General features: G+C 72.8%; 89 protein-coding genes and 4 tRNA genes. 38 read left to right on the forward strand and 55 right to left on the reverse strand.

Going from position 1 to position 96,127, the window contains the following annotated elements; all coding sequences use genetic code 11:
- From IF30_RS0121940 to crcB (IF30_RS41780), 5 genes are all read right to left on the reverse strand, one after another.
- A partial coding sequence (locus IF30_RS0121940) for a DEAD/DEAH box helicase (RefSeq protein ID WP_030241046.1) occupies window positions 1-1,890 on the reverse strand: 1,890 nt, incomplete at its 3' end.
- A 272-nt stretch (window positions 1,891-2,162) separates the two neighbouring features.
- On the reverse strand, window positions 2,163-2,801 hold the full coding sequence (locus tag IF30_RS0121945) for a hypothetical protein (protein ID WP_158835346.1): 639 nt from the start codon (window positions 2,799-2,801) through the stop codon (window positions 2,163-2,165).
- 181 nt (window positions 2,802-2,982) lie between these two features.
- Window positions 2,983-3,357, reverse strand: a complete 375-nt coding sequence (gene crcB / locus IF30_RS0121950; RefSeq protein WP_030241051.1) for a fluoride efflux transporter CrcB — start codon at window positions 3,355-3,357, stop codon at window positions 2,983-2,985.
- Window positions 3,354-3,785, reverse strand: a complete 432-nt coding sequence (locus IF30_RS0121955; RefSeq protein ID WP_078891580.1) for a DUF190 domain-containing protein — start codon at window positions 3,783-3,785, stop codon at window positions 3,354-3,356. The genes crcB (IF30_RS0121950) and IF30_RS0121955 overlap by 4 nt, the downstream gene beginning before the upstream one ends.
- Window positions 3,782-4,336: a fluoride efflux transporter CrcB gene (crcB, locus tag IF30_RS41780; protein WP_078891581.1), complete on the reverse strand. Its 555-nt coding sequence runs from the start codon at window positions 4,334-4,336 to the stop codon at window positions 3,782-3,784. The genes IF30_RS0121955 and crcB (IF30_RS41780) overlap by 4 nt, the downstream gene beginning before the upstream one ends.
- Before the next feature lie 70 nt (window positions 4,337-4,406).
- Here crcB (IF30_RS41780) and IF30_RS0121965 point away from each other — a divergent pair, with 70 nt between their 5' ends.
- The 6 genes from IF30_RS0121965 (at window position 4,407) to IF30_RS0121995 (ending at window position 7,448) form a co-directional block, all read left to right on the forward strand.
- Entirely contained in the window at window positions 4,407-4,748 is a 342-nt protein-coding gene (locus tag IF30_RS0121965; RefSeq protein ID WP_030241056.1) for a metallopeptidase family protein, read from the forward strand.
- A gap of 112 nt (window positions 4,749-4,860) precedes the next feature.
- A tRNA-Glu gene (locus IF30_RS0121970) sits at window positions 4,861-4,933 on the forward strand.
- Between the two features lie 54 nt (window positions 4,934-4,987).
- A tRNA-Asp gene (locus IF30_RS0121975) sits at window positions 4,988-5,061 on the forward strand.
- 27 nt (window positions 5,062-5,088) lie between these two features.
- Window positions 5,089-5,162 (forward strand) — tRNA-Phe (locus tag IF30_RS0121980).
- A gap of 223 nt (window positions 5,163-5,385) precedes the next feature.
- On the forward strand, window positions 5,386-5,931 hold the full coding sequence (locus IF30_RS0121985) for a Uma2 family endonuclease (RefSeq protein ID WP_037900801.1): 546 nt from the start codon (window positions 5,386-5,388) through the stop codon (window positions 5,929-5,931).
- Window positions 5,932-6,761: 830 nt separating this feature from the next.
- Window positions 6,762-7,448, forward strand: a complete 687-nt coding sequence (locus IF30_RS0121995) for an HAD-IA family hydrolase (RefSeq protein WP_051710789.1) — start codon at window positions 6,762-6,764, stop codon at window positions 7,446-7,448.
- Window positions 7,449-7,534: 86 nt separating this feature from the next.
- Here IF30_RS0121995 and IF30_RS0122000 read toward each other — a convergent pair whose 3' ends face one another.
- The 3 genes from IF30_RS0122000 to IF30_RS43795 form a co-directional block, all read right to left on the reverse strand.
- Complete coding sequence (locus IF30_RS0122000; protein ID WP_030241063.1) at window positions 7,535-8,551, reverse strand: 3-dehydroquinate synthase family protein; 1,017 nt, start codon at window positions 8,549-8,551, stop codon at window positions 7,535-7,537.
- A gap of 565 nt (window positions 8,552-9,116) precedes the next feature.
- Window positions 9,117-9,284, reverse strand: coding sequence for a hypothetical protein (locus IF30_RS48030; RefSeq protein ID WP_158835349.1), 168 nt, complete (start codon window positions 9,282-9,284; stop codon window positions 9,117-9,119).
- Between the two features lie 2 nt (window positions 9,285-9,286).
- On the reverse strand, window positions 9,287-10,255 hold the full coding sequence (locus tag IF30_RS43795) for a methyltransferase (protein ID WP_158835352.1): 969 nt from the start codon (window positions 10,253-10,255) through the stop codon (window positions 9,287-9,289).
- 372 nt (window positions 10,256-10,627) lie between these two features.
- Here IF30_RS43795 and IF30_RS0122015 point away from each other — a divergent pair, with 372 nt between their 5' ends.
- Complete coding sequence (locus tag IF30_RS0122015; protein ID WP_030241068.1) at window positions 10,628-10,990, forward strand: VOC family protein; 363 nt, start codon at window positions 10,628-10,630, stop codon at window positions 10,988-10,990.
- On the opposite strand, the gene IF30_RS0122020 is transcribed toward IF30_RS0122015, so the two are convergent.
- Both IF30_RS0122020 and IF30_RS0122025 read right to left on the reverse strand, forming a co-directional pair.
- Window positions 10,977-12,338 (reverse strand): NDP-hexose 2,3-dehydratase family protein, encoded by a 1,362-nt coding sequence (locus tag IF30_RS0122020; protein ID WP_234322794.1) that lies wholly within the window; start codon window positions 12,336-12,338, stop codon window positions 10,977-10,979. The two genes, IF30_RS0122015 and IF30_RS0122020, sit on opposite strands and share 14 nt — an antisense overlap.
- Before the next feature lie 129 nt (window positions 12,339-12,467).
- A complete protein-coding gene (locus tag IF30_RS0122025; RefSeq protein WP_030241074.1) occupies window positions 12,468-13,676 on the reverse strand; it encodes a pyridoxal phosphate-dependent aminotransferase in 1,209 nt (402 codons plus the stop codon).
- 358 nt (window positions 13,677-14,034) lie between these two features.
- On the opposite strand from IF30_RS0122025, the gene IF30_RS0122030 reads away from it, so the two are divergent.
- Entirely contained in the window at window positions 14,035-15,381 is a 1,347-nt protein-coding gene (locus tag IF30_RS0122030; protein WP_030241077.1) for a hypothetical protein, read from the forward strand.
- A gap of 66 nt (window positions 15,382-15,447) precedes the next feature.
- Here IF30_RS0122030 and IF30_RS0122035 read toward each other — a convergent pair whose 3' ends face one another.
- Window positions 15,448-16,749, reverse strand: a complete 1,302-nt coding sequence (locus IF30_RS0122035; protein ID WP_158835355.1) for a glycosyltransferase — start codon at window positions 16,747-16,749, stop codon at window positions 15,448-15,450.
- A 126-nt stretch (window positions 16,750-16,875) separates the two neighbouring features.
- Here IF30_RS0122035 and IF30_RS0122040 point away from each other — a divergent pair, with 126 nt between their 5' ends.
- The 3 genes from IF30_RS0122040 to IF30_RS0122050 all read left to right on the forward strand — a co-directional run bounded on the left by IF30_RS0122040 (window position 16,876) and on the right by IF30_RS0122050 (window position 19,511).
- Complete coding sequence (locus IF30_RS0122040; protein WP_030241082.1) at window positions 16,876-17,619, forward strand: NAD-dependent epimerase/dehydratase family protein; 744 nt, start codon at window positions 16,876-16,878, stop codon at window positions 17,617-17,619.
- Between the two features lie 64 nt (window positions 17,620-17,683).
- Complete coding sequence (locus IF30_RS0122045; RefSeq protein WP_030241085.1) at window positions 17,684-18,679, forward strand: aldo/keto reductase; 996 nt, start codon at window positions 17,684-17,686, stop codon at window positions 18,677-18,679.
- A 58-nt stretch (window positions 18,680-18,737) separates the two neighbouring features.
- Window positions 18,738-19,511 carry a class I SAM-dependent methyltransferase gene (locus IF30_RS0122050; protein WP_030241087.1) on the forward strand — a complete coding sequence of 258 codons (774 nt, stop codon included), beginning with the start codon at window positions 18,738-18,740 and terminating at the stop codon, window positions 19,509-19,511.
- A 9-nt stretch (window positions 19,512-19,520) separates the two neighbouring features.
- Here IF30_RS0122050 and IF30_RS0122055 read toward each other — a convergent pair whose 3' ends face one another.
- From IF30_RS0122055 to IF30_RS0122125, 15 genes are all read right to left on the reverse strand, one after another.
- Window positions 19,521-19,892 (reverse strand): MmcQ/YjbR family DNA-binding protein, encoded by a 372-nt coding sequence (locus IF30_RS0122055; protein ID WP_030241090.1) that lies wholly within the window; start codon window positions 19,890-19,892, stop codon window positions 19,521-19,523.
- 78 nt (window positions 19,893-19,970) lie between these two features.
- On the reverse strand, window positions 19,971-20,825 hold the full coding sequence (locus tag IF30_RS0122060) for a shikimate dehydrogenase (RefSeq protein WP_030241093.1): 855 nt from the start codon (window positions 20,823-20,825) through the stop codon (window positions 19,971-19,973).
- Window positions 20,826-20,830: 5 nt separating this feature from the next.
- Window positions 20,831-21,655, reverse strand: a complete 825-nt coding sequence (locus IF30_RS0122065; RefSeq protein ID WP_051710792.1) for a class I SAM-dependent methyltransferase — start codon at window positions 21,653-21,655, stop codon at window positions 20,831-20,833.
- Window positions 21,652-21,909: a helix-hairpin-helix domain-containing protein gene (locus IF30_RS0122070; protein ID WP_030241097.1), complete on the reverse strand. Its 258-nt coding sequence runs from the start codon at window positions 21,907-21,909 to the stop codon at window positions 21,652-21,654. The genes IF30_RS0122065 and IF30_RS0122070 overlap by 4 nt, the downstream gene beginning before the upstream one ends.
- Before the next feature lie 10 nt (window positions 21,910-21,919).
- Window positions 21,920-23,422, reverse strand: a complete 1,503-nt coding sequence (locus IF30_RS0122075) for an MDR family MFS transporter (protein ID WP_051710794.1) — start codon at window positions 23,420-23,422, stop codon at window positions 21,920-21,922.
- A 21-nt stretch (window positions 23,423-23,443) separates the two neighbouring features.
- Window positions 23,444-24,301 (reverse strand): DUF4346 domain-containing protein, encoded by an 858-nt coding sequence (locus IF30_RS48035; protein ID WP_030241100.1) that lies wholly within the window; start codon window positions 24,299-24,301, stop codon window positions 23,444-23,446.
- Window positions 24,295-26,124: a B12-binding domain-containing radical SAM protein gene (locus tag IF30_RS43800; RefSeq protein WP_051710796.1), complete on the reverse strand. Its 1,830-nt coding sequence runs from the start codon at window positions 26,122-26,124 to the stop codon at window positions 24,295-24,297. The genes IF30_RS48035 and IF30_RS43800 overlap by 7 nt, the downstream gene beginning before the upstream one ends.
- Window positions 26,118-27,452, reverse strand: coding sequence for an alkaline phosphatase family protein (locus tag IF30_RS0122090; RefSeq protein WP_234322798.1), 1,335 nt, complete (start codon window positions 27,450-27,452; stop codon window positions 26,118-26,120). Before IF30_RS0122090 ends, IF30_RS43800 begins: the two co-directional genes overlap by 7 nt.
- A 5-nt stretch (window positions 27,453-27,457) precedes the next feature.
- Entirely contained in the window at window positions 27,458-28,723 is a 1,266-nt protein-coding gene (locus IF30_RS43805; RefSeq protein ID WP_078891582.1) for a GTP-binding protein, read from the reverse strand.
- Window positions 28,724-28,733: 10 nt separating this feature from the next.
- Window positions 28,734-29,540, reverse strand: coding sequence for a sulfate adenylyltransferase subunit CysD (gene cysD, locus IF30_RS0122100; RefSeq protein ID WP_030241105.1), 807 nt, complete (start codon window positions 29,538-29,540; stop codon window positions 28,734-28,736).
- Window positions 29,515-30,156: a hypothetical protein gene (locus IF30_RS0122105; protein ID WP_030241107.1), complete on the reverse strand. Its 642-nt coding sequence runs from the start codon at window positions 30,154-30,156 to the stop codon at window positions 29,515-29,517. The genes cysD and IF30_RS0122105 overlap by 26 nt, the downstream gene beginning before the upstream one ends.
- Window positions 30,153-31,523, reverse strand: coding sequence for an alkaline phosphatase family protein (locus tag IF30_RS0122110; protein ID WP_030241109.1), 1,371 nt, complete (start codon window positions 31,521-31,523; stop codon window positions 30,153-30,155). Before IF30_RS0122110 ends, IF30_RS0122105 begins: the two co-directional genes overlap by 4 nt.
- Entirely contained in the window at window positions 31,520-33,787 is a 2,268-nt protein-coding gene (locus tag IF30_RS43810) for a beta-ketoacyl-[acyl-carrier-protein] synthase family protein (protein WP_158835358.1), read from the reverse strand. Before IF30_RS43810 ends, IF30_RS0122110 begins: the two co-directional genes overlap by 4 nt.
- Before the next feature lie 27 nt (window positions 33,788-33,814).
- A complete protein-coding gene (locus IF30_RS0122120; RefSeq protein ID WP_030241113.1) occupies window positions 33,815-34,081 on the reverse strand; it encodes an acyl carrier protein in 267 nt (88 codons plus the stop codon).
- Window positions 34,082-34,193: 112 nt separating this feature from the next.
- Complete coding sequence (locus tag IF30_RS0122125) at window positions 34,194-35,735, reverse strand: alkaline phosphatase family protein (RefSeq protein ID WP_030241114.1); 1,542 nt, start codon at window positions 35,733-35,735, stop codon at window positions 34,194-34,196.
- 105 nt (window positions 35,736-35,840) lie between these two features.
- Between IF30_RS0122125 and IF30_RS0122130 the strand changes: the two genes are divergently transcribed.
- Genes IF30_RS0122130 through IF30_RS43815 form a run of 3 tightly spaced genes read left to right on the forward strand, consistent with a single transcriptional unit; the run spans window position 35,841 to window position 37,613 of the window.
- Window positions 35,841-36,524, forward strand: a complete 684-nt coding sequence (locus IF30_RS0122130) for an HAD family hydrolase (protein ID WP_063752739.1) — start codon at window positions 35,841-35,843, stop codon at window positions 36,522-36,524.
- Window positions 36,517-36,945, forward strand: coding sequence for a type II 3-dehydroquinate dehydratase (locus IF30_RS0122135; RefSeq protein ID WP_030241118.1), 429 nt, complete (start codon window positions 36,517-36,519; stop codon window positions 36,943-36,945). Before IF30_RS0122130 ends, IF30_RS0122135 begins: the two co-directional genes overlap by 8 nt.
- Window positions 36,945-37,613, forward strand: a complete 669-nt coding sequence (locus IF30_RS43815; protein ID WP_030241120.1) for a PIG-L family deacetylase — start codon at window positions 36,945-36,947, stop codon at window positions 37,611-37,613. Before IF30_RS0122135 ends, IF30_RS43815 begins: the two co-directional genes overlap by 1 nt.
- Here IF30_RS43815 and IF30_RS48040 read toward each other — a convergent pair.
- The 7 genes from IF30_RS48040 to IF30_RS0122175 are packed head-to-tail and all read right to left on the reverse strand — an operon-like array spanning window position 37,589 to window position 45,324.
- Window positions 37,589-38,392, reverse strand: coding sequence for a glycosyltransferase family 2 protein (locus IF30_RS48040; protein WP_030241122.1), 804 nt, complete (start codon window positions 38,390-38,392; stop codon window positions 37,589-37,591). The two genes, IF30_RS43815 and IF30_RS48040, sit on opposite strands and share 25 nt — an antisense overlap.
- Window positions 38,389-39,441, reverse strand: a complete 1,053-nt coding sequence (locus IF30_RS0122150) for a Gfo/Idh/MocA family protein (RefSeq protein ID WP_051710804.1) — start codon at window positions 39,439-39,441, stop codon at window positions 38,389-38,391. Before IF30_RS0122150 ends, IF30_RS48040 begins: the two co-directional genes overlap by 4 nt.
- Window positions 39,438-40,637 (reverse strand): DegT/DnrJ/EryC1/StrS family aminotransferase, encoded by a 1,200-nt coding sequence (locus IF30_RS0122155; RefSeq protein WP_051710806.1) that lies wholly within the window; start codon window positions 40,635-40,637, stop codon window positions 39,438-39,440. The genes IF30_RS0122150 and IF30_RS0122155 overlap by 4 nt, the downstream gene beginning before the upstream one ends.
- Window positions 40,634-41,416, reverse strand: coding sequence for an ROK family protein (locus IF30_RS0122160; protein WP_234322795.1), 783 nt, complete (start codon window positions 41,414-41,416; stop codon window positions 40,634-40,636). The genes IF30_RS0122155 and IF30_RS0122160 overlap by 4 nt, the downstream gene beginning before the upstream one ends.
- Window positions 41,413-42,141 carry an SDR family NAD(P)-dependent oxidoreductase gene (locus IF30_RS48045; protein WP_030241128.1) on the reverse strand — a complete coding sequence of 243 codons (729 nt, stop codon included), beginning with the start codon at window positions 42,139-42,141 and terminating at the stop codon, window positions 41,413-41,415. The genes IF30_RS0122160 and IF30_RS48045 overlap by 4 nt, the downstream gene beginning before the upstream one ends.
- Window positions 42,138-44,216, reverse strand: coding sequence for an ANL family adenylate-forming protein (locus IF30_RS0122170; RefSeq protein ID WP_030241129.1), 2,079 nt, complete (start codon window positions 44,214-44,216; stop codon window positions 42,138-42,140). The genes IF30_RS48045 and IF30_RS0122170 overlap by 4 nt, the downstream gene beginning before the upstream one ends.
- Window positions 44,209-45,324, reverse strand: a complete 1,116-nt coding sequence (locus tag IF30_RS0122175; protein ID WP_030241130.1) for a radical SAM protein — start codon at window positions 45,322-45,324, stop codon at window positions 44,209-44,211. Before IF30_RS0122175 ends, IF30_RS0122170 begins: the two co-directional genes overlap by 8 nt.
- Before the next feature lie 170 nt (window positions 45,325-45,494).
- Between IF30_RS0122175 and IF30_RS41800 the strand changes: the two genes are divergently transcribed.
- Window positions 45,495-46,763, forward strand: a complete 1,269-nt coding sequence (locus IF30_RS41800; RefSeq protein ID WP_037900806.1) for a helix-turn-helix domain-containing protein — start codon at window positions 45,495-45,497, stop codon at window positions 46,761-46,763.
- 112 nt (window positions 46,764-46,875) lie between these two features.
- Here the strand turns inward: IF30_RS41800 and IF30_RS0122185 are convergent, their stop codons facing one another.
- Both IF30_RS0122185 and IF30_RS0122190 read right to left on the reverse strand, forming a co-directional pair.
- Window positions 46,876-47,826, reverse strand: coding sequence for a hypothetical protein (locus tag IF30_RS0122185; protein WP_030241131.1), 951 nt, complete (start codon window positions 47,824-47,826; stop codon window positions 46,876-46,878).
- Window positions 47,823-48,341 (reverse strand): SigE family RNA polymerase sigma factor, encoded by a 519-nt coding sequence (locus IF30_RS0122190; protein WP_030241133.1) that lies wholly within the window; start codon window positions 48,339-48,341, stop codon window positions 47,823-47,825. The genes IF30_RS0122185 and IF30_RS0122190 overlap by 4 nt, the downstream gene beginning before the upstream one ends.
- 141 nt (window positions 48,342-48,482) lie before the next feature.
- On the opposite strand from IF30_RS0122190, the gene hrpA reads away from it, so the two are divergent.
- A complete protein-coding gene (gene hrpA / locus IF30_RS0122195; RefSeq protein ID WP_030241135.1) occupies window positions 48,483-52,469 on the forward strand; it encodes an ATP-dependent RNA helicase HrpA in 3,987 nt (1,328 codons plus the stop codon).
- Window positions 52,470-52,600: 131 nt separating this feature from the next.
- Window positions 52,601-52,674: transfer RNA gene (locus IF30_RS0122200), tRNA-Asp, on the forward strand.
- 357 nt (window positions 52,675-53,031) lie between these two features.
- Here IF30_RS0122200 and bldC read toward each other — a convergent pair.
- Both bldC and IF30_RS0122210 read right to left on the reverse strand, forming a co-directional pair.
- Window positions 53,032-53,238: a developmental transcriptional regulator BldC gene (gene bldC / locus IF30_RS0122205; protein WP_014137253.1), complete on the reverse strand. Its 207-nt coding sequence runs from the start codon at window positions 53,236-53,238 to the stop codon at window positions 53,032-53,034.
- 487 nt (window positions 53,239-53,725) lie between these two features.
- Complete coding sequence (locus IF30_RS0122210; RefSeq protein ID WP_030241137.1) at window positions 53,726-54,676, reverse strand: hypothetical protein; 951 nt, start codon at window positions 54,674-54,676, stop codon at window positions 53,726-53,728.
- A gap of 198 nt (window positions 54,677-54,874) precedes the next feature.
- Here IF30_RS0122210 and IF30_RS0122215 point away from each other — a divergent pair, with 198 nt between their 5' ends.
- Both IF30_RS0122215 and IF30_RS0122220 read left to right on the forward strand, forming a co-directional pair.
- On the forward strand, window positions 54,875-56,047 hold the full coding sequence (locus IF30_RS0122215) for a Glu/Leu/Phe/Val dehydrogenase dimerization domain-containing protein (protein WP_078891586.1): 1,173 nt from the start codon (window positions 54,875-54,877) through the stop codon (window positions 56,045-56,047).
- A gap of 383 nt (window positions 56,048-56,430) precedes the next feature.
- Window positions 56,431-56,691, forward strand: a complete 261-nt coding sequence (locus tag IF30_RS0122220; RefSeq protein ID WP_030241141.1) for a DUF3073 domain-containing protein — start codon at window positions 56,431-56,433, stop codon at window positions 56,689-56,691.
- A 150-nt stretch (window positions 56,692-56,841) separates the two neighbouring features.
- Here the strand turns inward: IF30_RS0122220 and purM are convergent, their stop codons facing one another.
- The 3 genes from purM to IF30_RS0122235 form a co-directional block, all read right to left on the reverse strand.
- The gene (gene purM, locus IF30_RS0122225; protein ID WP_030241143.1) at window positions 56,842-57,927 is read right to left on the reverse strand and encodes a phosphoribosylformylglycinamidine cyclo-ligase; all 1,086 of its coding nucleotides are present in this window, start codon (window positions 57,925-57,927) and stop codon (window positions 56,842-56,844) included.
- 81 nt (window positions 57,928-58,008) lie between these two features.
- Window positions 58,009-59,592, reverse strand: coding sequence for an amidophosphoribosyltransferase (gene purF / locus IF30_RS0122230; protein WP_030241147.1), 1,584 nt, complete (start codon window positions 59,590-59,592; stop codon window positions 58,009-58,011).
- A 328-nt stretch (window positions 59,593-59,920) separates the two neighbouring features.
- Complete coding sequence (locus IF30_RS0122235) at window positions 59,921-60,766, reverse strand: diacylglycerol kinase family protein (protein ID WP_030241150.1); 846 nt, start codon at window positions 60,764-60,766, stop codon at window positions 59,921-59,923.
- Window positions 60,767-60,892: 126 nt separating this feature from the next.
- Between IF30_RS0122235 and IF30_RS0122240 the strand changes: the two genes are divergently transcribed.
- The 5 genes from IF30_RS0122240 (at window position 60,893) to metG (ending at window position 66,475) form a co-directional block, all read left to right on the forward strand.
- Window positions 60,893-62,176: an adenylosuccinate synthase gene (locus IF30_RS0122240; RefSeq protein ID WP_030241153.1), complete on the forward strand. Its 1,284-nt coding sequence runs from the start codon at window positions 60,893-60,895 to the stop codon at window positions 62,174-62,176.
- Between the two features lie 142 nt (window positions 62,177-62,318).
- Window positions 62,319-62,921, forward strand: a complete 603-nt coding sequence (locus IF30_RS0122245; RefSeq protein WP_030241155.1) for a GNAT family N-acetyltransferase — start codon at window positions 62,319-62,321, stop codon at window positions 62,919-62,921.
- 571 nt (window positions 62,922-63,492) lie between these two features.
- A complete protein-coding gene (locus IF30_RS0122250) occupies window positions 63,493-64,341 on the forward strand; it encodes a helix-turn-helix domain-containing protein (RefSeq protein WP_030241158.1) in 849 nt (282 codons plus the stop codon).
- Window positions 64,338-64,538: a DUF397 domain-containing protein gene (locus IF30_RS0122255; RefSeq protein WP_030241161.1), complete on the forward strand. Its 201-nt coding sequence runs from the start codon at window positions 64,338-64,340 to the stop codon at window positions 64,536-64,538. Before IF30_RS0122250 ends, IF30_RS0122255 begins: the two co-directional genes overlap by 4 nt.
- Before the next feature lie 203 nt (window positions 64,539-64,741).
- Window positions 64,742-66,475 carry a methionine--tRNA ligase gene (gene metG, locus IF30_RS0122260; RefSeq protein ID WP_030241164.1) on the forward strand — a complete coding sequence of 578 codons (1,734 nt, stop codon included), beginning with the start codon at window positions 64,742-64,744 and terminating at the stop codon, window positions 66,473-66,475.
- A 53-nt stretch (window positions 66,476-66,528) separates the two neighbouring features.
- On the opposite strand, the gene IF30_RS0122265 is transcribed toward metG, so the two are convergent.
- The 3 genes from IF30_RS0122265 to IF30_RS48735 form a co-directional block, all read right to left on the reverse strand.
- Window positions 66,529-67,494 carry a class I SAM-dependent methyltransferase gene (locus tag IF30_RS0122265; RefSeq protein WP_051710813.1) on the reverse strand — a complete coding sequence of 322 codons (966 nt, stop codon included), beginning with the start codon at window positions 67,492-67,494 and terminating at the stop codon, window positions 66,529-66,531.
- Window positions 67,495-67,532: 38 nt separating this feature from the next.
- A complete protein-coding gene (locus IF30_RS0122270) occupies window positions 67,533-68,669 on the reverse strand; it encodes an NAD(P)/FAD-dependent oxidoreductase (RefSeq protein WP_078891587.1) in 1,137 nt (378 codons plus the stop codon).
- 63 nt (window positions 68,670-68,732) lie between these two features.
- Window positions 68,733-69,683 (reverse strand): hypothetical protein, encoded by a 951-nt coding sequence (locus IF30_RS48735; RefSeq protein ID WP_030241169.1) that lies wholly within the window; start codon window positions 69,681-69,683, stop codon window positions 68,733-68,735.
- A gap of 319 nt (window positions 69,684-70,002) precedes the next feature.
- Between IF30_RS48735 and IF30_RS0122280 the strand changes: the two genes are divergently transcribed.
- A complete protein-coding gene (locus IF30_RS0122280) occupies window positions 70,003-71,058 on the forward strand; it encodes an aldo/keto reductase (protein WP_030241171.1) in 1,056 nt (351 codons plus the stop codon).
- A 61-nt stretch (window positions 71,059-71,119) separates the two neighbouring features.
- Here the strand turns inward: IF30_RS0122280 and IF30_RS0122285 are convergent, their stop codons facing one another.
- Together IF30_RS0122285 and IF30_RS0122290 are read right to left on the reverse strand one after the other, a co-directional pair.
- A complete protein-coding gene (locus tag IF30_RS0122285; RefSeq protein ID WP_324605648.1) occupies window positions 71,120-71,689 on the reverse strand; it encodes a GNAT family N-acetyltransferase in 570 nt (189 codons plus the stop codon).
- 23 nt (window positions 71,690-71,712) lie between these two features.
- Entirely contained in the window at window positions 71,713-72,558 is an 846-nt protein-coding gene (locus IF30_RS0122290; RefSeq protein WP_030241174.1) for an NAD(P)-binding domain-containing protein, read from the reverse strand.
- Window positions 72,559-72,778: 220 nt separating this feature from the next.
- On the opposite strand from IF30_RS0122290, the gene IF30_RS0122295 reads away from it, so the two are divergent.
- Window positions 72,779-73,126 carry a winged helix-turn-helix transcriptional regulator gene (locus tag IF30_RS0122295; protein WP_030241177.1) on the forward strand — a complete coding sequence of 116 codons (348 nt, stop codon included), beginning with the start codon at window positions 72,779-72,781 and terminating at the stop codon, window positions 73,124-73,126.
- A 113-nt stretch (window positions 73,127-73,239) separates the two neighbouring features.
- Here the strand turns inward: IF30_RS0122295 and IF30_RS0122300 are convergent, their stop codons facing one another.
- Together IF30_RS0122300 and IF30_RS0122305 are read right to left on the reverse strand one after the other, a co-directional pair.
- Window positions 73,240-73,662 carry a DUF350 domain-containing protein gene (locus tag IF30_RS0122300; protein ID WP_030241180.1) on the reverse strand — a complete coding sequence of 141 codons (423 nt, stop codon included), beginning with the start codon at window positions 73,660-73,662 and terminating at the stop codon, window positions 73,240-73,242.
- 248 nt (window positions 73,663-73,910) lie between these two features.
- On the reverse strand, window positions 73,911-74,399 hold the full coding sequence (locus tag IF30_RS0122305) for an LURP-one-related/scramblase family protein (protein WP_030241183.1): 489 nt from the start codon (window positions 74,397-74,399) through the stop codon (window positions 73,911-73,913).
- Between the two features lie 128 nt (window positions 74,400-74,527).
- On the opposite strand from IF30_RS0122305, the gene IF30_RS0122310 reads away from it, so the two are divergent.
- Window positions 74,528-75,043, forward strand: a complete 516-nt coding sequence (locus tag IF30_RS0122310; RefSeq protein ID WP_030241184.1) for a GNAT family N-acetyltransferase — start codon at window positions 74,528-74,530, stop codon at window positions 75,041-75,043.
- A 964-nt stretch (window positions 75,044-76,007) separates the two neighbouring features.
- On the opposite strand, the gene IF30_RS0122315 is transcribed toward IF30_RS0122310, so the two are convergent.
- The 3 genes from IF30_RS0122315 to IF30_RS0122325 form a co-directional block, all read right to left on the reverse strand.
- The gene (locus tag IF30_RS0122315) at window positions 76,008-77,207 is read right to left on the reverse strand and encodes a hypothetical protein (RefSeq protein WP_030241186.1); all 1,200 of its coding nucleotides are present in this window, start codon (window positions 77,205-77,207) and stop codon (window positions 76,008-76,010) included.
- Entirely contained in the window at window positions 77,204-77,338 is a 135-nt protein-coding gene (locus tag IF30_RS50275; RefSeq protein WP_267884560.1) for a hypothetical protein, read from the reverse strand. The genes IF30_RS0122315 and IF30_RS50275 overlap by 4 nt, the downstream gene beginning before the upstream one ends.
- Before the next feature lie 326 nt (window positions 77,339-77,664).
- Window positions 77,665-77,859 carry a hypothetical protein gene (locus IF30_RS0122325; protein ID WP_030241189.1) on the reverse strand — a complete coding sequence of 65 codons (195 nt, stop codon included), beginning with the start codon at window positions 77,857-77,859 and terminating at the stop codon, window positions 77,665-77,667.
- A gap of 209 nt (window positions 77,860-78,068) precedes the next feature.
- Between IF30_RS0122325 and IF30_RS0122330 the strand changes: the two genes are divergently transcribed.
- From IF30_RS0122330 to IF30_RS0122345, 4 genes are all read left to right on the forward strand, one after another.
- Complete coding sequence (locus IF30_RS0122330; protein ID WP_030241191.1) at window positions 78,069-78,812, forward strand: helix-turn-helix domain-containing protein; 744 nt, start codon at window positions 78,069-78,071, stop codon at window positions 78,810-78,812.
- A 3-nt stretch (window positions 78,813-78,815) separates the two neighbouring features.
- Window positions 78,816-79,286, forward strand: a complete 471-nt coding sequence (locus IF30_RS0122335) for an NUDIX domain-containing protein (RefSeq protein ID WP_030241193.1) — start codon at window positions 78,816-78,818, stop codon at window positions 79,284-79,286.
- A 223-nt stretch (window positions 79,287-79,509) separates the two neighbouring features.
- The gene (locus tag IF30_RS0122340; RefSeq protein ID WP_030241196.1) at window positions 79,510-79,755 is read left to right on the forward strand and encodes a hypothetical protein; all 246 of its coding nucleotides are present in this window, start codon (window positions 79,510-79,512) and stop codon (window positions 79,753-79,755) included.
- Window positions 79,756-79,803: 48 nt separating this feature from the next.
- Window positions 79,804-81,624 (forward strand): NHL domain-containing thioredoxin family protein, encoded by a 1,821-nt coding sequence (locus tag IF30_RS0122345; RefSeq protein ID WP_030241199.1) that lies wholly within the window; start codon window positions 79,804-79,806, stop codon window positions 81,622-81,624.
- A gap of 76 nt (window positions 81,625-81,700) precedes the next feature.
- On the opposite strand, the gene IF30_RS0122350 is transcribed toward IF30_RS0122345, so the two are convergent.
- Window positions 81,701-83,008: a M18 family aminopeptidase gene (locus IF30_RS0122350; RefSeq protein ID WP_030241202.1), complete on the reverse strand. Its 1,308-nt coding sequence runs from the start codon at window positions 83,006-83,008 to the stop codon at window positions 81,701-81,703.
- Between the two features lie 344 nt (window positions 83,009-83,352).
- Entirely contained in the window at window positions 83,353-85,182 is a 1,830-nt protein-coding gene (locus tag IF30_RS0122355) for an acyl-CoA dehydrogenase (protein WP_030241205.1), read from the reverse strand.
- Between the two features lie 213 nt (window positions 85,183-85,395).
- Here IF30_RS0122355 and IF30_RS0122360 point away from each other — a divergent pair, with 213 nt between their 5' ends.
- Both IF30_RS0122360 and IF30_RS0122365 read left to right on the forward strand, forming a co-directional pair.
- Window positions 85,396-85,899, forward strand: a complete 504-nt coding sequence (locus IF30_RS0122360; RefSeq protein ID WP_030241208.1) for an SseB family protein — start codon at window positions 85,396-85,398, stop codon at window positions 85,897-85,899.
- Between the two features lie 128 nt (window positions 85,900-86,027).
- Window positions 86,028-86,987, forward strand: a complete 960-nt coding sequence (locus IF30_RS0122365) for a pirin family protein (protein WP_030241210.1) — start codon at window positions 86,028-86,030, stop codon at window positions 86,985-86,987.
- A gap of 120 nt (window positions 86,988-87,107) precedes the next feature.
- Here IF30_RS0122365 and IF30_RS0122370 read toward each other — a convergent pair whose 3' ends face one another.
- The 3 genes from IF30_RS0122370 to IF30_RS0122380 all read right to left on the reverse strand — a co-directional run bounded on the left by IF30_RS0122370 (window position 87,108) and on the right by IF30_RS0122380 (window position 89,108).
- Entirely contained in the window at window positions 87,108-87,572 is a 465-nt protein-coding gene (locus tag IF30_RS0122370) for a hypothetical protein (RefSeq protein WP_037900809.1), read from the reverse strand.
- A gap of 16 nt (window positions 87,573-87,588) precedes the next feature.
- Window positions 87,589-87,873: a hypothetical protein gene (locus tag IF30_RS0122375; RefSeq protein WP_063752737.1), complete on the reverse strand. Its 285-nt coding sequence runs from the start codon at window positions 87,871-87,873 to the stop codon at window positions 87,589-87,591.
- Window positions 87,874-88,109: 236 nt separating this feature from the next.
- The gene (locus IF30_RS0122380) at window positions 88,110-89,108 is read right to left on the reverse strand and encodes a helix-turn-helix transcriptional regulator (protein ID WP_030241219.1); all 999 of its coding nucleotides are present in this window, start codon (window positions 89,106-89,108) and stop codon (window positions 88,110-88,112) included.
- A gap of 312 nt (window positions 89,109-89,420) precedes the next feature.
- Here IF30_RS0122380 and IF30_RS0122390 point away from each other — a divergent pair, with 312 nt between their 5' ends.
- From IF30_RS0122390 to IF30_RS0122410, 5 genes are all read left to right on the forward strand, one after another.
- Window positions 89,421-89,669, forward strand: a complete 249-nt coding sequence (locus IF30_RS0122390) for a hypothetical protein (protein WP_030241225.1) — start codon at window positions 89,421-89,423, stop codon at window positions 89,667-89,669.
- Window positions 89,670-89,843: 174 nt separating this feature from the next.
- Window positions 89,844-90,071 (forward strand): hypothetical protein, encoded by a 228-nt coding sequence (locus IF30_RS0122395; protein ID WP_158835364.1) that lies wholly within the window; start codon window positions 89,844-89,846, stop codon window positions 90,069-90,071.
- A gap of 642 nt (window positions 90,072-90,713) precedes the next feature.
- Window positions 90,714-91,145: a helix-turn-helix domain-containing protein gene (locus IF30_RS0122400; RefSeq protein WP_234322797.1), complete on the forward strand. Its 432-nt coding sequence runs from the start codon at window positions 90,714-90,716 to the stop codon at window positions 91,143-91,145.
- 203 nt (window positions 91,146-91,348) lie between these two features.
- Window positions 91,349-92,356, forward strand: a complete 1,008-nt coding sequence (locus IF30_RS0122405) for an asparagine synthetase A (protein ID WP_051710820.1) — start codon at window positions 91,349-91,351, stop codon at window positions 92,354-92,356.
- A 396-nt stretch (window positions 92,357-92,752) separates the two neighbouring features.
- Window positions 92,753-96,127, forward strand: a 3,375-nt coding sequence (locus IF30_RS0122410; protein ID WP_234322800.1) for a non-ribosomal peptide synthetase, incomplete at its 3' end; no start/stop codon positions are given.

Consider the following 96,127-nt stretch of genomic DNA (forward strand, 5'->3'; position numbering starts at 1 on the left):
ACGGTCACGGTTGAAGCCACCCGAACGGGCACCACGGTCGTCACGGTCACGGTTGAAGCCACCACCGCGGTTGTCACGGTCGCCGAAGGAGCGGCCGCCGCGGTCGTCACGGTCACGGTTGAAGCCACCCGAACGGGCACCACGGTCGTCACGGTCACGGTTGAAGCCACCACCGCGGTTGTCACGGTCGCCGAAGGAGCGGCCACCGCGGTCGTCACGGTCACGGTTGAAGCCACCCGAACGGGCACCACGGTCGTCACGGTCCCGGCTGTAGGCCGGACGCTCGCTGCGCGCCTCGCGGTACGACGGGGCCCGGTCCTCGCTCTGCGGCGCGGCGGCGGGGGCCTCGGCGGCCGGGGCGGCCTCCGCGGCGACCGACTCGCCGGTCTCCTCGGCGGCGGGCTCCTCGTCCTCGATGCCCAGCTCGGCCCGCTCGCGCGCCGCACGGGCGGCCAGGCGGTCGGCCTCCTCGCGCAGCTCGGTGGCGCGGCGCTGCGCGCGCTCCAGCTGGCGGGTCATGTCGGCGATCTCGCGCTCGGCGGCACCGGCGATGTTGGCGGCGCTCTCCGCCTGCACCTCGGTGAGCGAGCGGGCGCCGGTGATCCGGGCGACCTCCGGGTCGAAGGCGTGGTCCAGGATGTGGCGGCCGGCCTCGACGCCCGCGTCCTCCATCAGGCGGAAGACGCCGCGGCGCTGGTGCGGCAGCACCAGGGTGACGACGGTGCCGGAGCGGCCGGCCCGGGCGGTGCGGCCGGAGCGGTGCAGGTAGTCCTTGTGGTCGCCGGCCGGGTCCACGTTCAGGACCAGGTCGATGCCGTCGACGTGGATGCCGCGGGCGGCGACGTCGGTGGCGACGACGACGTTGGTGTAGCCGTCCTTGAAGTCGCCGAGGACGCGGGTACGGGCGCCCTGGGTCATGCCGCCGTGCAGCGCGTCGGCCTTCACACCGGCCTCGATCAGCTGCTCGGCGACGCGGTCGGCGCCCATCTGGGTGCGGACGAAGATGATCGTGCGGCCCTTGCGGGCGGCGATCGCGTTGGTGATCGGCGCCTTGTCCTTGGGCTTCACCACGAGGATGTGGTGGGTCATGGTGGTGACGGCGCCGGCCGACGGGTCGACCTCGTGGGTGACCGGGTTGTTCAGGTAGCGCTTCACCAGGGTGTCGATCTCGTTCTCCAGGGTGGCGGAGAACAGCAGGCGCTGGCCGCCGGCCGGCACCTGGTCGAGGATCTCGGTGACCTCGGGCAGGAAGCCCATGTCGGCCATCTGGTCGGCCTCGTCGAGCACGGCGACCTGGACGTCGTCGAGCTTGGCCGAGCCGCGGTTGATCAGGTCGCGCAGGCGGCCCGGGGTGGCGACCAGGACGTCGACGCCGCGCTCCAGCGCGTAGATCTGGTTCGACATCGAGGTGCCGCCGCAGACCACCTTGAGGCGCAGGCCGAGCACCGAGCCGAAGGGCTCCAGGGCGTCGGCGACCTGCATGGCCAGCTCGCGGGTCGGGACCATGATCAGGCCGCGCGGCTGCTTGGCGCGGGTGCGCTCGCCGGCGGCGAGACGGGTCAGCAGCGGCAGGCCGAAGCTGAGGGTCTTGCCGGAGCCGGTACGGCCACGGCCCAGCACGTCCTTGCCGGCCAGGGCGTCCGGGATGGTCGCGGCCTGGATCGGGAACGGGGTGGTGACGCCGCGCTTGGCGAGGGCCCGGACGATGTCGTCCGGCAGGCCCAGGTCGCCGAAGGTGAGGGTCGGCTCGGCGGCCGTCTCCTCGGTGGCCTCCACGGCCTCGGCGATCACCTCGTCCGCGGCGGTGTCGATGGTGTCGATGGTGTCGGTGACATCGGCGGCGGCCTCGTTCGCGGGCATGGCGAAGCGGGCGTCGTCAACGAGAGACATGCAAAACCTTCCGGAAGTGGCACGCGCCAAAGTCCGGGGTTCTGTTTCACAACCGCCTCTATGCGGTCAGCCACGGATCGCCGGAACGCGCCAAGGGCGCCAGATGGGATTAGGGCGCCAGACAAATGAATCAAACGAACGATCTACCACCATAGAGGACTCTTGGGACCGCAGGCAAATGCCCTGGCCAAACCGCTGCGGCCGCCGACGGCAACCCTCCGGCCGGGCCGCGGCCGGCGCCCGGCTGGGGCCCGGCCGCCGGCGCCCGGCGGCTAGTGCGCGCCGGCGTGCGGGCTCGGCGCCGGGGAGCCGGAGCTGCCGGAGGACGGCTCCGGGCCCGGCGGGACGGTCGCCGGCGGCGAGCTGTGCTCGGGCTCCGGAGTGCTCGACGGGCGGCTGCTCGGGCTGGCCGAGGGGGTGCCCGCCGAGCCGCCCGAACGGCCCTCGCCGGTGCCGCCCGTCGCACCGCCGGAGCCGGACGGCGCCCCGCTGCCCGGATGCGGCGCGGGGCTGGTGTTCACGCCGGCCGCCGAACCGCCGCCCGGTGCACCGTCGGGCGCCCCGGCCCCCGGCACCGGCACCACGCCGGCCACGGCGCCGTTCGTGCCGGGCACCGTCTCGCCCGGAGCGCCGGCCGCGGCCCCGCCCGGGGCGTTCTCGGCCTGCGGGGCGCCCGGCCGCTCCGGATGCCCCGACGCGCCACCCGGGTGCCCCGCCCCCGGCGAGGCCGAGGGGCCGCCCGTCGCACCCGGCCTGCCCGCCGGAGCGGCCTGCCCGACGGGCACCACCCCGCCGTGCTTCTCCTCCGCCGCCGGACCGACCGACATGCAGCCGGTCAGCCCCAGCCCGGCCATCGTCAGCACCGCCGCCGCCCGCACCGCGCGCGACCGCAGGACCACCGTGTCCGGCACCCGCACCGCCCGAACCGCCCGTACTGCCCGAACCGTCCGCACTGCCCGCACTGCCCGCACCGAAGCCACCGAGGTCCCTCTCTACCGCCCCACCCGGGCCGCCCACGCGCGCGGCCGCTTTCGGTGCCCAACGCGCGCCCGGCCCGGCGGGACACGGGCAGCACGGCAGTTCGCCCGCGCCTCAGCCCCAGAGCGCCGAGGCCAGCTCCGCTCCCGCGTACACCGCCGCCAGCCCCGCCGCCACGCTGCCGGCCGCGTTGGCCAGCGCGTACCGCCCGGCCCCGGTCTCGGCCAGGCGCAGCGTCTCGTACGAGAAGGTCGAGTACGTCGTCAGCGCCCCGCACAGGCCCGTGCCGAGCAGGAGTTGGACCTGCGAGGAGGCCGCGCCCGCCGTCACCGCGCCGGTCACCAGCCCGAGGACCAGGCAGCCGGCCACGTTCACCGTGAACGTCCCCCACGGGAACACCGAGTCGTGCCGGGCCTGCACCGCCCGGTCCGTCAGGTACCGCAGCGGCGCGCCGACCATCGCGCCCGCCACCACCAGCAGCCAGTTCACTCCGCCGCCCCTCCCCGGCCGGGCTCTCCAGGACCGGGCTCACCCCGACCCGTGTCCTCCCGCCCCGGGCCGTCGCCCGACCCGTCCGCCGGGCCGCGCCCCGCGTAGGTCACGACCTCGCAGCGGTCCAGCAGCACCAGCCCCTCCGCCACCAGCCCGTCCAACTGCGGCAGGAAGGCCCGCACCCGCTCCTCCCCGTCCACGATCACCACTGCCACCGGCAGGTCCTCGCTCAGCGACAACAGCCGCGTCGTGTGCACCAGCGACGACGCCCCGAACCCCTCGATCCCCCGGAACACGCTCGCCCCGGCCAGCCCGGCCGCCCGCGCCCGGTGCACGATCTCGCTGTACAGCGGGCGGTGGTGCCAGCGGTCGCCCTCCCCCACCAGCACCGTCAGCCGCAGCGCGGGGCCGCCCAGCCGGCTCACCGCGCGCCCCCGCCCGCCGCGCGCCCGCCCTGCCGAGCCCCGCGGCGGACCGCCCGGTGGATCAGACGGCGGGTCAGACCGGCCGCCAGCCACACCGCGCCGAGCGCACCCAGCAGCGTCACGCCCAGGTACGCCAGCCCGGGCCCCGGCCGGCCCGCCTCCAGCAGCCGACGGACGTCCACCGCGTACGTCGAGAAGGTGGTGAACCCACCCAGCACGCCGGTGCCGAAGAACGGCCGCAGCAGCGGGTGGGCCGGCCGCCCCTCGGTGATCACCACCAGGAACACCCCGATCACCGCGCAGCCGACCACGTTGACCAGCAGCGTCGTCCACGGGAAGGCCGTCGGCGCGGTCTCCCAGCCCAGTCCGGCCGCGTACCGGGCCACCGCCCCGACCGCCCCGCCGACGGCGACCACCGCCACCGCCGGCCCCTGCCCGCGCACCACCGGCGGGCGGTTCCGCACCGGTGCCGCGGCCGTCGCCGCCACCGGCGGCCGGCTCCGGGCCGGACCGTCCACGGCGTCGTCCAACGCGCCCTCCGAGGTCGTCATGGCCCCATCCAACACCGGCCCGCGCCACCTGGCACCCCGTCACTCCAGACCCGACAATGGTCCGGTGCAGATGACCCGGGAAGAGTTCGAAACGCTGGTCAGCGACGCGCTCGACCAGATTCCCCCGCAGCTCGCGGCCATGATGGACAACGTCGCGATCTTCGTCGAGGACGAGCCCGACCCGAGCGACCCGGAACTCCTCGGCCTCTACGAGGGCACCCCGCTCACCGAGCGCGGCGAGTGGTACGCGGGCGTCCTGCCCGACCGCATCCTGATCTACCGCGGCCCCACCCTCCGCCACTGCGAGTCCCGCGAGGAGGTGGTCGAGGAGGTCCGCACCACGGTGATCCACGAGGTCGCCCACCACTTCGGTTTCGACGACCACGAGCTGGACGAGCTGGGCTGGTCCTGACCCCCTTCCGGGCCCCCGCCCCCACCCGGCCGAAACCCGTTTTGGCGATCCGCCCGGCATCCCATATGCTTCTCGACGTCCCCGAACGTTGGAAACAGCGGGACGGCCGCAAGCCCTCATCGTCTAGTGGCCCAGGACGCCGCCCTTTCAAGGCGGTAGCACGGGTTCGAATCCCGTTGGGGGCACGCAGTAACGTAGTACAGTGCAGTGCGCAAGACCTGGGTGGTTCGCCACTCCAAGGTCCCGTGGAGCAGTTGGTTAGCTCGCCACCCTGTCAAGGTGGAGGTCGCGGGTTCAAGTCCCGTCGGGATCGCTCGTCTCGTCAGAGACGGTGTAGTACGGCCAGGTAGCTCAGTTGGTACGAGCGTCCGCCTGAAAAGCGGAAGGTCGCCGGTTCGACCCCGGCCCTGGCCACATAGCTTGACCAGCAGAAAGCCTCCGAGCGCATCGCGCTGCGGGGGCTTTTTCATGCCGTTTGACGCCAACGGCACGGCGGACGGTCAGCTGCCGGAGCGAGCGAGGTACTGCGACGGTCCGAAGAACGGGGTCCACGGCGAGCACCGCGTACGAGCGCTGTCGGTCCCGGCGCCGGACTACTCTGAGGATGTTGCCCGGCACACCCCAGGAGACACTGCGCATGAACCCGGAGCACTTCGCACTCCTCGAAGAAGCCCGCCGGAGCCTGCCTGACGGGTTCAAGGTGGAAATCTCGGGCGACACCATCGTCATGATGGTCAGCCCCTCGGGCATCCACCAGCGAAACCTCCTGTTGGTCCGCCGCCAGTTCGACAGGCACGCCCCGGTCGAACTGCTGCCGAGCGAGAACACCGACCTGGTGTCCCCCATTGTCGGCAAGAGCCGCAACCCGGACCTGACATACCTTCCGAGCGAGGCGTTGGAGACGTCCGACAACCAGGTCCCGTCCGAGCTCGCCGCTGTCGCCGTCGAGCTGGTCTCCCCCTCGAACCCGGAGAACGACTGGGTGGGGAAGGTTCGCGACTACCCGTTGATGGGCATCCCGCTGTACTTGCTGATCGACGCCAGGCAGAAGACCGTCACCTTGTTCAGCCGGCCCGACGGTACGAAGTACCACCGCCGCGAGGACATCGAGTTCGGCGAGACGCTGCACATCCCCGAGCCGTTCGGCTTCGACCTGGTCACGAGCGACCTGCTGCCGTACTGACCCGCGCCGGCTCGCCCCCTGCCACCGGTTGACGCCAACGCTGACGCCGACCGGTATGGACGACGAGGGCTGAATGCGGCCCTCGATGGACGGCAGAATCGTCCGAACCGGGGCATATCGCATCCCCGGCTTGGCCTGAAAAGCGGAAGGTCGCCGGTTCGACCCCGGCCCTGGCCACAACCGCCTGAGAAGGCACGATGTCCCCGAAGCAGACCGCTTCGGGGGCATTTTCGTGCCGGTTGACGCCAACGCGGACGCCAGCGGGACGGCGGACGGTCGGCCGCCGGATCGATCGAGGCCCAGGGGGATCGGAAAGCGGGCTCCGCGGCAAGCACCGCGCACGGGCGCTGTCGGCCCGGGCGCCGGACTACGCTGAGGGTGTTGCTCGGCACACTCCAGGAGACACCCCTCACGAACCCGGAGCGCTTCGCACTCCTCGAAGAAGCCCGACGGAGCCTGCCCGACGGATTCAAGGTGGAGATCTCAGGCGACACCATCGTCATGACGGTCAGCCCCTCGGGCATCCACCAGCGAAACCTGCTGCTGGTCCGCCGCCAGTTCGACAGGCACGCCGTCGCGGACAACGGCGTCCGACGGCAGCCTTCCGCGGACGGCAGAAGCGCTCGAACCGGTGCACTCGATGCCCCGGCTTGGCCTGAACCACCGTTGTCCTTCGGCGCTCCCACCTGCGGGAACGCCGGGCCTCAGCCCCGCGCGGCCCGGTCGTCGAGCCGGCGCAGCAGGCCGGAGGACGGGGCCGGCAGGGTACGGTCCGAGGTCGGCCGGACCCTCCGGCCCGCCACCGCACCCGCCGACGAAGGAGCCTCGCCGTGCCCGTACCGCCCAGCGCCGGATCTCCGGTGCCCCTGCCCGGTCTGCGGGCGATCGTCTTCGACCTGGACGGTGTCCTGGTCGACAGCTTCGAGGTGACGCGGCAGGCATTCGCGCTCGCCTACGCCGAGGCGGTGGGCGACGGGCAGCCGCCGTTCGAGGAGTACGTGAGGCACCCGGGCCGGTACTTCCCGGACGTCCTGCGGATCATGGGCCTGCCCGCGACGATGGAGGAGCCGTTCGTCCGGGAGAGCCACCGACTGGCGGAGCAGGTCACCGTCCACCCGGGGGTGCGCGAGCTGCTGGCCGAGCTGCGTGCCCGCGGCATCCGGACCGCGGTGGCGACCGGCAAGAGCGGCCCCCGGGCACGTTCGCTGCTGGAGTGCCTCGGCCTGGTCACCTCCTTCGACACGGTGGTCGGCTCCGACGAGGTGCCGCGCGGCAAGCCCGCCCCGGACATCGTCGACCTGGCGCTCGCCCGGCTGGGCTGCCGGCCGGAGGAGGCCTTGATGGTCGGCGACGCCGTCACCGACCTGGCCAGCGCGCGGGCCGCCGGCGTGCCGGCGGTGGCCGCCGCCTGGGGCGAGGGGGACGAGGACGAGCTGCGCGCCGAACAGCCCCACCTGCTGGTGCACGCCCCGGCCGAGATCCTGGCGCTCTGTCCGGCCCGCCGGCCGCGGTCCTGACCGGCGGCTGCCTCCCTCCGCGACCGGCCACCGGCCACCGCACCGTCACGCCGTCGACAGCACCACCCCGTCACGCCGTCGCGCCGTCACCCCGTCGACAGCGCCGTCCGGACGGCCTCCTCCGGCACCTCGTGGACCAGCTCCGCGCCGGACGGGCCGTCAAGCACGAAGGTCAGCCCCCGGGTCGCCTTCTTGTCCCGCCGCATCAGCCCGATCAGCTCGTCCGCGCCGAGGCCGGCCGGGACGTCGACGGGCAGCCGGTAGGACGCGACCACGTCCCGGTGCTCGGCGACCCGGTCGGCGGTGATCCGCCCCAGCACCCCGGCCAGCCGTCCGGCGAACACCGTCCCGATCGCGACGGCCTCGCCGTGCCGCAGCTCGAACCCGGTGGCGGTCTCCAGGGCGTGGCCGAGGGTGTGCCCGTAGTTGAGGACGTGCCGCAGGCCGCTGTCCCGTTCGTCCAGCTCGACCACCCGGGCCTTGAGCGCCACGCTGCGCCGGACCTGCTCGGCCAGCGGCAGCCGGTACAGCCCGGGTTCGCCGATGAAGTGGCAGCGGGCCAGTTCGCCGTACCCGCTGGCCAGCTCGCGCTGCGGCAGGGTGCTCAGGAACTCCTGGTCGCAGAGCACCGCGGCGGGCTGCCAGTAGGTGCCGACCAGGTTCTTGCCCTGGCGGAGGTTGACCCCGGTCTTGCCGCCGACGCTGGCGTCCACCTGGGCCAGCAGCGTGGTGGGCAGGTGCACCACCGGTACGCCCCGGTGGTAGAGCGCGGCGGCCAGGCCGACCAGGTCGGTCGTGCTGCCGCCGCCGCACGAGACCACGGCGTCGGCCCGGCTCAGCCCGATCTCCGCGAACCGCTCGCAGAGCGCCTCGACGGCGGACAGGGTCTTGCCGCGTTCACCGTCCTCGAGCCGGATCACCGTGGTCGGCACCCCGGTGTCGGGCAGCCACTCCTCGGGTCGGGCGGAGACCAGGGCCACCCGGCCCGCCCTTAACCCGGCGATCACGCCGGGCAGCCGGTGGCGGACCCCGGCTCCGATGACCACCGGGTAGCTCCCGCCCTCCGTTCGCACCGCAACCGTGGCCGGTTCGACCGCCCCCATCTACGCCCCCTCTGTCCCGCGTCCGCGGGTGGTGACCGATCCCTGCCCGGCTTCGGACTCGGGCGAATCCGCGACGGGAAGTGGCAGAACTGTTCGAAAACCAGGGCCGGACGGATCACCCGGACGAGCAGTCGGGGAACCGGCGACGACGCCCGGCAATACGTGACGACGACTTCTCCACAAGGAAATCCCGGCACATTCACTTCGCCGGCCGACGGATCACCGGCGACTGCGGTCGGGTTCTGCGCGTTCCGGACCGACGGCAAAAACGCGTCTTGCTGACGATTGTTTCGGCAATGGAATCGCCTTGGGTAAAGCAATTCTTTTGGGAATGTCCGGAAGTGCAATCCGAATCATCCGGCGATGATATTCACTCGGGCACCACCGGCACCACCCGACGCCATGTAATCGGCTTTCCGGTCCGAACGGCAGGAAATGTCACCGCCAGCCGGGCCGGAAGCCCCCATAATTCCTTTCGGCGGGCGGCCCGGAACCAATGCGCCGAACGCCCTGCGCCAAAGGTCGCGACGGGGGCGTGGGGTTTCCCCCACACCCCCGTCGCCGTTTACCAGGGCCAGTCGCCGCACCGGGTGAAACCGTCACAGCGGCTCGGCTCCGGCCGACGGTCGTCCAGGCTGCGCAGCAGCCTCTCCAAATGGTCGTCCGGGGAGTCGGCGGGGGCCGGGCTGTCCCAGCAGGTCTCCCGCTGCAGTTCTCTCGCACGCTCGCTCAAGATCACGCCTTTCGCTCCACGGAGCCGCTCGGAACCGGCTGGCGGTCCGGCGGGCCGATGGTGCAGGCGGCGGACACGACGGTGGTGCGGGTGGCGGCGATCGGCGTGACGGTGCGCACGGAGATCCCGGCGGCCGTGAACTCGGAGCCGAGTTCGTCCGGGCCGGGCAGGAAGCCCGAGCCGTTGGCCAGCCAGTCGATCGCGGAGGCGGCCTCCTCCGGCGAGGGCTCCCCCGCAGCGACCCCAGGCATGAAGTCGTGCACCACCACCGGGTCGCCCTCCGCCAACGCCGCCCGGACCCGGCCGAGCAGCCCCACCCGCGCCGGGGCGTCGAGCAGGTGCAGGACGTGCGACAGCAGTGCGCAGTCGTGCCCCGCGGGGACGGAGTCGCCGCGCAGATCCCACGGCGCCAGCGCGATCCGGTCGGCCAGGCCGGCGTCCGCCACCGCGCGGGCGGTGTGTTCCAGCATCTCCGGGCGGTCGTACACCGTCGCCCGGAGCCCCGGGTACATCCGGCACAGCAGGATGGCGTAGCCGCCGCTGCCGCCGGCCAGGTCGGCCAGGTGGGTGCGGTCGCGCCAGAGCGGCAGCCGTGCCAGGTGCGGGGCGCTGGCGCGCGCCCCGCGCAGCATGGCCTCGGCCAGCTCGCCCACGAAGCCGTCGTCGATCTCCGGCGGCCTGCGGTGCCCGCGCAGGGCGGCGACGATCCCGGTGGCGTTCAGGTGGTCCCGTGCGGCCCAGCCCTCGATGCGCAGCAGGGGCAGCGCCCCGCTCGTCACATCGGCGCTCAGGACTTCGTCGAGCGCCCAGCGATCACCGTTCTGGTGGAGGATTCCGTTCCATACGAGAATCGCGAGGAATTTCTGAGCGACGGCCGGTTCGATCCCGGCCCGGTCGGCGATCTCGGCAAGGCTTAAAGGCCCTCGCGCGAGATCGGCGAGCACTCCCAGCTGGTCCGCGGCCTCAATCACGGCCAGGATCTTACGAGCCTGCATCAATTCATTAAGCGTGCGAATGTCAGCCTCCCCCCGTAGCTTCCAAGGAGCGAGTCTGCATGATGTCAACCCCCCATGTCAAGACACGTGTGGTAGGAGCGGGATCCTCTCAGGTCACGTCGGATGACACACCCCGGAAATGTTCCGCACATGTCCACGGCCCGGGAAGATCCGGGCGGCGGAGATCGTCGGTGCGCCGTTTTATGGAATGGCCGGCCCACCGGACCGGCAGGGTCCGGGCAGGGTGGTGACCGGGCGTCAGACGCGCTACCAGGCCCCGATGGTTCTGCGCTATCGTGCGCTTCGTCGGAATATTGGCCGACTGAATCGACCGAAGGGGTCTTTCCTGTGAGTGTGAAGTTCCTGGGCCTTCGAACGGTGGTCTACCCGGCGCGCGATCTGGACGCCGCCAAGCTCTGGTGGAACTCGGTCCTCGGTTACGAGCCGTATTTCGACGAGCCGTTCTACGTCGGCTATGACGTCGGTGGCTACGAGCTCGCGCTGGACCCCGACGGCGACCCCGAGGAGGGGCCGATCGTCTACTGGGGCGTGGACGACGTGGCCGAGGCCGAGGAGCAGTTGCTCGCCACGGGCTGCGAGTCCCGCTCGGCGTGCCGCGAGGTCGGCGGCGGCATCGAGGTCGCGGTCGTGCGCAACCCGGCCGGCGATCTGGTCGGCCTCATCCACAACCCGCACTTCAAGGCCGCGTGACGGCTCCCAGCCCCAGGCAGGCCAGCAGGGTCCGCGCCTGGACGTTGACGTAGGACTGGTGCTGGACGAGGGAGTTCAACTGGCCGGGCGTCAGCCACAGGTAGCCCGGCGGCGGATCGAGCGGTACCTGGTCGTCGTCGGTCTCGACGACCAGGTACCGGCTCTCCGAGTGCTGGAACCGGCCGCCCTCGTCCGAGTGGACGGCGTCGTAGCGGATCGCCGACGGGTCCGCGTCCCGCACCAGGTCCAGGAACGGCACCCGGTCGGGCTGCCCGCAGTCGCCGGGGATGTGCTGGACCGTCGGCCCGATCTCCATCCCGTTCGACAGTCCGGCCTCCGCCGACGCGCGGGCCAGGAGGTGCGGGATGCCGTCGATGCGCCGGGTCAGGAACGCGGCCAGGCCCTGGCCGTGCGGCCGCAGGAGCGGCTGGGACCAGCGCGCCACCTCACGGCTGGCCGCCTCGGCGGTGATGCCGACGATGTCGAAGTACCGGCCGGTGCGGTGCCGGATGGTGCCGTCCTCGCGCCGCCAGTCCGCCAGCTCCGCCAGCGGGACGAGCTGGGTCCGGGTGTGGCGCCGGGCGAGTTCGGCGGTGAACCACGACCGCAGCTCGGTGTCGGAGTACCGGGCGTCGTCACCGGCCGTACCGTCCGCCCGGCCGGCGGAGGAGGGAGCCGGCCCGGCCAGGGGCAGGCAAGCGAGGACGCTCCGGGCGTCCATGTTGACCGTGTTGTCGCGGCGCAGCAGTGCGCCGAGCTGGCCGAGCGTCAGCCAGTGGAAGTCGGGGTGCGGTTCGACCTCCTCGTCCACCTGGACGATCATGTTCCGGTTGCGCTTGTGCAGGAACCAGCAGCCGTTCTCCGACTGGAGCACGTCGGTGACGACCCGGCCGCGGTCGGGCCGCCGGAAGTGGTCCAGGAAGCGGACCGGCTGGCCGCCGTGCACACCGGTGTAGTTGCTGTAGGTGGCCTGGATGGTCGGGGAGAGCTGGAGCAGCCCGGGGTTGCCCGGCTCCATCTTGGCCTGCATCAGGAAGCGCGGGATCCCGTCGACCGTACGGGTCAGGATGCCCAGGATGCCCACCTCGGGCTGGCGGATGACCGGCTGCTCGTGGGTGCGGCCGGCCGCGGTGACCCGCAGGCCCTCGATGGTGAAGAAGCGTCCGCTGCGGTGCCCGAGGTTGCCCGTCACGGGGTCGAACGACCAGTCGTCCAGGGCTTCCAGGGGGGCCTGCCCGACGCGGAACGCGTGCGCGGCGCGCCGTTCGGCGAACCAGGCCTCGAACTCGTCGAGCGGCTCGGCGGCCGCGAGGGAACGGGCCAGCGGTCCGTCCAGTGAGACGCTCACCCGGGGATTCAACAGCGCGGTCATCGGCGGCCTTTCGTGGTCATCGGCGGACTTTGACGAACACGGCGCGCCGTTCGGCCCCGGCGCCCGACGGGCAGGCTTGCAGGCGGGGCACGACGCCTGGCCGGCTCACGACGCCGTGCGGGCGGCCGCGGGGCTGATCTCGCGGGCGAAGGCCGCCAGCCGGTCCAGTCCCTCGGCGACCACCGCCGGGTCCGTCGCGTAGGTGATGCGGACGTGGCCGGGCGTGCCGAAGGCCGTCCCGGGGACGAGGCCGACGCCGGTGGTCTCCAGCAGCCGGTCGCAGAAGTCGTCGGCCGTGGCCAGCGGCACCGCGCCGTGCCGGCCGCCGAGCAGCCGGGAGACGTCCGGGAAGAGGTAGAAGGCGCCGGTCGGCAGCAGGCACTCGATGCCCTCGATCGCGGTCAGCCGGGCGTGGGCGGCGTCGCGCCGCTCCCGGTACCCGGCCAGCAGCCGCCACGGCACGTCGTCGAGCGCGCCGAGCGCCGCGTGCTGCGCGGCGGCCGTGACGTTCGAGGTGGACTGGCTCTGGATGCGCCGGACGAGGGCGCTGATCCGGCGGGACGCGACCGTGTAGCCGACTCGCCAGCCCGTCATCGCGCACGCCTTCGACAGCCCGTTGACCAGCACGGTGCGCTCCCTGAGCGACGGGAACGCCGTCATACTGGGCACGGTGCCGTCCTGGTAGAAGAAGTGCTCGTAGATGAGGTCCTCGACCACGTACAGGTCGTGCCGCTCGATGACCTCGGCGAGTTCGGCCAGCTCCCGCTCGGTGTAGGTGGCGCCGGTCGGGTTGCCGGGGCTGTTGAGGACGACGGCCTTGGTCCGGGCGGTGACGGCCGCCTCGAGCAGCTCGGCGGTGATCTTGTACTCCGTGCCGGCGTCGGTGGGCACGATCACCGGAGTCGCGCCGACCGCCCGCACCTGCTCCGGGTAGGTCACCCAGTACGGCGCCGGCACGATGACCTCGTCGCCCTCCTCGCACAGCACGAAGAACGCGTTGTACAGCGCGTGCTTCGCGCCGGCGGACACCACGATCCGGTCGGGCTCGACGTCCAGGCCGTTCTCCTCGTGGAGCTTGCGCTGGATGCGGGCGCGCAGTTCGGGCAGTCCGGCGACGTCGGTGTAGCGGTCGGCACCTGCCGCGATGGCGTTCAGGGCGGCGGTGCGGCCGCCCTCGGGCATGGGGAAGTCGGGCTCTCCGACGCACAGGTTCAGGACCCGGTCGCCCGCGCGGACGCGCTCGTTGAGCCGCGCGTTCAGCGACAGCGTGGGGGAGGGGCGGATGGCTTCTGCGTGGCGGGACAGGGCCTTCATGCTGACCTCTCGGCGTCGGCGACGACCGGACGGCTGCCGGAGCACCGCGGGTGGGGCGCTGCTGCCGGCGCCGCAGGACAGCCGGCTGCCATCCGGCTCGATTCAGACCAGGAGACTAGATGACTATAGTGATTGTCAAACTTCCGGCCAGCCGACGTGACGATCGCGGACCACCGGGCCAAGGCGCATGCACAGTCGAGGGCTTGGCGCCCGCCGCCCTCGGCCCGGCACTCCTTTAGGTGCCTTGACTTTAGTTAATGCACCCGCCTAGAGTCGCCACGCCCGTCTGTCGACTGCCGTCGGCGATCCACAAGGCGGCCTCTCGATGTCCGCCCACGGTGCAGGGAGGATGCAGGCAATGTCGGAACAGCAATCGGGAGCGGAGGCCGCTCCGCCCGTCCCGCTCCCCCCGAGCGGCGCGGAGCGGGATCCCGAGGCGACCGCAGAGGCGCTCGCGGACGCGGTCGCCGCCGGCTGGTCCTGCGTCGTCACCGTAGGTGTCCCGCTCTGCTCCGACGGGACCGACGCCTGGTTCGGGTCGGGGACGTACGACCCCTTCAGCGAGCGGACACTGCTGGCGCCGCCCGAAGGGCTCAGCGCGGAGGGGGAGTCCGACCTCCGCTTCGCGCAGGCCGTGGCCGAGCGGCTGAACGCCCTGCCGGTGACCGGCCCCGGGTCGGTCGCCTTCTCGCTGTCGGTCTTCGACGGCAAGATGGTCCACGGCATCGGACGGGCAGCGGCCCGGCGCGTGCACGCCCGGATCGCCGCGGCCCCCGAGGACTTCCTGCCCCCCGCCGCGCTGGCCCTCTACCACGCGGTCGACAAGCGCCTCGCGTTCGACTTCTCGCTGAACTACCGCAAGCTCGGGGACCGGTTCGTGGACCGTCTCCGCAGCGAGGTCCGCCCGATCACACCGTCCCTGTTCACGGGACGGCTGATCGACCTGTTCCTGGAGACGGGCTGCGTCCCGCTCCGGCGCGTCGACGAGTCGCAGCGCATCCCCGGGATGGGCCAGGTGCTCTGCGCGACGCCGAACACCCTCTCGGTCGGCCGGCGCGTCGGCGGCCTCTCACCGCTCGACGGTCGGGGCCGCATCCAGACCGGTTCCGAGGCCGTCACGCTGACCAACGAGAGCGGCGCCTACATCTGCGAGGTGACGGCGATCGGACGACTGCTGGCGATGCTCGCCCACGCACCCGACCGCGCGGACGGCAGCGGCGTCCTCACGCTCAGCGTCCTCAACACCCGCGACCCGGGGAACCACAAGATCCAGCGGATGAGCTGGGCGGCCGGCGAGCTGGTCACGGCCCTGCTGCCGCACCTGCGGCCGGACTCCTGGTCGCGCCGGCCCGTGGTGCACTGGGCCGCGGTGACGGACGGGCGCACCTCCTCGGTCGTCAGCTCAACGCCGGACGCCGTGGCTCGGCAGGAGTTCCTGGCCGACCTCAGGGCGCGGATCCGGCGGGCCGACTCACCGCGCCGACGCGAGGAGATCGTCGCGGGCGAGCTGGAGCGCATCCGGGCCAGGGTGCAGAACGCCGACCCCGACGGCGCGCCCGTGCTGTTCCTCTACGGTCCCGGCGACATCGACAGCCGCAGGGCGGCCGGCCTGCCCGCGCGGGACGACGACCACGGCCCGGCACCGGACGGCACGACCGCTCGGGTGCCCGACGCCACGGTCGAGCCGAGCTGCTTCCTGAACTGAGCCCCCGAACCGGTGGCGGTGCCCCCGCAGCCGGGGGCACCGCCACCGGCGCTCGGCCGGCTCGGCTCAGTCGAGGAGTTCCGCGATGAGCCGGGCGGCGGCTTCCGGCCGGTGCTCGCGGTGGAGCCGCCGGGCGACGTCGTTCGCGGCCGACCGGTACGTGCCGTCCGTGAGCAGCAGCTCCAGTTCCTTCCTCAGGGCGGGAGCGGTCGCGTCGAGTCGGATCTGCCGCCCCACTCCCAACTGCACGGCCCGGCGGGCGTTGTTGAACGCGTCCTGCTCGAACGGGGCCACCAGCATGGGGACGCCGAAGGCCAGGCCCCGGACGAACGTGCCGTGACCGCCGAGCGTCACCAGGACGGAGCTGTCGGGGAGCAGTTCCTCGATCGGCCGGTAGCCCGAAGCGCGGACGTTGCCCGGCAGTCGCCCGTCCGGGACGACGCCGCCGAGGAAGTGGAACTCGGCGTCGACGCCCTCGGCCGCCTCCAGGAGCGAACGCACCAGCCGGGGCTGGGCGGAGTGGAGCGTGGTGGACAGGCTGACCAGGACGCGGCGGGGCCCGCCGCGGTCGTCCGGCCGCCCGCCCGGCGGTGCGAACCCCGCGCCGACGTACCGGACGCGCTCGGGCACCCGGTCGGCTGCCGGATCCGCCGTCGGGAACGTCGCCACCATGCACCGGTCGGCCCGGTCGTACTGGTCCGTCGCGGCGCTCAGCGGTGCCAGTCCCCAGCGCGCCCGCACCTCGTTCAGGGCCGGGAGGGCGTCCTTGACCATGCGTTCGAAGAGCGGGACGAAGGGCCCGTTCCGTACCAGCTCGTGCGGGGACGCCCCGGCGGCCATCGGGTAGATCGCGTTCATGAAGACGACCTGCGGCAGTCCGAGCCGCTCGGCGGCCACCAGGGCGCCGGGCAGGACGTAGTCGGCCACCACGATCCGAGCGCCGGTGTCGCCGGCGGCCTCGATGACGTCCTGGCACATCTCGGCCGCCGGCCCGTACATCACCCGGTCCCTGATCAGCCGGGCGGCCTCCGCCGGGGAGGTGGCCTCCCCGATCTTCAGCAGGTCGCCCTCGGGCGTGCGGGGGTCGTGGACGGGGGAACGGCGGAACTCGCGGAACGCGGCGCCGGCGGCTTCGGTGCGGTCCTTGACGGACGGATTGCCCAGCACCGTGACCGTGGCCCCCCGGGCGATCAGGTCACGGACGAACAGCAGCGAGGTCGAGACGTTGCCGCCGCCGTCCCAGAGCACGAAGAGGACGCGGGTGCCGGCCGGCGCCCGGGTGGTGCCGCAGGGCGGGACCGTGGCACCCGACGGCGGTGGCTCCTGGGCCGTCCGGGGATTCTCTGTCGCATCAGGTTGCTCTCGCACGCGTGTCAGTATCAGGAGCGTGTTGACTAAAGTCAACGCGGCTGTATCTTTGAGTCACCGCCTTCCGCTTGCGGCCGGGGCCGGCGCCGTGGGAGTCGGCCGTGAGAGTCGTGAGAGAGGAACTCCGTGGAGATCGTCGGGAGCGGCTTCATCGCCACCAGCCTCGCGCCGCTCGCCGGGGCCCACCCCGGAGTCGTGGCCGCCGCCTTCGGGGTGTCGTTCGCCAGCGGAGTCCCCGAGGCCGACTTCACCAGGGAGGCCGAGCGCCTCTACGAGCTGGTGCGGCGCTGCGAGCGGCGCGGCGAGAAGCTGGTGTTCTTCTCCACGGCGTCGCCGGCCATGTACGCGGTGCCCGGCGAGCCGGGCCGGGAGGACGGGCCCGTCTTCCCCTCCACCGCGTACGGCAGGCACAACCTGGCGCTGGAGACCGTCCTGGCCGCGTCCGGCATCGACCACCTCGTGCTGCGGCTGGCCCACCTCGTCGGCCCGGGGCAGCCCGCACACCTGCTGGTGCCGTCCCTGGTGCGACAGATCCGCTCCGGGACGGTCCGGCTCCACCGCGGCGCCCGGCGCGACCTCCTCGACGTGGCCGACCTGGTCACGGTCCTGGACCGGCTGCTGGCCTCCGGGGTCAACCGCACCGTGGTCAACGTCGCCTCGGGCACGGCGGTGCCGATCGAACGGCTGGTGGACCACATCGAAGCGGGGCTCGGGGTCCGCGCGGTCCGCGAGTACGTCAGCGCCACGGTGAGCCAGCCGGTGTCGACCGCCGAACTGCACCGCCTCGTACCGGAGATCGCCCGGATCGGCAGCGCGGACTACTACCGGCGGGTGCTCGACAAGTACATCGGCGAATACGCCACGGACTGACGGCGACGGCCGGACCGAAGGTCCGGGGCGCCACCAGCACTCCACCACCAGAAGGGCGGTCTTCATGGACGACCGGTTCCACACCCAACTGGGCCGCACCGGCCTGAGGATCAGCCGTCTCGCCCTGGGCACCGTGAACTTCGGCGGCCGGGTCGACGAACCGGAGTCGCACCGGCTCATGGACCATGCGCTGGACCGCGGCATCAACCTCCTCGACACCGCGAACATGTACGGCTGGCGCGTCCACAAGGGGTACACCGAGGAGTCCATCGGACGATGGCTGGCCGCCGACCCGACGCGCCGCGACCGGGTCGTACTGGCCACCAAGGTCGGCAACGAGATGGGCCCCGGCCCCAACGACCAGGGCCTGTCCGCCCGGCACGTCATCGCCGCCTGCGAGGCGTCACTGCGCAGGATGCGCACCGACTGGATCGACCTCTACCAGATGCACCGGGTGGACCGCACCGTCGGCTGGGACGAGGTGTGGCAGGCCATGGACCAGCTGGTCAGCCAGGGCAAGGTCCGCTACGTCGGCTCCTCCAACTTCGCGGGGTGGAACATCGCCGCGGCGCAGGAGGCGGCCCGCGCCCGCCACTTCCTGGGGCTCGCGTCCGAGCAGTGCGTCTACAACCTGGCGACCCGCTTCGCCGAACTGGAGGTCCTGCCGGCCGCCCGCGCCTACGGCCTCGGTGTGCTCGTCTGGTCGCCGCTGCACGGCGGCCTGCTCGGCGGCGCGGTCCGCAAACTGGCCGAGGGCAGCGCCGTCAAGTCCGCGCAGGGCCGCGCGCTCGCGGAACTGGACGCCCGGCGCGACACCATCGTGGCGTACGAGCGGTTCTGCGACGAGATCGGCCGCGACCCCGCCCAGGTCGGGCTCGCGTGGGTGCTGGCCCGCCCGGGGGTGACCGCGCTGGTCATCGGGCCCCGCACGCCGGAACACGTCGACAGCGCCCTCGACGCGCTGGAAAAGCCCCTCTCCGAAACGGAGTCCGCCCGGCTCGACGCCCTGTTCCCGCCCACGGGCCGGGGCGGGGCCGGGCCCGACGCCTGGATTTCCTGACCCACCCCATGTCGCGTCACGCCCGAGGAGTGACCGGGCGCCCAGAAAGGACAACCCCATGACCCAGGCCGAGCACAAGGATCCGCGACTCCTGCCGCACGAGTCGGCGCAGGAGAAGGAGGTGCGGGAGCGGCTCACGAAGCTGCTGACGGAGACGCCCATGCCTCCGGTGTACCTGATCGACAACCTCCCGGTGTACCTGCGGCGCCACCAGCTGGCCGATCTGCTGACGATGGACGCGCTGTACCGGATGCTCACCGACGTCCCCGGCGTGATCATGGAGTTCGGTGTCCTCCACGGCCGCCACCTCGCGACCCTCGCCGCGCTGCGCGGCATCCACGAGCCGTACAACTCCTTCCGCCGGATCATCGGTTTCGACACCTTCACCGGCTTCCCGGAGATCGCCGACATCGACCGGGTGAGCCCGAGCGCGGCCGTCGGCCGGTTCGCCGTCCCCGAGGAGGAGGTCGACCACCTGCGCGAGGTGCTGGCCGCGCACGAGGCCGGCGACCCGATCCCGCACGTCCAGCGGAGCTTCGTCGTCCAGGGGGACGTCCGGGAGACGCTTCCGCGCTACCTGGAGGAGAACCCGGAGACCGTCATCGGGATGGCCTTCTTCGACCTCGACCTCCACGAGCCGACCCGTGAGGTCCTGGAGGCCATCCGCCCCCACCTCACCAAGGGCAGCATCATCGCCTTCGACGAACTCGGGCACCCCCGGTGGCCCGGGGTGACCGCCGCGATCCGCGAGACGCTCGGGCTGGACACCATGACGCTGCGCCAGCTGCCGTTCCGCGAGCAGCCGGTGATCTACCTGAAGTGGGGCGAGTGAGGCCGCCGGTCAGGGGGTGAGGGGCGAGGGGGAGGTCTGGGGGCGCAGCCGGCGGGGCAGCGACGCCACCACCAGGTCGTAGGACTGTTCGAGCAGTTCGCGGACCTCCTCCGCGCCCAGCCCGCCGTCGAGCAGCACGGTGACCCAGTGCCGCTTGTTGAGGTGGTAGCCGGGCAGCACGGTCCGCGGGTGCTGGGCCCGCATCGCGACGACCTCGTCCGGCGGGAGCTTCACGCTGACGCGCGGCGGCACCGAGCCCTCGCTGAGCAGTGCGAAGATCTTGCCGCCGACGCGGTAGACGGCCGGTTGGTCACCGAAGGGGAAGTCCTCGGCCGTGCCGGGCAGGCCGAGGCAGTGCTCGGTGACGTCGTCGGGATTCACGGTGCGACCTTTCCCTGCCCCTGGGGGCCTTTCGGAGCGGACCTGTCGGACCGACGTCGGTCCGACGTCGGACGGACTTCACACGGACGCGGCGAAATCGGCCGTCATGCGCCGCGCGTCGGGGCGGATCCCGGTGAACAGGCGGAACCCCTCGACGGCCTGGTGGACCAGCATGCCGCCGCCGGGCAGCGTGCGGCAACCCGCGGCCCGGGCGCGGGCGAGCAGCTCGGTCTCGGCGGGGCGGTACACCAGGTCGGCGACCCACGTGCCCGGCCGCAGGCGGTCGGTCGGCACCGGGCAGCCCGGCGAGCCGGGCATCCCGACCGGGGTGGCGTTCACCAGGCCGGTCGCCCCCGCCACGGCCGTCGCGAGCGCCGTCAGCGGCGCGGTGGCGACGGCGGCGTCGCCGAACAACGCCCGCAGCCGGGTGGCCAGGAGCCCGGCGGCCGCCGGGTCGGTGTCGAGGACGGTCAGCCGTCGCGCTCCGGAGGCGAGCAGGGCGTGGGCCACGGCCGCGCCCGCGCCGCCGGCGCCGAGCACGGTGACCCGGTCGAGGTCCGCGTCCGGCAGGCCGTGCCGCAGGCTCGCCATGAAGCCGGTGCCGTCGGTGTTGTGACCGGTCGCGCCGTGCTCGTCGAACACGATCGTGTTGACCGCGCCGATCGCCTCGGCCTCGGGTGACAGCCGGTCCAGCACCGGCAGCACGTCGCGCTTGCACGGGTGTGTGACGCCCACCCCCCGCAGCCCGGCCGCCCGGGCCCGGGCCACCAGCTCCGGCCCGGTGGCGGGGCCCGACTCGTCCAGGTCGAGGAGCCGGTAGTGGCAGCGCAGGCCGTGCCGGGCCGCTTCCCGCGTGTGCAGCACCGGACTCAGCGACCCCTGGATGCCCGCCCCGATGAGCCCGATGGTGTATTCCGCGCCGACCGCGTCCATGCCGGCTACTCCGGCCGGACGCCGACGGCGATGAGGCTGCTGGCGTCCAGGTGGGAGTGCCCGGCGGCCGCCAGGTCGGCGTGGAGGCGGTCCCGGACGCGGCCGAGCTGCTGCTCGTCCATGCCGAGCACGAAGCGGCGGGGTGCCGCGCCGAGCACGAACATCCAGGCGTCGTCGCCGAGCATGGGGACGCGGTAGTCGACCCGGTGCACCTCGACGTCCACCAGGCCGAAGGAGCGCAGCCAGGCGGCGAGGCCGTCGGCCGAGTTCACCCGGGTGCGCGGGTCCGGGGTGGCCGGCAGCGGGGGCAGCGGGCGCACCGCGGAGGCGGCCTCGCGGGCGCGGCGGACCATGCTGTCCATGCCGCCGCCGACCCACGTGCTGACGGCTATTCGCCCGCCGGGGCGCAGCAGGTCCACCAGGTGCCTGGTCCCGGCGTCCATGTCGGGGAAGAAGAACACGCCGTAGCAGCACTGGACGAGGTCGTACGGGGTGTCCGCGTGCCAGGTGGTGGCGTCGCCGCGGTGGAACCGCAGGTGCGCGAGCCCCTGGCGGTCCGCCTCCGCCCGGCCCTGCTCCAGCAGGGCGTCGGCCATGTCGACGGCGTCGACCCGGCCGGTGGGGCCGACGGCGCGGGCGGCGGGCACGGCCGACGCGCCCGATCCGCAGCAGGCGTCCAGGACGCGCTCGCCCTCGCGGGGCTGGGAGACGCTCGCGGCGAGCGCCCCCAGCGGCCCCCACAGCCGCGAGTACCAGGACTCGAACTCCCGGTGCGTCTGGCTGAACAGCGCGCCCACCGGGACGGTTGGCGCGGCCGATGTCACGGTCATGGTTTCTTCGAGTCCTTCCAGTTCCACCAGAGCAACCTCTCCGGTTCCCGGCCGCCCTCGGCGTAGTAGACGGCGCACCGGAAGACGTAGAGCATGCAACGGTCCACGTAGGAGCCCTGTTCGAGCATCAGGCGGTCGTACAGCTCCTCGGGGTCCTGTCCGACGAGTTCCTCGACGCTGTGGATGCCCATGCGGTGCAGGTCGCCCTCGACGGCCTTGCCGACGCCCGGGATCTTCCTGAGGTCGCTTTCCACGGGTCCGCCCTCACTCGCCCAGCGCGCGGTCGCGCAGCCCGAGCGACAGGACGAGGGCGACCAGCAGGACGGGCACGGCGATGAAGAAGACGCTGCCGAGGGAGTCCGCGTACGCCCCGGTGAACCCGTGCCGCACGTCGTCGGGCAGCTTGTCGAGCGCGGCGGCGGTCAGGTTCGTCATGGTCTGCGCGCTGCCGCCGGGCAGGTGCTTGGGCAGTTCGGTGGCCAGCCGGGAGGAGAACACCGCGCCGAACGCCGAGACCCCGAAGGAGGCTCCGACCAGCCGCGCGTAGGTGACCGTCGCGGTCGCGGTGCCGATCTGGGCGGGCGGCACGCACCCCTGCACGGCCACCACGAACACCTGCATCGACAGGCCGGAGCCGATGCCGAGCAGCACCGAGTAGGCCACCACCAGGAGCCAGGGCGTGTCGGCGTCCATGGTGGACAGCAGGTACGACGCGAGCGCCGCCACGGCCATGCTGGCCACCGGGAACCAGCGGTACTTCTTGGTCCTGGCGATCCGCCGGCCGACCAGCGTGGAGGTGGCGACCAGGCCGAACATCATCGGGATCAGCACCAGGCCGGAGGTGAGGGCCGACGCGCCGGAGGCGGCCTGGAGGAAGAGCGGCAGGAAGTTGACGGTGGCGAGGATCGCGAACCCGGCCAGCATGGTGATCGCGTTCGACAGCACGACGGTGGACTTGCCGAACAGCGACAGCGGGATCATCGGTTCGGCGGCGCGCCGCTCCACCGCGATCCAGACCGGAACGATCACGACGATCGCGACGATCAGCCCGATGCCGCGGGCGGACAGCACCGCGTCGAGGCTGCCGGCACGCCCGGCCAGCAGGGCCACGCACACCGACAGGGCGGCCAGCAGCGCCGCACCCGGGTAGTCGATCTTCGGCCGCCCGCGGGTGGCCGAGCCCGGCAGCAGGAACGCCACCGCGACGAGGGTGAGCAGGCCGAGCGGCAGGTTGACGTAGAACGCCCAGCGCCAGCCGACCGCGTCGGTGACGACGCCGCCGAGCAGCGGCCCCGCGACGCTGGCGACCGCGAACACGCTGGTGGAGTAGCCGGCGTACTTGGCGCGCTCGGCGGGCTCGAACAGCTGGCCGATGAGCGAGAAGGAGGCGACCACCAGCGCGCCGCCGCCGATCCCCTGGACGACCCGGAAGGCGATCATCTGGGTCATGTTCCCGGAGAGTCCGCAGAGCATCGACCCGGTGACGAACACCACGACACCACTGAGGTACACCACGCGGTGGCCGAACAGGTCGCCGAGCTTGCCGCCGACGATGGTGGTGATGCTGAGCGTGAGCCCGTACCCGGTGAACACCCAGGCGAAGTGTTCGAGTCCGCCGAGGTCGTGCACGACGCTCGGCAGGGCCGCCCCGATGATGGACTGGTCCAGAGTCGACAGCAGCATCCCGAGGAGGATGCCGCCGAACACCAGCAGTCGTCGGCGCAGGGTCGGGGCCGCCGCCGGGGCGGCTACGGTTTCAGCGGTCACAGGGCTACTCCATTGCGAGATTCAGCGGTCACACCGCTCATCCATCGGGGGGACATCGGCAGGAAGCGCGTCGGCGGCCCGCGCGGCGAGGGGCCGGTCCTGGACGTATGCGAGGCCCAGCCGCAGCGCGGTCTCGGCCTTGGCCAGTTCGCCGCCCAGGTAACCCGCGTGCGCCGGGTCGGTGGTGAGACCGTGGTCGACGGCGGCGAGGGTGAGCGCGGTGGCGCTGTGGTGGCGCAGCTCGTGACCGCTCGTCAGGTCGTCGCGGTAGTGCCTCAGCACGATCCGCCCGGCGGGGCGGTCGAGGGAGACCACGAAGCAGCCGGCTCCGGCCGCGGCGACCCGCCGGATCCGCCCGACGGCTGCCAGCTGCACCAACGGCGGTTCACTGGCCGCCAGTTCCTCCCGCAGGCGGCCCTCGGTGCCGTCCGCCCCGCCCGTGCCGAGCCCGCCGTCCGCGGCGTCGGGGTGGCGCGGCAGCGCGTCGATGGCGGCCAGCAGGGCGGCCGGGTCGTCCTGCCCGCGCAGGTCGTGGACGGCGACCCGGCGGCGGAAGGCGGCGACGACGGACGGCCGCAGGTTGGCCAGGCGCGCCCGGTAGCCGTCCGCGCCGATGATCGTGCCGTCCGGGGCGGTGCCGTGCGCGGCCAGCGCGAGCAGGCTCTGGCCGGGGTGGAAGGGCCGGGAGTCGTGCCCGCACACCACCAGGTGCCGGACCTCCGGGCGCGCGAGGGCGCCCCGGACGATCTCCTCGATCCCGAGGTTGGCGGTCGCCAGCGGGGCCGCGACCGCCACCCGGGGGTGGGCGGCCAGACGTGCGGGCAGCGCGTGCGTGCGCAGCGTGCAGACCGCGACGTCCGTGCTCCCGGGGGTCACCACGTGGGGGCACCCCCGTTGTAGGAGCGCGGCGCGCCACCGGGGGTGACCGCCGGGAGGGTCGAGCTGATGGCGCTGACGTCCGCGCCGATCCGGTGCAGCCGCATCCCGACGCGCAGCTGCTCCTCGCGGATGCGGTCGATGCAGGAACCGAAGCGGTCCTCGATCTGCTCCAGCTGCCGGCGGCGCTTGGCCGTGTCGAGGCGGTCGTTGAGGACGTCGTCGAGGTTCTCCATGAAGAACTCGTGGTTCTGCCGGCCCATGTCCTGGCGGATCTCGTGCAGGAAGGCCTTGAACTGCTCCAGCAGCTCCACCGCCCCCGGGAGGGCGTGGAAGCGCCGGTAGAGCCGGGACACGAAGGTCTGCACGACGACGTTGAACGTCTCGAACTCGAAGACCACCGACTGGTCGGTGATGACGCCGCGCTCGTGGTAGTCCTCGTTGTTGTACAGCGAGGCGAAGTGGACGGCGAGCCGCTCGACCCGCTCGTCCTGGTAGCGGTAGTCGTAGGGGTCGAGCGTGTCGTGGTAGCGGTCGCCGAGCAGGCCGTCGTCCTCCAGCTTGCGGGCGATGGAGGTGCCCGGGTACACCTCCAGCCGCTCGGTGAGACGGCGCAGGTTGTGCCCGGCGTGCTCGCGCAGGAAGTCGGCGTTCTGGGTGAGCGTCTCGACCGTGGCGTAGGGGTGGAGCGGGATGAACCCCATGGCCAGGTAGATGCCGTGCTCGCGCAGCATCCGGATGATGCAGATGTTGTCCTCGACGGTGGCGCGCTTCTCCCACAGCAGCAGTTCCGAGGCGACGCCGGACTCGATGCCGACGTTGACCTTCTCCAGGCCGCTGCGGACGAGCAGGTCGAGGAGGTCGTGGTCCTCGGGGGTGTCGGACCAGTTCTCCGCCCGCATGCAGACGTTGTAGTAGATGTCGAGACCACGGTCGAGGATGCCCTCGGCGATGGCCCGGACCCGCTTCTTCCCGACCCGGCCGCCGTCCGGGTCCTCGAAGGTGGAGTCGATGAAGTCGAACGTGCGGAACCGGTGGTTGCGCACGAGCTGCTCCACCTCGTCGAGCACGTAGCCGGGGCCGACCCCGCGCCACGCCTTGCCCGCCTGGACCCGGTTGCCGAGGTTGGGGGCCGAACAGAAGGTGCAGCGGGCGACGCAGCCGCGGCTGGTGCTGACCCGGACGTACTCGAGCTTGTTGCCGTGGGCGACGAGCTGGTCGCGGGCCGGGTACGGCAGCGCCTCCAGGTTGTGGATGAGCGGCCGGGCCGGGTTCTGCCGGCGCTTGCCGTCCGCGTCCCGGTAGGCGATGCCGGGGCATCCGGTGACGTCCTCGCCGAGCGCGAGCCGCTGCACGAGGTCGAGGATGATGGGCTCGCCCTCGCCGACGGCGACGATGTCGGCGTACGGGTTGGCGCGCAGCACCTCGGTGCCGGTGAACGTCCCGGCGGGGCCGCCGCAGGCGATGACCACGTCGGGCATCCGCTCGCGCAGGGCCTCGCAGAACTCCACGCAGCTCGGCACGTTCAGGCTCATCAGGGTGAAGCAGACGAGCCCGGGGTCGTAGTCGACGATCGCGTCCACGACCTCCTGGTGGCGGCCGTGCTCGGCCTCCCGGATCTCGCAGGAGAACCCCGCCGCACGCAGCGTGGCGGCCATGTAGGCGACGCCCAGGTGCTCGGGGGACATCACCAGGTCGCCGTCCAGCAGGATCACGAAGCTCACCCGGAACGCGGCCGGGTCGGTGATCCTCGGATCGAGCGCGATCTCGAAGTGCCCGGGCTTCTCCCGGGGTTCCAGTTCGAGCTTCAGCCCGGGGGTCAGCATCGGACGTCCTCCTCGCTGCGCGGCCGCATCGACCGCATGTCGGTGCCCTCGGTGCCGGGCGGCGGGTCGATGCCCAGGGAGGCCAGGACGCTCGGTGCCACGTCGCGCATGTGCAGGGGCTCGGTGCCCTGGTCGCCGCGGCACCAGAAGGTGGCGTCGGAGCGGGTGTGGGTGCCGGTCAGCGGGGCGGTCCCGACGACCCGGTCGGTGGCCCACGCGCCCCGGATCTGCACGCCGGCCGCGGGCATGACGACGAGGTCGGGGGCGTCGCCCGCGTACGGCCCGCGGTAGGTCCTCGGCCCGGACAGCACCTCGGCGACGACGGGCCTCCCGGCGCCGCCCTCGACGATCCGGCCGTCCTCGGTGAGCCGCAGGGCGAGCAGCCGGGCGCCGATCTCCTCGGGGTCGGCGGGCCGGCCGCCGCGCGGGAAGCGGTCGGCGGTGTTGAAGTAGATGCGGCCCGGGTCCAGTGCGAACGCCAGGGTGCGCTCGTCGATCTCCTCCAGGGACTCCGCGCCCGGCGCCAGTGCGAGGTAACCGGCCTGCCGCAGCCAGGCGTTGAGGTAGAACTGGGTGTCAGCGGGACCGAATCCGTGGTCGCTGGCGATGAACAGCGCACCGTCCCCGGCGCGGTCCGCCAACTCCGCCACGGCCTCGTCCACCCTTCGGTAGAAGTCGAGGATACGTGGGTGCAGTCGGGCCGTGGGGTCGATCAGCGAACTCCACAGGAAGTGGTGCACGCGGTCGGTCTCGGTGATCACGCACACCGCCAGGTCCCAGTCGTCGGACAGGACTTGGGCGAAGGCGGCGCGACGGGCGGCGAGGGCGGCGTCGACCCGGTCGAGGAACCCGTCCGGGTCGCCGGCCACGTCGCCGACCTCGACGTCGAGCTGGTAGTCCAGGGCGCGCAGCGGCTCCCGCAGCTCGGGCGGGTACACGGCGCGGTCGAAGTCCGGTGCCACGAAGCCCGACACGAGCGTGCCGCGCAGCGGCGGCGCGGGGTAGGTGCTCGGCACGTTCATGATCACGCTGCGCCCGCCGCTGCGGTCGACCGCCTCCCACAGCGGCGGGGCCTTCAGGTCGCCGTAGTTGGGGAAGTAGGTGCGGTAGGTGCCGGGCTGCAGGTCCACGAACCCGTAGATGCCGTGCGTGCCCGGGTCCGTCCCCGTCAGGAAGCTCGCCCAGGACGTGGAGCTGATGTCCGGGACGGGTGCGCTCATCGCGCGCAGGCTGCCCTGCGGGAGCAGGCCCGCGGTCTTCGGCATGACGCCCCGGTCGGCCAGGTCGCGCAGCAGCCAGTACGGGACTCCGTCGAGTCCGATCACCATCGCGCTCACCGGTGGTCCCCCTCTTCGATCGCGTCCACGATGCCCAGGCCGAGGATGCGGGTGGCGCCGTCGGTGAGCATGAAGCGGCCCAGCGGCGCGCAGACCCGCACGTCGTCGCCGTCCGCGGCGCGGTCGAGCACGACGGTGAGTTCGGCGACCTCGTTGAAGCGCACCGGGCCCCGGTCGGAGGCCTCCGGGGCGGGCCGGGCACTGTCCCAGTGGCGTTCCACCCGGGCGATGGTGGCGGTCAGGTCGGCGCCGGCCCGCCGGAGCATGCACCGGGTGCCCTCGGCGAAGCCCTCCTCGGTGGTGCACAGCACCCGCACCCGCCACCGGTCCCCGCGCAGCGGCCGCCGGTCGGCGGGCGCGAGCACCGTGCCCGGGGCGCACGGCGGACCGGACAGGACCAGCCCGATGTTGTCCCCCGCGGCGGCCGACTCCTGGGGCGGTTCCCCGAAGCGCTCGATGCGCAGCACCGTCCGGGCTTCCTCGCCGGGTGCGACGAGCACGTCGCCGGCCCGCAGTTCGCCGCTGAGCACCCGGGCCAGCACCCGGCCGCCGACCGCGTCCTGGGCCTCGACCCGCAGCGGTGCGCCGCCGTCGCCCCAGGGGGTCAGCTCGGCGAGCGTGTCGAGCAGGGGACGCCCGGTGTACCAGGACAGGTGCGCGGTGGGGGTGGTGACGTTGTCGCCGGCCATCGCGCTCACCGGGACGGCGGTCACCAGGGTGAGGCCGATCTCGTCGGCGAGCGCGGCGACCTGCCCGACGGCGGCCCGGAACTCCGCTTCCGCCCAGTCGACCAGGTCCATCTTGGTGACGGCGCAGACGACGGCGGTGACCCCCAGCAGCGCCAGGACCCGCATGTGCCGCCGGGTCTGTTCGGCGGCGCGCTCGCGGCAGTCCACCACGATCACGGCGGCCTCCGCCCGGGAAGCCCCGGTCGCCATGTTGACGAGCAGCTCGGCGTGGCCGGGCACGTCGATCAGCACGTACCGGCGGCGGCCGGTCTCCACGACGGCGCTGGCGGTGTCGAGGGTGAACAGGTCGGCGCGCTCCTCGGTCAGTCCGTCGAGCAGGAACGCCAGCCCGCCCTTCTCGACGGGCACCTCCAGCCTGTCGGCCGTGACGCTCTCGGTGTCGAGCAGGAGCCTGCCGAGCAGGGTGGACTTGCCGTGGTCCACCTCGCCGACGAACGCCACCCGCAGGGTGTCGTCGGGGCGGGCGGGGGTGCCGGGGGCCGGCGCCCCCTCGGGAAGTACTCGTGTCGTCACTGGTGCCGCCTCACATGTATCCGAGAGCGCGGAGCTTCTCCATCGCCGCCGCGTCTTCCTTGTCCTGCGACCGGCCGGCCCGCTCGCCCTCGCGGGAGCGGCGGACCTCGATGACCACGTCGGTCACCGTCCCGGCGTCGCTGCGCACCGGCGAGCAGCAGCACTCGCAGCCGATCGACCGGTACCGCAGGCCGTCGTCGGCGAAGTACAGGTCGGGGACGGGGATGCCCTCCTGCTGCACGTACTCCCAGATGTCGATCTCCCGCCAGGGCAGCATCGGGTGGACGCGCATGTGGCCGCCCTCGTCCACCGCGGCCTGCCGCAGGTCCCAGAACTCGGCCGGCTGGTTGCGGAAGTCCCAGCCGAAGGACTTGTCCCGCGGGCTGAAGACCCGCTCCTTGGCGCGCACCCCGTGCTCGTCGCCGCGGATCCCGAGGAGCACGGCGTCGAACCCGCCGGCCTCGATGGCGTCCTGGAGGGCGTTGGTCTTCAGGGCGGTGCAGCATTCGAGCTTGGTCGCGGCGGTCGGGCCCATGCCGGCCGCGAGCGCCTTCTCGTTGCGGTGCACGCGCAGGTCCAGGCCCCATTCCTTGGACCAGTGGTCGCGGAACTCGTACATCTGCCGGAACTTGTAGGAGGTGTCGATGTGGATGACGGGGAAGGGCACCTCCCCGAAGAACGCCTTGCGGACGAGCCACATGAGCGTGGTCGAGTCCTTGCCCATCGACCACAGCAGCGCTGGGTTCTCGAACCGGCTGCGCACCTCGCGCAGCACCTGCACCGTGTCGTTCTCAAGGTCGCGCAGCGCCGAAGACACTCACGTCACCCCTTTCGGAATGAACCCCCACCACGAGGGGATGGCAACCCCGGAAGCGTCCGGGGAACCGGCCGTTCGGTTTGGTCAGGCCGATGGACAGGAAACAGGGCCCCGCCGACCCGGGCAGCGGTCCCTCGACCGGCGCGGGGAACCGGCGGACCAGCCGCCAGTCGCGCACGATCCAGTCGTACTCGGCGCCGGAGGCGTCGGTGAACTCCACCCGCAGGAACGAACGGCCCCCGGTGGACCGCCGCCCGTAGATCCGGCGCACGGTGGCGAGCACCAGCCCGGCACTGCGCTCACCCGCGAACGCCTCCGCGACGGTCGCGTCGGCGGTCTCGTTCAGCAGCCGCTCGCGGGCGGCGGCGTCGAGGGCCTGGCCGGCGGGCCGGGGCGCTTCGAGGACGGTACGGTCCTCCGGTCGCGCGTCCGCCTCGGTGCTCGGGCCGAGGCCGATCCGCACGGGCCGGAAGAACGCGTAGGGGCCGTCCGGTCCCACCTCCCCCGCGGTGACGGGCTCGGGGCGGATCCAGCGACCGTCGGCGTCCAGGCCCGCGACGCACGCGCCGCCGTCGGCGTCGAGCGTCACGGCCAGGGGGACGAGGGTGTCGGTCATCGGGCGTCCGCGGGGGCGGCCGGGAGCGCGGTCGCGGTCAGGGCCGTACCGGACATCTCCGGGGCCGGGTCCAGGCCGAGCATGGCGAGCAGCGTCGGCGCGACGTCCTGCGGCCGCGCCGGGCCGCCGTGCCCGGCGGTGAACGCCGCGCCGGCCCCGGCCCAGTAGGAGTCGCGCCGGTGCCAGCCGCTCTGCAGCATGCGGTTGGTCCGGCCGGACCAGAACGGGTCGCCCAGCGGCAGGTACCGCCAGTCGGCCGGCTCCAGCACGAGGTCGGGCGCGGCGTCGGTGGCCGGGCCGCCGTGCAGTTCCTCGCGGGCGATCGCGCGGGCGAGGAACCGGGTACCGGTCGCCGGGTTGACGTGCTCCTCCAGGACGGCGGCGACCTCGGCCAGCACGCGGGCGCGGTCGGCGGGGCGGACGGTGCCCTCCCGGTAGCGGCCCGCCAGGTTGAGGTTGACGCCCTGCGCGCCCTGCACCGCCTCGAACGCGGTCGTCCGCGACCAGTCGGGCGTGCCGTCCGGGCCGAGGGTGAGCAGCCCGGCGTCCGCCAGCGCGTCGTTGACGGACCGGTAGGAGCGCAGCGGGCCGAACCCGATCTCGGAGAACGCCAGCAGGCTGGTGGTGTCGTCGAGCCGTTCGAGCAGTTCGCCCAGCACCTGGTCGGCCAACCGGTAGGCGCGCAGCACCGCCTGTTCGGCCTCGGGGACCGGGCTGTGCGCCTCGGTCTCCTGCCAGTACACGTGGGACAGCCGGTCGATCGCGGTGAGGTTGAGGACGGTCAGGTCCGGGCGTTCGCCGATCCGGCCGTCCAGCATGGCCAGGGCCGCGTCGGCGCGCTGCCGGTCGGCGTTCAGGACGGCGCTGACGAACGGGTCCTTCGGGCCGCCGGTGAACCAGACGGTGACGTCGTGCACCGGCCGCACGCCCTCGCGGGCCAGCAGCACCGGCAGGTTCCGGGGATGGCAGGCGTGCACGGTGGCGCGCATCGGGTAGCTGAGGCAGTACCCGTCGACCGGCTCCACCGGATGGGTGCCGAACAGGTTCACCAACGCCACCCGGCGGCCTGCCAGTTCCGGCCGCTGCCAGAGGAACGGGCGGCGGCCCGCGGAGCCGTCGAGCACGCGCGGCCGGTAGTCGGGCGAGTGCACGTCCCAGTAGGAGAAGCATCCGTGCTCGTCGGGCGCGAACCCGGTGAAGGCGCTGAACAGGCCGGGTGCCTCGTAGGGCACGAAGTCCGAGCGCAGCGGGCCGCTCGCGCCGAGCCGGCGCAGCCGGTGCAGGTTCGGCAGGTGCTCGGGGCCCCACCGCTCGATCAGCTCCGGGGACGCCCCCTCGGTGATCAGGACGATCGCCCGTGTCCTCATGCGTCCCCCCCGTCCGGGTGGGCCAGCCGCAGCGCGGCGGCCGCGCCGCCCGGTGCGACGGCGGAGACGATCGCGGCGGCGCCGGGCTCGACGGTGACCCGGGAGACCGCCGCGACGGCGGCCAGCAGCGGGCCGGCGGCCTGCGCGCCGCCGAGTTCCTCGGCCCGGAAGCCGGAGGCGACCAGTTTGACCTCACCCGTGTCGGACAGGTCGCCGTTGCCCACGTGGTACGACAGGTGGGGCTGGCCGGCGCCCGCCGCTCCGACGTCGGTCAGGCAGCGGGCCAGGGCGTCCGCCGCCGCGGCGGACGCGCCCGGCGCCAGGGGCTCCGCCCAGCTCGTGCAGCCGGTGACGACCGCCCGCACCGTCGCACCGCGCTCGCGGGCGCCGGCGGCGCGCTCCAGCACCACGCAGGCCGCGCTGTCCGTAGGCTCGTCGGCGGCCCGCCCGTCGCGGAGGGCGAGCAGCCGCGCCGCGTCACGGGTCGGGGCGTCGCCCGCGTCGCCGGCTCCGGCGATCACGATGTCGCAGGCGCCGGCCGCGAGCAGTGCCCGGCCGACCTCCACGGCCTGCAGTCCGGCGGCCGGCCCGCTGATCAGCGTGATCATCGGGCCGGTGACACCGGCGGCCCGGCACACCAGGGTCGCGGCGAGCTGCGGTCCGTGGTCGAGCGACATCGACGGGGTGATCCGCGTCGGGTCGGCGAACAGGTGGGGGCAGATGGTCTCGGCCATCGCGCTCAGACCGCCGACGGCCGTGCCCATGACGACGGCCACCCGGCGTCCGGCGAGCGGCCCGTCGGTGGGCAGCGGCACCGGCAGGCCCGCGTCGGCGAGCGCCTGCGCCGCCGCGCCGAACCCGAGCTGGGCCGAGCGGCTGAGGTGCTGGTAGCCCGCGGAGGCGGCGATGTGGTCCAGGACGGAGAACTCGTCGGTCCGTTCCGGTGCGGCGTTGGGGCCGTAGGCGCCCTCCAGCGCGTCCGGCCCGTCGCCGAGCCTGCTCACCGCGCCCGTCCCGGTGACGACCACGTCGGGGACGGGGTCGAACGCCTCCCCCTCGGCGGGCGGGGTGGAGTGCTGGGGGCGGAACGCCAGGACGGCGTTGGTGCCGCCGCCGCCCAGCGAGTTGGACACCGCCGCGCGGATCCGGTGCGGGCGGCCCTGCAGCGGGACGTAGTCGAGGGTGAGTGCGGGGTCGATCCGGTCGAGGCTCGCGGTCGGGTGCACCCACTGCTCGGTGAGGCAGTACACCGTCGCGATGGCTTCGATGATCGGGGAGGCCGCGGCCAGGTGCCCGACGATCGACTTGGTGCTGCTGATGGCGACCTGGCCGGCCCGGTCCCCGAACACCAGCCGCGCCGAGGCGGTCTCCAGCCGGTCGATGAGCGGCGTCCCGGTGCCGTGCGCGTTGAAGTAGTCGATGTCCTCCGGCGACAGGCCGGCGTCGGCCAGTGCCAGCCGGACCGCCTCGGCGTTGGACGCGCCGTCCTCCGGCGGGATGATCGCGTGCGGGTTGTCGTCGCAGGTGATGGCCCAGCCGGCGAGCCCGGCCAGCGGCGTGCCGCCGCGCGCCTCGACGTCGCCCGCGCGCTCCAGCACCAGCGCCCCGGCGCCGTCGCCGAGGACGCTGCCGTCCCGGTCGACGTGGAAGGGGCGCAGGTCGTGGCCCACGAAGCCCGCGCGCTCGGCGCCCCAGTAGGAGCTGGCCTTGAGGTGGTCGGCGCCGACGACCACGGCCCGGTCCACGGTGCCCTGGCGCAGGGCCAGCAGTGCCATCGCGGTCGCGGTGGTGCCGGAGGCGCACGCGTTGGTCACCGCGTACCGGGGGCCCGTGATGCCGAGCCGGTGGGCCAGCACGTCGGCGAGCACGCCGATGGGGAACCGCACCATGGCCTCGGCGAGTTCGTCGTCCACCTGCGGTTCGGCGCCGGCCGCCAGCTCCCGGCGGACCGCGAGGAAGTCGTCCCAGCGGTCCTCCAGCGCGCGGTTCTCTCCCCCGGTCGTGCCGACGAAGAGGCCGGTGACGCCCGGTACGGGGCCGCCCGCCTGGTCGATGGCCTCGCGGGCCGCGTCCACGGCCATGTCGGACAGCCGCCACGGGCCCGTCCGGTTCGGGTCCTCGATCTGGGCCGAGCGGTTCTTGCCGCGCGCGACCGCGATCCCCCGCAGGTCGTGCAGGCCCGACTCGCCCTTGCGCAGCGCGTCGAACAGCGCGGTGCAGCCGTCACCGAACACGGTGACCGCGCCCATCCCAGTGATGACCACCGGAAAGCTCACGATCGTCGCCCCCCGTCAGCCGCGGGCGGCGGCGGCCTCGGCCGCGCGCTCGTCCACGTAGGCGGCGAGTGCGTCGAGCGAGTCGACCAGCTCGACGCTGAGGTCCTCGTCCTGGATCTGGATGCCGAACTCGTTCTCCACCCAGATGAGGAACTCCAGCCCCATCACCGAGTCGATGCCGACCGCGTCACGCAGGTTCGTGTCGGGGATCGCCTCGGGGGCGATGTCCAGCCGCAGCGATTCGACCATCAGGCGGCGCAGACGATCCTTGGTGTCGTTCATCAGGTCTCCGTACGTTGTGAGGCGGCCCGGGCGGGCCGGATGTCTTGCCGGTTGCGGCTCCGGGGCAGTGGTCGTCCGTCCTTCCGGGCCGGACACCGCCCTTGACGGTCCGTCACAGGTAGCCCATGGCGCCGAGCGCCTTGGCGGTCAGGTCCTCCTCGCTCAGCCGCGCCGTCTCGGCGGCGGCTCCGGGCGCCGCCGCGGCGGCGGTCTCCGGGGCGGCGAGGAAGGCGCGTCCGCCGTCCGCGCCGTTCCACTGGAGGGGGCGGCCGTGGACGGCCGCGGGGAACTTCAGGCCCAACTCCTCGAACAGGGTGGGCATCAGGTCGGCGAGTGCGGCGGCGGTGGTGCGGCGGCCGGGTGCCAGGCTCCTGCCGCGCAGCGCCCACATGCCCTGGTAGCGGTGCATGCCGGTCTGCTCGCTGGGGCGCCACACCGGGCCGGTGATCGCCGGGCTCGCCAGCACGCCCTCGTCGGCGGGGATGAGCAGCAGGTCGGGGGCCGCGTGCGTCATCGGGCCCGGGTAGGCGTCCTCGCGCGGCAGCGCGGCGGAGAACACCGGCTTTCCGGTGTCGGGTGCGCGCAGCCCCAGCAGCAGTTCGGTGACCTCCGCCAGCACCGGGCCCGGGTCGGTCACGACGCCGTCGCGCTGGCGGCCGGCGCGGTTGACGTTGACGGCGTAGCAGCCGGGTGTGGGCATGTAGGCGCGGGTGCGGGTGAAGTCCACCTCGCGGCCGTCGGCGCGGAACCAGTCGGCGAGGCGGTCGCCCTGGGCGGGGGGTGTGGTGGCGGGCCTGGTCGCCAGCAGCCCGGCCTCGGCGAGGACGGCGTTGACGGCGAGGTTGTAGCGGCCCGGTCCGAAGCCGTGGTCCGACACCAGGAGCACCGGCGTCTCGTCGCCCACCGTGTCGAGGATCTCGCCGAACACCTCGTCGATGGCCACGTAGGTGGCGCGGATCGCGTCGGCCCACTCCTGGCGGTCGGGCGTCGCGTGGCGGTCGTGGCAGGCGTCGGCGAAGTGCCAGTAGTGGTGGCAGATGCGGTCGATCTCGGTGATGACCGCCATGAGGACGTCGACGGGGCGTTCCCGCAGCAGGTACCGGATGGTCCGGCCGCGCGCCCGCACGTGCTCGACGGCGAAGTCCGCGTAGGAGAGGTCGCCCCGGAACATCGCGGCGATGTCGGCCTTGAAGCCCGCCCCGGCCCGCGCCAGTTCGCCGAGCAGGGCCGGCGGTTCGCTGTAGCGGAGGGTCTGGGTCAGCGGCCAGGTGAGCTGGTAGCCGGGGAGTTCGCGCGGCGGGTGGGACATCGGCACGTTGGCGAGCCCGATGGTCCACCCCTGCCGGGCGAACCACTCCCACGCGGTGTCGCAGCCGTAGTCGCCGGTGCCGACCAGGCGGTCCCCGTAGTTCGGGTCCTGGGTGTCGAAGAACTGGTAGATGCCGTGGCCGCCGGGGCGGCGCGCGGTGACGAAGGTGCTCCAGCCGGGCGCGGTGTGCGCGGGCCAGGTGGTGGTGGTCGGGCCGCACGCGCTGTCGGCGAGCAGTTTCCCGAGCACCGGCAGCGCGCCCTCGGCGACCAGCGGCTCGATCAGGTCGAGGCTGCCGCCGTCTATCCCGAGCACGACCGCCTTGGGCGGCGCGGTGTTAGGCATGTTCGCTCCCCCTACTCACGGCCTGGGAGCCACCGTAGGCAGGTCATCAACTAAAGTCAAACAGCTTCATTGACTTTGGTCACCGACCTCACAATCATCGAGGTCATGAGCCTTCCATCCGCGGTCGTATTCGACCTTGACGGCGTCCTGCTGGACACCACCGAGAACATGCGCCGCGCCTTCGCCGCCACCTGGCAGGCCGCCGGCCGCACCGGCGAGCCGCCGTTCCCCACGTTCCTGTCCCACATGGGCGCCCCGCTGCACCGGATCCTCGGCGAACTCGGCCTGCCCACCGAGCTCACGACGGTCTACGAGGCGGAGAGCACCCGCCACATCGGCCTGATCGCCCCGCACGAAGGCGTCCACACCGTGCTGGACGCGCTCGCCGCGGCCGGGGTGCCGACCGCCGTCGCGACCGGCAAGAGGCACGAACGCGCCGTGCAGGCGCTCACCGCCGCGGGGATGGCCCACCGGCTGGACGCCGTGATCGGCAGCGACCAGGTGGCGCGGCCCAAGCCCGACCCGGAGATCGTGCTGACCGCACTGGCCGCCCTGCCCGGCGCCGTCGACCCGGCCCGGGCCTTCTTCGTCGGCGACAGCGTGCTCGACGTGCGCGCCGGCCGCGCCGCGGGCACCCCCGTGGTCGCGGCGGGCTGGGGGCAGACCTCCCCGCAGACCCTGCACGCCGAAGGCCCCGACCACTACGCCGGGACGGCCGTCGACCTGCTCGCCGTGTTCGGCCTGCCCGCCGCCGGCCACGCCGTCCCGAAGGGGGCCCGCAATGCCTGAACTGCTCCTGCTCAACGGCCCGAACCTGGCCCAGCTCGGTCGGCGCCGCCCCGAGATATACGGCACCACGACGCTCGCCCAGATCGAGGAGATGGTCCGCAAGGCCGTCCCCGGCTACACCGTGCGGGCGGTGCAGGACGAGTGCGAGGGCGCCCTGGTGCGCGCGGTGCACGCGGGCGCCGACTGCGCGGGCGCCATCGTCAACCCGGGCGCGTTGATGATGGCCGGGTGGAGCCTGCGGGACGCGCTGGAGACGTTCCCCGCCCCCTGGATCGAGGTCCACCTGTCGAACGTGTGGGCCCGCGAGGAGTTCCGGCACCACTCGGTGCTGTCACCGATCGCCTCGGGCGTCGTCGCCGGCCTCGGCGCCGACGGCTACCGGGTCGCGGCGCTCGCCCTGCTGGCCAGGATCGAGGGCTGATGCGCCGCGTCGTGGTGAGCCCGCACCCCGACGACGCCGTGTGGTCCTGCGGCGGCATGTTCGACGCGTGGACGGCCGGCGGCGACGCACTCACCGTGGTCACCGTCTTCGACGGCGGCCCCGCCGCCGCCGTCCGCCGCGCCGAGGACGCCGCCGCGCTGGCCGCCTGGCCGGTGCGGTCCGTCGGCCTCGGCTTCCCCGACGCGGCCCACCGCGGGAACCGCTACCCGGGGCCGCTGTCACGCCGGCGCGGCGTGCACCCCGACGACGCGGGGACGGTCGCGGCCGTCGCCGCCGCGCTGGCCCCGTTCCTGCCCGACGCCGACGTCCTGCTGCTCCCCCTGGCCGAACGCACCCACGTCGACCACGTCATCGCGCGCACGGCCGCCGAACGGGCGGCGGCGGCCGGCACGGCGGCCGACGTCGTGTACTACGCCGAGTTCCCCTACGCGCCCCCGCCGGCGGCCGGCGGGGGCGACCTGGAGGTCACCGCGCACCGGGCCGACTTCTCGGCCTGGCTGCGCGGCTCACTCGTCTACCGCTCCCAGGTGACGGAGCTGTTCGGCGGACCGCTGCGGTTCGGCCGGGCCCTGGCCCGGCACGCCCGCACCCCGGCGGTGTGGCGGGAGCACCGCCGCACCGCTCAGGGCGCCACCGCCTCGAAGTAGGCGGCCTGACTCACCGTCAGCAGCAGGGGCAGGGCGCGGACGTCGGCGGTGTCGTGCAGCGCGGCGAACCGCGCGTGGGTGACCTCGTGCTGTTCCCAGCGGTCCGGGCGGGCATGGGTGAGGTGGACGCCGGGAGCACCGGGGTCCACCGTGGGCCGGTGCCCGGCCGCCAGCAGGCGCACGCCGAGTTCCAGGTCCTCGCAGCCCCAGCGGGTGCCGAAGCCCTCGTCGAAGCCGCCCACCTGGTCGAACGCCGCCCGGGACAGCGACAGGTTGGCGCCCACACAGGCCAGCCAGCCCAGCCGGGCCGGCGCCGCGCCCGCGGCCACGGCCAGCACGGCGGCCTCCAGGTTGTTGCGGACCAGCCGCTCCGCGCCGCCCACCACGGCCGCCGCGGCGACCGGGTCCGGGCCGACGGCCGCCAGCCAGCGGCGGGCGCCGGGGAACTCCATCAGCGGACCGTGGACGAAGCCGGGCCCGGTGCCGTGGGCGGCGTGCGCGGCCAGGAAGCCGGGGCCGGTGAGGATGTCGTCGTCCACGAACAGCAGGCGCGTGCCGGAGGCGGCGCGCGCACCGGCGTTGCGGGCGGCGGCCCGGCCCCTGCGCGGCCCCTCGACGACGCGGACCGCCGGGTCCGCGGGAGCGGTCACGGGGGCGTCGCCCTCGTCGACGACCACGATCTCCACCGGTGGCGCCGCGGCGGCCAGCAGGCAGGCCAGCGTGGCGCGCAGGGACTCCGGTTTGTCCTTCGTCGGGACGACGACGCTCAGCCCGGTCACACGGCCGTCCTCTCGGACACCGGCAGCGGACGGCCCGCCGCCCGGTAGGCGGCCTCCAACAGGTCCATCACGGCCGCGGACTCGGCCAGCTCCGCCTCCCAGTCCAGCGCTCCGGAAGCGAAGGCGGCGATCGCCTCCACCTGTGCGTCGTACTCCCGGCCGACGTGGTCCGGGAGGGTGATCCGGCGGTAGGAGTCGGGGCCCCACGAGGTCAGCGCCGGCTCTGCCACCCGGTTGGGGCTGAACCCGAACGTCCCGGTGAGCACCCGGCGCTCGCCGCCGCCCTCGACGACGAACCGCGTGGTGTCGGTAGTGACCTCGCTCGCCCAGGCCGCCCGCAGCACCAGCCGCGAGCCGTCCGCGAACTCCGCGCGCACCGTGCCGTCCACCTCGACGTCCACCGGACCGGCGCCGGCTCCGTCGCCGCGCCAGGCGGCGCTCCCGGGAGCGCTCCCGGGAGTGTGCCCGCCGTCCGGGGCGCGCAGTTCGGCCGCCACCGCGACCTGCCGGGGCCGGCCCAGCAGCCCGAGCGCCACGTCCGCCACGTGCCAGCCGAGGTCGAGCAGCGCGCCGCCGCCCGCCGTGGCACGGCCGGTGAACCACGAGCCGGGGCGCGGCACCCCGCCCGCCCGCAGCCAGCTCGCCCGGACGGTGAGCGGCCCCGGCGGCAGGGCGCCGGAGAGCCGCCGCACGTCCTCGCGGCGCACGGCGGCCCGGCTGACCAGGACTCCGACGCCGCGGGCGCGCTCGGCCAGCGCGTCGAACTCGACGCGGCTCAGGCAGAGCGGCTTCTCCACGACGACGCGGATCCCGCGTTCCAGGACGGCGGCGGCCAGCGCGAAGTGGGTGTGGTTGGGCGTGCCGATCACGACGACGTCGGGCCGGGCGTCCAGCAGGCCTTCCCAGGACGTCGCCGCCGGGGCGCCGACGGCCTCCGGATCGCACACGGCCGCCAGTTCCAGGCGCGGATGGGCCTGGACGCGCGGCAGCCAGACCGTCCGGTTGACCCAGCCGTACCCGAGCAGGCCCACCCGCAGCGGAGCGGTCACCGCGCCACCACGGCGCCGGTGACCCGCTCGGCCAGCGTGGTGACCACCTCGGCCACGCGCTCCACGACGCGCGGTTCGGCCAGCAGCACCCGGTGGTGGATCCACAGGCCGTGCGCGCCCAGGTCCTCCGACACCGGGCACCGCTCGGCCAGCTCCGCCACGCTCGTCGCGGGCACCGGGCCCGCCCGGAAGGACGCGGGGCGGTAGACCGGCGGGAAGTTGACGCACGCCGGGACGCCCGCCGCCTTCAGCTCCTCCACCAGCCGGTCGCGTGCCGCACGGCCCGCCGCGGGGTCGAGGGCCACCAGGTACATGTAGTGCGGGTTGACGTCCATCCGCAGGTCGCGGGCCTGGACGCGCAGGCCGGGCGCGTCCTTCAGCAGCCCGTCGAGCAGGGTGGCGCGCTCCTCCCGGATCCGGGTGTGCTCGGCCAGGCGCGCGAGCTGCGCGCGCAGGAGCGCCGCGGTGAACTCGCTGACGCGGGAGTTGGATCCGCCGGTGACGTGCTGGTAGGTGGTGTCCCCGCGGGGCCGGCCGCAGGTGTGCATCAGGTACGCCTGCTCGTAGGTCTTCTCGTCGGGCAGGGTCAGCGCGCCGCCCTCCCCCGCGGTCATCAGCTTGCCGTTCTGGAAGCTGTAGCAGGCGACCGACGGGAACTCGCCGACCTTCGTCCCCTGCCACACGCCGCCCTGGGCGTGGGCGGCGTCCTGGATGACCACCAGGTCGCGTTCGGCGGCCAGGGCCGCGAGTGCGGGCATGTCGGCGAGGTGGCCGGCGATGTGGACGGGGATGACCGCGCGGGTCGCCGGGGTCAGCACGGCCCGGACGGCTTCGGGCGTCAGGCAGTAGGTCTCCGGATCCACGTCCGCCGGGACGGGGGTCGCACCGACGTTCTGCACCGCCAGCGACGTGCTGATGAAGGTGAAGGCGGGCACCACCACCTCGTCGCCGGGCCCGATGCCGTGCAGCCGCAGCGCCAGTTCGAGCGCCACGGTGCCGTTGGTGACCGCGAGCGCGTAAGGCGCGCCGTTGTAGGCGGCGAACTCGCGTTCGAAGTCGTCGTTCTCGGTGCCTGCCGCGCGCCACCACTGGCCGTGCGCCAGGACGCGCTCCAACGCCTCCCGCTCGGTGTGGTCGTGCTGGGGCCAGGCCGGCAGGTCGGCCGGGTCAATCGGACGGACGGGGTCGAGGGTCACGTCGGTGTCCTTTCGTCACAGGATGGGGCGCGCAGGCGGGCGGCCAGCAGCGCCCCCCGCAGGGAGGAGCCGGCCCCGTGCCGGGCGGGCTCGGGGCGGGGCAGGTCGGTGCCGGGCCGCGCGACCCGCGGCAGCAGTTCGGCGACGTCCCGCAGCAGGGCCGGGCCGCTCGTGCCGCCGCCCACGACCAGCCGCCGGAACGCGCAGATCTCGGCCAGGTTGGCGACGGCGAGGGCGAGCGCCCAGGCGGCGTCGGCGGTCCGCAGGTGTGCCTGGAGGCAGCCTCGGCGGCCGCAGGAGCAGGGCTCGCCGTCCGGACGGACGATCAGGTGGCCGGGCTCGCAGCGGACCAGCCCGCCGCCGGGCTGCGCCCAGGCGCCGCCGACGCCGGTGCCCAGGCCGAGGTAGAACAGGCCGTCCGGCCGTGCTTCCGGACGGGCCGCCAGCTCGGCGAGCGCGGCCAGGTAGGCGTCGTCGTCGACCAGCGGCGGCACTCCGAAGTCCAGCCGCGCGGTCAGTGCGACCCCGGTCCACCAGGGCCGGTTGGGCCAGCGCCGGACGACTCCGGCGGCGTCGAGCGATCCGGGGAAGGCCACCGCGACGGCGTCGGGGACGCGGCCGCCCAGCACGGACCGGGCCAGCTCCACGACCTGTCCGGGCTCGTCGTCGACGCGCGCCCGGTCCCAGCGCAGTTCGCGGGCCTCGGTTCCGGGGGCGTCCGGGTCGTCGGTCGCCAGCGCCCGTGCCCCGGAGCCGCCGATGTCGATGGCGAGCGTCACCACCGCGCGCCGCCGTCCACCAGCAGCGTCTGCCCGGTGATGTAGCCGGACTGCGGCCCGGCCAGGAACGCCACGGCGCCGGCGATCTCCTCCGGGGCGGCGAGGCGGCGCAGGGCGATGCGGTCGGCGACGGCCCGGTTCTCCTCCTCCGTGTAGACCGCGGCGCCCGAGCCCGAGCCGGGCCCGGGCAGGACCGCGCCGGGCGCGACGACGTTGACGGTGACGCCGAAGCGGCCGAAGTCCCAGGCCGCCGACGCCGCCCACGCCGACAGCGCGGCCTTGGTGGCCGCGTACTCGGCCTGTCCGGGCAGGCCGACGCTGCCGGCGCGGGATCCGACCAGGACGATCCGCCCGCCGCGCCGGCGCAGCATCCCCTTGCCGACGGACCCGGCCAGCCTGGTCACCGAGTGGACGTTGACGTCCCACAGGCCGTCGTCGTCGCCCGGGGTCAGGACGCTGCGCCGCAGCGTCCTGCCGTGCGCGCACACCAGGACGCCCGGCGAGACCCCGCGTTCCCTGATCCGGTCCATCGCTGCGGCGGGGTCGGTCAGGTCGGCCCGGACGGGTTCGAGCGCGCCGATCTCCTCGGCCAGTTCGGCCGCCCGGTCCAGGCCGCGGTGGCACACCGGCAGGACGGTCAGGCCGGTGGCGGCGAGGGCCCGGCAGATCGCCGCACCGAGCAGGCCGCTCGCGCCGGTCACCAGGGCCACGTCGGAGTCGGTCACGACCGCTCCTTGACGGCGAGCAGCATCGTGCAGGCGGGGCGGCCGAGGTGCAGGGTCCGCTCGACGGTGAACCCGACGGCGGCCAGTCCGGTGACGGCCGCCGCCTCGGTCGGCCAGGCGGTGCCGCCGTGGGTGAGCCAGTCCAGCCGGGTCTCCGGCGGGACGCCCTCGGGCGTGTCCAGGAAGACGTCGTCCACCAGCAGGCGCCCGCCGAGGGGCACCCGCTCGGCGACGGCCCGCAGGTCCGCCGCCGGGCCGTGGATCGAGTTGGCGAGCACGACCAGGTCGAAGACGCCGTCGGGCAGCGGCCCGCGCCCGGCGTGGGTGCCCCCGCCGGCGATCCGGTGGTAGACACCGGGGCCGCCGGAGACCTCCAGGAGGCGCTGGCCGGGGGCGAAGCGCGCCAGCGCCAGGCCGCTGCGGGCGCGCTGGTGCGCGGCCGTCCCGTGCATGGCCGCCTGGTAGACCTCGCGCAGCCGCTCGGACGGCCCTTCCCGGTCGAACGGGCGCTTCGCGACCCCGGAGCGGACGACCTCGGCCAGGGCCTCGCGCGTCACCCAGGTCCGCGACAGCTCGCCCTCCAGCGCGACCAGCGCCGTCTCCACGTCGCCGTTCCCGTCGCGGGCGGCGGGGAGGGGGTCCTCGGGGCGCAGCAGCCCGGCTTCCTCGGCCGTGCGCAGCAGTTCGGCGCAGGCGGCCTCGTCCAGCCCCAGCCGCGCCGCCAGTTCCGGCGCGGTCGTCGCCCCTCGGCCGAGGGCCTCGACGATCCCGAGGTCCACCAGGGCGAAGAGGAGTTCACTGCGCTTGTAGGCGGTGGCGGCGGCGATCAGCACGTCCCGGTCCGCCAGGGCGAGCGCGCGCGGCGGAAGGGGTTTGCCGACGCGGCCGCGCGGCACCTCGCCGACGCACCGGACCCGGTCGGGCACCTTCTGGGAGCCGAGCAGCGCCTTCGCGTGCTCCCCGAGGCCGGAGACGTCCGCGCCGGGGCCCCGCACGTGCACGACCTCGGCCTGGAGCGCGACCGACGTACCGTGCCGGACGGGGTAGACGCGGGCGTCGGCGATGTCGGGGTGGCGGCAGAGCGCCGCCTCGATCTCCTCCGGCGCGATCCACCGGTCTCCGCGCCGGATGGCCCGGGTGCGGCGGCCCAGCAGCCGCAGCCCGGTGGCGGGGTCGTAGGACGCCAGGTCCCCCATGGGGTGCCAGGCTTCGCCGGCCACCCGCACCAGCAGTTCGCCCTGCGCGCCGGGCCGCAGGTCGGCGCCGTCCGGGGCGACCACGCGGAACTCGACGCCGTCCAGCGGGTACCCGACGCAGCCGGGCGGGCTTCCCGGCGCGCCGCTGAACAGCGCCCCGGTTTCGGTGGAGCCGTAGTTGCGCGCCAGTCCGATCCCGAACGCGGCGGCGAACCGTTCCTCCAGGGCCGCGTCGACCGGTCCGGCGCCGACCATGGCCATGCGCAGCGCGTTGTCCGGCACTTCCCGGCCCCGGCGCTGGGCGAGCAGGCGCGCGACGGTCGGGACGAGCGCGAGCACGGTCGCCCCGGCGGCGATGTGCTCGGCGCAGCGGCCCAGCGAGGTCGGCGGGACGGCGACGATCCGGCACTGGGCCTCGAACGCCGCGTGCGCCCAGCCGAGCGCGTAGGCGTGCCACAGGTGCAGCGGCACCAGCAGCGTGTCGTCCGCGCCCAGGCGCGCGTACCGCGCGTGCCGGCGCCCCTCGGCGCGCAGGGAGTCCTGGGAGCGCGGGACGAGTTTGGGGGCGCCGGTGGTGCCCGAGCTGGGCAGCAGGACGGTGCCGGGCGGGTGGTTCGAGGACCTGGGGGCGCCGGTGAGGGTGACGCGGTCGCCGTCCACGACCGCGAGGCGCCCGCCGCCGGCCGCGTCCAGCAGGCGTCGGTGCTCGGCGGGCGGCGCGTCGGGGTCGAGCAGCAGGACGACGGCGCCGGCGTCGACCAGCTCGCGGTACGCCGCGAGCCACGGGCCGCCGCTCGCTCCGGCCAGGGCGACGGTCGTGGCGGGTTCGATGCCGTCGAGCCCGTCGAGCCCGACCGGGGGCAGGTCGAGGTCAGCCACCGCAGCTCACCCCGTCTCGGCCCTCCCGGTAGAGGCGCTTGCGCTCGGCGATCAGCTCCCGGATGACGGGCGGAGCGTAGGTGGGGGCCTGGCACAGCTCGTCGAGGGTGATCTCGTCCTCGAAGTACATCGAGAGCGTGTCCCAGGGCGTGAAGCAGCCCTTGCACGCCTTCAGGCGGGGTCGTTCGGCCAGCAGCGCGGTGTACATGCCGGTCTCGCCGACGGTCTTCAGCGTCTCGGCGTGGTCGTCCTCCAGCAGGTTGCCCATGTTGGAGAACCAGATGTTCGGGCACGGGGTCACCATGCCGTCGCTGAAGGTCGAGATGACCAGGCGCGGCAGGTGGCAGCGGAAGGTCCGCTCGCCCTCGCGCACGAAGGACAGCAGCCGGTCGAAGTAGGGGCGGGGTGGCAGCACCGCTCTCAACTCGTCGTAGTGCTCGACCAGTTCCTCGATGTGGACGACCTGGTCGGGCCGCATCGCGAACCGCTCGGAGTCGGGGCCGCGCACCGGGAACGGGAAGAAGGTCGGCGGGTACTCCCGGTCGGCGAGCCAGCGGGCGAACGCCAGGACCTCGGGGGCGCTGCGGTCGTTCAGCACGCCGTAGATCTCCACCGGCAGGCCGCTGTCGAGGATCGCCTCGATGCGGCGCAGCACCTTGCCGTGCAGCGACTCGCTCTGCACGCGGTGGGAGTTGCCGGAGTAGAGGTGGCTGTCCAGGGACACCTGGAGGACGACGTTGCCCCAGCCGCGCAGTTCGTCGAGGTGCTCCTGGCGGACGAGCACCCCGTTGGTCTGGACGATCAGCACCTCGTGCCGGGCGGCCTGCTCGCGCAGGTAGTCCATGACCCCGCCGACCAGGAAGACCTCACCGCCGGTGACCTTGAGCATCGGCGCGCGGAAGGTGTCGTCGATGCGTTTGGCGATGAGCGGCAGCCGGCGCCCGAGGAGGGTGTCCTCGGCGTAGCGGTCCTTGGTCGGCGGCCCGAAGATCAGTTGGGCGTTGTGCGACTGCTTGAGATTGCTCTGGCCGGTGAGGCAGTACGTGCAACTCAGGTTGCACGAGTCCTCGTTGATGACCAGATCGTTTCCCAGGAGTGTTTCGATCACGGCGCACCCTTCCCCGCAGCGGATGCCAAGACGATAACTTTAGTCGATAACTATCGTCAACATGAGCCCGATGGCTGCTCCAAGGGCTGCCTGGGATGCTCGTTGGGTATACGTCACCTTGCTCTGCGTACTGGGCAGGGTGGAATTTCCCGGCTACGATAGTCACAGCTATGAAAACTGACCGGAGCCAGCAACCTGAGTTCGGCCGTCGTGTACGGCAGCGGCGCGAGGAGCTGGGTTTCTCCCAACGCGAACTCGCCGGCGACATCGTGACCGCGAGCTACATCTCGCTCCTGGAGTCCGGCCAACGTTCGCCCACGCTCGACCTCGTCCTCCACCTGGCCGAGGTCCTCCGCATGCCGCTGGCCGAACTGACCGGCCAGCGCGAGTCCCCGGCGGGCGAGCCCGCCGAGGCCGCCGAGCCCCGCGGCCTCGACCTCGTCGTCGCCCGCTCCGCCGCACGCAGCGCCGCCGAGCTGGGCGACCACGCCCGCGCGGCCGAGCTGCTCGCGACCGCGTACGCAGCCGCGGTCGAGCGCGGTGAGACGGCCCTCCAACTCGATCTCGGCCTGGCACTCCAGGAGGAGCTCCGGTCGGCCGGCCGGCAGCCCGACCGACTGGAGCTGCTGGAACGCCTCGCCGACCAGGAGTGGGCCAGGACCGACCCGCACCTGCGCATCATCCTGCTCACCGAGCTGGCGACCGCTCAGCGCGACACCGGGCGGCTGACGGACGCGCGCAAGTCGGCCTACGCGGCCCTGGGCGAGATCGGCCAGGCCCGGCTCACCGGGACGTTCGAGCACGTCCAGCTGCTCGGGATCCTCATCTCGATCCTGTGCGAGCTCAACGACCTCGGTCAGGTCGAGCTGCTGCTGAAGGACATGCTCTCGCTCGCCGAGGGCCACGGGGCGCCGGTGCGCGGCCGGGCCCACTGGGTCTCCAGCATCGCCTACTCCCAGCTCGGCATGGCCACCGCCGCACGCCACCACCTGGATCTGGCCCGCGCCGAACTCACCGCGCCGGACACGCCGATGCGCGACTGGCTGCGGTTCATGCGCTCGGCCGGCAGCGTCCTGCTGGACGACGGGGATCCCGGCGCCGCACTGCCCTGGCTGGAGGCAGCCGAGCAGGTCGGCCCCATGGTCGACGCCCCCGACGAGACCACCCGGATCCTCGCGCTGCGCGCCCGCTACGAACTGGCCATGGGCACCGCTGCCGAGGTCGTCGGGCTCTACCCCCGGCTCACCGAGGGCGCCGCGCCGCTGACCGGCCCCGACCTGGTCCGCGCCAACCTCGTCCAGGCCGAGGCGCTGGCCGCGTTGGGCCGCACCGAGGAGGCCCAGGCGCTGCTGCGGCAGACCGCGGCCCTGTGCGACGAGCTCACCGCCTACGAGTTGGCCGTGCGCGTCTGGAAGCGCATCGACACGATGCGCTCCTGACTCCCCGGCCCGCGGCAGCCCGACGCGAGCCGGTGCCCGCGCCCGGCAGGGCCGGCGACCCGCCCGGTGCGCCACCGCGCGGAGCCGGGAGAGCCGTTGCGGGCGGGCGGGCTCAGTGGGTGCGGAGCCAGCGGGTGTCGGTGCCCAGCACCGAGCCGTCCGCCGCGTAGGAGGTGACGGCCCTGGCGTCGGTCCCCGGCTTGGCCAGGACGGCGTACCAGCGCCACGGGGAGTCCCCGACCGGCACCGGCACCGCTTCGGTGGAGCCGCCGGTCCGCCATTCGACGACGATCTTCGCGACCTCGGGCCGGACCCCTTCGATCACGACCGGCGGCAGGCCCGACGACGCTCCGTGTTCGAGGCCGAGCGACGCGCCGCCGACGGCCGCCGGGTACTCGCCCGGAGCGGAGACCGGCTGCACGGAATCCTCCGCCTGCCGCTTGCCGTCCACGGTGTAGTAGAGGTTCGCCGCGTCGAGGAGCCGGTCGAAGTTCCGGTCGACGTCCGCCTGGGTGACGGGCCGGACGTCCGGGTTGGCGGCGTGCCGCTCCGCCTGGATCAGCCGGGCCTGCTCGAGGGCGGACTCCTTGGTCTGGGCGGCCGGCCACAGCGCGGTCCAGGCCTGCCAGGTGTGGCCGTTCGCGGTGCCTTCACCGACCTTGACGCGGACGGGGTCCAGCGGATCCCGGGCGGGTGCGCTCGTGGCGGCCGCCACGGAGGCCGGACCGGAGGCCGCCGCGGCGGCCGAAGCCGAGGCCGAGGAGACCGCGGAGGCCGAGGCGGACGCCGCCGTGCCGGCCGAGGCGGCCACCGCCGCGGTGGAGACCGCCTGCCGGCCGCGCTCCCCGAGCGCCGCCCCGGCCCCGAGGACCGCCGCGACCAGGACCGCCGCCGCCCCGGCGGTCAGCAGTCGCCGCCGCCGCAGGCGCCGCCGGCCTCCGGCGACCAGCCGGTCGTACGGGACCGGGCCGGTCTCGACGCTCCCGGCCAGCTCGCCGAGGGCCCACACGGCCGCCCTCTCGTCGTCGAGCGCCGCGTCCGCGGGCGGGAACTCCTTGCTCATCTCGTGCCTCCGATGCTCGTCAGTGCGATGAGTGAGGAGGCTCCCCGGAGCTTGGCCAGGCCGCGGGCGGCCTGGCTCTTCACCGTTCCGACCGAGCAGCCCATCGCCGCCGCGGTCTGGGTCTCGGAGAGGTCCTCCCAGTAGCGCAGCACCACGGCCTGGCGCTGGCGCGGCGGCAGGCCGCCGAGCGCGTCGAGCAGCACGGCGCGGTCGTCCGGGTCGGCCCAGGCCGGCACGGGCCGGTCCGGGACGGCGTGCACCAGGTGCTCAGGGGGTCTGCGCCGGAACCGCCGGGCGTGCTCGTTGACCAGGATCCGGCGCACGTACGCGTACGGGTCGTCGGCCGCGCGGACCCGCACCCACGCCACGTAGGCCCGCTCCAGGGCCTGCTGGACCAGGTCCTCGGCGCCGTGCCGGTCCCCCGCGAGCAGGTACGCGGTGCGGAACAGCCGCGACCACGCGCCGCCGGCGAACGCCCGGAACTCCTCGTCCCGTGCGGTCTTCTGGGCTCCCATTGAGCACCTCCTCACCCCCCAGAGCCCACTCGGGGCACGGACCGTTGCCCGTCGTTCGCGATTGGCCACCGGCGGCTGTGACACTGGAGGGGCTCGAAAACCGAGGTGCGCTCCGCCGTGCCTCCTTGCGAACCTAGAGGGATGCCCGCAGTGAGTTCTCCCGCAGTCCAGTCCGCCCCCGCGCCCGCCGAGGGTCCCGGAATAGGTGAGCTGGCCGCCCGCCTGCCCGAACTGACCCTGCGCGACCAGGTGCGGATCGGCCGCCGGCTGGAGGGCGCCCGCCGGGTGCGCAAGCCCGACGCCCGGCAGAAGATCGCCGCCGAGATCGCCGCGGACATCGACCGCGCCGAGCTGCTGGTCGCGCAGCGCCGGAACGCCGTCCCGACGATCACCTATCCCGCCGAGCTGCCGGTCAGCCAGAAGAAGGACGAGATCCTGGCGGCCATCCGGGACCACCAGGTGGTGATCGTCGCGGGTGAGACCGGATCCGGCAAGACCACCCAGATCCCGAAGATCTGCCTGGAGCTGGGCCGCGGGGTGCGCGGCCTGGTCGGCCACACCCAGCCGCGCCGGATCGCCGCCCGCACGGTGGCGGAGCGCGTCGCGGAGGAGTTGGACAGCCCGCTGGGCGAGGCCGTCGGCTGGAAGGTCCGGTTCACCGACCAGGTCGGCCCGGACACCCTGGTCAAGCTGATGACGGACGGCATCCTGCTCGCCGAGATCCAGACCGACCGCGAACTGCACCAGTACGACACCCTGATCATCGACGAGGCGCACGAGCGCAGCCTCAACATCGACTTCATCCTCGGCTACGTCAAGCAGCTGCTGCCCCGCCGCCCCGACCTCAAGGTCGTGATCACCTCCGCGACCATCGACCCGGAGCGCTTCGCCCGGCACTTCGGCGACGCCCCGATCGTCGAGGTCTCGGGCCGGACGTACCCGGTGGAGGTCCGCTACCGGCCGATCGTCGACGACTCGGAGGACGCCGAGGACCAGGACGAGGTCGACCGCGACCGCGACCAGGTCCAGGCGATCTGCGACGCCGCCCAGGAGCTGCAGGCCGAGGGCCCGGGCGACATCCTGGTCTTCCTCTCCGGCGAGCGCGAGATCCGCGACACCGCCGACGCCCTCAACCGGCTGAAGCTGAGGAACACCGAGGTCCTGCCGCTGTACGCCCGGCTGAGCTCGGCCGAGCAGCACCGGGTCTTCCAGCGTTCCGGCAGCCGCCGGATCGTCCTGGCCACCAACGTGGCCGAGACCTCGCTCACCGTCCCCGGCATCAAGTACGTGATCGACCCGGGCACCGCCCGGATCTCCCGCTACAGCCACCGCACCAAGGTGCAGCGGCTGCCGATCGAGGCGGTCAGCCAGGCCAGCGCCAACCAGCGCAAGGGCCGCTGCGGGCGCACCTCGGACGGCATCTGCATCCGGCTGTACTCGGAGGAGGACTTCCTCTCCCGCCCCGAGTTCACCGACGCCGAGATCCTGCGCACCAACCTGGCGTCGGTGATCCTGCAGATGACCGCGGCCGGCCTCGGCGACATCGCCGCCTTCCCGTTCCTGGACCCGCCGGACTCGCGCAACATCAAGGACGGCATCCACCTGCTGCACGAGCTGGGCGCGCTGGACCCGGACGAGAAGGACCCGCGCAAACGCCTCACCCCGCTGGGCCGCAAGCTCGCCCAGCTCCCGCTGGACCCGCGGATGGCCCGCATGGTGCTGGAGGCGGACCGCAACGGCTGCGTCCGCGACGTCATGGTGATCGCCGCCGCGCTCTCCATCCAGGATCCGCGCGAGCGCCCGGCCGAGAAGCGCCAGGCCGCCGACGACCGGCACCGCCGGTTCACCTCGGAGACCTCGGACTTCCTCTCCTACCTGTCGATGTGGCGCTACGTCCGCGAGCAGCAGCGCGAGCTGTCCTCCTCGGCGTTCCGCCGGATGTGCAAGGCGGAGTTCCTCAACTACCTGCGGATACGGGAGTGGCAGGACATCTACACCCAGCTGCGCACCGTGGCGAAGCAGTTGGGCGTGACGCTGGAGGAGCCGCACCCCGACGCGGAACCGGACGCCGACCGGATCCACCAGTCGCTGCTGGCCGGCCTGCTCTCCCACATCGGCCTGTTCGACGTGGAGAAGCGGGAGTACGGCGGCGCTCGCGGCGCCCGCTTCGCGGTCTTCCCGGGCTCCGGCCTGTTCAAGAAGCCGCCGCGCTGGGTGATGTCGGCCGAACTGGTGGAGACCTCCCGGCTCTGGGCCCGGATCAACGCCAGGATCGAACCGGAGTGGGTCGAGCCGCTGGCGGGCCACCTGACCAAGCGCAGCTACAGCGAGCCGCACTGGGAGAAGAAGGCCGGCGCGGTGCTGGCGTACGAGAAGGTGACCCTCTACGGGATGCCGATCGTGGCCCAGCGCAAGGTCAACTTCGGCAAGGTCGACCCGGAGCTGTGCCGCGAGCTGTTCATCCGCAACGCGCTGGTCGAGGGCGACTGGGAGACCCACCACCGGTTCTTCGCGGAGAACCGCAAGCTGCTCGGCGAGGTCGAGGAGCTGGAGAACCGGGCCCGCCGCCGGGACATCCTGGTGGACGACCAGACCCTCTTCGAGTTCTACGACGCCCGGCTGCCCGACGACATCGTCTCCACCCGGCACTTCGACGCCTGGTGGAAGAAGGCCCGGCACGAGCAGCCGGACCTGCTCAACTTCGAGAAGTCGATGCTGATCAACGACGCCGCCGACGGCGTCACGGAGGCCGACTACCCGGACCACTGGCAGCAGGGCAAGCTGCGCTTCAAGCTGACCTACCAGTTCGAGCCGGGCAGCGACGCGGACGGCGTCACCGTGCACATCCCGCTGCCGGTGCTCAACCAGGTCACCGCGGAGGGCTTCGACTGGCAGATCCCCGGTCTGCGGGCGGAGCTGGTCACCGCGTACATCAAGTCGCTGCCGAAGGCGATCCGGCGCAACTTCGTGCCGGCACCGGACTTCGCCAGGGCGGCGCTGCGCGAGGTGAAGGACCGCCAGGAACCGCTGCTGCCGTCCCTGGAGCGCGCCCTGAAGCGCCTGACGGCCGTCACGGTGCCGCCGGAGGCCTGGGACGAGGAGCGGGTGCCGGACCACCTCAGGGTGACCTTCCGGGTGGTGGACGGGCGCCGCAAGCTCGCCGAGTCCAAGGACCTGGAGGAGCTGCGGCTGAAGCTCAAGCCGAAGCTCAAGGAGACGCTGTCCTCGGCCGCCTCCGGCCAGGGCATCGAGCAGAGCGGGCTGACCGCCTGGCCGGCCTCCCTGCCCGTCCTGCAGCGCACCTTCGAGCAGCGTTCGCGCGGCCACTCGCTGCGCGCCTACCCGGCCCTGGTGGACGAGGGCGCCACGGTCGGGGTCAAGCTGTTCGACACCCCGCAGGCGCAGGCGCAGGCGATGTGGGAGGGCACCCGGCGGCTGCTGATGCTGACCACCACCTCCCCGGCCAAGTCGATCCAGGGCCGGCTGGGCAACCAGGCGAAGCTGGCGCTCTCGCACAGCCCGCACGGCTCGATCGCCGCCCTGTTCGAGGACGTGGTGGCCGCCGCGACGGACCGGCTGATGGCCCTGGCCGGCGGTCCGGCCTGGGACGAGGCGGCCTTCGGCAAGCTGCACGACAAGGTGCGCGCGGACCTGTACGACCTGTCCGCGGACACCACGCTGAAGACGGCCACCGCGCTGATCGCCTTCCACAAGGCCTCGACCCGGCTGAAGTCGGTGAGCAGCCCGGTGCTGCTGAACGCGGTGAACGACATCCGGCTGCACCTGGCCTCGCTGGTGCACCCGGGCTTCGTCACGGCCACCGGCTGGCAGCGGCTGCCGGACCTCAAGCGCTACCTGCTGGCGGTGGACCGCCGCCTGGAGGCGCTGCCCAACCACCCGCAGCGGGACGCCCAGCAGCTGCTGAAGGTCCAGCAGGTGCAGCAGGCGTACGGGGAGCTGTTGGCGGCGGTGCCGGCGGGGCGGCAGCCGTCGGAGGAGGTGCGGGCGATCCGCTGGATGATCGAGGAGCTGCGGGTCAGCTTCTTCGCCCAGTCGCTGGGCACGCCGACGCCGGTCTCGGAGAAGCGGATCATGAAGGCGATGGAGGCGGCCCGGGCCGCCCTGTGACCCGGGCCCCGCTCTGAGCTGGGCGGGTCCTCAGGGGCCCTCAGGTGCCAGTTCGACCTGGGGGCCCACCATGGGCTACGATCTGTCTTGTTCGCAGCGCGGCAAGCGAGTGAACGAGATCAGAAAACTCTGGTCCCGTGGAGCAGTTGGTTAGCTCGCCACCCTGTCAAGGTGGAGGTCGCGGGTTCAAGTCCCGTCGGGATCGCCGCAGCGCGAGAGGCCCGGAACCGTCAGGTTCCGGGCCTCTCGCTTTTGGCCGTTCGGCCCCCTACCCCCGCGCAGGTCCGGACCACAAGTGACGGACCGCGTGACGGTCGTCACTTCCCTTTCCCCGATGCCGGCCCCGGCACCGCCCTGCCCGAACCCTGTTAATTTAATATGTAAAATTGTACGTCTATTCACTGTAAATCCCCCCCGCCCCGTGCGCATCGAATCGTTATCCGGAGTTCGCCATTCCAACCGGCCGACCGGTACCGGAAGGCTCCGGCGGGCACGACAAAGGGGCCGCTTACCGGACCCGGCGGAGTCCGGTAAGCGGCCCCTTTAAAGAGCCTTTGGCCTATCAGGCCTCAGTGCGCTGAGCGGGAATCCCGGCCAGCAGGGCGCGCACCTCCGCCTCACGGTAACGGCGGTGACCGCCGAGCGTGCGAATCGACGTCAGCTTGCCCGCCTTGGCCCAGCGGGTGACCGTCTTCGGGTCCACGCGGAACATGGTGGCGACCTCTGCCGGCGTCAGCAGCGGTTCAGCATCAGGGGTACGAGCGGTCATGAGCGGCCTCCTCGGGAGAACCGAACCAGGGCGGTTCTATCCTTCAAATTCTGCACCTTGGCCCGCGATGCCCGAAATGGCATAGACGGGCCGAGTCGGTTATAGGACGAACGGCTTGTCCTGGTGTCTACAACTACACCATCCGTCCAGCCCTATCGACCAAACCGCCAAAATTGACCCCTCACGGGTTCAAGGCCGACGGATGGCGATGGACCACCCCATAACGGACAGTCACACGTCGATGACATCCGGTTACGAAGGGACCAGACCCTCCGTATCCCCGCAAAGCACGCATCGACTCCAGAACCACCCAAAAGTGGGCACGCTCACGTGAAGTTGGGCTGGTTGTCCCATTTTTGCACATAGGGGTAAGTTCGCGTCAACGGTGAGTAGTGTCACGTTCGACAGCTATTGACCCGAACCAGGACCTTGGTCATCGACGGTGCGGTCCCCAGGACCCTTACAGTCATACACGGGTGGTCGGACGTCAGTTCGCGTGCCGCAGCGCCAGCACCCGGCGCCACCGCACCGTCAGCTCCCCGTACACCCGCAGGGCCCCGGCGGCGTCCCCCGCCCCCAGCGCGCGCAGCCCCTCCTCCAGCTCCCCCGCCGAACGGTCCGCCAACAGCCGCTCCGGCCCCAGCAGATGCACCAGGCCCCCGTAGTCCAGTTCCACCAGCGAACGCGGATGGAACTCCTCCAGCCACCGCCCGACCTGCTCCGCGCCCCGCGCCAACTCCCCGTCCGGCAGGGCCTCGCGCAGCGCCCGGTAGGCCCGCGCCACCCGCCGCCGCGCCTGGGCCATCGGCACCAGGTAGAACAGCGCCGCCGGCCGACCGCCCCGCTCCCCCGCCGCCCCCGCGCCCCCTCCCTCCGGCGCCTCGCCGCCCGGCGGTGCCGGCGGTCCGCCGGCGGGCACGAAGCAGCGGTCCTCGTCCCCGAACGGCAGGAACCAGCGCACCGGCACCTCCCACCGGCTGGTGAGGATCCACGGCCGGGCGTCCGGGTGCTCGGCCCGCCAGCGCTCCCGCTCCGCCTCGGCGGCCGACCTGGCCGCCGGCGGCAGCGCGGTGTCCAGCAGCGCCACCGGCGCCCCGGCCCGCAGCTCGTCCAGCGCCTGCCAGCTGCGCAGCCTGGTCGCCCACGGGCAGACGTACAGCACGCCGTCCACCACCCGCAGGTACGCCCGCCCGCTCTCCCGCTCGGGCAGCGCCCGGGGCGTCCTGGAGGCCAGCCCCGCGAGCGCCTCCCGCTGCTCCTCCAGCACCGCCGCCGCGACCGGCTGCCCCGCCTGCCCGGCGTCCGGCCCGTGCTCGGCCGCATAGGCCTGCCAGCGCGCCCGATCGGGCTCCGGATAGGCCGCCAGCGGCTCGTAGACCCGCAGGTGGGCGGCGTAGGGCGGCTGTACGGAAGTGCGTACGACGGTCACGTCCTGCATGGTCGCACGCGCCGCCCGGGCGGGGGAGGGCGAGCCGGCGAACCGTTCGCACCCGCACCGCGCACCGACTCCCGTCTCACCCTTCGGACAACCGGCACAAGCTCGGACAAGAGGGCGGATCGGCGGCGTCCGCCGGACTACGCTTCGCCGTAGGCGCCCGCACCACAGCAGCGGGCCTTCGATACTGGAGTCACCACAGTGACCGACGTACAGACCCCCGCCACGCACCCCGCACCCGGCGTGCTCAGCAGGATCTTCCGCACCGAGCAGGACGGCGCCCCCGGCGACGGCCACGAGCAGGTCGTCCTCTGCCACGACCGCAGCTCCGGTCTGAAGGCGATCATCGCCATCCACTCCACCGCCCTGGGCCCGGCCCTCGGCGGCACCCGCTTCTTCCCGTACGCCTCCGAGGAGGCGGCGCTGGAGGACGCGCTGAACCTGTCCCGCGGGATGTCCTACAAGAACGCGCTGGCCGGGCTGGACCTCGGCGGCGGCAAGGCCGTCATCATCGGCGACCCGACCCCCAAGTCCGAGGGCGGGGACAAGAACGAGGCGATGCTCCGCGCCTACGGCCGCTTCGTGGAGTCCCTGCGCGGCCGCTACATCACCGCCTGCGACGTGGGCACCTACGTCCAGGACATGGACGTCATCGCGCGCGAGACCTCGTTCGTGACCGGCCGCTCGCCCGAGCACGGCGGCGCCGGGGACTCGTCCATCCTGACCGCCTTCGGCGTCTTCCAGGGCATGCGCGCCTCCGCCCAGGCCCGCTGGGGCCAGCCGACCCTGCGGGGCAAGCGGGTCGGCGTCGCGGGCGTCGGCAAGGTGGGCCACTACCTCGTCGGCCACCTGGTCGCGGACGGCGCCACCGTCGTCATCACCGACGTCTCCGAGGCCGCCGTCAACCGCGTGCGCGCGGCCCACCCGGACGTGGAGGTGGTCGCCGACACCGCCGCCCTGCTCCGGGCCCAGCTGGACGTCTACGCCCCCTGCGCCCTCGGCGGTGCGCTGACCGACGACACCGTGGCGGCGCTGGGCGAGCTCGGCACCTCGATCGTCTGCGGCGCGGCCAACAACCAGCTGGCGCACCAGGGCGTCGAGAAGGACCTCGCCGACCGCGGCATCCTCTACGCGCCGGACTACCTGGTGAACTCGGGCGGCGTCATCCAGGTCGCCGACGAGATCGACGGCTTCAACTTCGAGCGGGCCAAGAACAAGGCCACCAAGATCTTCGACACCACCCTGGAGATCTTCACCCGGGCCGCGACCGACGGCGTCCCGCCGGCGGTCGCCGCGGACCGCCTGGCCGAGCGGCGGATGCGCGAGATCAGCGCGCTGCGCACGGTCCTGCTCCCGGGCGCCCGCCGCGCCTGATCCGGCCGGCGCCGGAACCCGGATGCGCGGGGGGCCGCCCACCGCGGCCCCCCGCGCATCACGATGTGGAACCGGATTCTCACTTCTGCACCCGATCGGGTGATCCAGCGCCCCCTCAAGGGGGATAATCGGTCCTGGAACGACGGACCTGAGACACCTCTGGACAGCGTGCAAATCGCCGCAAAACCTCCCCTGACCTGGGAAGACCTGGTCTCGGGTGCGGTCGGTGCGCGCCACGTCACACCGACGACGTACCGTCCAGCGGCGGAAACAGGTACCGTTAATGCTCCAAGGCACGGTCCTCCCATTCGGGCAGGCCGGTCCTGATCATGAACACGTGTCAGACTCGGGGCCGTGAGCCCCATCGTTGAGGGGGTCGACCCATGGGGCGCGGCCGGGCCAAGGCCAAGCAGACGAAGGTCGCCCGCGAGCTGAAGTACAACAGCGGCGGGTTCGACGCTAACCGTCTGTCCAACGAGCTGGGCGTATCGCCGTCCACCGCTTCGATCGACCCTGAGCCGATCGAGGAGGAGGAGGAGGACGACGATCCGTACGCGGAGTACGCCGCCCGCTACGCCGACCTCGATGACGAGGACGACAACGAGCCGGGCACCGGGGCCTCGCAGGCCTCCCGCCGCTCGTAACCAGCAGCTTCGCCGGACCGGTCCGGGCGCCCAGGGCGCCGGGCCGGTCTTCGGTGTTCCCGCGACAGGATCGCCGCCCGCGACGGCCGCGGAACGACGGGAGGGCCCCTCCGGCGCGCCGGAGGGGCCCTCCCGTCGTCGGGGGCCGGATCAGACCGCCCGGAAGCCCTCGTAGGCGTTGTACAGGGCCGCGCCGCCCTCGTGCTCGTCGGTGCGCTCGACGATGTCGCCGAGCAGCCAGGCCTCGACGTCGCGGTCCTCCAGGATCGACAGCACGGCGTCCACCGAGTGCGGCGGCACGACGGCGACCATGCCGACGCCCATGTTGAGCGTCTTCTCGATCTCCAGGGTGGCCACGTTGCCGACCTCGGCGACGGTCCGGAAGACCGGCAGCGGGGTCCAGGTGCCGCGGTCCAGGCGGGCGTGCAGGCCGGCCGGGACGACCCGGGCCAGGTTGGCCGCCAGGCCGCCGCCGGTGACGTGCGAGAAGGCGTGGACCTCGGTGGCGCGGGTGAGCGCCAGGCAGTCCAGCGAGTAGATCCGGGTCGGCTCCAGCAGCTCCTCGCCGAGGGTGCGGCCGAACTCCTCGACCTTGCGGTCCAGCTTCCAGCCGGCCTCGTTCAGCAGCACGTGGCGCACCAGCGAGTAGCCGTTGGAGTGCAGGCCGGAGGCGGCCATCGCGATCACCACGTCGCCGGCCCGGACCCGCTCCGCGCCGAGCAGCGCGTCGGCCTCCACCACACCGGTGCCGGCGCCCGCCACGTCGTACTCGTCCGGGCCCAGCAGGCCCGGGTGCTCGGCGGTCTCGCCGCCGACCAGGGCGCAGCCGGCCAGCGCGCAGCCCTCGGCGATGCCCTTGACGATCGCGGCGACCCGCTCCGGGACGACCTTGCCGACGCAGATGTAGTCGGTCATGAACAGCGGCTCGGCACCGCACACCACCAGGTCGTCGACGACCATGCCGACCAGGTCGTGGCCGATGGTGTCGTGCTTGTCCATGGCGGCGGCGATGGCCACCTTGGTCCCCACGCCGTCGGTGGCCGAGGCCAGCAGCGGCCGCTCGTAGTTCTTGAAGGCGGACGCGTCGAAGAGGCCGGCGAAGCCGCCGAGACCGCCGACCACCTCGGGGCGGTTGGCCTTCTTCACCCACTGCTTCATGAGCTCGACGGCGCGGTCGCCCGCCTCGATGTCGACGCCGGCGGCGGCGTAGGTGGCGCCGTTCTGGTTCGTGGTCACTGCGGTGCGGCCCTTTCGGGTCGGGGTGGGGGTCGGAACAGCGCGGTGGGGCCCCGGGTTCCGGGGCCCCACCGCGAGGTACTACGGGCGGCGCAGCGCGTCGGCCGCGCCCGCCCCGCCGAGCAGCGACTGGACGCCGTCCAGGTCGCTGCCGCTGGTCGGCTTGCCGCGGACGGCCGGCTGCTGCTGGCCGCCCTTGATCTCGGCCTCCAGCAGGAGCTTGCCGAGCAGCGCCGGATCGGGCAGCTCCATCGGGTACTCACCGTCGAAGCAGGCCCGGCAGAGCTTGTCCTTGGGCTGCGTGGTGGCCTCGATCATGCCGTCGATCGAGATGTAGGAGAGCGAGTCGGCACCCAGGGTGCGGCCGATCTCCTCGATGGTCATGCCGTTGGCGATCAGCTCCGCGCGGGTGGCGAAGTCGATGCCGAAGAAGCACGGCCACTTCACCGGCGGGGAGGAGATCCGGATGTGCACCTCGGCGGCGCCGGCCTCGCGCAGCATCTTCACCAGCGCGCGCTGGGTGTTGCCGCGCACGATCGAGTCGTCCACGACCACCAGGCGCTTGCCCTGGATGACCTCGCGCAGCGGGTTCAGCTTGAGCCGGATGCCGAGCTGGCGGATGGTCTGGCTGGGCTGGATGAAGGTGCGGCCCACGTAGGCGTTCTTCACCAGGCCGGAGCCGTACGGGATGCCGCTGGCCTCGGCGTAGCCGATCGCGGCGGGGGTGCCGGACTCGGGCGTCGCTATCACCAGGTCGGCCTCGACGGGGGCCTCCTTCGCCAGGCGGCGGCCCATCTCCACCCGGGAGAGGTGCACGTTGCGGCCGGCGATGCTGGTGTCGGGGCGGGCCAGGTAGACGTACTCGAAGACGCAGCCCTTGGGCTTGGCCTCGGCGAAGCGGGAGCTGCGCATGCCGTTCTCGTCGATGGCGATCAGCTCGCCGGGTTCGACCTCGCGGATGAACGAGGCACCGCAGATGTCCAGTGCCGCCGTCTCGGAGGCGACCACCCAGCCGCGCTCCAGCCGGCCGAGCACCAGCGGGCGGATGCCCTGCGGGTCGCGGGCGGCGTAGAGGGTGTGCTCGTCCATGAAGACGAGCGAGAAGGCGCCCTTGACCTTGGGCAGCACGACCTTGGCCGTCTCCTCGATGGAGAGGTCCGGGTGGCCGGCGAGCAGCGCCGTCACCAGGTCGGTGTCGTTGGTCGCGGCGGACCGGCCGGAGCGCGAGACGTGCTCCTCGCCGGGCAGTTCGGCGACCATGGCCGCCAGTTCGGCGGTGTTCACCAGGTTTCCGTTGTGCCCGAGGGCCAGCGATCCGTGCACGGTCGCCCGGAAGGTCGGCTGGGCGTTCTCCCAGACCGAGGAACCGGTGGTCGAGTAGCGGGCGTGTCCGACGGCGATATGCCCGTGCAACGACCCCAGGGAGGCCTCGTCGAAGACCTGGGAGACGAGTCCCATGTCCTTGAAGACGAGAATCTGGGAGCCATTGCTCACTGCGATGCCCGCGGATTCCTGACCGCGGTGCTGCAGGGCGTAAAGGCCGAAGAACGTGAGCTTGGCGACCTCCTCGCCGGGAGCCCAGACACCGAAGACGCCGCAAGCGTCCTGGGGGCCTTTCTCGCCGGGAAGAAGATCGTGGTTGAGTCTTCCGTCACCACGTGGCACGCCTTCGAGTCTAGGGCAGTCGGTGCGGGCTTCCGGAACCAGGGATGCCGGGTTTGTCGGGCGGCCGATCAGTAACGCGCGTAGACAAAACCCCTTACGGAGTGGGGATTTCAGGCCGCCGGAATTGCGGCGGGCAGCGGTTGGCCTTGCGGTTCGCGCCCGTTGGGAAGTGCGGGGGAGTTCCGGGTGCGCAGCGGCGGGCGCCGGGGCGGCGGCGAACGTGAGCCTGCTCACCCGGCGTTCACCTCCCGGTCGGGTGGCGGCGGCTTCGCGGGGTCGTGCGGCCGCGCGGCCGCACGGAGACGGGCACGGCACGGGGCCGGCGGTCCTACGCCGCGGGCAGCAGCAGGCCCCAGGCGTCCGGTCGCACCGTCCACGTCCTGGCGCGGACCGGGCCGTTCCGGTGGCCGTCCGCCTCGTAGCCGAAGCCCCGGCCGACCACCGAGACGCTCGCCGCCCTGGCCCGCACCGGGGCGCCCGAGGCGCGCACCACGATCTCCAGTTCGCCCGTCCCGTCCGACGCTCCGGACGGCAGCGTGACGTGCACCAGCCGGACCGGCCAGTGGATGTCCGCGAGCAGTCGGCCGTCCGCCTCCACCCGCACCCGGGAGCTGTGCTCGACCACGTCGGGAGTGAGTGCGGTCGCCTGCTCGGCCGCAGCCAGTTTCGCCCATAGCGAACGCCAGCCACTCGAACGGCCTCCTGGGCGGTGCGTGCCGCCACCGGTGATCCGCACCCCGCCCAGCGCCACCCCGCCGCCGTCGTCCACCAAGAGGTCCAGCCGGCGCGGCGCGCCCGACAGCACCGCCCGCGCGGCCCGCACCGGCTCCCCCGGCACACCGAGCGCGCGGGCCGCCGCCAGCTCCTCCGCGCGACCGACCGGAACCATCCCCACCGGTTCCGCCCCCAGCTCACGCTGGCGGTGCAGCGCCTGCAGCACCCGCTGCAGCGCCAGATCGGAACCGATCACCACCGGTCGCCGCCGGCCCCGGTGCGAAAGCACCCGGTCGAGCTCGGAAGGACTCTCCGGATAGGCCACCTTCACGTCCGCGCCCCCGCAGAGGACGTCCTTCGCGATCCGCACCGACTCCCCGTCGGACTGCCGGGCCGCCGGGTCGAGGAGCAGCAGGAGCGGCCCGGGGCCGCCGGTTCCAGGCGTGGACAGGGACGACACGACCGGTCCTTCCTCAGGTAATCTCTCGGTGCAAGAGCCCCTTGCGCCATTGCGCCAGGGGCTTCGTCTATCTCGGGGCAGACTGCGGCCTACGCAGGATGCCCCAACCGGAAGGGGTGTACGCCTGTGCCGGCACTCGTGCTCGTTGGCGCTCAGTGGGGGGACGAGGGCAAGGGGAAGGCCACCGACCTCCTCGGTGGTTCCGTCGACTACGTCGTCCGCTACCAGGGCGGCAACAACGCCGGTCACACGGTGGTCATCGGCGACCAGAAGTACGCCCTGCACCTGCTCCCTTCCGGAATCCTCAGCCCGAACGTCACGCCGGTGATCGGCAACGGCGTGGTGATCGACCCGGCCGTGCTGCTCTCCGAGCTGGCCGGCCTGAACGACCGCGGCATCGACACCTCCAAGCTGCTGATCTCGGGCAACGCCCACCTGATCACGCCGTACCACCGCACCCTGGACAAGGTCACCGAGCGCTTCCTCGGCAAGCGCCGGATCGGCACCACCGGCCGCGGCATCGGCCCGACCTACGCGGACAAGATCAACCGCGTCGGCATCCGGGTCCAGGACCTGTTCGACGAGTCGATCCTGCGCCAGAAGATCGAGGCGGCGCTGCACGACAAGAACCAGGTCCTGGTCAAGCTGTACAACCGCCGCACCATCCCGGCCGACCTGGTGGTCGAGGAGTACCTCGGCTACGCGGAGAAGATCAGGCCGTTCCTCGCCGACACCACCCTCGTCCTGGACGAGGCCCTGAAGGCGAACAAGGTCGTCCTGCTGGAGGGCGGCCAGGGCACCCTGCTGGACGTCGACCACGGCACGTACCCCTTCGTGACCTCGTCGAACCCGACCGCGGGCGGCGCCTGCACCGGCGCCGGCATCGGCCCCACCAAGATCGACCGGGTCATCGGCATCCTCAAGGCCTACACCACCCGCGTCGGCTCCGGCCCGTTCCCGACCGAACTGCTCGACGCGGACGGCGAGGCGCTGCGCCGGATCGGCGGCGAGCGCGGCGTCACCACCGGCCGCGACCGCCGCTGCGGCTGGTTCGACGCCGTCATCGCGCGCTACGCGACCCGGGTCAACGGCCTGACCGACTTCTTCCTCACCAAGCTCGACGTCCTGACCGGCTGGGAGCAGATCCCGGTCTGCGTCGCGTACGAGATCGATGGCAAGCGGGTCGAGGAACTCCCCTACAACCAGTCCGACTTCCACCACGCCAAGCCGGTCTACGAGACCCTGCCGGGTTGGAGCGAGGACATCAGCAAGGCGAAGACCTTCGCCGAGCTGCCGAAGAACGCCCAGGCGTACGTGAAGGCGCTGGAGGAGATGTCGGGCGCGCCGATCTCGGCCATCGGCGTCGGTCCGGGCCGGGACGAGACGATCCAGATCAACTCGTTCATCTGAGCCCGGGGCTCCGCCCGATCGCTCCGGAGGGCCCTGCGGGACGCGACGTCCCGCAGGGCCCTTCGCCGTACCTCCGACCGGGCTTTTGCACTAGTTCATAAATACATTGCATCTAGTGCAGAGTCGCGCTACGTTCGGGTCCATGACCGCGAAGCTCCCCGCACCCGTCACCCTCACCGGCCGCCACATCCGCCTCGAGCCACTGGAGCGCCGCCACTGCGGCGACCTCTGGGCCACCGTCGGATCCGACCCCGAGGTCTGGCGCTGGATCCCCGTCCACGTGCCCGCCGCCGAGGCGGACATGGGCGCGCTGCTCGACGCCCGCCTCGCGGAGGCGGCCGCCGGGGAGTCGGTGTACTTCGCCGCCGTCGACCTCGCGAGCGGCCGGGCCGTCGGCGTCACCGGCTACCACGACTTCAGCGCCGAGAACGAGTACCTGGAGATCGGCGGCACCTGGTACGCCCGCTCGGTCTGGCGCACGGCCGTCAACACCGAGGCCAAGCTGCTCCTGCTCACCCACGCCTTCGAAGACCTGGGCATGGGGCGCGTCTTCTGGAAGACCGACGCCCGCAACGAGCGCTCCCGCAACGCCATCCTGCGCCTCGGCGCCCGGTTCGAGGGCGTCCATCGCCGCCACCGGCTGCGCCCCGACGGCACCTGGCGCGACTCCGCCTACTTCTCGATGCTCACCGACGAATGGCCGGCCGCCAAGTCCCGCCTGGTGGAACGCCTTTCGCGCGGCTGAGGGTTCGCGCACCAGGCCGCCCCACGCGGACCCCGGGACGTGCCCGGCCGGGCACGGGTGCGGGGGTGACGGCCGGAACCGGGGGTGCGGCCGGCGGCGGAGGGAGGCGCTATCTCCGCTCGCCGCCGGTGGAATGGCCGGCCGCGATCCCGCGCTTCGCCGGGCGGGGTTCGCGGGGTTGGAGGTTGACCATCCATACCAGCCAGCCGACGAAAAGGACGGCCAGGAGGAGTACGGACAATGCGGCGACCAGAAGCGCATTCACCGGGATACGGAAATGCGGTGCGGAAGGCGGCGAGGCGAGGGAAGGGGCATGGCTGTCTCCGGTCGGTGATGTCGGGCGCCGTGACCATGCATCTGGTGTGTAATTACGGCAGATTGACGACTGTTTAGGCAGCAACAAGTCAGCGAGTGACACGACGACCATAGGGTCAGGGTGCCAGAGTTGCTACCGAGGGGAAGAACGTTCACTCCATCGTGGGGTATCCCCCATTTCGGTAGCTAGGGCCCGGTATGCACGGCACACTTCACCGGAAGCATCGACCGCAGCCGCGATCCGGAGAGAAGAGTCATGCCACCCCGCTTGTCGCCGACCGTGCGCCAGCAGCGCCTCGGAATCGAGTTGCGCAGGATGCGCGAACGCGTGGGCGTGACGCCCAAGAGCCTGGCCGCCACCATCGGCACCGACCTGCCCAAGATCTCCCAGATGGAGAACGGGAAGTCGGGCATCAGCGCCGACCGGCTGCGGACCTGGGCCCGCACCTGCGGCTGCGAGGACGGCCCCTACCTGGACGCGCTGCTGACGATGACCCAGGACCGGCGCAAGTACTGGTGGGACAGCTACCGCGGCCGGCTGCCGAACGCCATCATCGACATCGCTGAGATGGAGCACCACGCGGCATCGCTGTCCATCCTGAACAGCACGTTCATCCCCGGCCTGCTCCAGACCGCGGAGTACGCCACCGCCGTGTTCGAGCGCCTGCCCCCGCAGTACCGGCAGGAGGCGGACGTCCGGAAGGCATTCCGGATTCACCGCCAGCGGATCTTCACCGAACACCCGAAGCCGTACAGCGCATTCCTGCACGAATCCGCTCTGCGCATGCAGTTCGGCGGCCCGGAAGTGCTGCGCGAGCAGTTGCAGAGCCTGCTGGAGAATTCCGAACGGCCCTTGGTGGAGATCCGGGTGATCCCGTTCAGCGTGCCCACCTACACCGGATCCGGAGAGAGCCTGTACCTCGCCCGCGGGCCCGTACCGGAGCTCGACACCGTCCAGATCGACCTCTCCCACGGTCCGAAGTTCGTCCACACCCAGGCCGAATTGGCCTCCTACCGACGGATCAAGGAGGAGACCGCGGCGATCGCGCTCGGGTCGGACGACTCCCGGGACTTCATCCAGTCCTTACTGAAAGACTTCTCATGAGTACGTGGCGCAAGGCGTCCGCCAGCGGCGAGAGCACGGACTGCGTCGAGGTCAGAGCGGCGGGCGGCCTGGTGGAGATCCGCGAGTCGGACCGGCCCGAGGTGGTCGTGCGGACCACGCCGCGCAAATGGGCCGCCTTCGTCCGCGGGGTGAAGGCCGGGGAGTTCGACCGGTACGGCGACCCGGCCCGGCCCTGACCCGGCCCTGACCCGGCCCTGACCCGGCACTGACCCGTACCGCCCTGCGCCGACGCCGAGCGCCCGGCCCGCACCGCCCTGCGCCGACGCCGACCGCCCGCGCAGGCCACGACGGTAGGCTTGGCAGCCCACAGTGGACCCCCTGCGCCTGACGCGGCACTCCCCACGGGGTGCGCGTGCGGGAGAAATCGGAGCATCCGAGAATGGCTCGGCACCTGATCACCAGCGCCCTTCCGTACATCAACGGGATCAAGCACCTGGGCAACATGGTCGGGTCCATGCTCCCGGCGGACGTCTACTCCCGCTACCTGCGGCGGCGCGGCCACGACGTGCTGTTCATCTGCGCCACCGACGAGCACGGCACCCCCGCCGAGCTGGCCGCCCAGGAGGCCGGGCTGCCGGTCGCCGAGTTCTGCGCCCGGGCGCACGAGGCGCAGAAGGCGGTGTACGACGGCTTCGGGCTCTCCTTCGACCACTTCGGCCGCAGCTCCTCGCCGCAGAACCGGGAGATCACCCAGGAGATCGCCCGCGAACTGCAGCGCAACGGCTTCATCGAGGAGCGGGCGATCCGCCAGGTGTACTCCAACGCCGACGGGCGCTTCCTGCCGGACCGCTACATCGTCGGCACCTGCCCGCACTGCGGCTACGACAAGGCGCGCGGCGACCAGTGCGAGAACTGCACCCGGGTGCTGGACCCGACCGACCTGCTGGAGCCCCGCTCGGCGATCAGCGGCAGCTCCGACCTGGAGGTCCGGGAGACCAGGCACCTGTTCCTGCTCCAGTCGAAGCTGACCGGTGAGGTCGAGGAGTGGGTCGCCGCCAACGGCGACAACTGGCCGGTGCTGGCCTCCTCGATCGCCCGCAAGTGGCTCACCGAGGGCCTGCAGGACCGCTCGATCACCCGCGACCTGGAGTGGGGCGTCCCGGTGCCGGCCGACGTCTGGCCCGAACTGGCCGCCGAGGGCAAGGTGTTCTACGTCTGGTTCGACGCCCCGATCGAGTACATCGGCGCCACCAAGGAGTGGGCCGACGCGGCCCCGGCCGGGCAGGACCGGGACTGGAAGTCCTGGTGGTACGAGGCCGACGAGAGCGTCCGCTACACCCAGTTCATGGGCAAGGACAACGTCCCGTTCCACACCGTGATGTTCCCGGCCACCATCCTCGGCTCGCACCGCCCGTGGAAGAAGGTCGACTACGTCAAGGCCTTCAACTGGCTGACCTACTACGGCGGGAAGTTCTCCACCAGCCAGAAGCGCGGCATCTTCAGCGACGTGGCGCTGGAACTGCTGCCGGCCGACTACTGGCGCTACTTCATGATGGCCCACGCCCCCGAGTCGGACGACTCCAGCTTCACCTGGGACCTCTTCGCCTCGGTGGTCAACAAGGACCTCGCCGACACCCTCGGCAACTTCGTCAACCGGGTGCTGTCCTTCAGCCGCAAGCGCTTCGGCGACGACGTCCCCGGCGGCCACGCGCCGGGCGAGGCCGAGCAGCGCCTCGGCGAACAGGTCGCCGGGCTGCTCGCCGAGTACGAGGCCCAGCTGGACGGCCTCAACTTCCGCAAGGCCGCGCAGGCCCTGCGCGCGCTGTGGAGCGCCGGCAACGCCTACCTGGACGAGAAGGCGCCCTGGCAGCAGGTGAAGACCGACCAGGACGCGGCGGCGCTCACCCTCCGCACGGCGATGAACCTGATCCACCTGTACGCGGTGGTGTCCGAGCCGTTCATCCCGACCGCGGCGGCGGCGATGCGCGCGGCCTTCGCCCTGCCCGCGGACGCGCCTGCGGCCGGCCGCACCTGGGTGGACCCGCAGGAGGCCAGGACGCTGGACCTGGTGCCGGCCGGGACGCCGTTCACGGTGCCGCCGGTGCTCTTCGCCAAGATCACCGACGAGGACCTGGCGGCCTGGTCCGCGCGCTTCGGCGGCGCGGAGGGCTGACCGCCGGCGGGGGCGCCGCGGCTGTGCGGCGCCCCCGCCGCGTGCGGCACGGCTCAGGGCTTGCGGGCGGTGTGGACCGTCATCGCGGACAGGTAGAAGGCGTCCGGGCGGTGGAGGATGCCGGTGGGGGCGTCCTCGGCCAGGAGGGCTTCGAGGGTGGTGCGGTCCTCGGGCCGCAGGGTCTCGGCGAGCTGGTCGTGCAGTCGGCTGAGCTGGGTGTGCAGGTACCGGCGGGTCGGGCCGTCGAGCGGGGCGGGGCGGTCGACCAGGAAGGTCCGGGTGCCGCTCGGGGTCAGCCCGGCGCGCTTCAGCATGGCCGGCCAGTCCTCGATCTCCTCGGTGCTGCCGGGCAGTTCGGCCCGCATGGTGCTGAAGCCGTCCTCGTGGGCCGCGTCCAGCCGGGCCTGGAAACCGGGCCGGCCGAGGCCGAAGTCGCGGGGCAGGTAGCGCGGCGGCAGGCCGCGTTCGGCGACGGCCAGCAGACCGCCCGGCCGTAGGGCCCCGGCGAGGGAGACGAGCGCGGCCTGCTGGTCGCCGAGATGGTGGATCGCATTGCCGGACCAGATCAGGTCGGCCTCGCCGAGTTTGCCGAACTCGGCCGGGAGGTCCGCCTGTTGGGTGCGGAGCCGGCCGCCGGAGCGGGTCCGGGCGCGGTCCAGCAGGGCGGCCGACTGGTCGACGGCGACCACCTCGGCGGCCGGGAAGGCGTCCGCGAGCAGTCCGGCGATCACCCCCGGTCCGCTGCCCACGTCGAGGATCCGCCGGACCGCACCGTCCCCGTGCAGGCCGGACAGCCAGTGGGCGGCCTCGGTGACGGCGTCGGCGCGCAGGTCGGCCTCGTGCTCCAGGTGCGCGGCGAGCGCGTCCCAGTCGAAGTCGGCGGCGGGGACGTGGCTGTGGGCGTGGCCGGGGGCGTGGCCGGGGGTGTGCGCGGGCCCGGGCTGGGGCTGGGGCTGGTGTTGGTGGGGCTGGGGCTGGGGCTGGGGCTGCTGGTGCTGCTGGTGCTGGTGCGCGGTCATGTCGGATCTCCGTTCGTGGTTGACGAAAGCTTCCCGGCTCACGCGGGCACGGCGGCGCCGGACGCGCGGCCGCGTCGCGCCCGCAGGGTGTCGAGCGCCCGTCCGACCTCCTCCTGCGCGAGGTCGTGGTCGAGCGCGATGGCGGCCGCCGCGCCCGCTCCGGCGGCGGTGACGACCTGGGCGCGGGGGTCGGCGACGTTGCCCACCGCCCAGACGCCGGAGAGGCTGGTCCGGCCGGTGCGGTCGGTGGCGACCCAGCCGTTGTCGTCCCGGGCGCACCCGAGGCCGAAGAGCAGCGTGTCCCGGGGCACCGGCTGCGGGGCGACGAACACCGCCTCGCGCGGCACGACCCGCCCATCGGCGAGTTCGACGCCGCACAGCCGTCCGTCGTCGGACACCAACCGCACGATCCGGCCCTCGACGACCCGCACGCCCCGGGCCGCCAGCCGCTCCCGATCCCCCTCGGCCAGGGCGAGCGTGTGGGCGATCAGCACCACGTCCGCTGACCACTGCCGCAGCAGCAGCGCCTGGTCGACGGCCATCGGGTGGGTGCCGAGCACGCCGAGCGGCCGGTCCCGGACCTCCCAGCCGTGGCAGTACGGGCAGTGCAGCACATCGCGGCCCCAGCCCTCGACGAGCCCCGGCAGCTCCGGCAGCCCGTCGCGCAGCCCGGTGGCGACGATCACCCGGCGGGCGTGCAGCACCGGGCCGCCGGCCAGGCAGACGGTGAAGCCCGGCGCTGCGGGCGCTGCTGCGGGCGGTGCGGGCTCCGCGGGCGCTGCGGCCTCGGCTGCCTCGATGTGCTCGACCCGGGCGTCGATCAGGTCGACGCCGTACCGGGCGACCTCCTCCCGGCCGATCGCCAGCAGCGCCGACGGCGGTACGCCGTCCCGGCTCAGGTAGCCGTGCAGCTGGGCGGCGGGCGCGTTGCGCGGTTCGCCGGCGTCCACCACCGCGACCCGGCGCCGGGCCCGGCCCAGCACCAGCGCCGCGCTCAGCCCCGCCGCCCCCGCACCGACCACCACCGCGTCGTAGCGCTCGACGGGCCCCGTCCCCGGCCCCGTCCCCGCCGGCGCCGTCGTCCTCGCCGTGGTCCCGGTCCTGGCCGTCGTCCCGGTCTTGGCCGTCGTCCTCGCCGTCGTCCTCGTCCTCGCCGTATCGGTTGCCTCGCTCATGGCGCTCACCTCCACCGCCAGGCTGCGGCTGCCGTCGCCACCTCGGCAAGCGTTGTTGCCGACTCAGCAAACAGACCCGGCATCCCCCGTCCGCCGCCAGTACGAGCGGGCCGCCAGCGCCAGCGCCACCCCGTACCCGGCGAACGCCGCGATCCCGACCCAGGCCACCTCCAGCGCCTGCCCGGGCGTGGCGAAGTCACCCTGCCGGATGCCGAACACCCCCGCGCCGCACAGCACCAGGTAACCGGTCCCGACCACCCCGTACGGCGCCAGCGTCGCCGCGCCCAGCAGCGCCGGGGCAAGCGGCAGCCAGCGCGGGACGCGGCGGCCGCGCAGCAGCAGGGTCCAGCGCGGGAAGACCTGCCCCCACGGCCGCACCAGCGCCCACAGCAGGAACACCCCGATCGCCGCCAGCAGCACCGTGCCGTCGAGCCCCCAGGACTCCAGGGTGAGCCAGAGCCCGGAGGCGCCGTTGCGCCGGTATCCGTCGTACATCTCCGCGCCGCTGATCCCCGCGAAACTGCCGCCGAACGCCCAGACCAGCTTCATCACCACGTACGGCACGAACGCCAACGTCCCGGCGAAGGCGGCGAGTTGGACGGTCGCGGGAGCAGCCGAGGGGGCCGGGGCCGGGCGCCGCGCACCACCGGCGGGCCGCCGAGCACGGGCGGTGCCGGCCAGCAGCAGCGCCCCGGCCGCCGCCAGCGCGCGGTTCACCGCGTCCGGCACGCTGTCGACACCCTCCCCGAAGACCAGCGTCAGCACGTCCATCAGCAGGCTGAAGGCCGCCGTCGCGGCCAGCCCGCACAGCAGCCACAGCGCGCGCCCGAGCCACGCCGACGGCTGCCGCCGTACCGCCGCCCACCCGGCCCCGGCCGCCGCCGACCCCACGGCCACCACCACCCACCCCAGCCGGTCGGCACCGAACAGCGCCGTCCCGCTCAGCTCGCACCCCAGCCCGAAACCGGCGTAACCGACACCCCAGGCGACGACCACCCATCCGTTCCTCGTCATGCCGCCAGGCTCGCCCGCGCACCCGGCCGCCGCCTCCGCCGGCAGGGGTAACCGCCTCCCCCGCCGGAGGGATCCTGCACCCCGAGGACCCGGCGGCTCCGTCGAAAGCGAATGCGGCGAAGGTGGTTACCGGCCGAGGCCGATACCGGCCCAGGCGGCCAAAACGCCCATGGCGCCCATGACGCCCAAGGCGAATACGGCAATACGGCAATACGGCGCATGCGGCAATACGGCAGCTGCCCTTGCCTTGGAGTGCACTCCAACTCCTAACCTCTGACCCATCGCCAGCAACCACCCACCCACCAGGGGGAGCTCCACCATGCGCTACCGCGTTCTCGGCGGCACCGGCATCGAGGTGAGTGCCTACTGCCTCGGCACGATGATGTTCGGCGCCATCGGCAACCCCGACCACGACGACTGCGCCCGGATCATCGACGCCGCGCTCGACCGGGGCATCAACTTCATCGACACCGCCGACATCTACTCGGCCGGCGAGTCCGAGGAGATCGTCGGCAAGGCGCTGGCCGCCCGTGGCGACCGCGACGAGGTCGTGCTCGCCACGAAGGCGCACTTCCCGATGGGCGAGGGCCGCAACCGGGGCGGCAACTCGCGGCGCTGGATCGTCCGCGAGGTCGAGGAGAGCCTGCGCCGTCTGCGCACCGACTGGATCGACCTGTACCAGATCCACCGGCCGGACCACACCACGGACATCGAGGAGACCCTGTCCGTCCTCGGCGACCTCGTCCGGGCCGGCAAGATCCGCGCCTTCGGCTGCTCGACCTTCCCCGCCGGGCAGTTGGTGGACGCCCACCACGTCGCCGAGCGCCGGGGCCTGCCGCGCTTCCGCACCGAGCAGCCGCCGTACTCGCTGCTCGCCCGGGGCGTCGAGCGGGAGGTCCTGCCGGTGATCCAGCGGCTCGGCATGGGCGCGCTGACCTGGGGCCCGCTCGCCGGCGGCTTCCTCACCGGGCGCTACCGCAAGGGCCTCCCGATCGACCTCACCCAGGGCCGCGCCGCGATCAACCCGGGCCGCTTCGACCCGGCGCTGCCCACCACGGCCGCCAATCTGGAGGCCGTGGAGGCGTTCGCCGTCCTCGCCGAGGAACTCGGCCGCACCCTGCCCGAGCTGGCGGTGGCCTTCCCGGCGGCCCACCCGGCGGTCACGTCCGTGATCATCGGTCCGCGCACCATGGCGCAGCTCGAATCCGCCCTCAAGGGGGCCGACCTGGTGCTGGACGACGCCACCCTCGACCGCATCGACGCGATCGTCCCGCCCGGCACCGACCTCTACCAGGCCGACGGCGCGTGGCAGCCGCCGTCGATCACCACCCCCGGGCTCCGCCGCCGCCCCATCGCGGACCGCTCGGCCGGCTGACCGCCCCGCAGGCCGACGGGGCGGTCCGGCCGGCGCCGGACAGCCCCGTCGGCCCGGTGGGTCAGCCCCGCGGGGCGGCGAAGCAGTGGACGGTCACGGTGCGGCCGGAGGCCCACTGCTGGTCGCCGCTGCCGAGGTGGGTCCAGCCGAGGCGCCGGTAGAGGGCCACGGCGGCGGTGTCGGTGGCGAGGACGTCGAGGACGGGGTGCAGGCCGAGCGCCCGCGCGTGCGCCACCGCGCAGGCCAGCAGGCGGGCGCCGATGCGGTGGCCGCGCGCCCCAGGGGCGACGTAGAGCCGGCCGATCACCGCACTGAGCGCCGGAGAGCCGCCGGTGCGGTGGCTCCACAGGGCGGGCGCGAGGTCGCCCGGGGCGCTGCGGGCGAGGCCGACGTGGCCGACGGGCCGCCCCTCCGACTCGGCGACCCAGGCGGCGAGCAGGCCGTCCGGGGTGAGCCAGGCGGCGGGGCGGTCGGGCCAGTCGGCGGGATAGCCGTCGGCGGTGTGGACGTCGCCCAGCACCCGGACGCAGCCGGCGAGGTCGTCGCCGCGGCGCGGCCGGACCATCACCCCTACCAGGGCCTGCGGTGAGCCGGACGCGACGCCATCGGCGCGTTCTTCAAGGTCTGCCATGCCGGTACGTTACCGGCCAGCCCTCACCGTCGCAGCAGGTCGACGACCCCGGTGAGGCCCTCCTCACCGCTGCCGACCGCCAGTCGGCGCTCCATCAGCCGGAAGTAGGGTTCGAGCAGTTCCGCGCTCACTCCCTGCTCCTCGGCGGTGCGCAGCAGCGTGCCCTTGCCCGCCACCTGCATCGCCAGGTTGGACACCACACCCCTCGTGTAGTCGCCGCTCTCCAGCTGCTCGGCGGTGCCGGCGATGGTCCCGCTCATCGCGGTCACGTAGTCGCTGAGCAGTGGTGCGAGGCGGCCCGGCGCGACGGCCTCGCCGCGGAACAGCGCGAAGGCGTGCGCGGCCCCGGCGAACATCCCGTACATCGCGCTGAGCAGCGCCACGTCGTGCAGCGCCGCGTAGCCGGCGTCCTCGCCGACGTACCGGGTGCCGGCGGGCGTGGCGAGGGTCGCCCGGTGCTCCTCGAACAGTTCGGACGAGCCGCTGTAGAAGACGTACGGGCCGGCGGCAGGGACGCCGATCATCGGCGGGACGGCCATGATCCCGCCGTCCAGGTAGCGGGCGCCGCGCCGCGCGGCCCAGGCGGCCCGGGCCCGGGCCTGCTCGGGGGTGCTGGTGACCAGGTTGACCACGTCCTTGCCGGTCAGGTCGGCGTCGGCCAGCGCCCCGGCCACGGAGGCGTCGTCGAGCAGGCAGACGACGACCAGGCGGTTCGCCGCGACGGCCTCCGCGGCGGTGTCGGCGACGGCGGCGCCACGGAGGGCGAGCGCGTCGGCGCGGGCGGCGGTGCGGTTCCAGACGGTCAGCGGGTGCCCGCCGGCGAGCCAGGCCTGGGCCAGCGCGGTGCCCATGGCGCCGAGGCCGAGCAGGGTGAGCGGGGTGGGCGGGTTCTCGGTCGCGTTCTCGGTCGCGTTCTCGGTCGCGTTCTCGGTCGCGTTCTCGGCTGCGTTCTCGGCTGCGTTCTCAACAAGGTTGTTCGTCACGGGAATCAGCGTCCGCGCCGTCCCCGGAGACGATCAAGTACGCACTTCGAAGTGGGTGGTTACCCTGAAGTGAGCATCGAGGTCGGAGGGGTCGGAAGGGGTGGGCATGGCGACCATGCCGAGGCCGGGGGCGTACATCTGCGGGACGGACGCCGCGATGGACGTGATCGGCGGCAAGTGGAAGGTGTCGATCCTCTGGGCCCTGGGAGAGCGCCCGCACTGCCGCTTCGGCGAGCTGCGCCGACTGCTGCCGGGGATCACCGAGAAGGTGCTGGCCGCGCACCTGCGCGAGATGGAGGCGCACGGCATCGTGCGCCGGGAGGCGTACGACGAGGTGCCTCCCCGGGTCGAGTACACGCTGACCGAGCCGGGGCAGCGGCTCAACACGGCGCTGGGCCCGCTGGGGGACTGGGGGCGGGAGCACGTCCTGGGCCGGGCGCCGCACCCGGCGTAGCGCCGTCGCAGCCCGCGCGGCCCGGCGGCGCGAAGGGAGGCGTGAAAGGAGGCGCGAAAAGGGTCGCGAAGGGGCGCGCGAAAGCGGGCGGCGCGCCCGCCCGGGCCCGGGCGCTAGGCGATCGCGGCCGACACCACCGCCGCCACCGCGATGTTGCAACTGGCCGACACCCACACCGCCGGGTGCGGCTCCCTCTCGACCAGGATCGCGCCGAGCCTGCCCGGCGTCAGCAGGTCCACCAGCCAGAACGCGACGGCCATCAGCACCAGCCCCAGCAGGCCGTAACAGGCCGTCGAGACCAGGCCCTTGGCGAAGTCGGCGTAGGTGTACAGGATCGCGGTGAAGACGATGCCGCCGATGCCGAGCAGCGCGGAGCTGAGCAGGACCGCTGCGTTGCGGTTGCGTTCGACCCAGATCTGGTGGCCGAGCCTGCCGGGCGTCAGCAGGTCCACCAGGCCGACACCGAGGAGCAGCAGCAGCACCCCGAGGGCGCCGTAGGCCGCCGCCGCGCCGAGCCCGTGCAGGATGTCGTTCATGGTGGTCCCAGCCCCCGGTCCGCTCTCGCCCTGCTCCCCGACCGGCCGGCCAGGGCCCCTCGACCGGCCTGGTCAAGGGTTGGCAAAAGATACCCCACCCGGATGAGAGCCGGACCTGGGATCCGGGAACCGGCACGGGCCGGGAAACCTGGCGGCCCGCGGACCGCGCCGCCCGGGAACCCCGCGCCGGGGAACGCGGGCCAGCCGGCGACGCGGCCCGGCCCGGCCCGGCCCGGCGACGCGGCGGGTCAGTCCTCCTCGTGCACCAGGTGGTCCACGCAGGCCGCGACGGCCAGCAGCAACCCGGTGTCGGCACCGTCGGCGACCTCCACCCCGTACGTGTCCCGGACCCGGAACCACTTGCGGCTGATCCGGGCCAGCTCGTCGCCGTGGTCGTTCTCGACCCGGTAGTCCTTGTCGATCAGGTTGCCGTGGATCTTCAGCTCCCCACCGTCGGCCAGCTCCACCAGGAACTTGTCGCGGAACGGGGTGAACAGCTTCTCCCGGACGGTCGCCACCACCTCGCCGTCCGCGTCCTCGATCTTCATCGCGTCGCGGACGGTGAGCATCTTCTCCTTCACCACCGCGACCACCCGGCCGTGCGCGTCCTTCAGCTCGAAGGTGTGCCGAAGCCGCAGCACCTTGCCGTCCACCAGGTACGCCTTGTGGCCCCGGTCGTCCTCGATCCAGTAGTCGTCGCCGACCGCGAACAGCTTCTCCCTGACCAGATACCGCACCGCGGGACCTCCTCCGTGTTGACGTCGGCCCATTCGACCCCGATCCCCCGTCCGGCGAAAAGCACCGCCACGAAGCACCTGTGGGAAACCCGGTCGCACGGCGGGTGCCGATGGCCTTCAATACCGCCATGCGCCCCGACCCCACCGCCGTCCCGCTGCGCAGCGACCGCCTCGACCTGCTGCCCATCGCCCCCGAGCACGCCGAGGAACTGGCCGCCGCGCTCGCCGATCCGGCCCTCCACCACTTCACCGGCGGCCGCCCCGCCGGCGTCGAGGAACTGCGCGCCCGCTGCGCCCGGCTCGCCGCCGGCTCCCCCGACCCGGCCGAGGCCTGGGGCAACTGGGTCCTGCGGCTGCGCGCCGACGGCGCCCTCACCGGCTACGTGCAGGCCACCATCCGCCCCGGGGAGGCCGAACTCGCCTGGGTGGTCGGCACCCCCTGGCAGGGCCGCGGCCTGGCCACCGAGGCCGCCCGTGCCCTGGCCGCCCACCTCACCGCCGCCGGCGTCCCCACCGCCGTCGCCCACATCCACCCCGACCACCACGCCTCCGCCGCCGTCGCCCGCGCCCTCGGCCTGCACCCCACCCCCCGCACCCTGGACGGCGAAACCCGCTGGCAGGCGGACCTCGGCGCGCCGGCGTAGGAAAGCTCCGTGGCGAGTTCGACCGCCCCGGCGCACTCGAACGCTACGAACGCCTCGCCGCCCGAGTCGAGGACTGCCCAGGATGTTGTAGTGGTGTCTTGACGACTTTTCCAGTACGTCATAGAAAACTCTTAAGCAATCCGAAACCGACGCCAAACCACCCGTGCGTCATCCTCGGGACTGGGAAGTCCTTGCGCTCTAGGGCTCCATGAGAGATCAGGGTTCGGCCATGCCTTCTCTGGCTCATGAATCTTCCTGGAGTGGGGTGCCCCATGAACCATGCCGAGATTGCGCAGATAGCGATAGACGAGTGGTTGAGCGAGTGGCCGTCATGGATGCGGCCCGCGTGGATGCAGCCGGCCGGACGGGCGCTCCAGGACGAGAGCGATCTGTCGTGGGTTCCGGTCCGGTGCCGCTCGTGCCCGCGCTACTCGCACGTACCGAAGGACAGGCTGCCTGCCGGTACCAAGCGTGATCCGCGCTCGGATGCGTGGCTGGTCCGCTGCACAGGATGCCGTCGGCGTGCCTGATCGTGGCTGTGCCGGGTGGGCGGGGCGCTTCCGAAGTTCCCAGCTTTGTCGCCGCAGCGATCTCGGTCCCAGCTCAAAACTCACACCCTGGGTGTAATGCCGTTTTCAGGCTCCCAATCGATCAACTAACTATTTCTTGCAACGGAGTTCGCATCGAGAGGTGTGAAAAGAGGGCCCTTGAAAGCGCCGCTAAGCGCCGTTAGCGGGTGTTCAGGCACCCGCACCAGTCTGTAACCAAGTGCCCTCGGGACACCCCTCGCCCGGAGGGGCCCGGGGGCTCTCGCATTTCGGGCACGCGGAAGCCCCGGCCGCCCGTCATGAGATGAGACAGGGGCCGAGGCCGACCCGCTGCGCTCGGCGTGCCTTCCCCGGCAGCGGGAGATGTGGCCCGATCGCCCTGCGGGAGATGTATCAGCGACCGGGCTGGTTTGGAGTCACCGCAGGACGTTGCCGGGATCGTCCAGCCAGGCCGTCTGTCCGCCGGGTGTCACCGTGAGCCCATACCGGTCGTACCCGGGCCGTCCGGCGGCTGTCCACCGGTTGTGGGCGGCCTCCATCTCGTCCCAGAGCCGCCGGGGCCCGGACTGCCGGACTTCGAAACGGGACTCCCCGGGCACGGAGTCCACCGTGGCCCAGGACGTGGCAGCCGTGTCGAACAGCCACCACGTCCGGCCCTCGCCGTAGTCGTTCCGCCGGTAGTACACATCCGGCAGCGCGAGGGCACACGCGAACAGAGACAGCCAGTCGTCCCCGATGACCTCGGGGTCGACCTTCGTCCACGACTGCTCGGAGTCACCGGGCCACTCGTCCCCGATGACCTCGGGGTCGACCTTCGTCCACGACTGCTCGGAGTCACCGGGCCACTCTCCCGGCAGGTAGTCGTCCACCGGGGCGCCGTCGTACCGCTGCTGCCGGAGCAGCATGAACGCGGAACTCCTGGTGAACCTGCCGCTCGCCGTCCCGTCGTCGCCGACCCTGAGGCGGACGATTGCCCCGCCGCCCAGCAGCGGGGAGACCGGGCTGACGACCACCCCGCCCGGCCGGGTCTGTGCCAGCCAGGCGGGCGGGATGGTCCGCAGGGACACGGTGGAGATCAGCCGGTCGTACGGAGCGGCCACGGGCCACCCGAGCGAGCCGTCACCACACACGACTTCGGGCGCGAAGCCGGCGCCGTGCAGTGCGGTACGTGCCGCGCTGGTGACCCCGGGGTCCACCTCGACCGTGGAGACCATCTCGGCTCCCAGGCGATGCGTCAGCAGCGCGGCGTTGTAGCCGGTGCCCGTGCCGATTTCGAGCACGCGGTGACCGGGCTCGGTGTCCAAGTCGGCCAGCATCTCGACGACCATCGTGGGCATGGAAGCCGACGACGTGGGGACGGTGTGCTCGCCGTCTTCGGCCCCGTCGTCCCACTGCGTGACGATCGGCACGTCGGCGTAGGCAAGCCGCAGCCACCGTTCGGGGTCCTTGTCCCGGCGGCACTCGGTGTCGCCGCCCTCCTCGTCCGCCCAGATGGTTTCCGGGAGGAACACGTGGCGCGGCACCGCCGCCACGGACGGAACCCAGTCCGCCGTCAGCGACCCCGATTCGGTCAGCACCGCCACCAGCGCGGCACGCAACTCCTCAGCCGTGCTCACTTCTTGTGCTTCGGGTCCGGGTTCGGCTTCTGGCCGTCCTTCGACGGGCTCGGGCCGATGGCGGGCCCGCCGGGCTTGGAGTGCTTCCCGCCCGCGCCGTCGTTCGGGCCGCCCTTGTTCTTGTCACCCATGGTGCGCGTCCTTTCTCGAACTGGCATGGCACCGGGAACGCTCGTCCCCGGGGCGTGCACCCGCCCAGGCAGGGGCGGGAGTCAGACAGGCGCCTCAGCGCCTCAGGTGGTGGTTGGCGTCGCGTACCTTCGCCAGCAGCTCGGCCCGCCGTCGCCGATTCGCCGGCGCGAGCGGAGCCTCGCTGAACTCCTCCGGAGTCAGAACCGGTCGGGGCTCGGCGACCCGCCCAGGGGGCCTGGGGTGGGACTTCACCCATCCGAATGGGTCTACAGGCTCAGCATCCCCGCCGGGGCCCTCCATGGGGACCTGCGGGGCCACTTGGGCGTCATCCGTCACCGCGCACCGCCAGACATTCCCCGTCATCCACATGCTGGGCACGCCACTTGGCGACCTTGCGCAGGATCGTGGGCTTGCCCGGGTACTGCGCGTCCATACCGTCGAAGAGCTTGCACGCGGGGCACAGACCGGCGTCCGGGGCGGTCTCGGCCATGATCGGCAGGATGCTTTCGACCAGCGCCATACGACTAACTCCCTCCATGGGGCATCCTGCGTTCGAGGGACGCCTGCGCACCCCGGCTCTTCGCCTTCATTGGCCTCCCTCCACCGACTTGTCACCAAGATCCGACAACGTCCGGGACGGTGAAACCTCGCGCAAAGGACACTTCAGAACGTCCCTCAGGCGGTACAACGTCCCTACAAGAGTCCGGACTTTGCGGGGAGACACGCGAGATGCCGAACGAGAGACTGAAAGCCGTTATGGCGTCGGGTGGTTGGACGTGTGCCGCCCTGGCGGACAAGGCCGGCGTCGACACCAAGTCGGTCGAGCGCTGGGCTAATCAGAATCGGAGGCCCCGGTTAGGGACGGCCCGTGTGGCTGCCGAAGCGCTGGGAGAAGACATGTTCGCACTGTGGCCAAGTCTGCGGCAGCCACGCGCTGCCAGGGCGATAAGCGCCGAACTGGTGGCGCTCTATGAGCAGCGTGCCGACCTACCGGTGTCCGTCATCGTGGACTTGCTGGAGACGGCCACCGAGCGTGTCGATGTGCTCGTCTACGCCGCTGTCTTCCTCCACGAGGCGTACCCACGGCTCAACGATCTGCTCCGGGAGCGTGCCGCCGAGGGCTGTACGGTCCGAATCGCCATCGGCGACCCCGAAAGCGAGAACGTGCGGCAGCGCGGGGAGGAGGAGAAGTTCGGCCATGGCATCGAGTCCCGGTGCAGGCTCGCCCTCATGCATTACCGGCCGCTCATCGGCACGCCCGGCATCGAGGTTCGCACCCACGGCACCACGCTCTACAACAGCCTCTACCGGGCCGACGATCAGTTGTTGGTGAACGCCCACGTGTGGGGCGTGAACGCCTACGGAGCGCCGGTCTGGCACCTTCGACGGACAGGTGCGGGAACGCTCTTCGACACCTACGCTTCGAGCTTCGATGCAGTGTGGAGCACCGCCCGACCGGTCGAGGAGAGCTGATCCATGGCACGGACCGAGTACTACGACGATCCCGACGCCCCCAAGCCCAATCGACTGGTGGTCGCCGCCTCCGCCGTCGTGACGGACGAGGCCGGGCGCATCCTGCTCCAGCGGCGGGTCGACAACGGCCTGTACGCCCTGCCCGGCGGAACGATGGACCTCGGCGAGTCACTACCGGACACGGCCGTGCGGGAGGTCTTCGAGGAGACTGGCCTGGAAGTCGAGATCACTGGCCTGGTCGGCACCTACACCGACCCGCGTCACGTCATCGCCTACTCGGACGGCGAGGTACGGCAGCAGTTCAACGTCTGCTTCACCGCCCGGGTGACGGGCGGCACGCTGCGCATCTCCGACGAGTCCACCGACCTTCGCTTCGTCCTCCCCGAGGAGGTCGCCGACCTGCCGATGCACCACACCCAGCACCTGCGGCTCCGGCACTTCCTGGAGCAGCGGATTTCCCCCTACCTCGGTTAGGCCCAGCACAAGACGTCGAGCAACTCTTGACCGGCCGCTGTCATTCCCGTGACAGGCGGTCGGGCTCAGGATCGCCCGTGATCGGCTCTCGACTCTCGCAGCCAGGAAACCAGCAGCATTTCTGCCCCGGGGCTTGGAAAGATCCTGGCGTAGGACACGGCTACTCGCTGTGAGCCGGTCAACGGCCCTTCGGTGCCATGCCTTCATGACGCGAGGAGATGCCATGTTCGAGTACGCCGCCGGGCTATGGCCTGAGGTAGCCGCGCAGTGGACCGCGCTGGTCGAAGAGTGCCGTCCTGTGCTCGCGAGCGAGGGCATGGACGCGGTGCAGGCCGTACTGGTGGAGCGTGGGACGAGCATCGTTCCGGCGGTCGCCATCACGAAGGCTCTGCTCGGGTGGGAGGACACCCCGCTACTGGTCGCCCGCGAGATCGTGGAGACCAGCGCCGCCCGCATGCCGGTCCACTGAACCGAGACGCCCGGAATGCGGACATCCCCGGTGGGGTTTGATTGGGGCATGGCTTCTCGTGCACGTGTCCGCGCCCCTGAACTGGTCGGCGCCGGTGGATGGCTCAACACCGGCGGCAAGAATCTGACCCTCGCCGACCTCCGAGGTCGCATTTTGGTACTGGACTTCTGGACCTTCTGCTGCATCAACTGCCTGCACGTCCTGGACGAGCTGCGGGAGTTGGAGGAGAAGCACCGCGACACCGTGGTGATCGTCGGGGTGCACTCGCCGAAGTTCGTGCACGAGGCCGACCACCAGGCCGTGGTGGACGCCGTCGCGCGGTACGAGGTGCACCACCCGGTGCTGGACGATCCGGAGCTGGCCACCTGGAAGCAGTACGCCGTACGGGCCTGGCCGACGCTGGTGGTGATCGACCCGGAGGGGTACGTGGTCGCCCAGCACGCCGGTGAGGGCCATGCGCACGCGATCGCGCGGCTGGTCGAGGAGCTGGAGGCCGAGCACGCGGCGAAGGGCACGCTGCGGCGGGGTGACGGGCCGTACGTGGCGCCGGAGCCGACGGCGGGGGACCTCAAGTTCCCGGGCAAGGCGGTCCGGCTGCCGGACGGCCACTTCCTGGTCGCCGACTCCGGCCACCACTCGCTGGTCGAGCTGGCCGAGGACGGCGAGACGGTGGTGCGTCGGATCGGTGACGGGCAGCGCGGCCTGGTGGACGGCACCAGCCCGCGGTTCAGCGAGCCGCAGGGCCTCGCGCTGCTGCCCGAGGGCCACCCGTACGACTACGACGTGGTCGTCGCCGACACCGTCAACCACGCCCTGCGCGGCCTGCGGCTGGCCGACGGCAGCGTCACCACGCTGGCCGGCACCGGCCGCCAGTGGTGGCAGGGTTCGGCCACCGAGGGCCCGGCCCGCGAGGTGGACCTCTCGTCGCCGTGGGACGTCGCCTGGTTCGACGGCCGGGTGTGGATCGCCATGGCGGGCGTGCACCAGCTGTGGGCGTACGACCCGGCGGCGGGCACGGTCGGGGTCGCGGCCGGCACCACCAACGAGGGCCTGGTGGACGGGCCGGTGGCCGAGGCGTGGTTCGCCCAGCCGTCCGGCCTCGCGGTCTCGGCGGACGGCGGGAGGCTCTGGGTCGCCGACTCCGAGACCTCCGCGCTGCGCTTGGTTTCACGTGAAACAGGCACGGTGGAAACGGCCGTCGGCACCGGCCTGTTCGACTTCGGCCACCGCGACGGCGCCGCCGACCAGGCTCTGCTCCAGCACCCGCTGGGCGTCACCGTGCTGCCGGACGGCTCGGTGGCCGTCAGCGACACCTACAACCACGCGCTGCGCCGGTACGACCCGGCGACCGGCGAGGTCAGCACGCTGGCCACCGACCTGCGCGAGCCCTCCGGCGCGGTGCTGGTGGACGGCGACATCGTGGTCGTCGAGTCCGCCCGGCACAAGCTGACCAGGCTGCGCCTGCCGGAGGAGGCGGTTCGGGTCGAGTCGGTGGCGCACCGCACCCAGCGCGCGGCCACCGAGGTCGCACCCGGCGCCTTCCGGCTGGACGTGGTCTTCTCCGCGCCGAGCGGCCAGAAGCTGGACGAGCGCTACGGCCCGTCCACCCGCCTGCTGGTCAGCTCGACGCCGCCCGAGCTGCTGGTCTCCGGCGCCGGCGCGGACAGCGACCTCTCCCGCGAGCTGGTGCTGTCGGAGGACGTCGCCGAGGGCGTGCTGCACGTCTCGGCGATGGCGGCCTCCTGTGACGACGACCCGAAGATCGAGTACCCGGCGTGCCACGTGCACCAGCAGGACTGGGGTGTGCCGGTGAAGCTGGTCGCCGACGGCGCCCGCCGCCTCCCGCTGGTCCTGGCCGGCCTGGAGTAGCCCGGCTCCCGACGACGGCAGGGCCCGGCGGAGGACGTCTCCGCCGGGCTCTGCCGTGTCGGGGGGACCCCCGGGGCTAGGCCTCCAGGAAGGCCTTGATGGCGCTCGCCAGCAGGTACGGGTCCTCCGCGCCGCACAGCTCGCGCGCCGAGTGCATGGACAGCGCCGCGATGCCGCAGTCCACCGTCTTGATGCCCAGCCGCGCCGCCGTGATCGGGCCGATCGTCGTGCCGCAGGGCATCGCGTTGTTGGAGACGAAGGTCTGCCACGGCACGCCGGCCCGCTCGCAGGCGGCCGCGAACACCGCCCGGCCGACGCCGTCGGTCGCGTAGCGGTTGTTGACGTTGACCTTGAGGATCGGTCCGCCGTTCGGCATCGGGTGGTGGCCCGGCTCGTGCCGCTCGGCGTAGTTGGGGTGGACGGCGTGGCCCATGTCCGAGGAGAGGCAGACGGTGCCGGCGAGGGCCCGGGCGCGGTCCTCCGGAGTGCCGCCGCGCGAGTGGACGGAACGGTCCAGGACGTTGCCGAGCAGCGGGCTCTGCGCGCCGGTGTCGGACTCGCTGCCGGTCTCCTCGTGGTCGAAGGCGGCCAGCACCGGGATGTACGGCAGTGCGGCGGCGCCGGAGGCGGAGGCGACGGCGGCGAGCGCGGCGGTGGCCGCGTGCACCGAGAGCAGGTTGTCCAGGCGCGGCCCGGCCAGCAGTTCGCGGTCGCGGCCGAGGTAGGAGGCGGGCTGCACGTCGTGCGTCATGAGGTCCCAGCCGAACACGTCGGCCGCGTCCAGGCCGGCCCGCTGGGCGACGTAGGAGATCAGGCCGCCCTCGTCGACCGGGCCGAGGCCCCAGATCGGCGTGAGGTGGCGCTGCTTGTCGAGCTTCATGCCCTCGTTGACCTGGCGGTCCAGGTGGATGGCGAGCTGCGGCACCCGCAGCAGCGGCTCGTCCAGCTGGACCAGGCGGGCGGTGCCGTCCTTGAGCGCGAGCCTGCCGGAGATGCCGAGGTCACGGTCGAGCCAGGTGTTCAGCGGGACGCCGCCGTAGATCTCCACGGCGACCTGCCGCCAGCCGGCCGAGCCGGTGTCGGGCAGCGGCTTGACCCGCAGGTTGGGCGAGTCGGTGTGGGTGCCGACGATCCGGAACGGGGTCTCGGGGCCCGCCCCCTCCGGCAGGTACCAGGCGATCAGGGCCCCGCCGCGGATCAGGTAGCGGCCGCCTGCCGAGCCGTCCCAGGCGTCCGTCTCGGCGACCTGCCGGAAGCCCGCCTTCTCCAGCCGCTCCGCGGCGCTCGCGACCGCGTGGTACGGGGACGGCGAGGTGCCGAGGTACGCGATCAGATCGTCGCTGTGCGTCCGGTCGAAGAATGCCTGGCGGGCGGCGGTCGACATGCTGCTCCTGGGTTGAGGGAGGGCCGAAGCCGGATGGGGAGCGGCTTCGCACGTTGAGCATATGCCCGTACACAGACAGGGCACTCGGAACCTCTCGCGCCGGGCGGAGCCGTCAACGACCCGTACCGGGCTGCGTACTTCCGCGGCATCGTCCCTGCTCGCGCCGGGTCGGGCGGGCGGCGCCGCCGGTCCGGGCGCGGGGCGCCGACAGGCCGGGCGCGGGGCGGTGGGGGCTCTGGGGCGGCGCGGGGCTGTCGGGGGACGCCCGGGCACGCCGAAGGGCCCGGTGGCAGCCGGGCCCTTCGGTGTGAGGGTGTGTCAGGCGGTCGGAAGGGTGCGGGGCCTTAGAAGGCCTCCTCCGCCAGCTCCATGATCTCGTTGTCGATGCCCTCGGCGATCACGCGCTGGGGGGCGACGGTCGGCAGGATGTTCTTGGCGAAGAAGCGGGCCGCCGCGACCTTGCCCTGGTAGAAGGGGACGTCCTTCTCGGAGGCGCCGGCCTCCAGCTTGGCCAGGGCCACCGCGGCCTGGCGCAGCAGCAGCCAGCCGACCACCACGTCGCCGGAGACCATCAGCAGGCGGGTGGTGTTGAGGCCCACCTTGTACATGTTCTTGACGTCCTGCTCGACCGAGGAGAGGTCGGCCAGCAGCTTGCCGATGATGGCTTCCAGGTCGCCGGCGGCCTTGGCGAGCAGTTCGCGCTCGGCGGCCAGGGCGTCGCCGCCCGCGGCGGAGGCGAGGAACTTCTGGATCTGCTCGGACAGCGCGGTCAGCGCCTGGCCGCCGTCCTTGACGATCTTGCGGAAGAAGAAGTCCTGGCCCTGGATCGCGGTGGTGCCCTCGTACAGGGTGTCGATCTTGGCGTCGCGGATGTACTGCTCGATCGGGTACTCCTGCAGGTAGCCGGAGCCACCGAAGGTCTGCAGGGACTGGGCGAGCTGCTCGTAGGACTTCTCGGAGCCGTAGCCCTTGACGATCGGCAGGAGCAGGTCGTTCAGGCGCTCGGCGGCCTCGTCGCGCTCGCCGCGCAGCTTCGCCGCCAGCATGTCGTCCTGGGTGGACGCGGTGAACAGGACCAGCGCGCGCATGCCCTCGGCGTAGGCCTTCTGGGTCAGCAGCGAGCGGCGCACGTCGGGGTGGTGGGTGATGGTGACGCGCGGGGCGGTCTTGTCCAGGAACTGCGAGATGTCGGCGCCCTGCACGCGCTCCTTGGCGTACTCCAGCGCGTTCAGGTAGCCGGTGGAGAGGGTGGCGATGGCCTTCGTGCCGACCATCATGCGGGCGAACTCGATGATCTTGAACATCTGGCGGATGCCGTCGACCTTCTCGCCCAGCAGCCAGCCCTTGGCCGGGTGCTTGGCGCCGAAGGTCATCTCGCAGGTGTTCGAGGCCTTGAGGCCCATCTTGTGCTCGACGTTGGTGGCGTAGACGCCGTTGCGCTCGCCCAGCTCGCCGGTCTCCCAGTCGAAGTCGAACTTGGGGACGATGAACAGGCCCAGGCCCTTGGTGCCCGGCTTACCGCCCTCGGGGCGGGCCAGCACCATGTGGATGATGTTCTCGGACATGTCGTGCTCGCCCGAGGTGATGAAGCGCTTCACACCCTCGATGTGCCAGGAGCCGTCCTCCTGCTTGATCGCCTTGGTGCGGCCGGCGCCCACGTCGGAGCCCGCGTCGGGCTCGGTGAGGACCATGGTGGAGCCCCAGAGGCGGTCGGTCATCCGCTTGGCGACCGCCAGCTGCTCCTCGGTGCCCTCCTCGGCGATGACGCCGGCGAAGGCCGGGCCGGAGGAGTACATCCAGATGGCCGGGTTCGAGCCCAGGATCTGCTCGGCGAAGGCCCAGATCAGGGAGTTCGGGGTGACCTGGCCGCCGATCGACTCCGGGATGCCCAGGCGCCACCACTCGGCGTCCATGAAGGTCTGGTAGCTCTTCTTGAAGGTGGCCGGGATCGGCGCGGTGTTGGTCTCCGGGTCGAAGACCGGCGGGTTGCGGTCGGCGTCGACGAAGGACGCGGCGAGGTCGTTCTCGGCGAGGCGCGCGATCTCGCTCAGGATGTTCTTCGCGGTCTCGACGTCCATGTCCGCGAACGGTCCGGTGCCGTAGACCTGCTCGCGGCCGAACACCTCGAAGAGGTTGAACTCCACGTCACGCAGGTTGGACTTGTAGTGACCCATGGCCGTTTTCTCCGGTTCGTCGCTTCCGGGAGACCGCCGCGTTCCGGCGTCCCGTACCCACCAGTAGGCATCATGATGCTACCCAGCGGTAACTTGGGCAAGCCCTCTGCGGTGAATCCGCTATGAACGTGGTCACGTCCCACAGCCCGGACGGCCACTCCTTGTCAGGATCGACGCCAGCGCGAGCGGGTGCGCTCCCGCTAACCTGTCCGTGTGTACGGATATGACCAGAACGCATACCCGGGCGACCCCTACCAGCAGCAGGCGGGACCGCAGCCGGGCATGAACGGCATGCCCGGAGCCGACGCCTACGGCGCACAGTCCCAGGCGAGCCAGCAGTCGCTCTACCCGGAACCCTCCCCGCCCTCGCTGGCGGACGCCGTCCGGGCCTTCACCACCGGCTCGATGGCGGTCGAGGACTTCCAGGCGATCTTCATCACCTCGAAGGTGCACTGCCCGCGCGGCGAGCGCCCCGGCTTCCTCGCGCTGCACAACACCCCGACGCCGGTGATCCCGATGTTCAGCTCGCTGAAGGAGCTGCGCCGCTACGCCGGCAAGGACTCCAAGCACTTCACCGTCAGCGGCGCGGAGGTCCTGGACCTGCTGCCGACCGGCTACGGCTTCGCGCTGGACATGGAGGGCGAGCACCGGATGGTGTTCGACGCCAAGGCCGTCGAGCAGATGGTCGACTTCACGATGCGCCGGATGTACGGCTAGGCGGTCCCGGCGCGAAGAGGGGCCCGCGCCCCTCCGTCCCCTCATAGTTCAATTTTCAACTTGCTTGTTGTTGAGTATTGAACTAATCTCGTGGACGTAGGCCGCAGAAACCCCCGAAGGAGGCCGACATGCCCGCCGTGACCGTCGACAACCCGCTGACCCTCCCGCGCGTCACCACCCCGGACGCCGCCGTCGCGAACGCGCGACCGGTCCTCGCCGTGGCCACCGCCCCCGAGGGCTACGAAGGCGAGGGCTTCCCCGTCCGCCGCGCCTTCGCCAAGATCAACCAGAAGTTCCTGGACCCGTTCATCATGATGGACCAGATGGGCGAGGTGGACTACGCGGCCGGCGAGCCCAAGGGCACCCCCTGGCACCCGCACCGCGGCTTCGAGACCGTCACGTACATCATCGACGGCACGTTCGTTCACCGTGACTCGCACGGCGGCGGCGGCGTCATCACCGACGGCGACACCCAGTGGATGACCGCCGGCTCCGGCCTCCTCCACATCGAGACCCCGCCCGAGTCCCTGGTGATGTCCGGCGGCCTGTTCCACGGCCTCCAGCTGTGGGTCAACCTGCCCGCCTCCGACAAGATGATCACCCCGAAGTACCAGGACATCCGCGGCGGCAACGTCAAGCTCCTCGCCTCGGCCGACGGCGGCGGCCTCATCCGGGTCATCGCGGGTGAGGTCGACGGCCACCAGGGCCCCGGCGCCACCCACACCCCCATCACGATGATCCACGTGTCCGTGAACCCCGGCGCCCAGGTCACCCTGCCCTGGCGCCCGGACTTCAACGCCCTCGCCTACGGCCTCGCCGGCAGCGGCTCGGCCGGCGCGGAGCGGCGTCCGTTCCACATGGGCCAGGCCGTGGTCTTCGGCGACGGCGACACCCTCACCATCCGCGCCGACGACAAGCAGGACTCGCGCTCGGCCAACTTCGAGGTCGTCCTCCTCGGCGGCCTCCCGATCCGCGAACCCGTCGCCCACTACGGCCCGTTCGTGATGAACAGCCACCGCGAACTCCAGCAGGCCATGGAGGACTTCCAGGCCGGTCGGCTCGGCACCGTCCCCGCCGACGGCCACTGAGGGCTCCGGGGCCGGAACGGCGGAGCGGCCGCAGGCCTTGACCTGCGGCCGCTCCGCCGTTTCGCCGTTCCGCGTTTCGGCCGTTCCGCCGCTCGGCGGGTGGCGGCCTCGACGTGCCGGTCAGCTCGCCGCCGCGATCCAGGCCTCCAACTGCTCGGGCGTGGTGGACGGATCGGCCACCAGCTCCGACAGTTCGTCGTCCTGGTAGTGCGTGGTGGAGACGGCCGGGCAGTGGTGGCAGGCGTCCACGCCGCGCTGGCGCCACCACTGGCACTGGGTCCGCAGGTGGCACCGGGGAACCGCGCGTGCCTCGCCCTTCGTCGGGAGGGCCAGCACCCGGTCGACCAGGGTGCAGTCGGTGCCCGAGCGGTTGATGCAGTCCGAGACGCAGTGCGACGCGAACCGCAGCACCCGGGTCGGGGAGATCCCCTCCGGGACGGCTCCGAGCACGTCGCCCGCCGGCACCGGCTCGGCCAGGTAGGCCACCTGGCCGTCCGTACCGGAACGCACTCCGAGGACGACGGCCTCGGGCGCGTGCGCGTCGCCGCTCGGGCACCAGGAGGGGGTGGACTCGTCGGTTCCCACGGTGCTCACCTCCGGGTCAGCAGGCGGGGAGCTCGGACCCGGCCCCCGCGGTCTCCTGGGCGACCCGCCCGACGCTGTTGGAACTCAGCAGGGCGGCCCTCCCGACACTGTCGGAACTCAGCTGCCCGTTCTGGGTCTGCTCGATCGCGATCGCCTGCTGCAGGCTCTCGTGCAGCTGCTGGATCGAGGTGATGCGCTCGGCCTTGGCCGGGGCGGCGCTCGCCGGGGCGGCTCCGGCGACGGCGAGGCCGGCCGCGATGAGCGCGGCCGCCCCGGTGGCGGTGAGTCGGGTGTGCTTCATGAAGCCTCTCCTGGGTCGGATGGGTCGAACGACCGGACTTCGGGCGCAGGCCACAGGAGCAGGCGCCCTGGCCTCGGCCGGCCGCCACTCTAGGAAGAACCGGGCGGCGGGGAGCGGCAGTTGGCGGCGGCAGTTGGGGCCTGCCGGTGCCCGGCGCCGCGGTGGCCGGCGCTGCGGTGCCCGGCGCTTCGGTGGCCCACTGGGCCGTCCCGCCGCCACCCCGCCACCCTGCGGGCTCACTCCTCGCCGGTCAGCCAGCCCCTGGCCACCGCCCGGGTGCCCGCCTGGAAGCGGCTGCGGGCACCGAGCAGTTCCATCAGGTCGGCGGCGATCCGGCGGGCGGTGCGCGGCGAGACGCCCAGGCGCTTGGCCACCGCCTCGTCGGTCAGCCCCTGGCCGAGCATCCGCAGGGCCTCGGCCTCCTGCGAGGTCAGGCCGCGCCCGTCGCGGTCGCGGGAGGCCGAGCCGAGCGGGACGCCCTGGTCCCAGATCGAGTCGAAGAGCGCGCAGAGTGCGGTCAGCGTGCCGTTGCCGGTCAGCACCAGCGCGCCGGCGGCGCTGTTCTCGCCGTCGGTGGGCACGATCGCCACGCTCCGGTCCATGATCATCAGTCGGATCGGCAGCGACGGCGCCGTCCGGACCTCACCACCCAGCCCCGACAGCCACTTCGCGTACGCCACCGTGGCCGGGCTGTTGCGCACGCTGTCCAGGTAGAGGGTCCGCATCCGTACGCCGCGGCCCAGCAGTTCCTCGTCCTGCGGCTTGGCGGCGTCCATGCTGGCCGCGCTCTGGGCGCCGCCGGGCGCGAGCGTCATCACCTCGCTCTGCACCGCCTGCACCAACACCCGGATGCGGTCGCGGATCTCGGCGATGCCGTCCAGCCGCTCGATGTCCGGCACACTGTGCCGCGGCCGGTGCGCCGCCAGGTCGGCGGCCAACTGGACGGCGGCCACCCGCAGTTGCTCGACCCGCTGCTGCTCGGCGGCCAGCCGCTCCTGCTGGCGGGCGATCAGCGCCTGGAGACCGAGCTCCGGATCGACCGCGCGGTAGACCCGCTGCTCGTCGAAGGACGGGCGGATCAGGGCCAGCGCACCGAGCTTGTCCAGTACCGCCCGCAAGTCGTTCTCGGCCATCCCGACGAGGGTGCAGAGCTCCCCCAGCCCGGCGTCCGGATTCGCGAGCAGTGCCCGGTAGACGCTCGTGCAGGTGTCATCCAGACCCAGTGCGTCCAGCACGAAAACAACCCCCTTGCGTCACGCTTTCACCACGAGCCCGCATCAAAACACGCCGAACAGGCCTTCGGTAAAGACCATCCTTCTCGAACCGGGGCCTATTGGCCTGGGGCTGGGCGACACTGGCCGGTTTATGACCCTGCATACAGCGGCCTCGGGCTCGGCTTGTCCCTGCTCGGCCCCGATGCGCAAGCTCGACTGGTGCATCTTGTCCACGCGCGAGTCCGACTCGCCGCAGAGCCCACCGAGCCACAGCAGTTGACGGAGGCCCTCCTCCGCCACGCCAGTCCGCGAACGGGGGTCGAACACCTCTGCGTGCACCTCCTGGAGGCCGGATCACTGACGGTCAGCCTCTACGTCATGGCTCCGTCGCTGGTCGCCGCCGAGCACGTCGCGCGCGCTGTCACCCAGAGCGCGTTGGCACACGAACCCGTCTTCCGGCAGGCCCTCCTCCTGGGCTGCTCGGGCGCCCTGGTCGCCGAGTACTACGACCGGCTGCTCGAACTCCCCGGTCACGGTGGACGGACTATGCGACTGCCGGTTCAGGACACCGACCAGAGCTAGCGAGAAGCGCCGGGGCACGGGAATCTGGTGTCACCGGCCAGGGAGCAGCCCCCGCAGGACTGGGGGCCCGGGCCGGTGACCGGGGGCCCGAGCAGCACCCCGGGCACCGCCCGGAAGCACCACCGCACGCGCTCCCGACCCTCCGATCCGCCCACCACCGAGAAGAGGACCGTCGTGTTCAGCCGCCTGTCGCTCGCCACGTCCGCCGCCGTGCTCACCCTGGTCGCCGCCCCGCTCCTGGGCCTCGCCGCCACCACCCCCGCGGACGCCGACAGCCACACCGGAACCCACGCCGGCACCCGCACCGCGGCCGCCGCCGCGACCGACACGACCAGCCAGCCGCAGACCCCGGCGCCCGCGCCGACCCCGACCACCGACCCCAAGACCACCGGCTGGGACTGATCGCGGGTCCTTTGCCCCGTCCTTACCCGGCGCCCCGTCCGGCCCCGTCCCCGCCGGACTCCCGGCCCCACCGGCCGCCCCCGGTTCCGAGTCCGACGACCGATCCGGAACGTCGGCTACCACATCACGAACGGGAAGTCGTAGGCATGAACCGGCCAAGTGCCGATACGAACGCCGCTTCCCGACAGTCGACGGCGGCTCCCGCCGGTCCCACCAGTCACACCGGCCGCACGCGTCACTGAGTTCACACGCCGCCCCCGCCGTCCACGCCGCCCACACCGCTCGCGGCGGCCACGCGACACCCACCGGTCGCCCCGTCCCCGCGATTCCACCGCAACCGGTCCGCGACAACCCGGCCCGCGACAACCCGGGCGGCGCCGGCCCCGACCGGCCTCGCCCCGCGGGCGTCGCGGGCCCGCCCGCACGCCGCTCCGGACCCGGCGGCCGGCGCCCGCACCCCGCCGACACCCGCCCACCCGCGCACCCGCGCACCCGCGCACCCGCGGCACGACGGCGTGCCCGCACGCGGCACCCGCACGCGGCGCCCCGCACCCCGGACGAACCCCGCGGACCGATCGCCCGACACCGCCAGACACCTCGTACCAGCCATCCTGTGGAGGGGCAGTGCACACGCCGCACAAGGTGAACAGATTCGGATCCCTTCTCCAGCTCTACCGGGCCGAAGAGGGGATGACGCAGCAACAACTCGCCGACTTCTCCGCGATGAGCGTCCGCGCCATCCGCGACCTGGAGCGCGGCCGGGCCGAACGGCCCCGACGGGACACCGTACGGATGCTCGCCGACGCCCTCCGGCTCAAGGCCGACCGGCGCGAAGCCTTCGAACGGGCCGCCCGGCCGTGCCCCGACATCGACCGGTCCGAACTGATGGATCTGCAGCTGGTGCCCAGGGAATCCGAGTACGAGTACGCGACCATGCTCCTCGAATCGCTCTCCACCGACTCCGGGGACGGCGACTGGGCGGACGCCCTCAACGACATGGCCAAGCAGAACTGGCGGCTGGTCACCGTCGACCGGGGCGTCGCCTTCCTGGAACGCCGGCTCGACCAGGCCTGAGCCCGGGCCCGAACCGGCCCGGGACCAGGCACGGATCCGCACCCGAGCCAGGTACGGATCCGTCCCCGAACCGGCGGGAATCCGCCGGCGAAACGGCCCGGAAAGCTGCCGCCCGCAACTGCCGCCCAACCGGAATTCCAGCGCCTACATTCATTCCAGCAGGAATTCCACAAAGAAGCCCACAAAGAAGCGAGGGCCGCGGCATGTCCGAGCACGCTCTGCAGGAATCACCGATCGAGGCGGCGGAGCGGCCGCTTCCCGGAACTCCCCGGGAACACCTCTCCTCCGAAACCACCCGCACCGTCCTGCGAATTCAGCACCGCATGCTGATGGCGATCCGCCGCCATCTCGACGAGGCCGGATTCACCGAGTTGCACGCGCCGGTGATCGGCCCGGTGACCGACCCGGGCTGCCGCGGCGCCAAGCAGGTGGACATCGACTACTACGGTCGCCGCTACAAGCTCATGACCAGCGCGATCCTCTACAAGCAGGCCGCGCTGCACGCCTTCGACAAGATCTTCTGCATCGCCCCCAACATCCGCCTGGAGCCGCCGGAGACCGCGAACACCAGCCGGCACCTCGCCGAGTTCCACCAGATCGACATCGAGGTGGCGGGATACACCCGCGAGCAGATCATGGGCGTCGCCCAGGGCATCGTGGTCGCCGCGGTCCGCGAGATCGTCACCACCATGCCGGGCGAGCTGAAGGAGCTCGGCCGGGACGTCGAGGCCTTCACCGACCTGCTGGAGAACCCGTTCGACGTCATCACCCACACCGACGCGATCGAGCGGGTCGACGGCGACCCGCACGCCGAGATCGACTGGGCGGCCGAGGCGCGGATCTCCCGCGAGGCCACCCGCCCGTTCTTCGTCACCGACTACCCCAAGGGCTCGCGCGGCTTCTACGACCGCGAGAACCGCGAGCAGCCCGGCCTGCTGCGCAACTTCGACCTGCTGGCCCCCGAGGGCTTCGGCGAGCTGGCCAGCGGCAGCGAGCGGGAGTTCGAGTACGCCCGCATCGTGACCCGCATGCGGGAGACCGGCGAGAACCCGGCGAAGTACGGCTGGTACCTGGACATGGTCCGGGAGGGGATTCCGGGCAGCGCCGGATTCGGCATCGGGTTCGAGCGGCTGACCCGGTACATCACCGGCGTCCAGTATGTCTGGCAGGCCAGCGCCTACCCCAAGGTCCCCGGCGTCCACTCGGCCTGAGCCGAATCACCGGGCCCGATCACCGGGCCGGCCTGATCACCGGGCCGAGGAATGCCGGGCCCGGTAGATTTCCCGGAGCGGCGTATTTCCCGGATCTGGGAATTGCCCGGACCTGGGAATTGCCGTGACCGGTGAGTCGCCCGGACCGAGAACAATGCGGCCCGGAAGAGTGGTCGGGACGATGCGGGGCGCGGAATTGCGGGCCGGGACGTTCCCGGCCCGTCCCCGCGCCCGGCGGGCCGGGCTTGCGCGCGGCCGCGCCGGGGTTCCCTGATTCCCCTGGTTCCCCTGGCCCCCCGAGCCCAGGCCCCCTGAATTCCCAGCCCTGAATCCCCAAGCCCCCAATATTCCCCCCGATTCCCCTGAGACAGCAGCAGAGAAGGCGGAGTGAGCGAGATGTCGGCCGATCGTGACGAGCAGCAGTGGTGGCAGGAGCGGCTCGCCGGACGCACCGAGCAGACCGGGCCGCTGCTGCCCGTCACCGGGGCGGATGGTGAACCGTCCTCCGTGGTGGGGCAGTTGACCGACGGCTCGGTGACGGGCCTGCGCGAGCTGGCCGACCGGGCCGGGACGGGACTGGAGGCGGTGCTGGTCGCGCTCACGGCGGCCTTCCTCGGCCGGGTCCACCCGGAGTCCGACCAGCTCGTCGGCATCCCGGCGCCCGGTCACCGGGCGCTGCCCGTCCGGCTCGACCCGGCGCCCGGCACCGCCCTGCCGGACCTGGTCGGATCGGCGGCCGTCGCCCTCGCCGAGGCGCTGGCCCATCGTGGCGTCCCGGCCGAGGAGTTGGCCGCGCTGCTGCCCGGCCGCCGGACCGGCTACGGGGTGGCCGGCCCGCTGGTGGTCCTCGGCGAACCGCCCGCGGAGGGCGGCGCCGAGGGCCTGGTCGTCGCCCTGGACCCGGCCACCGGCCGGCTCACCCTGCAGGCCGGCCCCGGCAGCGTCTCCGCGGCCGAGCTCGCCCTCCTGCACCGCTCGCTGTCCGCCTTCCTGGAGTCCGCCGGAGAGGGCGGCGCCAACCGCAACACCGACGAACTCGAACTGCTCGACGCTGGGTCGCGTCACACCGTGCTCAGCGAGTGGAACGACACCGCCGCGCCGACGGACGGCCGCGCGGAGAACGTCGTGGCGGCCTTCGCCCGCCAGGTGCGCCGCGCCCCCGAGGCGGTGGCGCTGCGCACCGACGACGGCCCGGTCGGCTACGCCGAGCTCGACCGCCGCGCCAACCGGCTCGCCCACCGGCTGCTCGGCCTGGGCGTCGGCCCGGAGACCGCCGTCGCGGTGCTGATGGAGCGCTCCGCCGACCTGGTCGTCGCGCTGCTGGCCGTCCTCAAGGCCGGTGGCGCGTACGTCCCGCTGCACGCCACCTACCCCGAGGCCCGGATGCGCTCGGTCATCGAGCAGACCGGCGCGCCCGTCCTGCTCACCGACCGCGCCACCACCCCCGGCGATGCCCTCGCGGGCCTGGTCCGCACCCTCGTCGTCGACGCCGACCCCGGGCTCGCGCAGTGCCCCGACACCGCGCCCGTGACACCGCCCGTCGAACCCGGCCGCCTGGCCTACGTGATGTTCACCTCCGGCTCCACCGGCGCCCCCAAGGGGGTGGCCGTCAGCCACCGCGACATCCTCGCCCTCACCGCCGACCGCCACTGGGACGGCGCCGCCCAGGACCGGGTGCTGGTGCACTCCTCGCACGCCTTCGACGCGGCGACGTACGAACTCTGGGTGCCGCTGCTCTCCGGCCGGCAGGCCGTGCTCGCCCCGGCCGGACAGCTGGACGCGCCGCTGCTGCGCCGGCTGGCCGACGAGCACGGCATCGGCAGCGCCTTCCTCACCACGGCGCTGTTCAACCTGATCGCCGAGGAGGACCCGACGGCCTTCCGCACCCTGCGCCAGGTGTGGAGCGGCGGCGAGGCCTGCTCGCCCGAGGCCATCCAGCGCGTCCTCGACCTGTGCCCGGACACCGAGTTCGTCCACGTCTACGGCCCGACCGAGACCACCACCTTCGCGACCTGCCTGCCGCTGCGCGCCCCGCACCGGGTCGGCGCCACCGTGCCGATCGGCCGGCCCATGGACAACATGCGTGCCTACGTCCTGGACGACGCGCTGCGCCCCGTCCCGCCGGCCGTCACCGGCGAGCTGTACCTGGGCGGCGACGGCCTCGCCCGCGGCTACGTCGCCCGTCCCGGGCTGACCGCGGAACGCTTCGTGGCCAGCCCCTTCGAGCCCGGAGCCCGGCTGTACCGCACCGGGGACCTGGTGCGGTGGCTGCCGGACGGCACCCTGGAGTTCGTCGGCCGCGCCGACCACCAGGTGAAGATCCGCGGCTTCCGCATCGAGCTCGGCGAGATCGCCGCCGCCCTGGCCGGCTTCCCCGGCGTCGGCCTGCACACCGTCGTCGTCCGGGAGGACCGGCCCGGCGACAAGCGGCTGGTCGGGTACGTCGTCCCCGCCGACGGAGCCGCCGTCGACACCGCCGAACTGCGCGCGCACACCGCCGAACTGCTGCCCGAGTACATGGTCCCGTCCGCCTTCGTGGTGCTCGACGCGCTCCCGCTCAACTCCAACGGCAAGGTCGACCGCGCCGCCCTGCCCGCCCCGGCCGCCGAGCCGACCACCTCACTGCGCGGCCCGCGCACCGCGGAGGAGGAGGTCCTGTGCGCCCTGTTCGCCCAGCTGGTGGGCCGGGATCGGGTCGGCATCGACCAGAACTTCTTCGACCTGGGCGGCAGCTCGCTGCTCGGCATGAAGCTGGTCAGCCGGATCCGGGCCGCCCTGGGCGCCGAGGTGCCGTTCGCGGTCTTCTTCCGCGACCCGACCGTGGCCGGCCTCGCCGCCGCGCTGCGGGACGGCGGCGAACAGCGTCCGGCGCTCACCGCCGCGGCCGTACGGCCCGAGCCGCTGCCGCTGTCGTACGCGCAGCAGCGCCTCTGGTTCCTGCGGGAGTGGGAGCAGGGCGGGGCGACGTACAACATCCCGCTCGCGCTGCGCCTGCGCGGCCGGATGGACGAGGACGCCCTGCGCGCGGCACTGCGCGACGTGACCGACCGTCACGAGGCGCTGCGCACAAGGTATCCGGCGATGGCGGGTGAGCCGCGCCAGGAGATCGCGCCGAGTGGCGGGATCCCCCTGGTGACGGCATCCGTGACCGAGGAGGAGCTGGATGACCGGGTCACCAGGGCCGCCGCCCACACCTTCGACCTCGCCACCGACATCCCGTTCCGGGCCGAGCTGTTGAGGATCGGCGAGGACGACCACGTCCTGGTACTGGTGCTGCACCACATCGCCGGTGACGGCTGGTCCATGGCACCGCTCGCCCGCGACCTCTCCACCGCCTACGCCGCCCGCACCGCCGGCTGTGCGCCCGACTGGGAACCGCTGCCCGTCCAGTACGCCGACTACACGCTCTGGCAGCGCGAACTCCTCGGCGGGGAGGACGAGACCGACGGCCTGGCCGCCCGGCAGCTCGCCTACTGGTCGGACCAACTGTCCGGCATGCCCGAGGAATTGGCCCTGCCGCTGGATCGGCAGCGGCCGGCCGTCGCCTCCCACCAGGGTGAGGTCGTCACGGCACTCACCGGCCCGGAACTGAACGACGGGCTGACCGCCCTGGCCCGGGAGAGCGGCACGACCCTGTTCATGGTCCTGCACGCGGCGGTGGCCACCCTGCTGTCCCGCCTCGGCGCCGGCACCGACATCCCCCTCGGCACCGCCATCGCCGGCCGCACCGACGAGGCCCTGGACGACCTGGTCGGCTTCTTCGTCAACACC

This window comes from Streptomyces sp. NRRL S-350, from assembly GCF_000719705.1.
Taxonomy (GTDB): domain Bacteria; phylum Actinomycetota; class Actinomycetes; order Streptomycetales; family Streptomycetaceae; genus Kitasatospora.

What these genes read in the sequence shown, in the direction of transcription:
- crcB (WP_078891581.1), bottom strand. Translation starts at nt 4,336, where the DNA reads ATGACGACCTCGGAGGGCGCGTTGGACGACGCCGTGGACGGTCCGGCC.
- IF30_RS0121965 (WP_030241056.1), top strand. Translation starts at nt 4,407, where the DNA reads ATGACCCGGGAAGAGTTCGAAACGCTGGTCAGCGACGCGCTCGACCAG.
- IF30_RS0121985 (WP_037900801.1), top strand. Translation starts at nt 5,386, where the DNA reads ATGAACCCGGAGCACTTCGCACTCCTCGAAGAAGCCCGCCGGAGCCTG.
- IF30_RS0122000 (WP_030241063.1), bottom strand. Translation starts at nt 8,551, where the DNA reads ATGGGGGCGGTCGAACCGGCCACGGTTGCGGTGCGAACGGAGGGCGGG.
- IF30_RS0122025 (WP_030241074.1), bottom strand. Translation starts at nt 13,676, where the DNA reads ATGAAGGCCCTGTCCCGCCACGCAGAAGCCATCCGCCCCTCCCCCACG.
- IF30_RS0122030 (WP_030241077.1), top strand. Translation starts at nt 14,035, where the DNA reads ATGTCGGAACAGCAATCGGGAGCGGAGGCCGCTCCGCCCGTCCCGCTC.
- IF30_RS0122045 (WP_030241085.1), top strand. Translation starts at nt 17,684, where the DNA reads ATGGACGACCGGTTCCACACCCAACTGGGCCGCACCGGCCTGAGGATC.
- IF30_RS0122050 (WP_030241087.1), top strand. Translation starts at nt 18,738, where the DNA reads ATGACCCAGGCCGAGCACAAGGATCCGCGACTCCTGCCGCACGAGTCG.
- IF30_RS0122060 (WP_030241093.1), bottom strand. Translation starts at nt 20,825, where the DNA reads ATGGACGCGGTCGGCGCGGAATACACCATCGGGCTCATCGGGGCGGGC.
- IF30_RS0122065 (WP_051710792.1), bottom strand. Translation starts at nt 21,655, where the DNA reads ATGACCGTGACATCGGCCGCGCCAACCGTCCCGGTGGGCGCGCTGTTC.
- IF30_RS43800 (WP_051710796.1), bottom strand. Translation starts at nt 26,124, where the DNA reads ATGCTGACCCCCGGGCTGAAGCTCGAACTGGAACCCCGGGAGAAGCCC.
- IF30_RS0122090 (WP_234322798.1), bottom strand. Translation starts at nt 27,452, where the DNA reads ATGGTGATCGGACTCGACGGAGTCCCGTACTGGCTGCTGCGCGACCTG.
- IF30_RS0122105 (WP_030241107.1), bottom strand. Translation starts at nt 30,156, where the DNA reads ATGACCGACACCCTCGTCCCCCTGGCCGTGACGCTCGACGCCGACGGC.
- IF30_RS0122110 (WP_030241109.1), bottom strand. Translation starts at nt 31,523, where the DNA reads ATGAGGACACGGGCGATCGTCCTGATCACCGAGGGGGCGTCCCCGGAG.
- IF30_RS0122120 (WP_030241113.1), bottom strand. Translation starts at nt 34,081, where the DNA reads ATGAACGACACCAAGGATCGTCTGCGCCGCCTGATGGTCGAATCGCTG.
- IF30_RS0122125 (WP_030241114.1), bottom strand. Translation starts at nt 35,735, where the DNA reads ATGCCTAACACCGCGCCGCCCAAGGCGGTCGTGCTCGGGATAGACGGC.
- IF30_RS0122130 (WP_063752739.1), top strand. Translation starts at nt 35,841, where the DNA reads ATGAGCCTTCCATCCGCGGTCGTATTCGACCTTGACGGCGTCCTGCTG.
- IF30_RS0122135 (WP_030241118.1), top strand. Translation starts at nt 36,517, where the DNA reads ATGCCTGAACTGCTCCTGCTCAACGGCCCGAACCTGGCCCAGCTCGGT.
- IF30_RS43815 (WP_030241120.1), top strand. Translation starts at nt 36,945, where the DNA reads ATGCGCCGCGTCGTGGTGAGCCCGCACCCCGACGACGCCGTGTGGTCC.
- IF30_RS41800 (WP_037900806.1), top strand. Translation starts at nt 45,495, where the DNA reads ATGAAAACTGACCGGAGCCAGCAACCTGAGTTCGGCCGTCGTGTACGG.
- IF30_RS0122185 (WP_030241131.1), bottom strand. Translation starts at nt 47,826, where the DNA reads ATGAGCAAGGAGTTCCCGCCCGCGGACGCGGCGCTCGACGACGAGAGG.
- IF30_RS0122190 (WP_030241133.1), bottom strand. Translation starts at nt 48,341, where the DNA reads ATGGGAGCCCAGAAGACCGCACGGGACGAGGAGTTCCGGGCGTTCGCC.
- hrpA (WP_030241135.1), top strand. Translation starts at nt 48,483, where the DNA reads ATGCCCGCAGTGAGTTCTCCCGCAGTCCAGTCCGCCCCCGCGCCCGCC.
- bldC (WP_014137253.1), bottom strand. Translation starts at nt 53,238, where the DNA reads ATGACCGCTCGTACCCCTGATGCTGAACCGCTGCTGACGCCGGCAGAG.
- IF30_RS0122210 (WP_030241137.1), bottom strand. Translation starts at nt 54,676, where the DNA reads ATGCAGGACGTGACCGTCGTACGCACTTCCGTACAGCCGCCCTACGCC.
- IF30_RS0122220 (WP_030241141.1), top strand. Translation starts at nt 56,431, where the DNA reads ATGGGGCGCGGCCGGGCCAAGGCCAAGCAGACGAAGGTCGCCCGCGAG.
- IF30_RS0122245 (WP_030241155.1), top strand. Translation starts at nt 62,319, where the DNA reads ATGACCGCGAAGCTCCCCGCACCCGTCACCCTCACCGGCCGCCACATC.
- IF30_RS0122250 (WP_030241158.1), top strand. Translation starts at nt 63,493, where the DNA reads ATGCCACCCCGCTTGTCGCCGACCGTGCGCCAGCAGCGCCTCGGAATC.
- IF30_RS0122255 (WP_030241161.1), top strand. Translation starts at nt 64,338, where the DNA reads ATGAGTACGTGGCGCAAGGCGTCCGCCAGCGGCGAGAGCACGGACTGC.
- metG (WP_030241164.1), top strand. Translation starts at nt 64,742, where the DNA reads ATGGCTCGGCACCTGATCACCAGCGCCCTTCCGTACATCAACGGGATC.
- IF30_RS0122265 (WP_051710813.1), bottom strand. Translation starts at nt 67,494, where the DNA reads ATGACCGCGCACCAGCACCAGCAGCACCAGCAGCCCCAGCCCCAGCCC.
- IF30_RS0122270 (WP_078891587.1), bottom strand. Translation starts at nt 68,669, where the DNA reads ATGAGCGAGGCAACCGATACGGCGAGGACGAGGACGACGGCGAGGACG.
- IF30_RS48735 (WP_030241169.1), bottom strand. Translation starts at nt 69,683, where the DNA reads ATGACGAGGAACGGATGGGTGGTCGTCGCCTGGGGTGTCGGTTACGCC.
- IF30_RS0122280 (WP_030241171.1), top strand. Translation starts at nt 70,003, where the DNA reads ATGCGCTACCGCGTTCTCGGCGGCACCGGCATCGAGGTGAGTGCCTAC.
- IF30_RS0122285 (WP_324605648.1), bottom strand. Translation starts at nt 71,689, where the DNA reads ATGGCAGACCTTGAAGAACGCGCCGATGGCGTCGCGTCCGGCTCACCG.
- IF30_RS0122295 (WP_030241177.1), top strand. Translation starts at nt 72,779, where the DNA reads ATGGCGACCATGCCGAGGCCGGGGGCGTACATCTGCGGGACGGACGCC.
- IF30_RS0122300 (WP_030241180.1), bottom strand. Translation starts at nt 73,662, where the DNA reads ATGAACGACATCCTGCACGGGCTCGGCGCGGCGGCGGCCTACGGCGCC.
- IF30_RS0122310 (WP_030241184.1), top strand. Translation starts at nt 74,528, where the DNA reads ATGCGCCCCGACCCCACCGCCGTCCCGCTGCGCAGCGACCGCCTCGAC.
- IF30_RS50275 (WP_267884560.1), bottom strand. Translation starts at nt 77,338, where the DNA reads ATGGGTGACAAGAACAAGGGCGGCCCGAACGACGGCGCGGGCGGGAAG.
- IF30_RS0122325 (WP_030241189.1), bottom strand. Translation starts at nt 77,859, where the DNA reads ATGGCGCTGGTCGAAAGCATCCTGCCGATCATGGCCGAGACCGCCCCG.
- IF30_RS0122330 (WP_030241191.1), top strand. Translation starts at nt 78,069, where the DNA reads ATGCCGAACGAGAGACTGAAAGCCGTTATGGCGTCGGGTGGTTGGACG.
- IF30_RS0122335 (WP_030241193.1), top strand. Translation starts at nt 78,816, where the DNA reads ATGGCACGGACCGAGTACTACGACGATCCCGACGCCCCCAAGCCCAAT.
- IF30_RS0122340 (WP_030241196.1), top strand. Translation starts at nt 79,510, where the DNA reads ATGTTCGAGTACGCCGCCGGGCTATGGCCTGAGGTAGCCGCGCAGTGG.
- IF30_RS0122345 (WP_030241199.1), top strand. Translation starts at nt 79,804, where the DNA reads ATGGCTTCTCGTGCACGTGTCCGCGCCCCTGAACTGGTCGGCGCCGGT.
- IF30_RS0122350 (WP_030241202.1), bottom strand. Translation starts at nt 83,008, where the DNA reads ATGTCGACCGCCGCCCGCCAGGCATTCTTCGACCGGACGCACAGCGAC.
- IF30_RS0122355 (WP_030241205.1), bottom strand. Translation starts at nt 85,182, where the DNA reads ATGGGTCACTACAAGTCCAACCTGCGTGACGTGGAGTTCAACCTCTTC.
- IF30_RS0122365 (WP_030241210.1), top strand. Translation starts at nt 86,028, where the DNA reads ATGCCCGCCGTGACCGTCGACAACCCGCTGACCCTCCCGCGCGTCACC.
- IF30_RS0122375 (WP_063752737.1), bottom strand. Translation starts at nt 87,873, where the DNA reads ATGAAGCACACCCGACTCACCGCCACCGGGGCGGCCGCGCTCATCGCG.
- IF30_RS0122405 (WP_051710820.1), top strand. Translation starts at nt 91,349, where the DNA reads ATGTCCGAGCACGCTCTGCAGGAATCACCGATCGAGGCGGCGGAGCGG.